At 56.5% G+C, this 82,656-nt stretch carries 69 protein-coding genes; 25 read left to right on the top strand and 44 right to left on the bottom strand.

Features of this window, described 5'->3' with window-relative positions; all coding sequences use genetic code 11:
- Positions 1-137 precede the first annotated feature (137 nt).
- Positions 138-1,166, bottom strand: coding sequence for an MBL fold metallo-hydrolase (locus tag ADG881_RS17035; protein WP_007150814.1), 1,029 nt, complete (start codon positions 1,164-1,166; stop codon positions 138-140).
- Positions 1,167-1,211: 45 nt separating this feature from the next.
- Here ADG881_RS17035 and ADG881_RS17030 point away from each other — a divergent pair, with 45 nt between their 5' ends.
- Positions 1,212-2,177: an NAD(P)H-quinone oxidoreductase gene (locus tag ADG881_RS17030; RefSeq protein ID WP_007151433.1), complete on the top strand. Its 966-nt coding sequence runs from the start codon at positions 1,212-1,214 to the stop codon at positions 2,175-2,177.
- Positions 2,178-2,748: 571 nt separating this feature from the next.
- Here ADG881_RS17030 and ADG881_RS17025 read toward each other — a convergent pair.
- The 3 genes from ADG881_RS17025 to ADG881_RS17015 all read right to left on the bottom strand — a co-directional run bounded on the left by ADG881_RS17025 (position 2,749) and on the right by ADG881_RS17015 (position 4,939).
- Positions 2,749-3,195 carry a phasin family protein gene (locus tag ADG881_RS17025; RefSeq protein WP_007151123.1) on the bottom strand — a complete coding sequence of 149 codons (447 nt, stop codon included), beginning with the start codon at positions 3,193-3,195 and terminating at the stop codon, positions 2,749-2,751.
- Between the two features lie 202 nt (positions 3,196-3,397).
- Positions 3,398-3,718, bottom strand: coding sequence for a hypothetical protein (locus ADG881_RS17020; RefSeq protein ID WP_039927036.1), 321 nt, complete (start codon positions 3,716-3,718; stop codon positions 3,398-3,400).
- A complete protein-coding gene (locus ADG881_RS17015; protein ID WP_007151354.1) occupies positions 3,719-4,939 on the bottom strand; it encodes a DUF445 domain-containing protein in 1,221 nt (406 codons plus the stop codon).
- Positions 4,940-5,171: 232 nt separating this feature from the next.
- Between ADG881_RS17015 and ADG881_RS17010 the strand changes: the two genes are divergently transcribed.
- On the top strand, positions 5,172-5,924 hold the full coding sequence (locus ADG881_RS17010) for a hypothetical protein (protein ID WP_007149772.1): 753 nt from the start codon (positions 5,172-5,174) through the stop codon (positions 5,922-5,924).
- 63 nt (positions 5,925-5,987) lie between these two features.
- Here ADG881_RS17010 and ADG881_RS17005 read toward each other — a convergent pair whose 3' ends face one another.
- Entirely contained in the window at positions 5,988-6,308 is a 321-nt protein-coding gene (locus ADG881_RS17005) for a hypothetical protein (protein WP_007150905.1), read from the bottom strand.
- A gap of 196 nt (positions 6,309-6,504) precedes the next feature.
- On the opposite strand from ADG881_RS17005, the gene ADG881_RS17000 reads away from it, so the two are divergent.
- On the top strand, positions 6,505-7,263 hold the full coding sequence (locus tag ADG881_RS17000) for a diguanylate cyclase domain-containing protein (protein ID WP_007149442.1): 759 nt from the start codon (positions 6,505-6,507) through the stop codon (positions 7,261-7,263).
- On the opposite strand, the gene cmoB is transcribed toward ADG881_RS17000, so the two are convergent.
- From cmoB to ADG881_RS16985, 3 genes are all read right to left on the bottom strand, one after another.
- Positions 7,218-8,186 carry a tRNA 5-methoxyuridine(34)/uridine 5-oxyacetic acid(34) synthase CmoB gene (gene cmoB, locus ADG881_RS16995; protein WP_007150741.1) on the bottom strand — a complete coding sequence of 323 codons (969 nt, stop codon included), beginning with the start codon at positions 8,184-8,186 and terminating at the stop codon, positions 7,218-7,220. The genes ADG881_RS17000 and cmoB overlap by 46 nt on opposite strands.
- Positions 8,186-8,917, bottom strand: a complete 732-nt coding sequence (gene cmoA, locus ADG881_RS16990) for a carboxy-S-adenosyl-L-methionine synthase CmoA (protein WP_007149206.1) — start codon at positions 8,915-8,917, stop codon at positions 8,186-8,188. Before cmoA ends, cmoB begins: the two co-directional genes overlap by 1 nt.
- 115 nt (positions 8,918-9,032) lie before the next feature.
- Positions 9,033-9,479, bottom strand: a complete 447-nt coding sequence (locus ADG881_RS16985; protein WP_007151612.1) for a hypothetical protein — start codon at positions 9,477-9,479, stop codon at positions 9,033-9,035.
- Positions 9,480-9,771: 292 nt separating this feature from the next.
- On the opposite strand from ADG881_RS16985, the gene ADG881_RS16980 reads away from it, so the two are divergent.
- Positions 9,772-10,065: a hypothetical protein gene (locus ADG881_RS16980; protein ID WP_156790445.1), complete on the top strand. Its 294-nt coding sequence runs from the start codon at positions 9,772-9,774 to the stop codon at positions 10,063-10,065.
- Here ADG881_RS16980 and ADG881_RS16975 read toward each other — a convergent pair.
- Positions 10,055-12,595 (bottom strand): ATP-binding protein, encoded by a 2,541-nt coding sequence (locus ADG881_RS16975; RefSeq protein WP_007151472.1) that lies wholly within the window; start codon positions 12,593-12,595, stop codon positions 10,055-10,057. The two genes, ADG881_RS16980 and ADG881_RS16975, sit on opposite strands and share 11 nt — an antisense overlap.
- 181 nt (positions 12,596-12,776) lie before the next feature.
- On the opposite strand from ADG881_RS16975, the gene ADG881_RS16970 reads away from it, so the two are divergent.
- The 4 genes from ADG881_RS16970 (at position 12,777) to ADG881_RS16955 (ending at position 15,457) form a co-directional block, all read left to right on the top strand.
- Positions 12,777-13,442: a hypothetical protein gene (locus ADG881_RS16970; RefSeq protein WP_156790444.1), complete on the top strand. Its 666-nt coding sequence runs from the start codon at positions 12,777-12,779 to the stop codon at positions 13,440-13,442.
- 111 nt (positions 13,443-13,553) lie between these two features.
- Positions 13,554-14,708: an FAD-dependent 5-carboxymethylaminomethyl-2-thiouridine(34) oxidoreductase MnmC gene (gene mnmC, locus ADG881_RS16965; protein WP_007149842.1), complete on the top strand. Its 1,155-nt coding sequence runs from the start codon at positions 13,554-13,556 to the stop codon at positions 14,706-14,708.
- A complete protein-coding gene (locus ADG881_RS16960) occupies positions 14,699-15,091 on the top strand; it encodes an MAPEG family protein (RefSeq protein ID WP_007148439.1) in 393 nt (130 codons plus the stop codon). The genes mnmC and ADG881_RS16960 overlap by 10 nt, the downstream gene beginning before the upstream one ends.
- Before the next feature lie 126 nt (positions 15,092-15,217).
- On the top strand, positions 15,218-15,457 hold the full coding sequence (locus ADG881_RS16955) for a YheU family protein (protein ID WP_007148993.1): 240 nt from the start codon (positions 15,218-15,220) through the stop codon (positions 15,455-15,457).
- Positions 15,458-15,528: 71 nt separating this feature from the next.
- Here ADG881_RS16955 and ADG881_RS16950 read toward each other — a convergent pair whose 3' ends face one another.
- From ADG881_RS16950 to ADG881_RS16880, 15 genes are all read right to left on the bottom strand, one after another.
- Positions 15,529-16,392 carry an OmpW family protein gene (locus tag ADG881_RS16950; protein WP_232211746.1) on the bottom strand — a complete coding sequence of 288 codons (864 nt, stop codon included), beginning with the start codon at positions 16,390-16,392 and terminating at the stop codon, positions 15,529-15,531.
- 14 nt (positions 16,393-16,406) lie between these two features.
- Positions 16,407-19,757 (bottom strand): Ig-like domain-containing protein, encoded by a 3,351-nt coding sequence (locus ADG881_RS16945; RefSeq protein ID WP_007149112.1) that lies wholly within the window; start codon positions 19,755-19,757, stop codon positions 16,407-16,409.
- A 321-nt stretch (positions 19,758-20,078) separates the two neighbouring features.
- Complete coding sequence (locus ADG881_RS16940) at positions 20,079-21,011, bottom strand: ketopantoate reductase family protein (RefSeq protein WP_007148365.1); 933 nt, start codon at positions 21,009-21,011, stop codon at positions 20,079-20,081.
- Positions 21,008-22,462: a DHA2 family efflux MFS transporter permease subunit gene (locus ADG881_RS16935; protein ID WP_007149966.1), complete on the bottom strand. Its 1,455-nt coding sequence runs from the start codon at positions 22,460-22,462 to the stop codon at positions 21,008-21,010. Before ADG881_RS16935 ends, ADG881_RS16940 begins: the two co-directional genes overlap by 4 nt.
- The gene (locus tag ADG881_RS16930) at positions 22,462-23,490 is read right to left on the bottom strand and encodes an NADP-dependent oxidoreductase (protein ID WP_007151132.1); all 1,029 of its coding nucleotides are present in this window, start codon (positions 23,488-23,490) and stop codon (positions 22,462-22,464) included. The genes ADG881_RS16935 and ADG881_RS16930 overlap by 1 nt, the downstream gene beginning before the upstream one ends.
- A gap of 171 nt (positions 23,491-23,661) precedes the next feature.
- Positions 23,662-24,804: an acyl-CoA dehydrogenase family protein gene (locus tag ADG881_RS16925; RefSeq protein ID WP_007150818.1), complete on the bottom strand. Its 1,143-nt coding sequence runs from the start codon at positions 24,802-24,804 to the stop codon at positions 23,662-23,664.
- Positions 24,805-24,816: 12 nt separating this feature from the next.
- Positions 24,817-26,013 carry an acyl-CoA dehydrogenase family protein gene (locus ADG881_RS16920; protein WP_007149200.1) on the bottom strand — a complete coding sequence of 399 codons (1,197 nt, stop codon included), beginning with the start codon at positions 26,011-26,013 and terminating at the stop codon, positions 24,817-24,819.
- Positions 26,014-26,031: 18 nt separating this feature from the next.
- A complete protein-coding gene (locus ADG881_RS16915; protein ID WP_007151322.1) occupies positions 26,032-28,119 on the bottom strand; it encodes a 3-hydroxyacyl-CoA dehydrogenase NAD-binding domain-containing protein in 2,088 nt (695 codons plus the stop codon).
- A gap of 212 nt (positions 28,120-28,331) precedes the next feature.
- Positions 28,332-29,516, bottom strand: coding sequence for an ABC transporter substrate-binding protein (locus ADG881_RS16910; protein ID WP_007150163.1), 1,185 nt, complete (start codon positions 29,514-29,516; stop codon positions 28,332-28,334).
- A 93-nt stretch (positions 29,517-29,609) separates the two neighbouring features.
- Positions 29,610-30,317, bottom strand: a complete 708-nt coding sequence (locus ADG881_RS16905) for an ABC transporter ATP-binding protein (RefSeq protein WP_007150824.1) — start codon at positions 30,315-30,317, stop codon at positions 29,610-29,612.
- Entirely contained in the window at positions 30,304-31,071 is a 768-nt protein-coding gene (locus ADG881_RS16900) for an ABC transporter ATP-binding protein (protein ID WP_007149647.1), read from the bottom strand. The genes ADG881_RS16905 and ADG881_RS16900 overlap by 14 nt, the downstream gene beginning before the upstream one ends.
- A complete protein-coding gene (locus tag ADG881_RS16895; RefSeq protein WP_007149611.1) occupies positions 31,064-32,128 on the bottom strand; it encodes a branched-chain amino acid ABC transporter permease in 1,065 nt (354 codons plus the stop codon). The genes ADG881_RS16900 and ADG881_RS16895 overlap by 8 nt, the downstream gene beginning before the upstream one ends.
- The gene (locus tag ADG881_RS16890) at positions 32,128-32,991 is read right to left on the bottom strand and encodes a branched-chain amino acid ABC transporter permease (protein ID WP_039927576.1); all 864 of its coding nucleotides are present in this window, start codon (positions 32,989-32,991) and stop codon (positions 32,128-32,130) included. The genes ADG881_RS16895 and ADG881_RS16890 overlap by 1 nt, the downstream gene beginning before the upstream one ends.
- A gap of 194 nt (positions 32,992-33,185) precedes the next feature.
- The gene (locus tag ADG881_RS16885) at positions 33,186-34,865 is read right to left on the bottom strand and encodes a long-chain fatty acid--CoA ligase (protein WP_007149717.1); all 1,680 of its coding nucleotides are present in this window, start codon (positions 34,863-34,865) and stop codon (positions 33,186-33,188) included.
- A 332-nt stretch (positions 34,866-35,197) separates the two neighbouring features.
- Complete coding sequence (locus ADG881_RS16880; RefSeq protein WP_007149019.1) at positions 35,198-35,848, bottom strand: TetR family transcriptional regulator; 651 nt, start codon at positions 35,846-35,848, stop codon at positions 35,198-35,200.
- Positions 35,849-36,024: 176 nt separating this feature from the next.
- Between ADG881_RS16880 and ADG881_RS16875 the strand changes: the two genes are divergently transcribed.
- The 3 genes from ADG881_RS16875 to ADG881_RS16865 are packed head-to-tail and all read left to right on the top strand — an operon-like array spanning position 36,025 to position 41,843.
- Positions 36,025-37,245: an efflux RND transporter periplasmic adaptor subunit gene (locus ADG881_RS16875; RefSeq protein ID WP_007148556.1), complete on the top strand. Its 1,221-nt coding sequence runs from the start codon at positions 36,025-36,027 to the stop codon at positions 37,243-37,245.
- A 27-nt stretch (positions 37,246-37,272) separates the two neighbouring features.
- Positions 37,273-40,398 carry an efflux RND transporter permease subunit gene (locus tag ADG881_RS16870; RefSeq protein WP_007151308.1) on the top strand — a complete coding sequence of 1,042 codons (3,126 nt, stop codon included), beginning with the start codon at positions 37,273-37,275 and terminating at the stop codon, positions 40,396-40,398.
- A gap of 20 nt (positions 40,399-40,418) precedes the next feature.
- Complete coding sequence (locus tag ADG881_RS16865) at positions 40,419-41,843, top strand: efflux transporter outer membrane subunit (RefSeq protein ID WP_007151542.1); 1,425 nt, start codon at positions 40,419-40,421, stop codon at positions 41,841-41,843.
- A 122-nt stretch (positions 41,844-41,965) separates the two neighbouring features.
- Here the strand turns inward: ADG881_RS16865 and ADG881_RS16860 are convergent, their stop codons facing one another.
- Positions 41,966-42,397, bottom strand: coding sequence for a PaaI family thioesterase (locus ADG881_RS16860; RefSeq protein WP_007148832.1), 432 nt, complete (start codon positions 42,395-42,397; stop codon positions 41,966-41,968).
- Positions 42,398-42,759: 362 nt separating this feature from the next.
- Positions 42,760-43,560: an IclR family transcriptional regulator gene (locus tag ADG881_RS16855; protein WP_007148720.1), complete on the bottom strand. Its 801-nt coding sequence runs from the start codon at positions 43,558-43,560 to the stop codon at positions 42,760-42,762.
- A 318-nt stretch (positions 43,561-43,878) separates the two neighbouring features.
- On the opposite strand from ADG881_RS16855, the gene ADG881_RS16850 reads away from it, so the two are divergent.
- From ADG881_RS16850 to ADG881_RS16830, 5 genes are all read left to right on the top strand, one after another.
- Positions 43,879-45,303 carry an aldehyde dehydrogenase family protein gene (locus ADG881_RS16850; RefSeq protein ID WP_007148946.1) on the top strand — a complete coding sequence of 475 codons (1,425 nt, stop codon included), beginning with the start codon at positions 43,879-43,881 and terminating at the stop codon, positions 45,301-45,303.
- A gap of 180 nt (positions 45,304-45,483) precedes the next feature.
- The gene (locus tag ADG881_RS16845) at positions 45,484-46,419 is read left to right on the top strand and encodes a metal-dependent hydrolase (RefSeq protein WP_039927031.1); all 936 of its coding nucleotides are present in this window, start codon (positions 45,484-45,486) and stop codon (positions 46,417-46,419) included.
- Between the two features lie 187 nt (positions 46,420-46,606).
- Positions 46,607-48,667, top strand: a complete 2,061-nt coding sequence (locus ADG881_RS16840) for a TonB-dependent receptor (protein WP_039927030.1) — start codon at positions 46,607-46,609, stop codon at positions 48,665-48,667.
- Between the two features lie 2 nt (positions 48,668-48,669).
- The gene (locus ADG881_RS16835; protein WP_050760185.1) at positions 48,670-49,344 is read left to right on the top strand and encodes a peroxiredoxin; all 675 of its coding nucleotides are present in this window, start codon (positions 48,670-48,672) and stop codon (positions 49,342-49,344) included.
- Positions 49,345-49,504: 160 nt separating this feature from the next.
- Complete coding sequence (locus ADG881_RS16830) at positions 49,505-50,671, top strand: porin (protein ID WP_007148654.1); 1,167 nt, start codon at positions 49,505-49,507, stop codon at positions 50,669-50,671.
- 51 nt (positions 50,672-50,722) lie between these two features.
- Here the strand turns inward: ADG881_RS16830 and ADG881_RS16825 are convergent, their stop codons facing one another.
- From ADG881_RS16825 to pedF, 5 genes are all read right to left on the bottom strand, one after another.
- A complete protein-coding gene (locus tag ADG881_RS16825) occupies positions 50,723-52,159 on the bottom strand; it encodes a protein adenylyltransferase SelO family protein (RefSeq protein ID WP_007150138.1) in 1,437 nt (478 codons plus the stop codon).
- Between the two features lie 78 nt (positions 52,160-52,237).
- Positions 52,238-53,758, bottom strand: coding sequence for an aldehyde dehydrogenase family protein (locus ADG881_RS16820; protein ID WP_007151045.1), 1,521 nt, complete (start codon positions 53,756-53,758; stop codon positions 52,238-52,240).
- Between the two features lie 126 nt (positions 53,759-53,884).
- Entirely contained in the window at positions 53,885-54,844 is a 960-nt protein-coding gene (locus tag ADG881_RS16815) for a quinoprotein relay system zinc metallohydrolase 1 (protein WP_039927029.1), read from the bottom strand.
- Positions 54,816-55,586, bottom strand: coding sequence for a quinoprotein dehydrogenase-associated SoxYZ-like carrier (locus ADG881_RS16810; protein WP_050760184.1), 771 nt, complete (start codon positions 55,584-55,586; stop codon positions 54,816-54,818). Before ADG881_RS16810 ends, ADG881_RS16815 begins: the two co-directional genes overlap by 29 nt.
- A gap of 1 nt (position 55,587) precedes the next feature.
- The gene (pedF, locus tag ADG881_RS16805; RefSeq protein WP_232211776.1) at positions 55,588-56,019 is read right to left on the bottom strand and encodes a cytochrome c-550 PedF; all 432 of its coding nucleotides are present in this window, start codon (positions 56,017-56,019) and stop codon (positions 55,588-55,590) included.
- A gap of 358 nt (positions 56,020-56,377) precedes the next feature.
- Between pedF and ADG881_RS16800 the strand changes: the two genes are divergently transcribed.
- Together ADG881_RS16800 and ADG881_RS16795 are read left to right on the top strand one after the other, a co-directional pair.
- The gene (locus ADG881_RS16800; protein ID WP_007151466.1) at positions 56,378-58,195 is read left to right on the top strand and encodes a PQQ-dependent methanol/ethanol family dehydrogenase; all 1,818 of its coding nucleotides are present in this window, start codon (positions 56,378-56,380) and stop codon (positions 58,193-58,195) included.
- A 48-nt stretch (positions 58,196-58,243) separates the two neighbouring features.
- Positions 58,244-58,930 (top strand): pentapeptide repeat-containing protein, encoded by a 687-nt coding sequence (locus ADG881_RS16795; protein WP_007149353.1) that lies wholly within the window; start codon positions 58,244-58,246, stop codon positions 58,928-58,930.
- Positions 58,931-58,979: 49 nt separating this feature from the next.
- Here ADG881_RS16795 and ADG881_RS16790 read toward each other — a convergent pair whose 3' ends face one another.
- The 8 genes from ADG881_RS16790 to ADG881_RS16755 all read right to left on the bottom strand — a co-directional run bounded on the left by ADG881_RS16790 (position 58,980) and on the right by ADG881_RS16755 (position 67,577).
- Positions 58,980-60,389 (bottom strand): hybrid sensor histidine kinase/response regulator, encoded by a 1,410-nt coding sequence (locus tag ADG881_RS16790; RefSeq protein ID WP_039927023.1) that lies wholly within the window; start codon positions 60,387-60,389, stop codon positions 58,980-58,982.
- Positions 60,367-61,524 (bottom strand): nitric oxide-sensing protein NosP, encoded by a 1,158-nt coding sequence (nosP, locus tag ADG881_RS16785; RefSeq protein WP_039927021.1) that lies wholly within the window; start codon positions 61,522-61,524, stop codon positions 60,367-60,369. The genes ADG881_RS16790 and nosP overlap by 23 nt, the downstream gene beginning before the upstream one ends.
- Positions 61,525-61,669: 145 nt before the next feature.
- Positions 61,670-62,353: a response regulator transcription factor gene (locus tag ADG881_RS16780; protein WP_007149629.1), complete on the bottom strand. Its 684-nt coding sequence runs from the start codon at positions 62,351-62,353 to the stop codon at positions 61,670-61,672.
- 223 nt (positions 62,354-62,576) lie between these two features.
- Positions 62,577-63,347, bottom strand: coding sequence for an SDR family NAD(P)-dependent oxidoreductase (locus tag ADG881_RS16775; RefSeq protein WP_007150678.1), 771 nt, complete (start codon positions 63,345-63,347; stop codon positions 62,577-62,579).
- Positions 63,348-63,585: 238 nt separating this feature from the next.
- A complete protein-coding gene (locus ADG881_RS16770) occupies positions 63,586-64,350 on the bottom strand; it encodes an SDR family oxidoreductase (protein WP_039927019.1) in 765 nt (254 codons plus the stop codon).
- 127 nt (positions 64,351-64,477) lie between these two features.
- Positions 64,478-65,524: a phosphotransferase family protein gene (locus ADG881_RS16765; protein WP_007148448.1), complete on the bottom strand. Its 1,047-nt coding sequence runs from the start codon at positions 65,522-65,524 to the stop codon at positions 64,478-64,480.
- Positions 65,525-65,606: 82 nt separating this feature from the next.
- Positions 65,607-66,815, bottom strand: a complete 1,209-nt coding sequence (locus ADG881_RS16760; RefSeq protein ID WP_007150816.1) for an acyl-CoA dehydrogenase family protein — start codon at positions 66,813-66,815, stop codon at positions 65,607-65,609.
- An 84-nt stretch (positions 66,816-66,899) separates the two neighbouring features.
- A complete protein-coding gene (locus ADG881_RS16755) occupies positions 66,900-67,577 on the bottom strand; it encodes a histidine phosphatase family protein (RefSeq protein WP_007150389.1) in 678 nt (225 codons plus the stop codon).
- A 171-nt stretch (positions 67,578-67,748) separates the two neighbouring features.
- Between ADG881_RS16755 and ADG881_RS16750 the strand changes: the two genes are divergently transcribed.
- Positions 67,749-68,519, top strand: coding sequence for an enoyl-CoA hydratase/isomerase family protein (locus ADG881_RS16750; RefSeq protein WP_050760183.1), 771 nt, complete (start codon positions 67,749-67,751; stop codon positions 68,517-68,519).
- Positions 68,520-68,668: 149 nt separating this feature from the next.
- On the opposite strand, the gene ADG881_RS16745 is transcribed toward ADG881_RS16750, so the two are convergent.
- On the bottom strand, positions 68,669-69,292 hold the full coding sequence (locus ADG881_RS16745) for a TetR/AcrR family transcriptional regulator (protein ID WP_007149815.1): 624 nt from the start codon (positions 69,290-69,292) through the stop codon (positions 68,669-68,671).
- Positions 69,293-69,605: 313 nt separating this feature from the next.
- On the opposite strand from ADG881_RS16745, the gene ADG881_RS16740 reads away from it, so the two are divergent.
- From ADG881_RS16740 to ADG881_RS16715, 6 genes are all read left to right on the top strand, one after another.
- Positions 69,606-70,073 (top strand): MaoC family dehydratase, encoded by a 468-nt coding sequence (locus ADG881_RS16740; RefSeq protein WP_007150247.1) that lies wholly within the window; start codon positions 69,606-69,608, stop codon positions 70,071-70,073.
- A gap of 115 nt (positions 70,074-70,188) precedes the next feature.
- Complete coding sequence (locus ADG881_RS16735) at positions 70,189-71,109, top strand: SDR family oxidoreductase (RefSeq protein WP_007151220.1); 921 nt, start codon at positions 70,189-70,191, stop codon at positions 71,107-71,109.
- Positions 71,110-71,275: 166 nt separating this feature from the next.
- Positions 71,276-72,481, top strand: a complete 1,206-nt coding sequence (locus ADG881_RS16730) for an acetyl-CoA C-acyltransferase (RefSeq protein WP_007150936.1) — start codon at positions 71,276-71,278, stop codon at positions 72,479-72,481.
- 866 nt (positions 72,482-73,347) lie between these two features.
- Positions 73,348-75,117 (top strand): DUF1302 domain-containing protein, encoded by a 1,770-nt coding sequence (locus tag ADG881_RS16725; RefSeq protein WP_050760182.1) that lies wholly within the window; start codon positions 73,348-73,350, stop codon positions 75,115-75,117.
- 53 nt (positions 75,118-75,170) lie between these two features.
- Positions 75,171-75,791 carry a hypothetical protein gene (locus tag ADG881_RS16720; protein WP_156790443.1) on the top strand — a complete coding sequence of 207 codons (621 nt, stop codon included), beginning with the start codon at positions 75,171-75,173 and terminating at the stop codon, positions 75,789-75,791.
- Between the two features lie 630 nt (positions 75,792-76,421).
- The gene (locus tag ADG881_RS16715; RefSeq protein WP_007151609.1) at positions 76,422-77,486 is read left to right on the top strand and encodes a 3-deoxy-7-phosphoheptulonate synthase; all 1,065 of its coding nucleotides are present in this window, start codon (positions 76,422-76,424) and stop codon (positions 77,484-77,486) included.
- Between the two features lie 250 nt (positions 77,487-77,736).
- Here ADG881_RS16715 and ADG881_RS16710 read toward each other — a convergent pair whose 3' ends face one another.
- From ADG881_RS16710 to ligA, 4 genes are all read right to left on the bottom strand, one after another.
- Complete coding sequence (locus ADG881_RS16710; protein ID WP_230457759.1) at positions 77,737-78,642, bottom strand: PhzF family phenazine biosynthesis protein; 906 nt, start codon at positions 78,640-78,642, stop codon at positions 77,737-77,739.
- Positions 78,643-78,959: 317 nt separating this feature from the next.
- Complete coding sequence (locus tag ADG881_RS16705; RefSeq protein ID WP_007148883.1) at positions 78,960-79,388, bottom strand: hypothetical protein; 429 nt, start codon at positions 79,386-79,388, stop codon at positions 78,960-78,962.
- 295 nt (positions 79,389-79,683) lie between these two features.
- Complete coding sequence (locus tag ADG881_RS16700; RefSeq protein ID WP_007148585.1) at positions 79,684-80,268, bottom strand: transglycosylase SLT domain-containing protein; 585 nt, start codon at positions 80,266-80,268, stop codon at positions 79,684-79,686.
- Positions 80,265-82,595: an NAD-dependent DNA ligase LigA gene (gene ligA, locus ADG881_RS16695; RefSeq protein WP_007149167.1), complete on the bottom strand. Its 2,331-nt coding sequence runs from the start codon at positions 82,593-82,595 to the stop codon at positions 80,265-80,267. Before ligA ends, ADG881_RS16700 begins: the two co-directional genes overlap by 4 nt.
- Between the last annotated feature and the right edge of the window lie 61 nt (positions 82,596-82,656).

The raw sequence follows: 82,656 nt of genomic DNA, 5'->3' as shown, positions 1-82,656 counted from the left end.
GCGAGCCTGTCGTGAACAGTTAAGCCGTGCCCTCGTTGCCCACTTTGTGGAAACGCGAGGGAAAGCACTTATCGGATGGCTTTGCCAGTTTTCGCGCTTTTTAACTTTACACTTTGAACTTTCAACTCACCCTCAGATCAAGCCGCGAAGAGCCAGATCCCATCGCGGTCTTCGCGCTGCACCCTGCCCTGCTCCAGCAGGCAATTAAGGTGCGCAATGCTCTCGCCCATGGCAAACATCATTTGCTGCACATCCAGGGTCCGCTTGAACATCACCGGCAACACATCATGGGCATTATGAGGCTGCTCACGGCAGGCAGCATGCACCTGATCCAGCTGCTCGGCATGGTGATCCGCCAACGCATTAATCCGCGTATGCAGCCCCCGGAAAGGCAAACCGTGGGCGGGCAACACCAGCGTGTCTTCCGGCAATGCATCGCGGATTACTGTCAGGCTATCCACAAAAGCGGTTACCGGATTGGCGTCCGGCTCCGTGGGGCGCACCATCAAATTACTGGAAATGGTCGGCAGCACCTGATCCCCGCTGAGCAATACCCGGTCACTGCTGCGATACAGACACAGATGCTCCGGTGCATGGCCGCGGCCGATATACACCTGCCAACGCTCCCCATTGATGGTCAGCGTGTCACCCTCGGCCACCAACTCGGGGCTCTCAGGCAAGGGCATCACCACCCGGCGAAAACCGTTCCCCTTGCCCGCCACCTTGGCCAGGTCTTCACCTTGCAACCCATGGCTACCCAGAAAGCCCTTGAAACGCTCAATGGTCTGGGCATCGGTGGCATCACAAATACTGGTGGCCAGCTGCCACTCGCCGCGGCTCATGATCACCGGCGCCTCGCACTGCTGCTGCAGCCAGCCCGCCATACCCAGATGATCCGGGTGATAGTGGGTAACGATCACCCGGGTGACCGGTTTTCCGTCGAGCTGCTCTGTCAGCAGCTGCTGCCAGATTTCCCGGCTGCGCCGAACACCAAGGCCGGTATCCACAATCACCCAACCCTGGTTATCTTCCAGCAACCAGAGGTTGATATGGTCGAGCGCAAACGGCAGCGGGAAACGCAGCCAGAAAACGCCTTCGGCCACCTTGAAACGCTGACCTGCCGGCGGCAGATCAGTAAACGGGTAGATTAATGGGGACGTCGTCATAACGTTTTCCTTCTACTGCTAAATACGGCGAATAGGAGCACAACCATGCGCGCCTGGTGTATTGAAGATCAGCAACTGCAACTGGACACCCTGCCCGACCCGCAACCCGGGCCGGAAGAAATCCGCGTTGAAGTCAAAGCCATTGGGGTTAACCGGGCAGACCTGCTGCAGGTGCTGGGCCGCTACCCGGCGCCACCGGGCACCAGCAGCCGCATCCCCGGGCTCGAATATGCCGGTGTTGTCAGTGCCGTGGGCGAGCGAGTGCAGCAACGGAAAGTGGGCGATGCGGTGATGGGGCTGGTGCCCGGCTGCGCCTATGCCGAACAGGTGATCACCCATGAACGCGAAGCCCTGACCATGCCGGAAGGCATGGACTTTGCCCGCGCCGCCACGCTGCCGGAAGCGTTTCTGACCGCCTACCGGGCATTGTTTCTGGAAGGCGGCCTGCAACCGGGACAGTGGTGTCTGGTTCGCCCGGCCACCGCCGGAGTAGGCCTTGCCGCTACCCAGCTGGCCAACACCCTTGGCGCCCGGCCCATCGGCAGCAGCCGGGACTTGAGCAAGCTCGACACCGCCAACGACATGGGCCTCGCCGCCCAGGTGAGTGACGACGGTACCCTCGCCACCCAACTCAACGCCATTACCCACGGCGACGGGGTAGCGGTGATTCTGGATATGGTCGGCCCGGACTGGAATGACCTGCTCGGCGGCCTCCGTGCAGAAGGCAGCCTGGTGAATATCGGCGTTCTTGGCGGCTTGAGCACCGAGCTGAATCTTGGTGCTCTGCTGATGAAACGCCAGACCCTGAAAAGCATGACCATGCGCAGCCAGCCGCTGGAAAACCGCATTCGCCTGGCGCAGATTTTCAATGACCGGCTGGCGCCACTGTTTGCCAGCGGCGCACTGCTGCCCCTGCCACTGGAAACCTTTCCCTTTGAAGACGCAAACGCTGCCCACCAACACATGGCCAGCAACGACTTCAGTGGCAAGCGCGTGATCGTGGTCGAATAACGGAAGCGTTGGACGGTGCATGGTGGTCCACAGGGAAACAGTATTCGGAATACTATTTCACATTACCTTCCGGCGCCTCAATGACCAAAACGATCAGCCCGACTGAATCCGGCAAGCGCCCGCCCTCGCCCTGAGACCAAAAAAAGGTTCTTCACGGATTAGGGTGAATAACTCGCTTTTCGCCGTCTGATGGGTTTATCGCGAATACCCGGCACTTTGCCAAACGCTCGAGGCCGAATGCCTGACGTAAAACCCCATAGCCTGAGAGGTTGTCGTTCTTGTGGCATCTCCTTTAAGAGGTATTCAGGGGCATCATTCAGGCAATAATCGGGTAATGCATTCTGGGCAGAAAGCATGGCGGCCAAGGTTTTCAGGTTTTGAATTCAAGCGTCCGTCGTCGGGCATCCGGCGTCCAGCGGTTGCCAGGGCGGGATAATGAGACAAGCTTTGAAGTCGGCTGATCACTCAATGCCGCGATGAACCAAAAAAAAGCGGGTACCCAAGGAGGGTACCCGCTGAAAGACACCACTAAGGGGTTAGCGGTGTGCGCTACAACACGGTTTGAATGCCGTTAACTCTTTTTACGAGTCTGGCGTTTCGGGGCAGGTTTTTCCTCGGCGTGATCCAGCGCCTGAGTCAATTCCTGCACCCGTTTTTCAAGCTGTTCGACCTCCCGCTTGTTGGGCAGGCCTAAACGGGATAAAGCCTTGTTAAAGCGGTCATCAAAGGCTTTTTCCATTTTATCCATGGTCTCGCCGGTATGGTGGCGAACCCGTTCTTTAATCTCTTCCACCCGGGACTCGGTTTTGTCCTTGGTGTGCCGCTCCACTTCGCGACCCGCTTCCACCAGAGCATCAAAAAAGCCGCTGCCCTCTTCTTCGGCGCGAGCAAAGGCGCCCAGACCGGCAAGCCAGATCTGATGGGTGTACTTGCGAATATCTCGTGAAGCCCCACTCAGGGCTTTCAGCGGGTTTTGACGCCCGTCTTTTTCGTTCTGGTTCTGTTCTTGGTCGGACATGGTCCAAACTCCCGAAGGCAATTCCACGAGCGAATGCAGCGGGAAAACAACACACAAGCATTATCAGCGCGCGGAGTGAATTATAGGGGGGTAGTGACGCCGGGTAGCGGCGCATTGTCGAACAATGAAACAGTGTTGGTCAGGAGATCCCTTCCTGTTATGCCAAGTGCTCAAAATCCAGACAGCCTGCACTATTCAGGCTTTATTCGCCGGTATCATCCTTGTCGCTGGCGCCTTGCCGACGGCCACTGATCAAACCGACACCACGGGCCAGATCCCGGGCCCTGTCACGGATAACGTCCCGCGAGCGGCCGGTCAGCAGATCCAGAAAACGCTGCCGCAACCGTTCTTCAAGTTGTGCTGCACCCTCTTCAAGGCGCCGGTCTATCTTGCGCTCAACCCGGGGAGCCAACCAGAAATGCCCGATAATACCCAGCAAAATCAGGGTGAGCAGCGAGGAGCCCGCCGCCGCTGCAAACAACAACCACCCAAGGGTGGCCATGTCTATCTGCAGCACCTGCATTCAACTGACTCCAAACATAAACACTAGCTGGAAAACACCGGCCATGGCCCCCAGGAAACCACCCACCACAATCAGGATCCATTCGTCTTCCTGAAAGGCCGGGCGCAACAAATCCTGAAATTCATCGGAGCTCAGTGCCTGCATGCGCTCGGACATGAGCCGTTCCACAATTTGTCCGCGCTCCTTGTTGAAGCCCTGGTCCTCAAAAGGCTCCACCGCCAGATCCACCGCCTTTTCTTCCACCGCCTTTTTCAGGTCAGCGTAGCCTTCCGGCCCTACAGTAAGCTGGGCTGCCGTACGCACCACGCCACCGTTCAACAGCGGTTTCAAATGGCGTTTGATCAGCGCTTTGGTACGGTCACCTCGCGGCCCATTCACCACCTGATACATAATATTGCGCAGGGTAATAACCTGATCCGTGGACAGGCGGGCAAAGGATTCCGCCACATCCTTCTGACGTTTCAGGAATAGCCCCTGAATCCGGAATGGCCCAACCTTGATGGGATTGAGTGGACGGAAAATCAGGTTCAGTGCCAGCCAGTTGGTAGCAATCCCGACAATAAAACCGAACAGCGGCAACACCCAGTTTTCCGGCATAAAGATAAAGACAGGAACCTGGATCAAGCCGAACAGGAAACCAAAATACAAACCGGAGTTGGTCACAAAGCGGAATTCGGGGTCGCCCACTTCACGAAACATCTGGACCATGAGCTGCTTGTCTTCGCTCATCTGGGTGACAACCATGTGCTTCATGTCCACCAGGCTGTCCAGATTACGGCTGATATCGTCAACCACGTTGTCCATGACGGCCGGAATGGCCCGGCGGGCACGGCTATAGACCCGCTTGCGCACCAACAGCGGCAGGTTTTCCCACAGCACCGCATTGCGCTCGGTCATGACTTCGTCGGTGTATTCTTCGATACGAACCTGAATGGTGCGGGTGAGGTGGGCAGAGATTTTTTCCGGTTCCATTTCGCGGAAGAACTCGTCCAGGCTGCCCAGCTTCGAGAGCGCCTTGTCTACCACGATACCCGCCATCTTTTCGACCTTGGAGGGGATGATGCCCTGCCAGCCGAAAAAAGGGCGGATGCCCAGAAATTCCAGGGGATAGAATGTCATCTGCACGGCCATCCAGTTGGTTGTCCAACCGACGGCACCAGCGATGAACGGAATACTGACGTACTTCCAGAAATCCGGGTACGCAAGCAAAGATTCCAGCATTTAAAAACAACTCCCCTCCAAGGGCTGGTGCACTGTAACGTGACAGTGCCAAGGCGAACAGGTCCCGTGTACACCTATCCAAGTCAAAAAAGCCAATGTTGTTTAATTATGAAAATGCATAGTATAGGGAGCCGTCATGCCAAATATAAGCGACATCGCGTAATTTTTGGCAACAAAACGGGACCGAAAACATCACTTCGGCCCAACATAAAGACAGGACCGCGCTGCCACCATGCCTGAAACCGGTAGTTTCCCCCAGCTTATCGTGCTCGGGGGCCTGGAAAGTGCCCTTAACCAGGCCCTGACAGGGACACAACAAGGACGAGAACGCCTCGCCGCCCTCCATGGAACCGTGGTGCGCATCCGTGCCGAACGCCCGCGTTCGGTCCTGTACGTGCTGATTTATGAAGACGGCGTCGAGCTGCTGACCGACTACGAAGGCAATGTGGACATCCGGGTTCGCGGCCCTCTGGGCGGCATGGTCCACTGGTTGTTTGCCAGCGAACCACTGGAAGACCACGAATCATTACGCATCACCGGTAGCGACGCTCATGTGGCCCAACTGGCCGAGCTGATCAACCAGTTCAGCCTCTGGCCATTGATCCGTAACTGGCTGGACGACCACGTACGGCTCAAGGAGCTGCTGGCACTGCTGCGCCGGGAAGATCCGGTCTGGCTGGAACAGCTGGCCACCCTGCCCCGGCAAGTGGGCCAGCTGGCTGAGCAGATGGCGCAACAACAATTGTTGCAGGAAGACATCCTTGATGAGCTGCGGCAACTGCGCGGCGAATTTCAGCGCGCGCGTAAACTGGACCAGTTCTTTACCCTCACAGGCATGCTGCTGATTCTGCTATCACTGATGAAGGCATCCGATCTCTGGGAAACCACCTGGCATGCGCTACAACAGGACTTCCTGTCCCTGGCCATGCTCAGCCTGGGCATCGCCTGCCTGGTGATTCGTTTATTGCCAAAACGGCTTCAATAAAAGCCCGATGCTGGAGGCACCACGCCTGACGCTATAACCCGGAACCGGCAAACCGGGCCAAAGTCAGGGCTTGTCTTTGCGCCCGAAGATTTGTCCAAGACGCTCACCTACCATCTCGGCACTGGTGCGCGCCAGGTTGCGGCTCGCGCCTTCCAGTAATTCCTTGGAGGGCAAATTACGCACCCCTTCCACCAGGCCCCGGCGAACCCCTTCTTCTACCCGGTCCGAAAGCACTTGTGCGGCCTTCTCCACCTGCTCATCCAGTTCCCGTTGCAGGCTGTCACGCAAACGGGGCTGAAAATAGAAATGTGCCCACACCCCGACAGCCAGCAGGGTGAACAGGGAGCTGAGCAACGCCGACGCGACAATCCAGGTAACCGACATGATTGATCCCTCTGAGTGAAACCCGTTCCGGGCCACGCTTGCTGGCAACTGTTTGCGTAACAGTGACCGACATTGTTGTTAAATAGAGTATGCACCCGATGCCGGACAGCCGTGAACCCGCTAAAGTTATGTCAGCGGGAATGGAAGCCTAGAACATGAGCAGGATGCCATCATAATCTCTGGTCCCGAGGTGCCAATGACTGCCGTGACAAGCCCGCAACGTGCAGAAAGCCATAGCCAACATGTTTTGCAACAGGCGTTATCGTTTTGCCGGCGACACAAACAACCCTTCGCACTCCTTGCCATCGACCTGCAGGAACTGAAAACCCTGCAGGCTGAAATTGGTGAGCATTACATTGCCCCACTGTTCGCACAATTCTGCCAACAGCTGAATAACCGCAAACGCTGTGAAGATATCCTGGTTACCACGCGCAGCAATCAGGTGGTGTTTCTGGCCCTGCCCGGCACCCATGCAGACGGCGCGGACATCGCCGCCGGGCGACTACTGGACTGGCTAAACCAGCACGAATTCAGGATTGATGAATTTCGCGTCACGCTGAACGTGCGTATTGCCGTTCATGTGCACAGCGGCGCTGACGATGAAGGCACCGGGCGACTGGTCAACGATACCCTGAAGCTGTTGCGCCAACCCGCGGAGCGCGGCCAGCGCATCCTCTCCCCCCAGGCGCAGAGGCAACAAAGCCAGCAGGCCCAGGCTCAGGAAGACACACAACAAAATGAAGCAAACCAGCCCCAGGCGCTTAGCGATGCGTTACTGGCGCAGGCCCGCAAAGATGGCTTGCTCGACACCCTGACCCCCTTCATCAATGCACTGGATGAAAGCGCGCGCCTGGAGTTGGTGGATCACCTGCTCGACGCCTCCACGCGCACGACATCGACGGCCAAACCTTACGGCTTTCGGGCAACCAACACCGCACGGCGAGGGGCCGGATAACCTTCACGGGTAAGGCGGTGGTCGTCCGGATCCAGAAAATCCGGGAGCGACTGGAAACGCATCCAGTCCGTGGATCGCTGCTCTTGCACCGTGGTGTTGCTTTCATCCACACATCGCACATCCACAAAACCACACCGTTCCAGCCAGCGGGTGAGCATGGCCACCGAAGGCAGGAAAAAGACATTGCGCATGACCGCGTAGCGATCTTCCGGCATCAACACGGTGCGCTCGTCACCCTCCACCACCAGGGTTTCCAGCACCAGCTCGCCGCCGGCGCATAACGCGCCTTTTAATTCCAGCAAGTGATCCAGCGGTGAACGCCGGTGGTACAACACGCCCATGGAAAACACCGTATCAAACTGCCCCCCTTCTGCCGGCAGCTCTTCCATGCGCAGGGGCAGGAACCACACGGGCAACTCAGGGGCAAAGCGGCGCACTGCCAGGTACTGCACCAGGAACAGAATGGTCGGATCAATCCCCACGACCGCACTGGCGCCGGCGGCCGCCATGCGCCAGCAGTGGTAACCGCTACCACAGCCAACATCGAGAATCCGCCGCCCCGCCAACGGTGACAAATGCGGCGCCACCCGTTGCCACTTCCAGTCCGAGCGCCATTCCGTCTCCACCGGCACGCCGAAGAACGCAAACGGGCCCTTGCGCCAGGGAATCAACCCCTGCAACGCCTGTTTCACCGTCTCCTGGTCTTGCTCACCGGCCCCACCAATGGTCAGCGTGTCCTGGTCCAGGGCGCACTCGGCAGGCCCCGCCGGCAACGCCTCCAGTGCCGCCAGCCAACGGGGCAAATCCCCGTGGGGACGGTCGACCAGACGCTCCCGGGACAGCGTCATCACGGCGGACAAGGGTTGCGGAGCAAACAGGGGCGCAAGCCCGCGTTCACAGGCCTGAAGGTAATCGGTAAGCATCAGCGTACGGCCAGTAGAGAGATGAAATTAAAACAACGGAACCAGACATGAATATGCCGGTAGCCCGCCTTTTTCAGGCGCGCCTCATGATCGGCCAGGGTCTCCGGGATCAACACATTTTCCAGCGCGGTACGCTTCTGGCTGATTTCCAGATCGGAATAACCGTTATTGCGTTTGAAGGCATGGTGCAGTTCGGTCTGCAAGGCATTTTCGGCCTCATTGGCAAAGCGGATTTTTTCCGACAACACCAGAATGCCGCCGGGCACCGTGGCCTCCGCCAGTCGCTGAATCAGGGCGTCACGTTTTTGCGGGGCAATGAACTGCAACGTGAAATTAAGCACCGCCATGGAACAAGGCGCGAATGCCATCTCGGCCACATCGCCCTCTTCCAGTGTCACCCGGTGGGCCTGCCCGGCGTCTGCCAGCAAAGTGGCAGCCTGCTCAATCATGGCGCGGGAATTATCCACCGCCACAATCGGGTTACCGCTTTCTTCCGTCAGCGACGCCATGGCCGTGGCCGCCGCCCCCAGGGAACAGCCCAGGTCGTACAGGCAGGTATCGGGCTGGGCATAACGGGCCGCCAGCACCCCGATCATATCGATAATGGTGGGGTAACCGGGCACCGAACGACGAATCATGTCGGGGAAAACCCGCACTACCGTATCGTCGAAGGAAAAACGCGCCACCTGCTGGTGGGACGTGGCGTAAATGCGATCATGCTGGTCTGACATAGAGGCCCCGGTATTCGTCTGCGGGCCGATTATAGCGGTGTGTGGAGCCGGGGAGAAACGGCTGCGAATGCAGCCGTCTGAAAAAACAGGAAACGCGGGGCGACAGGAACGATGATTACTTCAGGCTGACCCGCAAGTTGGGATTGAAGTCTTCGTCGGCCAGATCATCCAGGTAGCTATCTACAAAGTCCCGGGTGGCGGCATCGCTGTCAGCACCAAGACGCGCCAGGGCATCCCCCAGACTCACCGTCTGGCCGTCCAGACTCACCTGGGACGCTGACAGGCTCAGACCCATATCAATCACCGCATATTCCAGATTTTCCGCGTGACGACCTTTGACCATATGGGTAAGTACGGTCTGCCCATCCTGACAATCGATGGAAAGCAGGGACTCACCGGCCGTCATTTGCACTTCTCCGGTTTCAATCAACTGATCCACCAGCGCGCCAAAAGCACTGTCCTGGGACGCCGCCTGGCACAGCCGGCCCTCCATCCCCGGATTCAACTGGGCCTGGGCGGGCAGCACAGCGGAAAGAGTCAGAATAATTGCAAAAATACGCATATTTCCCCCATTTCTCTCTGTTGCCAGCCCCCATTGGCTTGCACAGCAAGAAATCAATAAATCACGATTGCCGGTATTGCGGCGGGCATTATACGAACTAATGCGTACATATGTTAACCATTTTTAATCATTAATGGGGTAGAAAAAAGACAAACATTAACCTGATGCGCTGAGGACATTCACACAGGTTTCATAAATAATGCTTAGCCTTCAGATGAACAAAGGACAGGTTTCGGCACGGTGCTTGCTTGCACCATCCGTTACCACGGGGATTACCTTTCGGATGTTGAACATGCCAGCCACTCACCATCACTCGTCATTTTCATCCCTCACCGTTTGCGCTGCAGCACTCACCGCCTGCGGCATCGGCCTGACATTCAATGATGTTCAATGGCAGCTGGTCAGCATGGCCAGTTTTTTCAGTGGCCTTGGGTTGGCAGTCGTCGCCTGCCTGTTTCACGCCATACGCCGTCACCGGGCCTGGCGTATTGAGGGCGCGATTCTGGCAAGCCTGATGGCGCTGGTGTGGTCTGCGCCGCTGCTACCGCCGGCCATGCAGGACACCTTGGTCTACCTTATGCCGTAACGCCCAGATACTGGGAAAGCGCCTGCTTCATGGCCGCCAGAGACAGGGGCTTGATCAACTGCCCGTTCATCCCCGCCCTGGAAACCCGGCCTCCCTGCTCGCTAATGGCATGGGCACTGAGCGCCAATACCTGACAGGGTGCCCAGCCATGCTGCGCCTCCAATTCGCGGATATGATGGGCACTGGTAAACCCGTCCATCACCGGCATGTCCAGATCCATCAACACCAGGTCCAGCTCCCCATCCTCAGCGTCAAAACAGTCGACCCCCTGCTGGCCATCTTCCGCGACGATGATGTGCGCAATGCCCAGCCGCTCCAGATAGCCTTTGGTGACCATCTGATTGACCGGGTTATCTTCCACAATCAAAACACGCAGGCTGGAAATGGATTCCACTGCCACCGGCTCGGTGACAATCGGGATTGCCCCCGGCACATAGCTTCCCAGTAACTGCTGAAGATCATTGACCGTGACCACCGAGCGGCGCAGCACACGCACCTCCCTGGGTAACCAGTCCGGCGTGTCACAACGCATGCCAATCAACACCAAGACCTGGATACGGGCCGGGTTCAGACGCACCATCTGCAACGCTTCATCGAGCAGCGCCTGTTCCGGCAGGCCATTGATCAGCAAAACGCCACTGCGGATTTCCCCGTTCGCTTCCGCCAGTTGCCCGGTGTTTTCCACCACTTTCACGGTTTCAAAACGTGGGTCATCGACCAGCCAATCCTCCAGGCTTCCCTGCACATCCCAAAGCCAACTGGCTGGCGGCAGCTCGGCCATCATCGGAATTTCATCCTGCTCGCTGGCCATCTGGATACTGAAACTGAACCGGGAACCCAGCCCCGGGGCACTGTGCACATGAATCTCACCGCCCATCAGCCCCACCAGTTCCCGGCTGATGGACAGCCCCAGCCCGGTACCACCATAACGGCGGGCGGTATTGGCAGATGCCTGGGTAAAACGCTGGAAAAGTTGCGTTTGCTCGTCCTGGGTCAAGCCAATGCCGGTATCGGTCACCGCAAAGGTGAACAGCGGCACTTCACCGCCGTGACGACGGCACACCAGCGACAGTACAACCCGCCCATTGCGGGTGAATTTCACTGCATTGCCAATCAGGTTGATGAGGATCTGGCGCAGCCGGATCGCATCCCCCACCACATCCGACGGGGTGTGCGGATCCACATCCAGAATCACCAGGGTACCGTTATCACTGGCCGGCAAATTGAACATCTGCACACATTCCGCCAGCAGCGTCGGCAGATCAAAGCGCTCTTCGACCAACTCCAGTTTGCCGGCTTCAATTTTGGCAAAATCCAGCACGTCGTTGATCAGCGCCGTCAGGGTTCGGCCAGCGCTATCAATCAGGCTGATATATTCCTGCTGCCGTGGCGACGGGTCGGTCTCGCGCAACAATTCCGCCAGGCCGATCACACCGTTCAGTGGCGTCCGGATTTCGTGACTCATGCGGGCCAGGAACAGGCCCTTCGCCTGGCTCTCGGCACGGGCATTGATCGCCCGGGAATTGGCCCGGTACACCCACAACGCCAGCCCCAGCACCAGCACATACAACAACACAATCCCCAGCATCATCCAGACCGTGGCCCGGGCCTTCTCCTGGCGAGCATTGCTGAGCAACTGGTCCGCCAGTGAAATCAACGTGGCAGACAGCCCGTCCAGTGATTTCATGGCATTGCGGCTGCGGTCGTAGGCACCTTCCCAGGACACCTGAATCCGCGGTGCCAGAATCAACTCACGTTCGGACCACTCCAGAAACGACAGCAAGCCGCCCTGCACCAACCGCCACTGCTGCTGCAACTCAATGGCACCGGTACGGGCTACCAGCGCCTTGATTTCGCTGTCGATGATGCTCATCTGATGCTGCAATCGCTGCCAGGCATTCTCCAGGCGCCGGGCATCATTGTCCCCCAGATAACCACCACGCAGGCTCACATACAGGGCCAGCGCCCGAATCAGGCCAATGTCTTCCTGGGCCTGACGAAATGAGCCCAGCGGCAGGGACAGCACCTCATTGGGTTCCAGCCCCTCACCAATCGACAGATCCGAGACAAACAGCACCGTGGACAAGGCATTGCTCAACCGCTGGGTAATCTGGTTGACGTTATCGAAGGGGCCGACCACATCCTCCAGGGGAATACCGGTTTTCACCGTCAGGTCGCGCCAGGCTTCGTTCAGCAAGCCGCCCTGATCATTCAGCCCCGAAATATCGCGTTGCCGGACAAGCTGCAGGAAGGCCAGCAAACGGCTGCCGGCACGGGAGCGGCTGAGCTCAAAACGGGAGACAATTTCCGGCTCCTGGGTATGAATTGCCGCCGGGGCCAGATCGCGCATGTCATTTAGCGGCGGGAATGCGGCCAACCCCTCATCGAACAGGCGCACGTCTTCACGCATGGTATCGTAGGTATCGAGCATACCCAGGCGGTGTTGAATCAGAAGCACCGATGCGATGGCGAACGGCACGGTGATTAGCGCAAACAGCAACAGCATGGCCGCACTGGTTCGCAGGCCCACAACCGGCAAACCCGGCGCTGACCGCGATCTGCCTGGCGACACATTATGTGATGGCTTTTCCATCCGCCTGCCCTGAAAACGGTTATGCTCGTAGTTTGCCATTACTTAGGCTTTGCCACATCTCTGAACACAACGGCATATCCTTACAACAAGATGTTTACCTTGCCCTATGCTGCGACCCATGAATGTAAAAGCTTGCTATCTCTTGCCTGCCTTCACACTGGTGCTTCTACTGGCGGGCTGTGCCGGCAAGCCCGTGGAAGACACCCCGGATACACCGCTAAACGTGCAAAAGCTGGACAAGGCCAGCCTGAAAGCCACGGGTTCGGAAAATCAGGCCCGCGCACTGCCCGATCGCCAGGCGCAGCTTGGGCTCTATCAGGCGCCCAAGACCCTGGCCGGCCTGCAATTCGATGGAGAGATCAGCTCCGAACACGCGCGCACCCTGCGTTACCGGGATCCGGATGGCAAGGAGCAGCTTTCGCTCACCCTGTCCGGCTTGCCCACGGGCTGGGATACCATGAAACCCGAGCGCGCCGTGGCCGGTTACTACAGCGAGCTGCGCCAGCGCCGGGTCGACAAGGCGCTCAGTGACAGCGCCAACGCGCTCAGCATCATCAGCGAGCGACTGGTCGACCTGGAAGGCAACCCCAGCGCCCAGTCACAAATGCGCTGGATAGAACCCAACCGCCCGATTCAGAACCAGGCATTACTGGTCACCCTGATCAACGACGACTTCATTCGCATCAGCAACGCCAGTTATCGGCAGAAAACCGTCTGGCTGCTACAACAGGCAAAGCGTGTACTGGCAGAATTCAAGGCGGCCCAGAGCGTGCCGGCCCCGTAATCGCAACGTGTTACCCTAGGCGCTCTGCGAAGCCGCCAACCACACAGGTTCCATGATCACTGCCCTGTCTACTGCCCCGATCTCCACCCGATTAAAGGGGCCGTCTTTGCCATGACCGAAACCGCAGCCCCTGTCTGCCCGCATGCCATCGTCATCGGCGCCGGGCTGGCCGGATCCACCACGGCCCGCGCCCTGGCCGAACGGAACTGGCGAGTGACCGTTGTGGACCCCCGGGGCATTGCCACCGGCGCGTCCGGCAATCTGGCCGGGGTGGTATATAGCACCGCCAGCCCGCACCTGACACCACAGAACCGTTTCTACCAAGTGAGCTACCGTCATGCGTTACGCTGGCTGCACCATTACGGCTTTCCCGCCAGCGATCAGGACGGCCAGCTCAACGGGGTCATCCAGCACTTTGTAAACGACAAACAACGGGACAAATTCACCGCGGCCATGGACAGCGGCGCCTGGCCTGCCGACCTGCTGCGCCCGGCGCCGGCCGGCAATGGCGTGGAAATGGTGGGCGGCGGCTACCTGCGCCCGGATCGCTGGTGCCAGCACCTGCTTGATCACCCGGGCATCACCCTACTTCGTGAAACCGTGACCTCACTACACGAAGGCACGCCCGCCAGCGTCATGCTGGACAATGGCAGCCAACTGTACGCCAACGCCGTGGTGGTCTGCGCCGCCGGTGCCAGCCAGCAGCTACCGGGCCTGGCCTGGCTACCGCTTAAACACATTCGCGGCCAGGTCAGTTATTGCCAGGCCACCGAGGCCTCCCGGCAATGGCAGCAGGCCCAATGCCATGGCGGCTACCTGACGCCGGCACTGGATGATCTGCATTGCGTAGGCGCCACCTTCAATCTTCACGACAGCCAACCCGGCCCCACCGATGCAGACGACGCTGACAACCTGGCACAACTGAAACACTACCTGCCCGAACACTGGCAGGCGCTAGGCGGGGAAGCCATTGTCATCCAGGACCGGCGCGTGGCCTTTCGTTGCCAGAGCCTCGACTTTGTTCCTCTGTGCGGCCCGTTGCCCGTGGCCACCGACAACCCGCATCGCGCGGCCACCGGCCTGTACCTGAACCTGGCCCACGGCAGCCGGGGCATTACTGGCACACCGCTATGTGCCGACCTGCTGGCCGATTTGATAACCGGGCAAGCACTGCCCGTAGACTCACAATTGGTTGACGCCCTGGACCCATCCCGGTTTATTGTTCGCAAACGCAAAAAACAACCTGAGTGGAAACCATGCAATTAATCAGCTTGCCCATTACCGCCCTGTACGCCGCCCTGTGCGGTTTTCTTGTCGTCGCCCTGGCGGCTAACGTGGTTCGCTACCGCCTGGGAAAAAAAGTGTCCCTGGGTGACGGTGGCCACAAAGACGTAAACCGCGCGATCCGTGCCCACGGCAACACGGTGGAATACATTCCGCTGGCGCTGATCCTGATGGCATTGCTGGAAATCAATGGCGGCGGCAATAGCGCCCTGCACGTTTACGGCATCCTGCTGCTGGCCGGGCGCGTGTCCTACGCCTATGGCATGCTGGTGCCCCGCAGCAGCGCCAACCTGCCCCGCCAGCTGGGCATCCTCACATCCTGGATTGTCATTGTCGGCACCGGCATCCAGTTGCTGTTGGTATAGGCTGGAAGCGTGACGCTCCACGCCGGATGCCTGACGCTAAAGACGAAAGAGAAAACTGAAATTCAGGGTTTTGCACGTCATCGAATGCTTCCCTGACAATATTCACTTTTTTATAGAACTGGATATATGCCCATCATCGTTCCCTGGAAAGACCTGCCACCGGATACCCTTCACAACCTGATTGAAGAATTCGTGACGCGAGACGGCACCGACTACGGCGACACGGAAATTCCCACCGCCACCAAGGTGAAGCAGGTACGCGAACAGTTGAAAAAGGAACAGGTCTTTGTGGTCTTCGATGAGACCACCGAGAGTGTTTCCGTGCTGAGCAAGGAGCAACTCGCGGAAATAGAAAACGGCCAGTGACACCGGCCTCGTTTCCTTGACGAATGGCTGGGTTACGCCGCAACGCGGCGTAACCCAACTGGCAACGCGCTTCAGAAGGTGAAACCCACCCCCAGACTGAACGCATAGACATTCATGTCAGCGTTGAACTCCGCATCCCCCACTTCAGCATACTGGTACTGCGGCAAACCCGGCGCCCGGATGAAAGTTCTTTCCACCGTGGCCGAAACATCTTTCACGCTGATGTATTTAAAATCCGCCGCCAACCACCAGTAGTCCGTCATCCGCCAATCCACCCCCACCTGGCCAACCCAGCCAAACTTGTTCTCGATCTCCAATTCCGGCTCGCCCACTTCAGTAAGAATGGGGTTAGTCACGTGGCTGTCGTAGGTGAATAAATACACCACTCCCAACCCGGCATAAGGGCGGAAATTTCGCTCGTTACGAAAGCGTTTCACCAAAGTCACCATGGGCGGCGCCACCTTGGTTTCCGCCACTTTTTCCCCCAAGGCCGGAACACCGGTGGGAATCCCGTTGGCTTCGGTCACCAGAGGCACATCGGCAATACGCCCCTTGGCTTTTAGCTCAAGAGTCGGCGGCATGGCCGCCATCGTTTCTACTGACCAACCACCACCCCAGGCTCCCCATCGCAGTTTATAGCCAATCGTTGCCGCCGGAATCATCAGCGGGTCACTAAAGGCATCGCCTTCCTGTTCGCCTGATTCCACCGCCACTTCAGCAATTTCCGACAGGTTGCTCAAGGTGATCGAGTTGGTCTTCACATCCGGGCTCATATAGAGAGCCCCGAGACGAAAATAAAGCCGGTCCTCACCAAACAGTTTTTGCGTGAACTTCACCCCGGGATAGTCCGGTCCGTAAAGATCCTGAGCGGCAGTGGCGTTGCCTCCCAGCAGTGTTAATACGGCAGCAAGGTAAACCCGTTTTTTATTGGTCATTGTTATTTTCATGATTACCGATCTCCCGCGTTTTCCTGGCCAGCCGAGGTAAAGCGCGCGTGGGCCGGATTGTTGACCACCCGGATGCGGAAGTCGTCCTTGGCAATGCCCAGCTCCAGTGAGCCAACGCCCTCTTCCGGCAGCACCCCGCCAATAATCAGATCAAGCAGGTCACCCAATACCGGGATAAGGGCGCCCAGGTCGATACTCAGATTCAGAGAGGCAGCAATGGCAGACGCATTACTCGATTCCAGCGTAATCTGGCCATTGCGCAGGAATTTCACCGGCCCGTTCAGATAGGCAGACACCGGCAGGCTTCTCACGTTGGCGTCAGCCACATTCGGAATGGCTGCCCCGCCGGGGAGCAACGCCGAGAAAAGTCGCACATCCGGCGCATCCAGCCAGGCATCCAGACGGGTAATAAAAACCGGGTCGTCAATTTCCTCCCCGGTGTCCGGGTCGATAGCGTTGATGACAAAACCCCGCAACGGCTGCGGCGGCATGTCGTCATAGGGCCGGAAACGCAGCACCAGCGCTCCCGTTTCCAATGGCAGAGGTATCAAATCGCCCAACACGGGAATGGCCAGGTTTGCGTTGGCAACCAGCGACGTCCCCATGACATGCTGGGCATTAATTTCCACCGGAATAGCCGTGTCCCCCACCGTCTGGATGCAATAAATATCTCCATCGGCATCTTCCTCGGTGGCACACCAGCGACCATTCCCTTCATCCACCAGACCGATGTAACTCAGGTCCAGCGGCACCTTGGGCAGAAACGCCATGGGCAGCGCCGCATTGGTAAAGATCTGGTCGCCCTCATCGAGATTGGCGCCGCCGATCAAACCGCCGGTGCTTTTGATAAAGCCCCGGGCATGGTTTTTTTCTGCGCCCGGCTCGTCAACATCCTGAACACCGTTACCGTTTACGTCCGTGTATTTGCGAGTCAGCACCGTGGCATAGGCCGCCCCCACATCCGGCGTCGCGGTAAAATCAATCAGAATGGGTGGGCCACCTTCGCAGGGCATATTGGACAGAGGGCCACAGGTGCCCATGCCATTGAGCGGATCCGTATTGATACCCAGATTGTCGAATCGGTCATGGCTACGGAATACCTCCTCCCCATTGTCACCACCGTTGATCACCAGCCGGTATGCCCTGCCCGGCACCAGGGTGTTGGGCGGCGGTACCGCACGCAGACGCAGACTGTTACGGCGGGCTGACAGCGGAATAGATGCCCAACCGCTCTCCGTTGCTTCTGCCAGACACATGGCTCCGCCTTCACAGGACTCACCATCAGCCGCAATGGTGCCGAAGGTCATGGACGCCAGCTCCATGGGCATATTGAAGCTCACCTCAATGGGGCGGCTGACGTCATAAAAGAAGGGATAGTAAAGTGAGTCGTCGGCCAGACCGCCCACGCAGCGCCCCGCCATTTCCAGCGTATTACCCTGGGCATCCTGGCGCTCGACACCACGGTCTTCCAGGGCACAGCCGATACCCGGGTACAACCCCAGCACCACCGGCGGCAGCACCGGAGCATCGTTGTTGGCCGCGTAGCTGGCGGTATCAAAAACAATCTGCCCGCTGCCGTCGGTGGCGTCACCGGGCACAAACTCCAGGTAAGAAGGATCGAAGATATCCATGTCTTTCAGGTTATCGCCCAGATCCAGGTTATAGCGTTCACCCGCCGTCAATTCATCGAGCGGCGTGATCACCAGATTGGAGCCACTGCTGCGCACCTGAATCGGCACCGGCTCGCTGCTAGCCTGGCGGAACAGTTGAACCCCTTCCATTCCCTCGTCACTCACTGGCTCGTTGAATACCACGATGATATTGTTGCTCGGCTCTACCTGGGTTTGGTTATGTTCGGGAAAGGAGCCGGTAACCTGCAGCGGATCACGGTTGAGCTGTTCAAATTCGAATGCCGAATCCGCACGCACCCCCAACGCAAAGTCCGCACTCACTTTGGCTGCACCACTGAGGATATCCAGCTCCAGGGTACGGAAGACTTCGAAAGTCAGGGCCCCATCCTTTACGTCCACCACCCCGACTGCCTGCACATGCATCAGGTTCTGGTTAACCGACGCGTTGCCTCGTGGCTCCACCGCATGCATGGCGAGATCGAAATTCATGTGGACATACATCGGCGCAAAATCGTCATCGGGCTGAAAGCCCTCGGGCCGATAGGGATTGGTGGTCAGGTAACCGGTGACGTCAGTGACAAAGGTGCCGATCAGGTCACCGGTGAACATGGGCGTGCGCACTTCACCGCCCAGCAGGATTGGATCGATACCGGTAATACGCAGCTGCTGACCGGCGCGGGCCACCACCGGCACGGCTTGTACATGCTCATCCGGGCGCCCCATCCAGCCTTCCAGCACCAGCGGCTTGGCATCCACCTGGGTAAGGCCCAGGGCCTCGGTGACCAGGTTGAACTGGTTGAGCGGCAGCCCGTGCAGGCGTGACGTTTCCGGGTACCCCGGATCACCCAGCGCAGGCTGGGCTTTCATCAACTGCTTGATCGGCGGATTGAGATCGGCCACATCATCCTTGGATAACCGGGGCGTCAGTTCATAAACCACCGTCTCCAGCACGTCCTCATCAAAATCCTGCAGCCCCTCCAGCGTCAGCGTGTAGGTATCACCGCCGATCAGATCGGTTTTCGGGTCGAGAGTAATGTAATGACGCTCGCTCAGAATGTGCGCATCCACCAGCTCGCCGGATTCCTGATGCACCAGTTGCACCGTGTCACCATAGCGTACGGTGGTTTGCACCAGCGGCTCGGTAAAGGTGATGCGTACCGGCGAAAAATCCATGAACGGAAAACGTTCAGCCCCTTCAGGCTCAGGCAGATAGACCGCGGGGCTTTCCTGATTGATAACCAACACCTCAGGCACCTGATCAGGCACTGGGTGGTACTGGCGAGTGCGGAAGGTGATCAGCGGACCGTCCTGGCCCAGGTTTACCACTCCCGGGGCAATCTCGGGTGACACCCAAAGGCGGTATTGCTCACCGGCACGCAGGTTTTCCATGGAAAACGTCAAGGTCCGATTCCGGTTCGACACCTCGGCACTGGCCAGGTCAACAAGATTCCCTTTGCTGTCCGCCAGGCAAAGCGCGCCGACAAAGTTGTCACCGTCGGGCTGACAATCTTCCCTGGCCGCAGCCTCATCAATACCGTTGGAAAACGTCAGCAGCAGCTTGCTTCCCAAAGGCAAGTCCACCATGCCACTGGAGGGGTAAGCGTAAATGAGGGCATTGCCAGGGTCCGGCGGCACGAACACATCCGGTTCTTCTTCACAGGCTTGCAGCAATGGCAACAGCAGCAGGCAGGCGATGGCGGGGAGTTTTATTATACGCATCATGTCACCCTTTTCTTGTTTTCGGACTACATAGTCACGGATGCATGCGACAGCGCGCCAGTGCCTGCGCGTTAGCGTTTGTAATTTAAAAATCTACAAAAATCAGGCTTTTATCTACTTTTACGGTATACGGGGACATTTCCTGTGTATCCGTCTCAAGCGCTCACCCCTTCTTTTACAGGCTCGTCCTCCGGCCGATCTTCATTGAGCGCTTTTGCGCTGATCAATTTATTGCTTAACAAAAAGGTGACAAAAAAAACCGCAACATGACGATAAGTATCATGTTGCGGCCTGATTGACATGATTCGCTTCAGTGGCGAATCGTCATGCCTGCCGGATGCGCAGCGTTACCAGCACAGTGCGCAGATGGGGAACCGGCACATTCAGGCGGTCCGCTATGGCGACCACGTTGCCAAGAATCGCATCCAGCTCGATGGGCCTGTCGTTCAGATAATCCAGCGCCATGGAGTTTTTATACGCGCCCATGGCCCGGGTTCCTGACAGGTTCTTCTCGATAATGCCGTCCGGCATGGGGTAGCCATCGGCCTGGGCCACCGAGATCACCTCTTCCATCAAGGTGCGAATCAACGCTTCACCGCCTGGCGCATCGAGCATGGTCAAGGTATCGGCCCCGTTGGCCAGCACGCTCAACGGATTGAACGGGGTATTCCAGACGCACTTGCGCCAGCGTTCACCCACCACCGCATCCGTCTCGTTGATATCGATGCCCCCCTCGCGGAACAAGCCCGCCAACTGCGCGCAATGATGATCAAATCCCGTGGGAAAACTCCCCATGACCAGCTGCCCATAGGCCTGATGGTTAACAGTGCCCGGGCCAGTGCGACTCACCGCAATAAACGCCAGACAGCTCACCAGAGGATTGCGCGGGAAGGCATCCGCCAGCTCACGCTCGATATCCAGACCATTCTCAATCAACACCAGCCCGGTATGCTCGCCCAGCCAGGGGCGCACCAGTTCAGCCCGGTCCACACCGGGTAGCACCTTGACGCACAGCAACACATAATCCGGATGTCGTACCGGGGTATCGCCAGGTTGATAGACCTGATCCGGTGTCCACGACAGCTCTCCCAGAGGGCTGGTAAAGCGAAAGCCGTCGGCCTTTACTGCGTCATAATCCGACCGCAGCACCACGCTCACGGTACAACCCGCCCGCTTCAGAATCGCGCCATAGAAACTGCCGATAGCACCGGCACCAATTACCAGAATGTCCGGCTTGTCATTCCCGGTCTTGTTCATGTTCGTTGTTCTCCCAAATGTCGCATGCCCTGCTGCATGCTGCGCAGCGGCAACAGTGCCGCCACAAAGATGGCCAGCAACAGCAGAAATGCCATATCAAAACCCGCCTCGAACGATTGCGCCGCCGACGCATCCGGCCGAGTCTGGGCAAAGGATTCACTGAAAAACTGAATACACAGGGCGCACAGGTTCACACCCAGTGCGCCACCAATCTGGCGACCAAAATTAAAAATGCCCGAGCCCTGGGGGATCAGCGCCGGCGGCAACAGCCCCAGAGCCCCGGTGGACGATGGCGGCATCATCAGCCCCAATCCCACCCGGCCCAGCAAGGTCCACCACACCAGCCACACCGCTGACGTGCCCAGGTTAGCACCGGCCATCAGCACCATGTTGAAGATAAACAACACCAGCCCCGCTGCCATGATCCGCGTTTCCGGGAAACGATCGGTCAGGTGGCCCGCTACCGGAAAGGTAAAGGCCATGGCCAGGCCCGCCGGCATCAACATCAACCCCGCGCTGGCCGCGTTCTCGCCCAGCACTTGCTGAAAATACAATGGAGTGATGTAGGTGGAAGCGAACACCCCGGCACCAATCACCATGGACATGAGGAAACTGCCAGTGAAGCCCCGGTAGCGAAACACCCGCAGATCCATTAACGGATGCTGCAGACGGGTTTGCCAATAAACAAAAAACGCGGACAGCCCCAAGCCACCGAAAAACGCCAGCAACAGCAGTGGGTCGATCCAGTCGCGGCGATGCCCATTGGCCAGTGCCCACAGCAAGGCCGTGATACCCAGCGCCAGCGAGATCAGCCCCACCCTGTCGAGTGCAACCGGGTCCGCCTCGGCTTCACGCCGTGGCAGGTAGCGGGCTGCCATGACCATCCCCACGACACAGGCCGGCAGCACCACCAGAAACACCGCCCGCCAGGACAACGTATCCACCAGCACCCCGCCAATGGCCGGAGCAATGGCCGGGCCCAGGACAACACCCAGCCCATAGATACCCATGGCCTGACCGCGACGATTGAGAGGGAACACCTGGAAGATGGTAATCATGGCCAGCGGCTGGATCAGCCCGGCCAGCAGGCCCTGCCCTACCCGGGCAGCCACCAGCAAGGGGAAATGTTCACTGGCAGCGCCAATAATGGACACCACCACAAACAGGCCCATGGCCAACAAATAAGCACCACGGGCCCCAAATCGTTGGGTACACCAAGCATTGAGCAGCATGCCCACTGTCATTGCTGCCAGGAAACCGGTCGCCAGCCAGTGCACTTGATCCTGCGCCAGCTGGAACTCGATCATGATGGTGGGAATAGCCACATTGATAATGGTGGACGCCAGCACCACGGACATGGTGCCCAGCATCACCGTTATCGTTGCAAGCCAGCGGTAGCGCGGGCCATGCAGAGCAAAAAGCGCCTGGACCTGCGCCTCCACTGTTGCCATTACCGGGAGGTATCTTCGCTGACCCGTACCAGCAGCTTGCCCCGGTTACGCCCTTGCAGCAGCCCCTGGAAGGCATCCACGGTGTTTTCCAGCCCTTCAACCACATCTTCCTGATACTGGATTTTGCCGGCCTGCATCCAGGTGCTCATGTCGCGGACAAAATCTTTCATCAGGTGAGCATAATCGAACTGGATAAAGCCCTTGATCAATACCCGTTTCACCAGCAGCTTGGTCAGAAACGCGGGCAACTGATCCGGCCCCTGGGGCGCTTCGGTATCGTTGTAGTGAGCAATGCGACCACACAGGGGAATACGGGCGAAGTCGTTCACCAGCTTCATCACCGCATCGAACACCTTGCCACCCACGTTCTCGAAGTAAACATCAATGCCATTGGGGCAGGCGGCTTTCAGTTGAGCCTCGAAATCGTCGTCCTTGTAGTTCACACAGGCATCGAAGCCATAGGTGTCCACCACGTGCTGGCACTTGTCCGGTGCACCGGCAACACCGACCACGCGGCAGCCTTTGATCTTGGCGATCTGCCCAACAATCTGACCCACCGCGCCGCTGGCCGCAGACACCACCACGGTTTCGCCTTCTTTGGGCTGACCAATTTCCAGCAGACCTGCATAGGCGGTAAAGCCCGGCATACCCAGCACGCCCAGCGCCGTGCTGATCGGCACCTGCTTCGGGTCCAGCTTGCGCAGCATCTCCTTGCCCTGCACGGAGTATTCCTGCCAGCCACCGAAGCCCAGCACGTAGTCACCGGCTTCATAGCCTTCCAGGCGCGATTCCACAATCTGGCCGACGGTGCCGCCCTGCATCACATCACCCAGCTCCACGCTGGCCGCATAGGACTTGGCCGGGCTCATGCGCCCACGCATGTACGGGTCCAGGGACAGGTAGATGGTCTTGATCAGGACCTGGCCCTCTTTCGGCGAAGGCATCGCGCCTTCTTTCAAAGGCAGATGTTCAGGCTGGGGCATCCCCTTGGGGTACTCGGATAAAATAATCTGGCGATTCACACTCATGCTTTCTCTCCCGTAAAACGCAAAACAGTAAAAGTCAGTCCACACACTGGGGGAAGGCAGGCCCGCTTCAAATAGCGCATTGCGTGGATTGTCGTTTCAGGCCGCCCCTGTGTCGTTAGCGACCGCCACAGACAACGAAAAAGGGCGGCCGAAGCCGCCCTTTTCGTCTACTTATGCTGCATCGTCATCCACATCCAGCAAGCTTTCCAGCTGCTGCATGTGGTAACCCAGATCACCCAGCTGGTGATCAATGAGCACAATCCGCTTGGCGTAATGGGCCACTGCGGTTTCTTCCATCATGCCCATGCCGCCATGCAACTGGATAGCTTCTTCCGCCACCTTGCGACCGGACTTGCCGATAATCGCCTTGGCGGCGGCTACACGCTTGGCGCAAACCTGGGCCGGAGCGTCCAGAGAACAGGCCGCAAAGATGGTCATGGAACGCGCTTTTTCCAGCTCCATACGCATTTCCACCATGCGATGCTGCAGCGCCTGGAACTTGCCAATGGCCACACCAAACTGCTGGCGTTCCTTGATATAGGCCAACGTCTGATCACAGGCCACTTCCATGGCACCGGTGGCTTCTGCGCACAGGGCAACAATGCCCAGCGCCAGGGAAGCTTCCAGCGCATCAATGGCCTTGCCTTCTTCGCCCAGCAATTCCGCTGCCGCCTTGTTAAAGGTAATTTCCGCCGCACGCAGCCCGTCGATGGTTTCGTAACCGCGACGGCTGACACCGTCGGCGTTGGCATCCACGATAAACGCAGACAAACCATCACGGTCCGTGCCATTACCGCCGGTACGGGCAATCACCACCAGCTGGTCGGCGCTGTCACCGTGGAGCACCACGGCCTTGTTACCCGTCAGGCTGTAGCCATCGCCACTTTTCTCTGCGGTGGCTGCCACGTGGGTGTGGTCGTAACGGCCTTCCGGCTCGTAAGCAGCCAGTGCCAGACGCAACTCACCACCAACAATCGCACTGATCAGTTTTTCTTTCTGCGCATCGCTGCCCAGTGAATTGATCAGCGTGCCGCTCAGCACCACTGTTGCCAGGTAAGGTTCCAGTACCAGGCCGCGGCCAAAGCCTTCGGCCACGACCATCAGTTCCGGGCCGCCGCCGTTGAAGCCACCAAAGTCTTCGGAAAACGGCACGCCCAACAGGCCAAGCTCGGCAAACTGCTGCCACATTTCAGCGGAATACCCCAGCTCACTGGTACGGGCTTTTTCGCGTACGTCGAAGGGATAGCCATCGCGAACCAAGCGGCCCACGGTTTCTTCGAGCATGCGCTGTTCGTCGCTCAGTTTAAAATCCATGCTCAATACTCCTTACAGACCGAGAATCATCTTGGCGATGATGTTCTTCTGAATTTCATTGGAACCGCCGAAGATCGACAGCTTGCGCATATTGAAGTACTTGGTGGATACCGTGTTGGCGAATTCCGGGCCAACCGGTTCACCGTCATAATCCGCCTCGAAACTTTCCGGCAGGAACGGCTGGGCGTAAGGGCCAGCGGCTCGGCGGAACAGATCGGTAATTTCCTGACGCAGTTCGGTACCCATGATTTTCAGGAAAGAACTTTCTGCACCAGGAACACCACCGGCCTGGGCCGCAGCCACAGTACGCAGGTTGGTCATTTCCAGCGCCATCAGTTCCATTTCCACGTCCGCCAGACGGTTGCGGAACAGTGGATCGTCAATCAGCGGCTTACCGTTCTGCTGCACTTTGCGCGCCACCTCTTTAAGGTGTTTGAGGGCCGCCTTGGACTGGCCCACACCGGCGATACCGGTACGCTCGAAGGTCAGCAGGTACTTGGCGCAGGTCCAGCCCTTGTTCTCTTCACCCACCAGATTTTCTACCGGCACTTTCACTTCATCGAAGAACACTTCGTTGACTTCATGCTCGCCGTCCAGGGTGATCAGCGGACGCACCGTGATGCCCGGCGTTTTCATGTCGATCAGCAGGAAAGAAATGCCTTCCTGTTTTTTGGCGCTGGGGTCAGTGCGTACCAGACAGAAAATCCAGTCGGCATGCTGGCCCAGGGTGGTCCAGGTCTTCTGGCCGGTGACCACGTAATGATCGCCTTCGCGCACCGCCTTGGTTTTCAGGCCGGCCAGGTCAGAACCGGCACCCGGCTCGGAGTAACCCTGGCACCACCACACATCACTGTTGAGGATCGGCGGCAGGTACTTCTGCTTTTGCTCTTCGGTACCGAACTTGATGATCACCGGCGCCACCATGTTCACACCGAACGGCAACACACTCGGGGCACCGTACTCTGCGCATTCTTCTTCAAAAATGTGCTTCTGAATCGGCGACCAGCCCGTGCCGCCATGCTCTTTCGGCCAGTGCAGGGCCATCCAGCCCTGTTCATTGAGAATTTTCTGCCAGCGCACGGTGTCGTCTTTGCTCAGATGCTGGCCGTTCTTCACTTTGCTGGCGATTTCTTTCGGCAGCTTGGTATCCAGGAAGACGCGCACTTCATCACGAAACGCCAGTTCTTCCGGGGTAAAGTTAATATCCATGATTACCTCAGCTAATGCTTATTTGCTGTAGAAGCCCTTGCCCTGCTCTGCCAGATCGCTAAGCAGCTTGGCAGGCTTCCAGACATCCGAGCCGGTTTGTTGATAGATCTCGTTCACTTTTTCGAAGATGGCTTTTACACCCACCTGATCTGCCCAGAACAGCACGCCACCCCGGTACACCGGGAAGCCGTAGCCGTAGATCCAGATGACGTCCACATCCAGTGGACGGGCAGCGATACCTTCTTCCAGGATTTTGGCGCCTTCGTTCACCATCACGTACATGCAACGCTCCAGAATTTCCTGGTCGCTGATCTCACGCGGGGTGATGCCGTTATTGCTGCGGTATTGTTCAATAATGCCGTCCACAGCAGTTGAAGGTACAGGGGTACGATCGCCGTCTTTATAGTCAAATACGCCGGCCTGGGTTTTCTGGCCCAGACGCCCCGCTTCCACCAGCTCGTCAGTCCAGTTACGTGCCGGACCATTGGCCGGATCTTCCTTGCGCAGCTCTTCACGAATGCGGTAACCCACATCCATGCCCGCCAGGTCAGACATGGCGAACGGCCCCATGGGAAAGCCCAGGTCGAACAATACCTTGTCCACCTGCTGGGGGCTGGCGCCTTCATTGACCAACTGTACCGCTTCCGCCTGACGGCGATGCAACATACGGTTGCCCACAAAGCCGTGGCACACACCGACCAGCACACCGACCTTGCCAATCCGGCGGCTCAGGTCCATCACCGTGGCGACCACCTCATCAGAGGTTTTCTCACCACGGACATTTTCCAGAAGTTTCATTACATTGGCAGGGCTGAAGAAATGCATGCCCATGACATCTTCCGGACGCTGCGTGAAGCTGGCGATACGATCCACGTCCAGCGTGGATGTATTGGTGGCGAGAATGGCACCGGGCTTGCACACCCGATCCAGTTCGCTGAACACGGCTTCTTTCACATCCATGTTCTCGAACACGGCTTCAATCACCAGGTCCACATCACTCAAATCATCGTAGCTCAAGGTGGGCTGAATCAGCGCCATGCGCTGTTCCACCTGCTCATCGGTGATACGGCCTTTTTTGGCGGTGTTTTCGTAGTTCTTGCGAATCACCGCCACACCGCGCTCCAGCGCGTCTTCCTTCACTTCCAGAAGGCGCACGGGAATGCCGGCATTGGCAAAGTTCATGGCGATACCGCCACCCATGGTTCCGGCACCGATCACCGCCACCTGATTGATCTCACGTTTGGGGGTGTTCTTGTCCAGGCCTGGTACCTTCGCCACTTCACGCTCGGCGAAGAACACATGACGCTGGGCCGCCGATTCCGGGGACACCAGCAATTCGAAGAACAGCTCACGCTCGCGCTCCACGCCTTTGTCGAACGGCAGCTCCACCGCCGCTTTCACCGCCTTGATGCAAGAAAATGGCGCCTTGAAACCGCGCTGTTTACGGGCGATGGATTGCTCGAACTGGTCGAACAAACCGTCCTGCGCATCCGGCACAGCCAGATCACGGAGTTTTCTCAGGGGGGCGTTATCGGCCAGCAATTGACGGGTATACGCCAGCGCGCCGTCCAGCAGATCACCGCTGACCATCTCATCAACCAACCCCAGCGACAGGGCCTCTTTGGCTTTCACCGGGTTACCCCCGACGACCATTTCCAGCGCTTTTTGCGCGCCCACCAGGCGCGGCAAACGCTGGGTACCGCCGGCACCGGGTAGCAACCCCAGCTTCACTTCCGGCAGGCCCAGCCGTGCGCTGTCCAGCGCCACCCGATAGTCACAGCCCAGCGCCACTTCAAGACCACCACCCAACGCAGTGCCGTGGATGGCCGCTACCACCAGCTTGTCGCTGGCTTCGTATTCGTCAATGACCGCCGGCAATGCCGGCTGCTGGGGGGGCTTGCCGAATTCACGGATATCGGCACCGGCCGGGAAGGTTTTGCCTTCACCGATCACCACCACCGCCCGAATCTGTTCATCTGCCAGCGCGTCACGCAGGCATTGCTGCAGGCCTTCACGTACGCCATGGCCCAGCGCATTGACCGGGGGATAATTGATGCGGATAACGCCAATGTCGCTATCGCGACTGAGGCTGACCGGGTTACTCATTGCGACTCTCCTCAGGACGTCCTTTCCAGTCTGCATCGCCGGTACGGCGTAAAAGGCAGCGCCAGCCCTGTTAACGGACCGCACTCGAAAGGATCAGATTCATACCAGTATAAGCAAAGACAAGCGGGTTTCAATTATTTCGGAATATAATTTCATTATTGAAAAGGGACCGAAAAACGGGGCGCCTGGCGCCCCGCTTTCGTGATAACGGCTTATTCAGCCAGCACTTCAGACATACGCTGCAATACCACTTCGCCATTTTTCACGGTCGCGATATTCGGATCAGCCATCATGCCGCCCTTGTCATCAATTGCCGTCACGCCGTAAGGGTTATTCTCCGGCTTCAGGCTCTTCAGCGCCGCGCTGAAAGCACCACGAATTGCCTCGGCATCTTCAACGGTACCGGCTTCCTGCATGGCCTGAACCACTGTGTGCAGAGCGAAGTAGTTATAGGCCACTTCAGTGGTAGGGTCCTTCTCCGCGTTCTGCTTGTGATACTTGGCCACAAACGCCTTGGCACCCGGCTCTTCATAAAGCGTCAGCGGCACCACGCCCACGGACCCTTCCAGCATTTTGTAGCCACCGATGATCTTGGACATTTCCCCCATCTTGGCCTGGTCCATAATCACGAAACCACCCTTGAAACCCAATTCACGGGCCTGTTTCGCCACCAGCGCGGTGGGTTCGGACGCACCACCAATGAACATCACATCCGGCTTCTCCGCCAGCACCTTGCTCACACCGGTGTAGAAATCAGCGGATTTGTTGTAGTCCATCGGGTTATCCGCCACCACTGTGCCGCCCATGGCTTCCCAGGTGGGAACAAAGGCTTTGGTCCAGTATTTGGCATAGTCGTGAGTGGCGTTGGCCACGGCCACTTTCTTGCCGTTTTCTTTCATGGCGATTTTGGTAAACGGCTTCATGTAACCGGTAAAGGTGGGCGGAATCCGTACGGTCAGCTCATTGCCTTTCTCCGTCACCGTGGGCACCGAGGTGTACGACATCACCACAAAACCATCGCGTTCGTTGAACGCTTGCAGCGCAAAGGTCCCGCCGGAGTGCGGAGTAAAAATCACCGGCGCATTGTACTGCTGCACCAGCCGCTTGCCGTTCACCGCTGCCTGACTGGGCGAATACTTGTCATCCAGCGACACCAGGTTGATCTCGTAGGTCTCGCCATCCACGGTGAAACCACCCGCTTCGTTGATTTCCTTTGCAGCCATCTGCAAACCTTCCAGGGTGTTCTGGCCGTATAACGCCGCACCACCACTCAAAGGCCCGGTGAAACCGATATTGACCTCTTCTGCTGCCTGCGCGCCTGTGGCTGCCAGGGCGATTGCGCTGGCGCAGGCCAAGCGACGAAAGCGATTAACCAGAGTCTGTTTTCCGTTACCCATGAAACTCTCCCGTTGTTGTTTTGCTCAAAACCGTGAGTCTTGTGTTGTAGCAATTGATTATGTTGTAGCGCACACGCTGCTACCGGATAACAATTACGCGCCGATATAGGCTTTGCGAATAGCTTCGTTACCCAGCATTGCGTCTTTATCACCCTCCATGACCAGGCGACCGTTTTCGATCACATAGGCACGGTGGGCAATCTTGAGTGCGGCGAACGCATTCTGCTCCGCCAGCAAAACCGTGGTGCCCTGTTCGTTGATGCCCTTGATGGTTTCAAACATCTGCTTGACCACCAGTGGCGCCAAACCCAACGAGGGCTCGTCCAGCAACAGCAGCTTGGGCCGGCCCATCATGGCGCGCCCGATGGCGACCATTTGCTGCTGGCCACCGCTGAGAGACCCGGCAGACTGATCCTTCTTTTCATCAAGAATCGGAAACAGTGTCAGCACGTCTTCCAGTGTCTTTTTAATGGCCGCCTTGTTGCGGCGATGTACATAGGCACCCAGCATCAGGTTTTTCAATACCGACATTTCCGGGAACAGCTTGCGCCCTTCCGGGCACTGCACCACCCCATTCTGCACCAGCCCCGACGGCTTCAGGCCGGTGACATCGGTGCCATCCAGAGTGATGGTGCCCGCCGATGGCTTGATCAGTCCGCTAATGGTATTGAACAAGGTACTCTTGCCTGCGCCATTGGCGCCCAGCAGCACCACCAGTTCGCCCTGCGCCACCGACATGGAGACCTGCTCCAGCGCCTTGAAGCTGCCGTAACGGGCTTCCACGTTTTTAAGCTGCAGCATCTTCATCACTCCCCAGATAGGCTTCGATCACCAACGGATTGTTTTTGACTTCATCCGGCGTGCCTTCGGCAATTTTTTCGCCATGGTCGATCACCATGATCTTGTCCGCCAGGCTCATGATCATGTCCATCTTGTGTTCAATCAGGCAGACGGTGACACCGTGGTCCACCATCTTGCGAATCAGGGCCGCCAGATTTTCAGTTTCTTCCGGGTTGATCCCGCCTGCAGGCTCATCCAGCAATACCAGCTCAGGATCTGTGGCCAGCGCCAGGGCAAACGCCACGCGCTTTTTTTCTTCCTGGCTGATATCCGCCGTAATGCGGTGACCGATGTGAGACAGGCCGACAAAATCCAGCACTTCCTGCGCCCGGGCACGACACTTTTTCTCTTCATCACGCAGGCGTTTGGAATTGATGATCACATCCCAAAGGCGGGACTGGGTGCGCAGACGGTGCCCCACAATCAGGTTGTCCAGCACCGTGGACTGATCGAACAGCATGGTGGTCTGGAAAGTGCGCGCAATGCCCAGCCGGGCAATGCGATCACAGGCCATGCCGGTAATGTCCATGCCCTGGTATTCAATGCGCCCTTCGGTGGGCGCCATGGCACCGGCCACCAGATTGAAGAAGGTGCTCTTGCCTGCCCCATTGGGACCGATGATGGCGTTGATCTTGTTGGCTTCGAATTCGATGCTGACGTTATTGACCGCCGCCAGCCCACCGAAACGCTTGGTAAGGTTATGAATCTTAAGCATGGTTACCGGCCTCCTGCGTGGATGCTGCCGAGGGCTTGTTGGACGACGCATTGCTGGCCGCCTTCTCTTTCGTCTGGCTGGCATCGTGCGCCGCCGCAAGGCGACGACCGCGCCAGGACAGGAAGGAACCCACTACCCCTTTCGGGAAGAAGATCACCAGCACCACCAGCATCGGCCCGAACACGATCATCCGGTACTCTTCCAGGAACTGCAGTGACTGGGTCAGCCAGGTAATCGCCAGGGTGCCCAGCAGCGGGCCCATCAGGGTGCCGATGCCGCCGACCAACAGGTAGGTAATCATGTCGAAGGTGTGTGTCACCTCGGCTTCCGCCGGGCCGATGAAACGCACCATGCCGGCATACAGCGCACCCGCCACACTGGCGTAGGTGGTAGACAGCACAAACGCCAGCACCTTGTTACGCATCAGGTTGATCCCCAGCGACGCCGCCAGATCATCACTGATACGAATGGCCAGGAAGGTCCGCCCCAACAGGGAATGCGCGATCCGCGATGCCAGCCAGATGGACAGCACCATGAACGCCAACGCCAGATAATAGAACGGGGTAGTCTCGGTGAAGTCCACCAGCCCGAAGCCACTCGGCGCAGGGATATTGATAATCCCCAGAGCACCGTGGGTCAGCTCTTCCCACTTATCCAGCAACAGATAAATGATAAAGCCCACGCACAGGGTGAAAATGGCGAAGTAGTGTTCTTTCAGGCGCAGGGAGATCACCCCCACCAGAAAACCGAGGATAGCGCCCACGGCCCCTGCCGCGATAAACGCCGGCCAGAAAGCCCAGCCATTATCCACAGTGAGAATCGCCAGGGTGTAGGCCCCGATGGCAAAGAAACCACCGTGGGCCAGATTCAACTGACCACACAGGCCGGTGATGATGTTCATGCCGTACACGGCAATGGCCCAGACAAACGCCAGTGCCATCACGTAGATCTGGTACTCGTTGCCCGCCACAAAGGGGAACAGCAACGCCGCCACGATCATTACGATTTTCATCGCCGGGGTCATGAAGAAATTGGAAATCTTGGTCAGGGCGTTCATCAGTGGACCCCCTTGCTGAACAGGCCAGTCGGCTTGATGGAGAGAATCACCACGAGCAGCGCAAACGCGATGATGTCCTTGTAATCGGTGGAGATATAAAAACCACCGAACGCTTCGGCAAAGCCGATGATCAGGCCGCCAACAATGGCACCGGGAATGGAGCCCATGCCACCGAGGATGATGATCACAAACGCTTTCATGATCAGCAGATGCCCCATGGCCGGGTAGACCAGGTTGATCGGCGCAAACAGGGTCGCACCCACCGCCGCCAGTGCCCCGGAAATGGCAAAGGTCATCATCGCCACCCGGTTGGCATCAATGCCGACCAGAAAGGCGCCCTCACGGTTCTGGGCCATGGCCACGATGGTGGAGCCAGTCATGGTTTTCTTCAGGAACAGATGCAATACCGCCATCAGTGAAAACGCACCGGCAATAATCAGCACCCGCTGAGCCGGAATGGTCATGCCGGCAATATCCAGAATCTCGGTATAGGGGGTCGGCATGCGGCGGAACTCGGCGCCCCACTGCATCTGCACCAGCGCTTCCAGAAACAGCATGATGCCGATAGCCGCAATTTTGTCGTGAATTGGGGGCGCATCGCGTAACGGGTTGAACACCAGCCGTTCGCACAGAACCGCCAGCGCCGCCACCGCTACAGCAGCCAACAGCATGGCCACCCAGTAGTTCACACCGAAGTCGACCATGGTGATATACGAGACATAGGCGCCGACCATATACAGCGCCCCGTGAGCAAAATTCGGTACGTGCAAAATGCCGTACACCAGCGTCAGCCCCAGGGCGACCAGCCCGTAGATGCTGCCCAGCGTCAGGCCATTGAGCACTTGTTGAAAGAACAGTTCCAAGGCAAAGCCTCCTGTTTGGGAGAAACCCGCCGGCGACATGACGCCATTCCCTCGCGGTTACAGACCACGTAAGGCACCGGTTTCTCGTTTTGCGTTGTTATTCAGCTCCGCGGAGTAGCGCTTCCGCTTATTTGTTTATGCTGGAGCTGACTCGGCCTGCCCACCATTAGACAGACCGCTATGGGCAAGCGCCGTTACGACGCCTGCTGTGCTTTCTGGCTTTCCCACTCCTGTTCCTGCAGGGCTCGCCACATCACTTTGCCGGTGGGCGAACGGGGAAGCTCATCGCGGAACTCCACCACATTCGGAACCTTGTAGGCCGCCATTTCCTCTTTGCACCAATCGATGACGGCCTGCTCGGTGAGCGTGCCCTTCATGTCAGCACTCAGAACCACACACGCCTTCACACTTTCACCGCGGCGCTCGTGGGGGGTGGAAATCACACAGCTTTCCTGGATCGCCGGATGGCGGTACATCAGGCTTTCCACTTCCGCCGGCCACACCTTGAAGCCGGACGCATTGATCATGCGTTTGACCCGATCGACGATGAAGAAGTAGCCCTCTTCGTCGATGTACCCCAAGTCACCGGTGCGGAAGAAGCGTTTTCCATCCAGTTCGATAAACGCTTTTTGCGTTTCCTGCGGACGCTTCCAGTACCCCTGGAACACTTGCGGACCATGGGTAACGATCTCGCCCACTTCACCGGGCGCCAGTTCCTTGCCGCTTTCCACATCAATGATGCGCGAATCGATATCGAATACCGGAATACCCAGGCACTGGGACTTGGGGCGGTCGGTGGGGTTGATGTGGGTGCCGGCAATGGTTTCGGACAGGCCATAGCCTTCCATGTAACGCAGGCCGGTAAGCTTGAAGAGTTTGTCGGACACCGCCGCCGGCATGGCTGCCCCGCCGCCACCGATATTTTCCAGCGACGACAGGTCGTAGTTTTCCACTTCCGGATCGGACAGCAGATCGATGGCCATGGTGACAATGTTCACCCAGCGACTCACCTGATAGCGCTCGATCAGCTTGGCCGCCACCCGGCGGTCCCAGCGCGTCATCAACACCACCAGCGAACCACAGTAAATCGGTGAGTTCATGGAGCCCTGCATGCCGGTCACATGAAAATACGGCAGCGTGGCCAGGGTGACGGACTCGGTGGTGCCATGGCTCCACACCGCCCCCTGCACGCAGGTGGCCATCACCGACGCATGGGTATGCATGCAACCCTTGGGTGCACCGGTGGTCCCCGAGCTGTAGGGGAAGACCGCCAGATCGTCCGGGCCGACCAGCAATTCGCTGGGCTGCCTGGCAGCGGCGATAACGTCCTTCCAGGCCAGGTGTGCCGGATCGGTCAGCGCAACCGCAGGCGTTTCCACCTCCGGCGGCAGGGGCAGGTCCGTGTCGCGGACGATGTAATCGTTGTAGGCCGCCACAATCACATGGCGCAGGTTCACCATGCCCACCACCGGCGCAATCGCTGACAGCAACTCCTGGCCACAGATCGCCACAGATGCCTCGGTATCTTCCAGGTAGTGCTCCAGCTCTGCCGCCCGGTTCATGGGGTTCACCGGCACCACAATGGCGTTGGCCCGCAGGATGGCGTAATAGCTGATAGTGAACTGGGGGGCGTTCTGCATGAACAGCAGCACCCGGTCGCCCTTCTCCACCCCCAGTGACTGCAGGTAACCCGCCAGGGCATCCACCTGCTCCTTCAACTGGGAAAACGTGATGGGGCTATCGTAATAATTGATCGCGTCCCGCTGTGGGTAACGCAGTGCAGACACCTCCAGATTGGTATAGAGGCTGGTCTGCGGCAGGCTCAGATGCTTGGGAATATTCTCTGGCCAGACCGCATGATGCCGATCAGACATGACTTACTCTCCCGAATGCAGCCCTACAGGGCCGCTTTTATTGTTGATGCCCGGAAAAAGCGGGCAAAACCGACAAGATCCGGCTAGCGCAGCCTGCTTATCGGTGAATACAAAGTGTTGACTCGCCGGTCAATCTGACACGGCCCACGGAGAGCGTCAATACTATTTTGGAACTACGTTTTGTTTTTTGAAAACAAATATAACAAAGGGAAAAAGCGGGAAGGCAGGGAAGAGGACCAAGAACATACCACCGGGTATGCCCAAGGCACACACCGGCTATCGGAAATTCGGACAAGTATTTTATTGGTGGGAAAGCGTGGCACCACGCCCCGTCAGGCCGGGGCTTCAGCCCCGCCGAGCAGGAAGGGGGAATGCTGCAGGCTGAACAGAAAGGTATCCACATAATCCGGCGCAGACTCCGCCAGATCGAAGCCCGATGGCTCCAGCAGCCAGTGCATAATCAGCCCGGTTAGCAGGCTGTGCAGCATGGTCACCGCACGACTAACGTCTAACCCGGCAGGCAACTGCCCTCTGGCCATGGCATTGCGGAACGTGGTGGCCAGCCCGTCGGACGCGTCATTGCACGCATCCTGCTGACGATGCAGCAGATCCAGGTTCTCACCACTGAATTCGCACTTCTGGAACATGATCTCGAATACCCGCCGCTGTGACGGGTCCCGTGCCACTTGCTGCAACAAATAGACCATAAACTCGCGCAGACGGCCCAACGGATCCATTTCGTCATTCGCCTCCGCCCTTTGGGCCAGGGCCTCAAAGGGCAAACGCCGACGGTCCGCCATGGCCACAAACACATCGTGTTTGTTCTTGAAGTGCCAGTAAATTGCCCCTCGTGTCACGCCCGCCTCACTGGCAATATCATTCAATGAGGCGGACAACACACCCTTGCGGTGGAATACCTGCTCAGCCGCATCCAGAATCCGGGTACGGGTTTCCATCGCTTCTGCCTTGGTGCGCCTGACCATAGGAGGCTCCCAAATGGAATTAAGGTTTTTTTGTGCAAGTTGGCCTACAGGCCTATACATACATTGTCGAATGTATATACTGAACCTGATTCAATTTTCATGCAAGCGTCACTGGTCCGTCTGCACGGGACCGGTCTGTGGCGTGCTTTAGCGTGTTTCCAAGCACTGAGGTGATTATGCGCAGCGGTTTCATTCTCCCCCTGATGGCAGGCGCACTCGTCCTGCAGCTTAGCGGCTGCGGCGATGCCGGCCAGCCCGGTCAACAACAACAGCAAGCCCCCAAAGCCGGTTTCGTCACGGTAAAAGCCGAAACCATCACCCTGAATCGGGAGTTACCCGGGCGTACCACTGCGCATCAGATTGCCGAAGTGCGGCCCCAGGTCAGCGGCGTCATCGAGAAGCGCTTGTTCGAGGAAGGCCAGGAAGTGGAAGCCGGCCAACCGCTGTACAAGATCGACTCGCGCACCTATCAGGCCGCCGTGGCCACAGCCAAGGCCGAGCTGGCACGCTCCCAGGCAACGTTGAAGTCCAACGACCTGCGCGCCAAGCGCTTCAAGAAGCTGCTGGATTACAAAGCAGTGAGCCAGCAGGAGTACGACGAAGCGCAGGCCCAGCTGGATGAGAACAAGGCCGCTGTGGCAGCCGCTCGCGCCAACCTGCAAAGTGCCCAGATCAACCTGGACTACGCCACCATCGAAGCGCCCATTAGTGGCCGCATTGGTCGCTCCAGCGTCACCGCAGGTGCCCTGGTCACGGCGAATCAGGCCAACACGCTGGCCACCATTCGTCAGCTGGATCCGATCTACGTGGACCTGACCCAGTCCAGCAATGAGCTGCGCCAGCTTCGTCAGGCCATGCAAGCCGGTGAGCTGCAGCAAGTCAGCGAGGATGAAGCCCGCATCACCCTGATTCTGGAAGACGGTTCTCATTACCAGGAACCCGGCGTTTTGCAATTTTCCGAATTTGCCGTGGATGAAAGCACCGGTTCAGTGACATTGCGCGCCCTGTTCCCGAACCCGGAAAGCGATCTGCTGCCCGGCATGTTTGTGCGCGGTCGCCTGCCGGAAGGCCAGCGCGAAGATGCCATTCTGGTGCCCCAGAAAGGCATCACCCGCGATCCCACAGGCCAGGCCTATGCCATGCTGATCGACAGCAATGATCAGGCCAAGAAGGTGAAGGTCAGCACCGAACGGGCAGTGAAAAGCCAATGGCTGATCGCTGATGGCCTGAAAGACGGCGACCGGCTGATTATCGACGGCCTGCAACGCATTCAGCCCGGCGCTCCGGTCACTCCGGTAGACACCGAGAATGGCGACAACACAGGCGAAGCCGCCCCGCAAGCACAGCCCCAGTCCCCCGCCGAGAACACCGGCGAGGCACAAAGCGCAGCGCAATAACGCGCAACGACGAGAAACGGGATTCCCATGGCCAGATTTTTTATTGACCGTCCAATTTTCGCCTGGGTTATCGCCATCATCATGATGATGGCCGGTGCCCTGGCCATTTACACCCTGCCCATTGAGCAGTACCCCACCGTTGCGCCACCACAGGTGTCCATTGCCGGTAACTACCCCGGCGCCTCGGCGAAAACCGTGGAAGACTCGGTCACCCAGGTGATCGAGCAGCAAATGAACGGGATCGACAACCTGCTGTACATGAGCTCCAGCAGTGACTCCTTCGGTAACGCCGCGGTGAACCTGACCTTCGCCCCCGGCACCGACCCGGATATCGCCCAGGTACAGGTGCAGAACAAACTGCAACTGGCGACCCCGCTGCTGCCCCAGGAAGTACAGCAGCAGGGCATGCAGGTCACCAAATCCTCTGACTCCTTCCTCATGGTGGCGGCCTTCACCTCCGAGGATGGCAGCCTGTCACGGGCAGACCTGGCCGATTATATTGCCTCCAACGTCCAGGACCCGGTCAGCCGCGTACCGGGCGTGGGCCAGATCCAGTTGTTCGGCTCCCCCTACGCCATGCGTATCTGGCTGGACCCGAACAAACTGAACAAGTTTGATCTGACTCCCCAGGACATCACCCAGACCATCCAGGTGCAGAACAATCAGGTGGCCAGTGGCCAGCTGGGCGGCGCGCCGGCCGTGGAAGGCCAGCAACTGAACGCCACCATCATCGCCCAGACCCGTCTGGAAGACGTGGACCAGTTCAAGAACATCCTGCTGAAAGTGAACCCGGATGGCTCCCAGGTCTTCCTGAAAGACGTGGCCCGGGTGGAACTGGCGGCCCAGAACTACGATGTGCAGGGCCGCTATAACGGCCAGCCCGCCGCCGGCCTGGCCATCAACCTGGCCACCGGCGCCAATGCCCTGGACACCGCCGAGGCCCTGCGTGCCCGTCTGGCAGAGCTGGAACCCTACTTCCCCGACAAGATGGAAATGGTGTTCCCCTACGACACCACGCCCTTCGTGAGCATCTCCATCGAGGAAGTGGTGCACACCCTGTTCGAGGCCATCATCCTGGTCTTCCTGGTGATGTACCTGTTCCTGCAGAACTTCCGCGCCACCCTGATCCCTACCCTGGCGGTCCCGGTGGTATTGCTGGGCACCTTCGCCGTGCTGGCTGCCTTCGGCTTCTCCATCAATACCCTGACCATGTTCGGCATGGTGCTGGCCATTGGCCTGCTGGTGGATGACGCCATCGTGGTGGTGGAAAACGTGGAACGGGTGATGCACGAGGAAGGCCTCCCGCCCAAGGAGGCCACCCGCAAATCCATGGGCCAGATCACTGGCGCCCTGGTGGGCATCGCCCTGGTGCTGTCGGCGGTATTCATTCCCATGGCGTTCTTCCCCGGGTCCACCGGTGCCATTTACCGCCAGTTCTCCATCACCATCGTGTCGGCCATGGTGCTGTCCGTGCTGGTGGCCATGATCCTGACCCCGGCATTGTGTGCCACCATGCTCAAGGCCAAGGACAGCGAACACCAGACCGATCACGGCTTCTTTGGCTGGTTCAACCGCACCTTCGACCGTGGCACTCGCCGTTACCAGGGCAGCGTGGAAAAAATCCTCGGCCGCCGGGGCCGCTACCTGTTCATCTATGTGATCATCGTCGGCGTGCTTGGCTTCAGCTTTATGCGGTTGCCCTCCAGCTTCCTGCCGGAAGAAGATCAGGGGATCCTGTTCACCCTGGTGACCCTGCCCGCCGGTTCCACTCAGGAACAGACCGTAGACGTGCTGAAAAAGATGGAGGACTACTATCTCAACGAAGAGTCCTCTGCCGTGGATGGTCTGTTCACCGTGGCCGGCTTCAGTTTCACCGGCCAGGGCCAGAACGCCGGCATGGCGTTCGTGAACCTGAAAGACTGGTCGGAACGGGACCTGTCCGTGGACGGCGCCAACAATGTAGTTGGCCGCGCCATGGGCTACTTCTCGACCATTCGTGAAGCCATGATGTTTGCCCTGAATCCGCCCTCGATTCCCGAGCTGGGCAATGCCAGCGGCTTCGATTTCCAGCTGCTGGACCAGTCCGGCCAGGGCCATGAGGCCTTGATTCAGGCGCGTAACCAGATGCTCGGCATGGCCGCCCAGGACCCGCGCCTGGCCGGTGTGCGCCCCAACGGCCTGGAAGACAGCCCGCAATACCAGATCGACATTGACCAGCAGAAAGCCAAGGCACTGGGCCTGTCCATCAGTGACATCAACAACACCCTGCAGATTGCCTGGGGCTCCAGCTACGTGAACAACTTCGTGGACCGGGGCCGGGTGAAACGGGTGTATGTACAAGCCGATGCGCCCTACCGGATGCTGCCCGAAAACGTCAACGACTGGTTCGTGCGTAATAACCAGGGCGAAATGGTGCCCTTCTCGACCTTCGCCACCGGCCACTGGACCTATGGCTCGCCCAAGCTGGAGCGTTACAACGGCGTATCCTCGGTGAACATTCAGGGCAACGCGGCACCCGGCTACAGTACCGGTGACGCCATGGATGCCATGGAAGAACTGTCTGCCAAGCTGCCCGCCGGCTTCGGTTTCGAATGGACCGGCATGTCTTACCAGGAGCGTCAGTCCGGTGACCAGGCCCCGGCCTTGTACATCATCTCCCTGCTGGTGGTATTCCTCTGTCTGGCCGCCCTGTACGAAAGCTGGTCCATCCCGTTCGCGGTCATGCTGGTGGTGCCACTGGGTATCCTGGGTGCGGTACTGGCTGCCACCTTCCGTGACCTGAACAACGACGTCTTCTTCCAGGTGGGGCTGTTGACCACCATCGGGCTCTCGGCAAAAAACGCCATTCTGATTGCGGAATTCGCGCTGGAGCTGGAGCAGAAAGGCGAGCACTTGCTCAAGGCCACACTGGAAGCGGTACGCATGCGGCTACGCCCGATTTTGATGACCTCACTGGCCTTCATGCTCGGTGTAACCCCGCTGATGATCAGTACCGGCGCCGGCGCCGGCGCCCGAAACGCCATCGGCACCGGGGTATTCGGCGGCATGCTCACCGCCACCGTCCTCGCCATCTTCTTCATTCCGTTGTTCTACGTGGCGGTGCGCAAATTGTCCGGCGTGCCCCTCGACGGCAAGAAGAAAGGCAAAGAGTAAGTCCAAGCGGAGTAACCCTGATGACCCGTAACCCTCTGACGCTCGCCCTTCTGGGCGGGCTGATGCTGGGTGGCTGCACCCTGGCCCCCAGCTACGAACAACCAGCCTCACCGGTACCCGCCCAGCTGGGCGAAACCACCGCTGACGGCACCGCCGAATTGACACTGCCGGGCTGGTCCACGCTGTACCAAAGCGCCGAGTTACAACAACTCATCCAGAGCGCACTGGATAACAACCGGGATTTGCGCCTGGCCGTTCTGGATGTGGCCGCCCTGCGCGCCCAGTACCAGATCCAGCGCGCCGACCTGTACCCGAACCTGTCCGTGGATGGCAGCGGCACTCGCCAGCGCCTGCCCGGCGACCTGTCATCCACCGGCAGCTCCACCCTTTCTGATCAATACGGTGTTCAGGTTGGCGTCACCGCCTGGGAACTGGACTTGTTCGGACGCGTACGCAGCCTCAAGGATGCGTCTCTGGAAACTTACCTGGCCAGCGAAGAGGCCCAGCGCAGCACCCAGCTGGCACTGGTGGCCCAGGTGGCGCAAAGCTACCTGACCCTGGTCAGCGACCGTCAGAATCTGGCGATCAGCCGTGAAACGGTCGCCGCGCAAGAGAATTCGCTGGCACTGATCCAGCGGCGCTTCGAAAGCGGGCTGGGCACAGAACTGGATGTACGACAGGCACAGATTGCCCTGCAAGGCGCCCGCGCCAACCAGGCCAGCTTTGAGCGCCAGGTCAGCCAGGATTACAACGCCCTGGCCGTATTGGTTGGCGGGCCCCTGCCCGCACTGGAATCGGTAAACCTGAACAGCGACACCCTCTCCCTGGTGGCGCCGGTACCGGAAGGGCTATCGTCCAGCCTCCTGACCCAGCGACCGGACGTGCAGCAGGCCGAACACCAACTGCGCGCCGCCAATGCCAGCATCGGTGCCGCCCGTGCCGCCTTCTTCCCCAGCATTCAGCTCACCGGCGCCTATGGCAGCATGAGCAGCGAATTGTCTGGCCTGTTCGACAGCGGCTCCAAAGCCTGGTCGTTCAGCCCCAGTATTTCCCTGCCGATTTTCTCTGGTGGCCGTAACAAGGCCAATCTGGAGCTGGCCGAAGTGCGCCAGGACCAGGCTGTGGCCACCTACGAGAAAGCCATTCAAACCGCCTTCCAGGAAGTGGCCAACGCCCTGCAGGCCCGCGACACCCTGGCCCGCCAGCAACAGGCCCAACAGGCATTGGTCACCGCCACCGAGCAATCGCTGACGTTGTCACAGCAACGCTACGAACAAGGCGCGGATGATTACCTGGCCGTGCTGGACGCCCAGCGCACGCTGCTCTCCGCCCGCCAGCAACTGGTAACGCTGAAGCTGCAGCAGCTGACCAATGAAACAGAACTGTATCGCGCACTCGGCGGCGGCTGGGAGGCACAGCAGCCCACCCACGTGGCCAGCCGTTAGTGTGTTTTGAAAAATACAGACAAATGTCGGATTACGCCGCTACGCGGCTAATCCGACCTACAAAACAAAAGGGGCAGAGGCCTCTCAAGGCTGCAAACGGCAAGAGATAACGCGGAAGGACATTACTCGCTGCGTAAACGGAAGGTTGCCTCACCCAGCGCCAGCAGCGTGTCCTTTTCATCGAACACTTCCATGGTGCTGTTATAGATCCGGGTGCCTCCGGCACGGCGGATACCCACCGCGCGGACCAAGCCTTCACTGGCCTGCCCGGTAAACGTGGTGGTCATGGACAGGGTAACGGCCTTACGAATGTGCGCAGGGTCCGGGCTCCAGGTCCCGGCACAGGCCCCGGCCACATCCATCAGGGTCGCCAGCACCCCACCATGAATGACGCCGCCCAGATTCAAATGCCGGGTTTCGATCTGCAACCCCAGCACGGCCCTGCCCTCTTCCCATTCCAGGAAATGAAACCCCACCAGGGAGGGAAAACCCATATCAAAACGGGTATTGGCATCAGCCAGGGAAAACCCTTTGGAGGGCGGAACTGCACTCATACTCTCGCACTCATTGTTAGGGAACCTCTGAATAACTCCTTGCATGCTCAGCGTGACCTGAAGCGTGCAGCTGTTGTGTCTTGTCTCGATGATCAGGGTGGCTCCCTTTCCGAGAGACAAGGCGCAGCAGATGGGCGCTCCAGGCCGCGCCCTTCGGGTCTTTCAGGCTGGCCCGCACTCGTTGTTGCGCTTTTTTGATGGATGGACATATCTCGATCCCAGTTAGGGGACACCTTCAAAAGCGCGCCCTCTGTGCCCCGAATGGGGTATAGATTGCGAACCAGCCTGAAAGACTGAGTACGCAAGGAGTTATTCAGAGGTTCCTTAGTTTTACCTGTGGCCCGGTACCACTGCTCAGCGGTTCAGGCGCGGCCCTGTACCATCTGCGCGACCTGCCCAACCACGTCTTTCAGCCGTGGCCCCAGATTCTCCAGCAGCGTTCTGCGGCTCAAGCGCAGTGATGACCCCCCGCAGTTGAACGGCACCACCTGAGCGCCACCATCCAGAATCAACGGCACCGCCACGCCGCTCACGTCGCGGTTCCATTCTCCGTCAGAGGTACAGAAGCCGTATTGTTCATATTCGTCATAGGCACTCTGCAGGCTGCGCTCCAGCGCCGGCCAGGCCGCCGGGTCCTGCTGGCGAATCTGCTCGTAGTACATTTCCCGCTCGACTTCCGGCGTGGCCGCCAGGAACGCCCGGCCCAATGCCGAGGTGGCCATGGGCACCCGCGAACCGATATCCAGCCGCAACACCAGTGGGCCATTGCCCTGGCAAACCTGGATATACGTCACCTGAGCGCCATCCGGCGCGCCAATGGCGACCATGCAATCGGTGGAATCTGCCAGCTCCTGCATGTAAGGCCGCGCCAGATCCCGCACCCCCTCACTGGCCAGATAGCGGTAGCCCAGGTCCAGTACGCCCGGCCCCAGCCGGTATTTTTCCAGCTGCGGCACATAACGCAGGTAGCCCAGCTGTGTCAGGGTCGCGGTCATCCGCGATACGGTGGGGCGGGGAATGCTGGTCCGCTTGGCCAGCTCCGCATTGCCAAGGTATTCATCCGAAGGCCCAAAGCAACGAAGAATATCCAGCCCCCTTGCCAGGGCCGTGACGAAATTACGGTCTTTATCATTGGCGCCGAGATCGGCAACAGCTCTACGCATTCTTCTCGTTCCTGTATCAGGCTTCGGGTTGGCTGAAACCGGTTGTTCCGGCTAACCGGACATCGATTCCATTTATAGTTATGTATTAGGCTCGCAAATATAACAAAAAGCGTTTCGCCTGCCTAAGACACCGCTTGCCCGCGGCTCAAACCGGCCATGGCCCGACGTCCCTCTCTCAAGCACAATGGGGTCGCGGGCACGGCAGGAACATTTACCATGTCACGCTTCAGCCATGGCGGTCAATATTTTAAAATTACGTTCCATTATTGTAATGTTGACCCACCACACACAATGGAAGACCGATAAAAGGACGATTCCATGGATACGCTGCAGCAGTTCTACATCAACGGCAGCTGGGTTTCTCCCGCGCCGGGAGCCACCACCCACGCCGTTATCAACCCCGCCAATGAAGAACAGATTGCCACCTTGCCGCTGGCACAGGCTGCCGATATTGATGCGGCAATCGACGCCGCCCACCAGGCCTTCCCCACCTGGTCCGCTCTGTCACTGGAAGAGCGACTGGGCTATATGGAAAAAATGCTCGAAGCCTATCAGGCCCACCTGCCGGAAATGGCCGAGGCCATCAGCCAGGAGATGGGAGCCCCCATCTCCCTGGCCAGCAAGGTGCAGGCCCCCATGGGCCTTGCCCATTTGAAAACCGCTCTGGGCATCGCCCGGGAGTTCCCGTTTGAAGAAACCGCGGGCCAATCACTGATCCGCCGTGAGGCGGCCGGTGTCTGTGCCCTGATCACGCCCTGGAACTGGCCCATGAACCAGGTCATGTGCAAAGTCGCCCCGGCCATGGCCGCCGGTTGCACCATGGTGCTCAAGCCCAGTGAATTTGCCCCCCTGTCCGCCAACCTGCTGACCCGGATTATCGACGAAGCCGGCGTACCCGCCGGGGTCTTCAATATGGTGTATGGCGATGGCGCAGCCGTCGGGCCCTTGCTGTCCAGCGATCCACGCATTGATGTGGTGTCTCTCACCGGCTCCACCCGCGCCGGGGAATCGGTGAGCCGGGAAGCGGCCAGCACCATTAAACGCGTGTCGCTGGAGCTGGGCGGCAAGTCCGCCAATATCCTGTTGCCAGGCTGCGATCTGGAGCAAGCTGTTACCCACGGAGTGCGCTCCATGATGACCAACACCGGACAGAGCTGTAATGCCCCGTCACGGATGCTGGTGCCGGCGGATCAACTGGCCGAGGCCGAACGCATTGCAACACAGGTCTGCGACCAGGTCGTGGTCGGCGACCCCGCAGATAACGCCACCGTAATGGGTCCCATCGCCAATGGCCGCCAATACCAGCGCGTGCAGGCCATGATTGAGAAAGGCCAGAAAGAAGGCGCCAAACTGGTTGCCGGCGGCCCCGGCAAGCCCGACGGTATCACCAAGGGTTACTTCGCCCGCCCCACGGTATTCAGTGAGGTGAACAATCAGATGACCATCGCCCGGGAAGAAATTTTCGGTCCGGTGCTGGTGATGATCCCCTACGACACCGTGGACAATGCCGTCGCAATTGCCAACGACTCCGAATATGGCCTGTCCGGCTATGTCTTCGGGGATGATGCCCAGGCCCGCCAGGTGGCCGCACGCCTGCGTACCGGCAACGTCCATATCAATGGGGCCGGCCCGGATGTACAGGCCGCCTTTGGGGGCTACAAACAATCCGGGATTGGCCGGGAATGGGGCCGCTTCGGCTTTGAAGAGTTCCTGGAAACCAAATCCCTGTTCCTTCCGGGGTAATGCCTTCCCTGTCATAACCGGACACAAAATCCCTCATTTTGTGTACTGGCACTAGCGCCCCGCCCGGGGCGCCAAAGTGCCATTTACCTGGTCTGCTGTAACCTCGACTATCGTTACATCGAACAATGTCACAGTGTGACATTCAGCGGCGCCCCTGCCGCCAGAGATCAGGAGGACACCATGACAACAACAGCATCCACCACCATTGCGTCCGGCCAGGCAAAGGCCCAGAAAGTCCCGTTAGGCGCCACCGTCAATATTCCGCCCCGTCGTCTCGACTTCCAGTTCGATGACAAGACCACGGCGCGTTACTTCTATGACAATGACCCTTTCCTGAGCGCATTCTGGTTGAGCCTGTCGGCCCTGTTCCCGGAAGGTGAAGCCTTTTTCGTGGACTCCGTGCGCCACTACCGTAAAGACATCACCGACGGCAAGCTGAAAGCGCAAGTGGCCGGCTTTATTGGTCAGGAGGCCATGCACAGCAAAGAGCATGAAGCCTGGAACGAAATGGGCGTGAAATTCGGCTACCCCACTGACAAGCTGGACAAGTCATTGGGCAAACTGCTGGGCCTGGTGCAAAAACGCACCCCCAAGATCTTCCAGCTGGCCGCCACCGTGTGTCTCGAGCATTACACTGCGATCATTGCCGAACAACTGCTGCGCGAAAGTGAGCACCAGGCAAAAATCCTCGATGAAGCCACCGCAAAACTGTGGCTATGGCACGCTCTGGAAGAAAACGAACACAAAACCGTCGCCTATGATGTCTATGAAAAGGTCAGCGGTAGTTACGCTATTCGTGCGGGAGCCATGATCCCCACCACCGTGATTTTCTTTGCCGTACTGGCCGTGTTCCAGGCCCGCATGCTGGCCTCAGACGGCCGCCTGCTGCAGCTGAAAAACAACTGGCAGGGCATGAAATTCCTGTTCGGCCGCAAGGGGCTATTCACCAAACTGGCGCCCCAGTACCTGGATTTCTTCAAGCGGGACTTCCACCCCTCCCAGCACGACACCGACGCCCTGCTGGACGAATGGCGCGAAAAACTGTTCGGTGCCGATGGCATGCTCACCGAGCAACATGCTCAAGCCAGCCAGCGCAAGGGCAAAAAAACTCACTGAGTTTCTTTTCCTGCCATAAAAAAAGGCTGCTTCTCGCAGCCTTTTTTTATGGGACTCCGTTACGGATAACAACAGCGAAACTGCGACTTACGGAGAAAATGCCTACTACTTTCGCACTGCATCTATTGAGAAGGAGCGCCGAAGCCAATAGCGTAAACCTCACACTAACAACAAAGCCGTAAATCCCATGCTCTCATTGAAGCGAATCGCCTTTGGACTTGCGACAATCAACATTCCCTTAACCGCCCTGGCCGAGCCCTCAGAGCTGGATGTCATAAAGGTTGATGGCACGCGGATGGAGCGCAGTCTTCTTGATACCCCTGCCGCCGTTAGCGTCGTAAATGCAGACTCTGCCCAACAGGGGCAACAGAATATTCAACTTGATGAAAGCCTCGCCCGGGTGCCCGGTCTTTACCTGCAAAATCGCTACAATTTCGCTCAAAATCAACGCATTTCCATTCGAGGCTTTGGCGCGCGCGCGCCCTTTGGTGTTCGCGGTTTACGAGTCCGGGTAGATGGATTTCCCGAAACACTACCGGATGGACAATCACAGGTAGACAATATCGACTTGGACTCCATGCACCAGGCAACAGTATTACGTGGTCCAGCCTCCGTTCTCTATGGCAATGCCACCGGTGGCGTCATCGATATTGAAACTCTTTCCGGGCGGAACATAACGGGAAATGGTGAGCTGAGGTTATCGAGTGGCGCAGATGGCTTTCGCAAAGCCCACTTAAAGAGCGGCGGCCAGAAAGATAATGCTCATTATTATATTGGCGTCAGCGGTCTCAATTACGCCGGCTACCGTGATCAAAGCGCGGTGGAGAAATACCAACTTAACAGCCGGATTGGTTGGGAGCTCGGCAACCATCAGGAAATAGACCTGTTCCTGACGGCATTAGACACTCCTTATGCCCAGGATCCTGGCGGACTAACCCGTTCCCAGGCTCACACAGACAGAAAGCAGGCCACAATGCTTGCCGATCGACTGGATGCAGGCCAGGAGGTTGATCAACAACGCCTAGGCTTCCGTTATCGCAATACCTCCTTGGCAGGAGGCGTATTACAGACACGGGCATTCATTAGCCAACGCGACTTCACCCAACAACTCCCATTTCCCGGTAGCAGCCTGATTGATTACCAGCGGACGTTTTATGGTGCAGGCGTAGAGTATAGTCATAATCTAGACCTCTTCGGCTTGAGGCACCGCTATCTGGTCGGCGTTGACGTAGAACGTCAACAAGACGACCGAGGTCGCCAGGGCGTTAGTTTCAACGGGGTGATTACCGGGCTCACCGCCAATGAAGACCAGATCGCCACCAGCAGTGGCATCTTTGTACAAACCGATACCTTTCTAACCGACAATCTCACTCTTTCTTTAGGAGCAAGAGCCGACCGAATCCAGTTTAAGGTGGAGGATGATTTCCTGAGTGATGGTGACGACAGCGGCGAACAGCAGTTTAATGAAGGTAGTTTTAGTGCCGGCGTTGCCTGGCATGCCCTTCCTGCTCATACACTCTATGCCTCTGTCAGTTCAGCCTTTGAAACCCCCACTTTCACTGAGCTGGCAAATCCGTCCGGCGCAGGCGGGTTCAATCCAGACCTTGAACCACAAAAGGCATTAAATCAGGAGCTTGGCATCCGCGGCACCATCAGTAACGATCTACTCTATGATCTCACGCTATTTAGCGTAGCCGTCAAAGACGAGATAACCCCTTATGAACTGGGCGGCCGAACCTACTACGAAAATGCGGCCCGCACACGTCGTGAAGGCATTGAACTATCGTTAGAGCATTTCACCACAGAAACACTGACCACAACGGTCGCATGGACATGGGCACAATACCGCTTCGATCGATTCTTCGATGAACAACAAGGTGTCGATGTAAGCGATAACCACATGCCTGGCTTGCCACAGCATATCGTTTTTGCCGAAGCCGCCTGGCGTCCTCAAAACGGCTTTTTTGTTATTGGTGATGTTCGTTTTGCCAGTGAAGTGTATGCGGAGAACACCAACCAAACTCGCATAGGAAGCCATGCAGTGGTTAATGCGCGATTTGGAAAACGCTGGCATTTCAATCACCAGGAGCTGGAGTTGCACGCCGGCATTAACAATCTTTTCGACCGTGACTATTACAGCAACATTCGAATCAATGCCAATAGCGACAGGCCAGACCCCGCTGACCGCGGCTATTTCGAAACAGCGCCTGGTCGAACCTTGTATGCTGGAGTAACTTTGCGGTGGTAAGCATGAAATATTGGTTAGTGGCGCTACTGATATACTCCCTTCCCCTTCGGGCTCTCCAGCTGGGTGATGCAGCGCCGGATTTTGAGGCCGAAACCACTATGGGGCCCGTGCACCTCGATCACTGGAGGAAGGATCACTGGGTCGTGTTGTTTTCTCATCCAGCCAGCTTCACTCCGGTATGCACTACCGAGCTCGCTGCAGTGGAGCGTTTACAAGGCGCCTTTGAAAAACGAAACGTACGCCCACTCGCTTTGGCAGTGAGTCCACTGCGTGACCTCAAAGAATGGCTTGATGACATTGAAGAAAGCCAGGGTGTCCGCCCATCCTTTCCTGTTATATCGGATCAGTCGCTAAATATCAGCACACGCTACGGCATGCTGCATCCACGTTCGAATAACGTAACAACAGTGCGCAGCGTTTTTATCATTGATCCGCGTGGGCGCATTCGCCTGAAAATAGATTACCCACCCAGCATTGGGCGGAATTTTGATGAGATTCTACGAGCTATTGATGCCTTACAAACCACTTATCGTTACCCGGTATTAACACCTGCAGACTGGCAACCTGGTGACAACGCGATTATTTCACCAAAATTATCTGACAGTGATTCAAAGGCTCTCTTTCCCGATCAGGAGGAAGCCATTCTTCCCTACCTGAAATACACACCCCTCCCCTGATAAAAAATATATTATATTTTTTTATTAAATTGATCCTTTAGTCGCACGACCAAACGCTATATTACAATCACTGAATACAGTACCAAGGCGGTATTCTTCCTTCATTTTACGCTCCCCATACTCACTGCTATCACATGATAGAAACTTCAGGGAGCGTAAGATGAAAAAAACCAGAGTAACAACTCTATCCCGGTCGGCATTATGCCTTCTACCCCTCCTCGCAGTGCAGCCAGCCAATGCCGAAATAACACTGTATGACGATGACGGAACCAGCTTCAGCACTGACGGTTACATTAATGCCTTTTATGTAAACAACGATGTAGACCGTGCCGGCGATCAATTCGATCGCAGACAATCCAGAGTTAAAATGGGTTTCCTGCCAAACTATATTGGCTTCAATATGAAGCGAGAAATAGGCGATCTTACACTGGGTGCAAGGTCGTCCTTCTGGGTCACCATTAATGACAGTGAAACTGCCGCCACCGGCACGGCTATTGATGTACGTCAGTTTTATGGAACTATTGGTGGCAGCTTCGGCGAGGTGCTTATTGGTAAAGATTTCGGGCTCTTTGCCCGTTCCAACATCCTCCGAGACGAATTGCTCACAGGGTTTGGCCATTCCAGCGATGTCGTGGGCCTCGTTGATGGCGGAGGCGTATCTTTCGGGAATATCGGCACCGGCTACCCCTACCCCTTCCCCAGCTCGCAGATCACCTGGCGGAGCCCTGAAATGGGCGGCCTGAACATTGCGATCGGCATTCTAGACCCATACGACACCAATGAAGTGGGTGCTCCAGGGAAGGCATATCAAGACACCCCAAGAGTAGAAAGTGAAATCAGCTACCAGGCAGAAATTGCGGGAATGGAGGTTTATACGTGGGTTAATGGCGCTTATCAGAACTCAGAAAATACTGATAGTACCGTTGCTGATATCACCTCAGAAGGCGTAGGCTACGGCGCCCAAATTAAAGTCGCGAATTTAACCCTCACCGCTTCCGGTTTTGATGCTACAGGCATCCACCCTTTGTTCACAAATAATGCCGGCCAACTCCCTCTCCAGGAAGTTGATAGCAATGGCCACCTTATGCAAGCGGGTTATCAAATCGGAAAAATGCGAGTTGCAGGAACCTATGGCCGGACCGAAGATGATGGCGTTACTGGTGGAACAGCGATTGATTACGAAAATAAAGGCGTAATTATAAGCTACGCAGCAAATGATTATCTTAACCTGGTAACCAACTTCAGTCGTGTTGAGTTGGATGACGAAGTAGTAGGCGAAATAGAAACAACTGACACACTTGCAGTGGGGGCCACTGTAGCCTGGTAATTGATAATCCCTAAATATCAAAGGGTGAGCGCCAAGGCTCTCACCCTTTTTTTATTGAAGAAAATTATGGTACGGCTGTGTAATTCGCTTTCTCAAACGAGCCAAAGGGATGAAATCGCCGGCCTCCACAGCAGCACTAACGTCACAAATATCGCGCTCTCTAAGCATTGTTATCGGATTAACTCCAGCCATGAAACGGTAGCGTTCACGGTAGGTAAAACATTCATTTTCAAGACGTTTACGATAATCATTTAACCACTCACCCAGAAGTCTATCGTTACGCTCAAGACCTAACTTATCAGCCAAATAGTGGTCACTGGATTCATCATCTTTCCATTCCATTAAATAACGGAATGAAGAATTGTAATCTGCCCCCTTGCGATGCAGGATGGATAGCCACTGGTTAATCAATGCTGAATCTTCATCTCTCGACATCATCAACCCCAAGCGAGAGCGCATGCCACATAGCATCGCTTTTTCAAGCTGATCATCAAAGCTCTCTAATATGGCGTTTATTTGCTCTTCGTGCAGCAGCAGTCGTAATGCCCTGCCCAACACCTCAAGACCAAACCTGATAGATTCTGACTGAGAAGAAAATGCATATACACTGTCAACTGCATCGCAGTCTTCTGTCAGTGAAGCCTGGCAAGATTCCAGAAAAGCTCCTGAGCCGGGATCAAGAGTCACACCTAGAGCGGAAATATCATCGGTATTCAGTGTGCCAGCAACAAACCCCCAGACCTGCCACGCAGCAGCAAGATGAGCTGTGCGTTGCACAGAATGTTTAAAAAACTGCTCCACGCTCATATCACCACCTTCGCCATAACAACCACCAAGGTGGGCAATCAAAGCCTTCATGCCTGCAGCACTCCCCCTGGCAGCCAGCCATTCGAAATGGCCAACTCGAGCATGAGATGGAGAAAGGCTGATCACGGTTGCAGACTTCTCCAACTGATTACGGAAAATTTTTCTTTCATGATTACAAAGACTTAGCGGAAGACTGGTTGGTATCCCGATACCATAGAGAGCGTGACTGACAAGATATTCCTTGATCGCACTACGCAACCCCAAATAACCATCGCCCCTAAGAGCATAAGGGGTTCTTCCTCCACCCTTTAAGTACATTTCCATACGGCCTAACGGCGTAGCCACTTCCCCCAAGAGCAAAGACCTTCCATCACCAATACGATCGTTGAATATCCCATGGCGATGTCCTGCATACTTTTGTGCCAACGGAGACATACCGGGCAAGAGAATGTTTCCAGCATGAAGGTTTTTCAACGTTGAGACGCCTTCAACATGGGTCCGGAGCTGCTGAACATCGAGCTGCAATAAACGTAGCGCCATAGGCGAAATATCAATCAAATCTTCCACAGGCGAGAATTCTGGCGCCTGGGCTGACCACAGCATAGGTGGAAGGGTCTTCCAGGAATTGGATATCGAGAGAACTGCCCACGGGTTATCTTGCTTATCAGGAAGTTCAAGCATTTTTCATTCTCACAACAATAAAAAAGCCGCCCTGAGGGCGGCAAAAAGACGTCAAGACGGACGACCAGGAGAAATCATTCAGAAAAAACCAAGCGGATTGGTATCGTAGCTAACCAGCAAGTTCTTTGTTTGCTGATAGTGGTCAAGGATCATCTTGTGAGTCTCACGACCGATGCCTGATTTTTTATATCCACCAAAGGCCGCATGTGCTGGATAAGCGTGATAACAGTTAGTCCAGACTCGACCTGCCTGAATGCCACGTCCCATCCTGAAGGCAACGTTCATATCGCGACTCCATACACCAGCCCCAAGACCAAATTCAGTATCATTGGCGATCTGCAGTGCTTCCGTTTCGTCCTTAAAGGTAGTCACACCTACAACTGGACCAAAAATTTCCTCCTGGAAAACGCGCATTTTATTGTGACCTTTAAGGAGGGTCGGCTGGATATAGAAGCCGTTACCAAAGTCCCCTTCAAGAGATTCACTTCCACCACCCGCAAGTACCGTTGCACCTTCTTCTTTAGCAATACTCATGTACGACATAATTTTGTCATACTGCTCTCGAGAAGCCTGTGCACCTACTTGAGTTTCAGTATCAAGCGGATTACCACGCTTGATCGTCTTGATTCGTTTCAGTACGCGCTCGATAAAGTCGTCGTACATACTCTCTTGGACCAAGGCGCGAGAAGGACAAGTACAAACTTCGCCTTGATTAAAATAAGCCAAAACCAAACCCTCAACAGCTTTATCAATAAACGACTCTTCTGCGTTCATAATATCTGCGAAGTAAACATTTGGAGATTTTCCACCCAACTCTACAGTAGAGGGGATAATATTCTCGGCAGCACACTTTAGAATGTGAGATCCCACAGGGGTTGAACCGGTAAAGGCGATTTTTGCAATACGCTTGCTGGATGCCAGAGCCTGACCAGCCTCTTGACCGTACCCGTTCACCACATTCAGGACACCAGCAGGCAGCAAATCGCCAATACACTCCATTACCTTGAGAATGGAAACCGGAGTTTGCTCGGCAGGCTTCAAAACAATGCAGTTACCCGCCGCTAGCGCTGGAGCCAACTTCCATGTAGCCATCAAGATTGGAAAGTTCCATGGAATGATTTGCCCAACAACCCCAAGAGGTTCATGGAAGTGGTAAGCCACTGTATTTGAGTCGATCTCTGCAGCAGACCCTTCTTGGGCACGAATACAGCCAGCGAAATAGCGAAAATGGTCAACTGCCAGGGGCAAATCGGCATTCAATGTTTCGCGTACAGCTTTACCGTTATCCCACGTTTCTGCGACCGCCAGAGCCTCGAGGTTCTGCTCAATACGATCCGCGATTTTCAACAATATGTTGCTACGTTCTGTCGCTGAGGTTTTTCCCCATTCCCCAGCAACTCGGTGAGCGGCATCCAGAGCCAAATCCACGTCTTCCGCACTTGATCTGGCCACCTCACAGAAAACGTTACCATTTACCGGACTAACATTATCGAAATATTGTCCTTTCACCGGTGCAACCCACTCACCCCCAATATAGTTTTCGTAACGCTCTTTAAACGAGACAACTGAACCTTCGCTACCAGGATTTGCATAAATCATTGCCTGATTCCTCTTCTAATTGCTTGACGTCCGCGCTTTGATAAGTAGCGCCTGCATAGTCAGAATAGGATGATGAGGCCCAAGTACGCATGCTACCAAGGGAGTAATTCTTCTCCTCATTTGGTCTTAACGGTTAGCGTTTTCCCACCATGAATCTTCATATTTTCGATAGAAATGACTAATACTTCGGGTTAGCTCAAACTTTGCCATCGGGATATCAGAAAGCAGTTCAGGAATATCACTATCTATAAGCGCATTAGCAGAACGTCCAGCAGCAACTCCTTCTCTCATCAGGGAGTCAAGCCATACAAGCCATGCACGTGTCTGCTCAATCGGCCCCGAATCATGAGCGAGAGGGCCATGGCCGGGAATGATCACTGCTGGGTTTAGCTCTGCTAGTCGGTCTATTTCTTCCAGCCAGATATCAATTCCAGGAGAGTGAGGAGTGGTTGGTGCGCGGTTCCAAAACAGCATGTCCCCGGCAAACAGAATTTTTGTCAGAGGGTCATATACAACGAGATCATTGCCACTATGACCAGAAAACCTGATTAATTTTAGTGGGTATCCAGAAAAACTCTTCACCCCACCTTCAACAGTAACACTAGGTAAAATAACAACCGTGTCTTCGCTAGATATTCCCACACGTTCGTGCACTGTTTTGAGAAAAAAATCACCATTTTTCATTAACAAATTTCGTGTTTCAGAAAGCGCCATTATCGGCACATCTGAAAATGCACTATTACCAAAGGTATGATCCGGGTGATGGTGGGTATTGATCACCCAGCGAACGGGCTCATCGGTATATTCTGAAATAGCCTCTCTGAACCTCCGACCGTACGCAGCTGTTGCCCCCGTATCGATTACCACTACCCCATTCCCCGTGGCAATGAATGAGCTGTTACTTATGTCACCCCTATTTTCTTCACTAAGCTCCTCTGGCACCCCCTGGACCATCCATACATTTTCCGCAACTTGATGAATATTAAGATCTTCTCCATGCACTGGGGCCGAAATTGCCGCAAGAAACAAAGTAGCTAACGATAACAAGACTCGATAATCAAATTTGTGATTCCAGTAAATTAGCATTGTTATCTCTAGCCTTCATCTTGTATGGGGTTCTTTCATCGCCTTTCATTTCAATCGTTAAAACTGGATTTTCACTAATGGAGGCATGCCATTTCATATCCGCAACCGTTTCCCCTTTACTGCTGATTTTCAGCTCTTCGATATAGAAAGGGATCTCACTGGGAAGGAGACCGCTTTCCATCGGATGAATAATCAAAAAACGAAGCCGACTACCCTGCTTGGCAGGAAACCTGCGCCCTCTAACCTGACCAAAATCTTTGGACCAATTCTTGCCGGAATTAGCGATACCTGGTGTTGAACAACCACCCCCTGCGCCGTCAATAAAAGTGCTTCCAACATGCCATACACCCTGGCTTAACAAGGCCACCCTGACAGGAGAGCCTTGCTCCAGGCGGATATTCAACCCTACTTTTGCCAGCCCTTGTGTACCGGGGTTGTACTCAAAAACCATAGGTATAGGGTTGAGCTCAACCCAAAGCAGCATTTTTTCAAACTTGCCATTAAGATGACTGGCATCTATTTCTACCGGAACCTGCCCTGAGTCTTCGGCAAAATCAGGGGCGGTTATTTTCACTCTCGAGTCAAAATGTACTGGTGCGTTGGACAGATAACGATCCTGATATAGCTCCCACATGAATGAATCAAGAGGATCCTTATCTTGATTAGTATTGTTCTCTTGCGCTGAACTTATACTGATAAGTAGAAGGAACAGTAGCCCGGGAAACACCATTACAGATCGCATTTTACTGTCCCATTGTTTCCATGCTGACCGTCTCAAGCCAGGTTCGGATAGCCCACAAAGCTTCCTGACTGAGATAATCGGCCATTTTCGGCATCAGAACGCGACCATCGCGCACAGCTCCATTTACAACCCGTTCTTTGTACCATTCGTCACCGTAATCACCGTTTTCCAGCTCTCGCAGATCAGGCGCTATACCTCCCGACTTGGCTTCCAGGCCATGACAAGCTGCACAGTTCTGGTTATACGCAGAGCTGCCAATATCCACAGCCAATTCATGCTGCGGATGATCTTCACGGTAAGGGTTGGTATCGCGCCACTCCTCACCAAGAGTCTCCAACCCGCGAAGATCTACGCCTTGTGGAGTCACATTACCGTGGCCATGGACCACCACAGAGCAACCTAATAAGGCCACACTTCCCACTATGCGCATCATTACATTCATACTTCACTCCAACCAATGGATTGCATTATGGAAATTAATCTAACAGTCACCTGACAGATTCAGCACTAGCCCTTCGGGCCATCATGCGTACTCCCTTAGTCGTAGACCCAAATGGTTAGATCATTTACTTCCACTGACGGTATCTTGCATCCCCCTCTCTCTGCCTGAATGGATACACCGCGTTGCTGGGGATTATCGATAACTGGCACGCCGTAACTTTCCATACCCTGATCGCATTTCTGCCAGTGTGATCAGATATTAAAATCAAAGCAGAGGCTGCGTTATGAGTAAAACAACCCACAACCCACCGCATCGCGGGAGACTGTCCCGCATGATCGGTGTCATATCGATGTCCACCATGCTGACCGCATGCAGTAGCGGGACAGTTATTGCTGAAGAAGGGGTCACCTGGAAAGATATCGCCAATGACCATAAAACCACTGAAGATGTTCTAATGTATGGCATGGGCACCAGCGCCCAGCGATACAGCACGTTAGCGGACATTAATAGCGAAAATGTCTCTATGCTTACCCCCGCCTGGTCTTACTCATTCGGTGATGAAAAGCAGCGAGGCCAGGAATCTCAAGCCCTTGTGCATGAAGGCGTGATCTACGTAACGGGTTCCTACTCCCGTATTTTCGCTGTTGATGCCAAAACTGGAAAACGCATCTGGACTTATTCACATCGTCTACCTGACGACATTCGTCCTTGCTGTGATGTTGTAAACCGCGGTGCCGCCATTTATGGCGACAACATTTTCTTTGGCACTCTTGATGCCAGCGTAGTGGCTCTGAACAAAGACACGGGTAAGGTCGTTTGGCGTAAAAAGTTCGGCGATCATAAAGTCGGTTATACAATGACTGGCGCGCCAACCATTGTTAAAGATCAAAAAACCGGTAAGGTTTTGTTAATTCATGGCTCTTCCGGTGACGAATTTGGTGTTGTCGGGAAACTGTTTGCCCGCGACCCTGCAACGGGCGAAGAAGTCTGGATGCGTCCTTTTGTGGAAGGGCACGTTGGCCGCCTTAACGGTGAAGACAGCACCCCGAGTGGTGATCCCAGAGCGCCTAGCTGGCCTGATGACCCCAATACAGAAACAGGTAAAGTGAAAGCCTGGAGCCAAGGTGGTGGTGCACCATGGCAAAGCGCTACCTTTGATGCATCAACCAACACCATCATCATCGGCGCTGGCAACCCGGCTCCCTGGAACGGCTGGGCGCGTACTGCACCAGACGGTGACCCTGCCGACTACGATAGCCTATACACATCAGGCCAAGTCGGTGTTGATCCAACTACCGGTGAAATCAAGTGGTTCTATCAACATACACCTAACGATGCCTGGGATTTCTCGGGTAATAACGAAATCGTTCTCTTTGACTACAAGGACAAGAAAGGCAAGAAACATAAAGCCGGCGCTCACGCTGACCGCAATGGTTTCTTCTATGTGACCGACCGTGCTAACGGTAAACTTCTCAATGCATTCCCATTCGTAGACGGCATTACTTGGGCTAAAGGTATTGATCTGGATACCGGCCGCCCCATTGAAGTCGATGGTCAGCGTCCTGCACGTCTCAAGGATGGCGAAACCCGATCCCCTGCAGCGGAAGTCTCTCCTCCCTTCCTTGGCGGCAAGAACTGGAACCCTATGGCGTATAGCCAGGACACGGGCCTGTTCTACGTTCCTGCCAACCACTGGAAAGAAGATTACTGGACTGAAGAGGTTGAATATCAGCCTGGTTCTGCCTACTTAGGCATGGGTTTCCGCATCAAACGGTTGTTCGACGACCACGTTGGCATTCTCCGTGCTATGGATCCGGCTACCGGTAAAGTGGCCTGGGAACATAAAGAACCCATGCCTCTCTGGGCTGGCGTGCTCGCAACCAAAGGCAACCTGGTGTTCACCGGTACCGGTGATGGCTACTTCAAAGCCTTTGACGCGAAAACGGGTGAAGAGCTGTGGAAGTTCCAGGTCGGTACCGGGATCATTTCCCCACCGATCACGTGGGAAATGGATGGCGAGCAGTACATTGGTGTAACAGCCGGGTACGGCGGTGCAGTACCTCTCTGGGGCGGTGACATGGCAGAACTAACCAAGCCTATCTCTCAAGGCGGTTCTTTCTGGGTGTTTAAACTGCCCAAATTTGCCAAGGATCTAGCGAGCAAGTAACAAAAAAGTCAGCCCGCATTGCGGGCTGACTTCTTTCAGGAGCATAAAATGAAATATATAACGCTACCTCGAGCAATAACCCTAATCGCTTTTCTGGCCCTTAACGGTGGGACTTATGCGGATGACTTTAGCGCGGACATCCCCAGCCACAATGGATGTTCACTCAAGCCTGCGACGGAATGTGCTGGTGCAGATCTAAAAGGTGCAGATCTCAGTGGCCTGGACCTGACGGGTGCTAACTTTGCAGGCGCCAACCTTGAAGGCGCTGATTTGCGGCACAGCAACCTTAAAGGGGTCAATTTAGAAAAAGCCAATCTTCGCAACGCGAATATGAGCCGGGCGCGCCTAATGAGCACCAACCTGCGCATGGCAGACCTTACCGGCGCTCGCTTGCTTGCCATACAAAGCTGGAACCTGTTTGCCCAGAAAGCAATTTTTCACAACGTGGATGCAACTGGTGCGAATTTGGAGTTTGGCCGGCTGACTCGTTCTGAATGGAACAATGCCAATATGACAGGCGTCAACCTGGAGATGGCCTGGTTTAATAAAGCAAAACTCAATGGCGCGAACCTCCAGGATGCCAACCTTCAAGAGGTTAAGCTCAACCTTTCCAGTTTACGCAATGCCAATCTTGACGGTGCAAACCTGCGTTATGGGAACTTTCAGAGTATGGATATGCACGGCTGCACCGCTTGCCCCTTTGATTGGGCGTATAAAGACGGACCGGGACCCTAGGGCCCTCTCTTCTATCAGGAGGAGGCCTCGCCTCCTTTCCTTTTAGCCTTCAAGATAAGCTTTTCAATGCCATTTTCAATTTCAGCGGCTTCAGCGGCTTGTAAATCTGCGTAAATCCATTTTGAACACAGCGTTGTTTCAACTCTGCACTGCGATCAGCAGTTACCAATATTACCGGTAATGGAATTTGACGACCGGAATTGATAAAGGTTGCGACAGTAATACCGTCATCTGTTCCTGGATCCAGATGATAATCCATCAGCAAGACATCCGCGTCGTCAGAGCAAGTGTCCACCTTGGATCGTAAAGACGCTAAAGAATCAGCCACTACCACATCACAGCCCCAACCCTCCATCAGCGTTCGCATACCTATGCAAATTGCCTCGTCGTTATCCACGACCCAGACACGCAACCCCTGCAGAGACTGATCAACAAAAGGATCTGCCGGCAATGTCCGGTGGATATATTCGTCAGGTTCAGCAATCGGGATCAACAAGCCAAAGCTTGACCCTTTCCCTTCTTGAGAATGAAAACGCAACGGATGTGAAAGTATCTCGCTAATTTTTTCTACAATTGCCAGCCCTAGCCCGAGCCCTCTTTCATGATGCCTTACCGCCTGCTTGCCACGTTTAAACTCTTTAAATATCTCGTTACGCTGGTCATCACTGATACCAATCCCTGTATCAGTGACTACGACTTCAATGCCCGCGCCACGTTTACGGCACCCCAATAGAATTGACCCGCTCTCGGTATAACGAACCGCGTTGGAAAGGAGGTTACGAAGGATTCTGCTTAATAATTGTGAATCAGATCTAACCAGTGAACCACAAGACACATAGCGAAAACGAAGTCCTTTCTGCTGAGCAATTTTCCTAAACTCTTCAGCAAGCACATCCAGCAAGCGGCTCAAGGGAAAGACTTCAAACTCAGCCGTCACCACGCCGGCATCCAGCTTGGAAGCATCTGAAAGTGTCGTTATGAGTGACTCAAGGTCAGTAAGCGCCGTGCCGATATGAGCAAGCTGAAACGCCATATTATCGGGCTTTTCCTGCAAGGCACTGGTGAAAAGTCGTGCCGCATTCAACGGCTGCATCAAGTCATGGCTCACTGCTGCAACAAAGCGAGTTTTGGAAAGGTTAGCCTGCTCAGCTTTTTCCCGCGCTTCACGCAACTGCATTTCTGTGTGCCGACGTTCTTCGATTTCTTCCAGTAGTTTCTGGTTTACATCACGTAGGGCCTGTGTCCGTTCACGCACCTGTTCAGCCAGAACCACGGAATGCTGAAATGCTGCGTAGGGGGCTGTAGGGGCCATATTGCTGGCCTCCACCCTTTCTATAAGGGCATCACAAATCCTGCTCAGCCTGGCATTCTCCGCCATCAGCCGTGCTTCATGGAGATCCCAGGGAGAGCGTTCCCCCTCCTCTGACGGCCCCTGCTCAGAGACGGTTTCTTTGTCCAATGACGACCCCGGTCAGCGTGTGGTTAAGATGCATACCGTCAACATGCTCCCCATAGGTACTAAAACCAATCACCCCGTATCGACGGAGCAATGCAGATGCCTGATCCACCAACCCCTCAGATTCAATTTGCGCATAACGCATGCAACAGTCACATCCTAGCGTTAACCATGACGGCCCCATGCGACGCTCAATAGCACTGAGTTTGGTCTCAAGATCATCAAGCAAAGAGTCCGTTTTCATAGCTGTTAAAACGATGCCATTTTCAACAGCACAATAAAACGTCAGGCTAAGGTCATCATTAACTCGCTGGATTGAACGCGCATAGTAGCCATCATTAATCCGTACAGCCAAAGGCGAGCAAGCAAATTTCATATCGTCCAGATCTTCAACTGAAGCACCAATCAGCCGTGCGTAGGCTTTCGCCGCCGGTTCAGCGTTTAATTCGTAGACGGTACGTTTTTCAGGATCTGCGGAGGTAACGACAAACTTGTTTTTTTCCGGGATTAAGTGATGGGTGCTGAACACTTCAAAATCTAATGAGGTAGAAATCATTATCACCGTGGCGGCTTCGCTGGTGAATCCTCCATCACTATAGACATAAGTGCCATTTAATCGATATTCATCACCTGCGGAACCGCCAAAACAAGCAATACTGCCTAATGCCGAGTTAAGGGTAGCCAAAACCATCTCTTCATTTACTGATAGTCCATCCATTAGCGTCAACACAAAGGTATTGTTCTCAGATGCTGTCCCGGTAACGCCGTCACTGCACTCGGTTAGCAAACTATCAACAAGCTGTTGAGCATCGAGAAGACCGAAACGGTCTACATCTTCCACAAGCTTCTGGCTGACAGTGAATAGCCGGCGATCAAAGCCTATGGCCACAATCGATCCTTGATCATAGCCCTTGGAGGTAATTTCACCACAGGAAGTACAGCCTGACATGGGGATCCCAGCGAAGTTGTCCCGCATGGCTGCGGCCAAACGATCAAGATCATATTCCACTGAGCAAAAAAACAGCACGAAACCCAAGTTCGGGTTTTTTAACTTTGCAGCCAGCTCAGCAGCTGCAATCTCTTCATCGACGGCATTACTGAACGTGGTTAGCACAGCGTTTAGAGGAGCGGCAGTCATCAGACTCTCCCGGATTTTTATTGTCGCGCTCTTTCCTGGCGCCTTTGCTGGCTAATTCTGCGGAATATTGTTGTCCTAGTGAAGGAAACAGTCGTTGGGCTTTTGTTACTCGATTTGTCATAACAAACCGAGCCACAGAGCATGCCTACTGTTCCGCCATACGACCTGGATGTTTCAAATAGGCCCCAAAATCGATATCACTTGCTGACAAAATCGCCTGTACACGATTAGTGGCTCCCAGCTTTCGCAGAATTGCTGATACATGCGCTTTCACGGTACTTTCGGCAATGCTTAGCTCGTAGGCAATCATTTTGTTGGATTCGCCCCTGGTCATTCTTTCAAACACCTGGAGCTGTTTACGCGTAAGGCTTTCCAACAGCTCAGGCAATAGCCCTGGCTCCTGATGCCGTGTCTGCACAGAAGTCCCTCCTGATCGAATAATATCTGAGGGAAGGTATATTGAACCGGAAAGAATCTGTTCTAACGCACTAATCATCTGCTTACGAGGAGTAGATTTCGTAATGAACCCCACTGCCCCATAAGTCACTGTTTGCAATATAACTTTTTTATCTTCTTCGGCGGAAACGATCACCGCGGGTACACCGGGGAACTGGTTTCGCAATTGCACCAGCCCACCCAGCCCCTGCATACCAGGCATATTAAGGTCCAATAGGACCAAGTCGATATCGTCATTTTGATCGATGATTTGTAAGGCACTATCCAGCCCCGAGGCTTCCAGCAAATTGCTACCGGGAAAACCATCATCAATCACACGAGCAATAGCCTCACGGAAAAGAGGGTGATCATCTGCAATCAGGATCTGGTACATGAACGGCGCCCTCCTGTCACCCTGAAGTACTGGGTTATTGTACTTATCGTCAGAGACTCCATGTTTAGCTGGCTCAAACAATGACCAAACCAGTCTAAACAGCCTGTATCTTCCATTACTCTATGGTCTTAAGACTGAAGGCGCTATTGTTCTAAAGTAGTATTTTCCTGAATAGGAAATAACGCCCCGCTGGACAGCAGGGCAAAGAAATGCATAAAACCGATCAGAATGCAGAGACACCGCCGTCCACCGCCAGAGTCTGCCCATTCATATAGCTGTTGGCCGGGGACAACAGCATCAGCATGACCGTAACGATTTCTTCCGGTTGCCCCAGGCGCTTCATCGGGCACCCTGCGGCCAGCATGGCATGCACGCTGTCCTTGTTCTCCGAGAGGTTGCCTTCATCCACCATCGGCGTGTGCGTGTAGTACGGGCATACCGCATTAACGCGAATATTACGCTTGGCATATTCGATCGCCGCCGTGCGGGTCAGGCCGATAACCGCGTGCTTGGCCGCCGAGTAGGCACCGATCTTGGGCGCGCCGCCCAACCCGGCCATGGAACTCACGTTGACGATACTGCCACCGCTGGCCTTCATGGCGGCAATCTGGTGCTTCATGCCGAACATCACGCCTTTCACGTTCACATTAACTTGCTGATCCAGCACTTCTTCGGTCAGCTCCGCGAACGGAATAAAGCCGTGGGCGATACCCGCATTGTTCACCGCCAGGTCCAGGTGGCCGAACTGGGACAACGCCGTGTCCACCATGGCCTTGCAGTCAGCCTCACTGGAGACATCACAACGCAACGCAGCGACCTTAACGCCCTGCCCCGCCAGCGCATCGGCCAGCGGATTCAGCGCATCCATATTGATATCGCCCAGCACCAAGGCGGCACCGCGCTTGCCCAGTTCTTCTGCCAGCAACTTGCCAAACCCGCTGGCGGCACCGGTAATCAGTGCCGTCTTGCCGGTAAAATCGAGAATCGGATCCATTGTGTTCTCCTTCGTCGAACCGCGGCGAGGCAAACTCACTCTCCGCTTTCAACATCCATCACTTGCTACAAAGCCGCTGTAGGAGCGCCGTTAAGGGCGCGAACGAAGGTGGCAAAACGCTAAGCAGCAGTACGCTAAAAATCCATCCCGCCCTGCCATACCGAGAACGCCCTTCGCGCTGCGCGCGGTTCGTCCCCTGGAAGGGAACTCCTACAGCGGTTTGATAGCAACGTTAGTGTTAAATGGTAAAGCCACCATCAACCACAACACACTCACCGGTCACGAAGCTGGATGCATCGGAAACCAGGTAAAGGACTGTGCCGGCCATTTCCTTTGGCTCCGCATGGCGGCGCATGGGAATCTGGCTGAGGGCTTGTTTGTAGATGTCTTCGTTGGTGAACAGGGCACCGGCAAACTTGGTTTTGGTCAGGCCCGGCAGCAAGGCATTCACACGCACGTTGAACTGTGCGCATTCCTTGGCGAAAGACTTGGTCATGCTGATAACAGCCGCCTTGGAAATGGAATAGACCCCCTGACCTTCACCGGGAGTCAAACCGTTCACTGAAGCGGTATTCACGATGGCACCACCGCCGTGTTCACGCATCAACCTGGCCCCTTCCACCGACATGTAGAAATAGCCGCGCAGATTCACGTCGACAGTCTTGTCGAAGGCATCTACCGGGGTATCCAGGATATGGCCAAAGAACGGATTGGCGGCAGCGTTATTCACAAGGATGTCCAGCTTGCCGTGCACGTCACGGATATGGGAAAACACTGCTTCAATCTGTGCCAGTTCACCCACATGGCAAGCAAAGGCTTCCGCGCTGCCACCGTCAGCCTTGATGGCATCAGCAACCGCCTGACAGCCATCAATCTTGCGGCTGGACACAATCACATGAGCGCCCTGCTCTGCCAGCAGACGGGCAATTTCTTCGCCAATACCCCGGCTTGCACCGGTGACCAGGGCAATCTTGCCCTCAAGGTTAAAAAGCTTGGTACTCATTGGTTTTTCTCCCGAAAAAAGCTTCACGCTACACGCTGCACGCAACAACGCGAACCAGCCTGTAGCCATTCGAAAAAGAAATCACCGCGCCGCACGTGTTGCGTGCAGCGTGCGGCGTGAAGCGGCTTTACGCCCCTTCGTTGATGATCTGCATGGCCATGGTGGCCAGCGGCTCGACCAGGGCACCCACTTCGGCAGCCTGCTTGTTGGAGGCATTGCCGTCTTCAGCCCGTTTCGCTACCCCCTGGCAGATGGCAGCAAGACGGAAGAAGCTGAACGCCAGATAGAATTCCCAATTATCGATCTGGGAAATACCCCGGCGCTCGCAATACATGGCCACGTATTCTTTCTCGGTGGGGATACCCAGCGCGGTGCGATCCTTGCCCTGCAGGCCGGCCATCTTGGCGCCACGCTGTGGCATTCGCATGCCCATGCACTGATACGCCAGGTCCGCCAGCGGGTGGCCCAGGGTGGACAACTCCCAGTCCAGCACCGCAATGACTTGCGGTTTTTCCGGATGCCACATCATGTTGTCCAGGCGGTAATCACCGTGCACCAGCGATACCTGGCCATCGTCTTCCGGCTGATTGGCCTGCAGCCATTCAATCAGCGAATCCATGGCTGGAATTTCCTGCAACTTGGAGGCTTCGTACTGCTGGGTCCAGCGGCCGAGCTGGCGCTCAAAATAATTGCCCGGCTTACCGTAATCCGTCAGGCCAACGGCCTCCAGATCCACACTGTGCATGGCCGCCAGCACCCGGTTCATCTCCGAGTACATTTCACCACGCACCGCATTCGCCGCTTCGCCCTCACCCATTTCAGGCAGCCCGGCACTCCACAGGATGCGCCCTTCGCAGAACTCCATCACATAAAACATGGAGCCGATAACATCACGGTCTTCGCACAGGTGCAGCACATTGGGCACCGGTACATCGGTGTCCTTCAATGCGGCCATAACACGAAATTCGCGATCCACCGCATGGGCGGACTTGAGCAGTTTGCCCGGCGGCTGACGACGCAGCACATAGGCGCCGGAGGCGGCAGTGATCTTGAAGGTGGGGTTGGACTGACCACCCTCGAACTTGTCCGCTTCGATGGGGCCTTTGAAGCCGTCGATATGCTGCTCTAGGTATTCAGCCAGTTTCTGTGTATCCAGTGTATCCACCTGGGACATGGAGCTCTCCTGTTCTTCTCTGTTCTGCTGCGCTAATAGCAAAGCCCGGAGCGCTGTTAACGCTCCGGGCCAGCACCTGAAATCAGGCGAATTGTTTGGCCATGTTCCGGCCCAGCTGCATCATGTGCACCTGATCCGGGCCATCGGCCAGACGCAGGGTGCGCGCATAGCTGAAGAAGTGAACCAGCGGCGTATCCTGGCTCAGGCCCACGGCACCGTGGATCTGAATCGCCCGATCGATGACATTTAACGCCATATTGGGCGCAATCACCTTGATCATAGCAATCAAATCCTTGGCGTCTTTGTTACCCGCGCGATCCATGGCGTCTGCCGCTTTCAGCGTCAGCAGCCGGGCCTGCTCGATTTCACAGTAGGATTTGGCGATATCTTCGCGCACGGAACCCTGCTTGCTCATGGGCGCACCGAACACTTCACGCTGGTTGACCCGCTTGCACATCAGCTCGAACGCTTCCTGGGCAGCACCAATCAGGCGCATGCAGTGGTGAATCCGGCCCGGGCCAAGACGACCTTGAGCGATTTCGAAACCCCGGCCTTCACCCAGAATCATGTTGGCCTTGGGAACACGCACGTTGTCGAAAATCACTTCCGCATGGCCTTCCGGAGCATCGTTGTAACCAAACACCTGCATCGGGCGGACGATGTTCACCCCCGGCGTATTGGTGGGCACCAGAATCTGGGATTGTTGCTGGTGGCGGTTGGGGTTGTCCGGGCTGCTCTTGCCCATGACGATCATGATTTCACAGGTCTTGCGCATGGCCCCGCTGATGTAGAACTTGCGGCCATTGATGACGTAGTCATCACCGTCTTCGGTGATACGCGTCTCAATGTTGGTGGCATCGGAAGACGCCACTTCCGGCTCGGTCATGGCAAAGGCACTGCGAATACGGCCTTCCAGCAGCGGCTGCAGCCACTCTTTCTTCTGGGCTTCGTTGCCGTATTTGGCCAGCACTTCCATATTCCCGGTATCCGGTGCGGCACAGTTGAACGCCTCGGAAGCGATGCGGCAGCGACCCATTTCCTCGGCCAGGGGCGCATATTCCAGGTTGCTCAAGCCGGCACTGTATTCCCCGTATTCCTTGGGCAAGAACAGGTTCCACAGACCTTTGGCTTTGGCTTTTTCCTTCAGCTCATCCATGATCGGCGGGGTTTCCCACGGGCTCTTTTCCAGCTGCTCGTGGTACAACCCTTCCACCGGGCGAATTTCGGTGTTGATGAAATCGCGCACCTGGGCGATCAATGTCTGCATTTTTTCTGTGTACTGAAAATCCATGAAGCTCTCCCATTGAAAAATGCGGCACGCAGCACGCCTCACGCTACAGGCAAAGGCGCCATCAAGGGTGCTGAATGTCTTTCTTTAATAATAAGTAATCGCCTCGAAGCGGTCCGGGCGATCCAGGTGCGGCACGTTATTGAAACTGGCCATGCGCACCACCTTTTGATTGAAAAAGCCGTGGCTCACACTGCTGTTGCGAATCTGCAGATTCAGCTCTACCACCGCATCATCCGACGCCCCCAGAACATGCTTGATAAACATGGCCATGGCACCGCCAGAGCTGACAATCAGCACCCGGTCCTTGCCGCTGTACTGTTGCTGGATGTGATCGCGGGCACCGGCAACCCGGTCGGAAAAGCCCTGCCAGGTTTCCGGTAGATCGCCAGTGAGTGTATCCATGCGCCAGTGTTTCATGGCGGTTTTCAACGCCTTGTAGAACGCCGCCACCGGAGCCCCTTCACCGGGTACCTGATCCGGATGCTGCGTCAGATAGGCATCCACCAGCGACTGGAAATCGAATTCGTTAAGCCCCGGCTGAATGTCTTCGGGCAAGGCCACGCCCAGGCCTTCGCAAATGCCGGCCCCGGTTTCCCGGTGACGCACCAGGTCACCGCACACCAGGGCATCAAAGCCCATATCGCGTTCGGCAAAATACTCGCCCAGCCAGCGTGCCTGCTGGTGACCCAGTTCGGAAAGGCGATCGTAATTATCGGTACCGAACGACGCTTGCCCGTGGCGGACAAGATAGAACTGGGTCATGCGCGAATCCTCGTGATCTGAAAAGCGATTGGACCAGACTAGATCAGGGTCTTTAGTTAGTGAAATTGATATTTTGCATCCCGCTCAATAAATTCCATGCATTCCGCAATGACTATTATTCGGAACACTGTTCCGATATCGTCCATGGTTTTCCCTTTCCGGAGATACGCCATGACGGACCTGACACTCACCAGCGGATTTATTCAAACCCGTGAGCACAACGCCGTGCTGCACGTCACCCTGGATCGCGCTGACAAGCTCAACGCGCTTACCGTCGCCATGTATCAGGACCTCACCGCAGCGGTCCAACACCTGGCGGAACGGGATGACCTGAATGCACTACTTATTACCGCCAAAGGGCGCAGCTACTGCGCGGGCAACGATATCCAGGACTTCCTGCAGGCGGACCCGGCCAGCCGCGACGACGGCAAACTGAGCCCGGCGATGGTGCTTATTCATGCCCTGATGGCTCTGGATAAACCCGTCATCATGGCGGTACAGGGCAACGCTACCGGCATCGGCACCACCATGTTGCTACACGCCGACCTGGTCATTGCCGCCGATGACGCCCGCTTCCACACCGCCTTTATCAACCTGGGCCTGGTGCCCGAAGCCGGCTCCAGCCTGATTCTTCCCGCCCTGATTGGTCGCCAGAACGCCAACCGCTTGTTGCTGGCCGGCGATACGTTTAACGCAGAGGAAGCCGAACGAATGGGGCTGATTGCCTATAGAACGGGGGTGGATGAGCTGGCATCAGAAGCGCTGGCGTTGGCTGAGAGGCTGGCGGAGAAAACTCCCGCCGCCATCGCCATGACCAAACAGCTGACGCGCCTGAGTGACGCAGCCATCAAGACACAGATAGAAAAGGAAAGTGTGATGTTTGCCGAGCGCATGTTCAGTGACGACACGCGGGCGATGTTCGCCGGGTTCCTGAAGAAATAAAGTTCATGACGCCATTGAGGGAATGGCATTGGTTTGAGAGTGTTGCCTGATCCATTCACGGCGGAGGGCGCCAGGCGCCTAACGCCCGGCGCCTGAAGCAAACAGCCGAAAAACCTAACTGCTTCTAGCGTCTGGCGTCTGGCTTGATGTCACTTCATCACCCCACGCAGCGACACCTGCACCACTTCGTTGATCAACTCGGTGAGTTGCGCCGGCGTATCGCCCTCGCGGGGGTGGTACCACTGAATCACCGAGTTCATCGCTCCGAACACCGGCTTGATGGACACCCGGGGGCGAATGGCCTGCATGGTGCCATTGCCAATGCCTTCTTCCAGAACGGCCATAAACAATTCTTCACAGCGATTGCGCCGGGCCTGGAGGCGTTCCAGCTGGGCACGCTGCTCCGCTGTGGTGCTACTACGCAATAACATCTGCACCGCTTCCGAGACCGTGCGCTGATAAGGCTGAGTCAGAATGAGGGTGCGTACATAGCTTTCCGCCATGGCGGTAAAACGTTCCGGGGCGGGTAACCCGGATTCAGCAATCGGAGTCAGACCGTCAAACAGCGCATCCATGGCACGGTGGTGAATCTCGAAAAAGAGCTCTGCCTTGGAGCTAAAATAGTGATACACCATGCCCTTGGTGGCAGACAGGCGACGGGCAATATCATCAATACTGGTCGCATTGAATCCCCGCTCCATGAAACACAGCGCGGCCGCGTCGAGAATCGCTTCACGCGGTTCGTTTACCAATGCCTCATTCGGATTCGCCATACTCGTGTCTCCCGTCCTTTCATCCTTGCCTTTTGCCCCCTTCTCACCCTTCCGCCATGGTGATTTAAAGGAGCCCTGCAACCGCCTTTCTTTGTGACTGCTCGCTCTTGGGACGGTTTGCGACCGGAGTCTGACATAACTTGATAGAGCCACCATTGACCACACAGGCAAGCCATGACGGATTTCTCGCCCTCCATGGCGCTTTTCACCCTTTACGGCTGATTACGCCGCTCGCATACTGATTCTTTTTAAAACAACATTTTGAAAAGCAGGTCTCGGTAGCCATTATCCGGGCCACCAACGGGAGAGCACCATGAGCAAACAGCAAACCAGCATCGAAGAGCTGCAGGCAAACGTTGGCAAGAACGTTGGCGAATCTCAGTGGCGCACCGTCGACCAACAGCGCATCGACGGCTTTGCCGAGTTGACTGAAGATCCCCAGTGGATCCACACCGACCCGGAACGAGCCGCCAAGGAAAGCCCCTTCGGCGCCACCATCGCCCACGGCTTTTTGTCCCTGTCACTGCTGTCTGCCATGGCCATCGATGTATTGCCCACCATCAAGGGGCAGGTCATGGGCATCAACTACGGCTTCGACAAGGTTCGCTTCATGAACCCGGTCCGCGAAGGCAGCAAAATCCGAGGCTCGTTCACCCTGCTGGAAGTCAAACAGCGCTCCGACAATGAATGGCAACTTCGCCACGGTGTGCAGGTCGAGATCGAAGGGCAGGAAAAGCCCGCCTTGATTGCAGAATGGTTGAGCCTGGCAATCGTCAAATAACAGTCGCGAACGACGAGCTGCGAGTAACGAGTAGCGAAAACCAAAGCCCGGGGTCGGTCTTTCTTTCGCTTCTCGTAACTCGGTACTCGCAACTTATCTTCAGGAGTAAAGAAGCATGACAATTCGTTTTGATGATCAGGTGGCCATTGTCACCGGCGCGGGCAACGGCCTGGGCAAATCCCACGCCCTGGAACTGGCTAAACTCGGCGCCAAGGTGGTCGTCAATGATTTCGGGGGTGCCCGCGATGGTAGCGGTGGCTCCAGTGAAGCCGCCGAACAGGTGGTTGCTGAAATCAAGGCCGCCGGTGGCGACGCCATTGCCAATGGCGCGGATGTGTCCAACGTGACCCAGGTTGAAGCCATGGTCAAAGAGGTCATGGATACCTGGGGCCGTATCGATGTGCTGATCAACAACGCCGGCATTCTGCGCGACAAGAGCTTCGTCAAGATGACCCAGGACGACTGGGACAAGGTGGTGGCCGTCCACCTCACCGGCTCACAAATCTGCAGCAAGACCGTTTGGCCAATCATGCGTGAGCAAGGTTATGGCCGCATCGTGATGACCACCTCCACCTCGGGCCTGTACGGCAACTTCGGCCAGGCAAATTACGGCGCCGCCAAGACCGCTGTCGCCGGGCTGATGAACACCCTGTGCCTGGAAGGTGAAAAGTACAACATCAAGGTGAACTGCATCGCCCCTACCGCCGCCACTCGCATGACCGAAGACCTGATGCCCCCGGAAGTGCTCGCCATGCTGGAGCCAAAGGAAATCACCCCGGCCGTGCTCTTCCTGGCAAGTACGGAAGCGCCCACCCACCGCATTTTGCTGGCCGGTGCCGGTTGCTACGCCATGGTACGTCTGATGGAAAGCGAAGGCGTTTACCTGAGTGACGAAGAGCGTAATGTGGATGGCGTAGCCGCCCACTTTGAACAAATCGGCAACATGGACAACGCCAGCGAAATGATGGCCGGCGGCGACCACGTAACCAAGATTCTGACCATGGCCGCCAAAGCCAAGGGCATCAAGCTGGGTTAAAGAACCGTAGCGAGAGGCGAGTACCGAGTTTCGAAGCACAAAACCGGGCTGCTAACATGTTCTGGTTTCGCCTTTCGAAACTCGGTACTCGTCACTCGCTTCTCACATATTTCAGGCTGCTGCATCCTCCCCTCACAGCAGCCCTTATCAGGACCAGGAGAGAGCAATGACCAGAGAAGCCGTAATCGTATCCACCGCCCGTACCCCCATTGGCAAGGCCTACCGCGGTGCCTTCAACGACACCCAGGCTCAGGCACTGGGTGGTCACGCCATCAAACATGCCGTGGAGCGCGCAGGCATTGATCCTTCCTCCATTCAGGACGTGATCATGGGTGCCGCGCTGCAGCAAGGCAGCACCGGTGGCAACGTGGCCCGCCAAGCGGCCCTGCGCGCCGGCCTGCCCACCAGCGTATCCGGCATGAGCATGGACCGTCAGTGCGCCTCCGGCCTGATGGCCATCGCCACCGCCGCCAAGGAAATCATCGTCGACAACATGGACGTGGCCGTGGCCGGTGGCCTAGAGTCCATCTCCCTGGTGCAGAACGACAAGATGAACACCTTCCGCGCTGCCGATCCGTGGTTGAAAGAAAACCGCCCGGACATCTACATGTCCATGCTGGAAACCGCCGAAATTGTCGCAGACCGTTATAACGTGTCCCGTGACAGCCAGGACGAATACGCCTTCCAGTCACAAATGCGCACCGCTGCCGCCCAGGAAGCCGGCAAGTTTGATGACGAAATCGCCCCCATGACCAGCGTCATGAAAGTGATGAACAAAGAGACCAAGGAAATTTCCGACGTGGAAGTGACCCTGGACAAAGATGAAGGCAACCGCCCGCAAACCACCCTGGAAGGCCTGCAATCTCTGCAGCCCGTATTCAAGGGTGGCCAACAGGTACAGGAAGGCGGCTTTATTACCGCCGGTAACGCCTCCCAGCTGTCTGACGGCGCCAGCGCCTGCGTACTGATGGACAGCAAGGAAGCCGAGCGTCTGGGCCTGCAACCGCTGGGCGCCTATCGCGGCATGGCCGTCGCTGGCTGTGATCCCGACGAAATGGGTATTGGCCCGGTGTATGCGGTGCCCAAACTGCTCAAGCGTTTCGGCCTCACCGTTGATGACATCGGCCTCTGGGAGCTGAACGAAGCCTTTGCCAGCCAGTGTCTCTACAGCCGTGACAAGCTCGGCATCGATCCGGAAAAATACAACGTCAACGGCGGCGCCATCTCCATCGGTCATCCCTACGGCATGTCCGGTGCCCGCATGACCGGCCACGCACTTATCGAAGGCAAGCGCCGCGGTGTGAAGTATGTAGTCGTGACCATGTGTATCGGTGGTGGCATGGGTGCTGCAGGTCTGTTCGAAGTGTTCTAAACGGAATCGCGCTGATTCTGTTTCCCCTTGGGGGCACCGCCTGGTGCCCCTTTTTTTGCTGCATCACGCATTAGGGAACCTCTCGCACTGTGCAGGACGCGCAACGCCGAATGCCAGACGCGACAACCACACAAACAGGAAATAAAACCCTGCTACAGCGCCGCTGCAAGCGCTTCTCTTGAGGGACGAACCTGGCGAAGCGAGGGGATTTCCAGCAGGCTGACTTCTTTCGCAGATAACGTCGGACGCCTGCCTGATAACCGCTGCCCAACCCTTCCTGCGATGCCTGTGGATCAGCCCTGGCCACCGCAAGCTTGCAAAGTCATCACACGGTACTTCGACGATAAAATTCATCGCGTAGCCATGCCTCCTGAGACCATCGGCAATCTCATTACGACACGAACCAGCGCCCCCTCCCAACAGAGAACCACCTCACAATCATTAGAAAATGTGTCTGCCGGCAAAAAAAATTACCAAAAACGAAACATTCTTTTGCTTGTTACCTGAGGTAACGAACAAGGTTCAAAAGTAAACTTTATATATTCCAGTGTTTCCTTTTCTCGGTTTACACGCAGATATCCTGGTACGCCTGCCCCAAAAAAAGCCAGATCCACCCTCATGACACTCCCTCCCAGCCTCTTTTTGCCCCCTTTGTCGTCTTGACCACATACCAAGCGGTATGTATGAATTAAGCATGACTTGTCGGTTTTCGGAATCATGATTCAAAAAAATGATAACGCTGACAGGATCAGAAATTTAACGCCCGATGGGACAGGGCGAGTTTCAGCAGTGCGCTACAACAACGTTCACAACAACAAACGGAATGTCTGCCCGGTTCATCCCCGGTGCAGTGGGAGAGCAAAATAATGCGAAGCAAAGCAATCGCTGTCGGCTACAGCAGCGTCCTGGCCTTGGGCCTGCTGTCAGCTGCCGCCCCGGCCATGGCCGGCGGTGAATACAAGTTCAACGATGACTTCAGTGCCAAATGGAACCTGAAGGCCTCCGTGGGCGCCATCTCCCGGATGGAATCTGCCAGCAAGGAAAACCTGTTCGCCGGTGACACCCCCGGCGGCACCGCCGGTTCTGCGGTGTCCGATGACGGTAACCTGAACTATGACGGTGGCGAAGTGGTTTCCTCCGTGGTCAAAGCCGTGGGTGATTTCAACCTGCAGTACAAGAACTACGGCCTCTTCGTACAGGCCAAGACCTGGTACGACTACACCCAGAAGGAAGGCTATGTTCCCCAGGGCAACTACCCCAATGAATTCCAGGGGGGCAAGCTGAGCGACGACGGTTTCCATCGCAATTCCCAGTTCCAGGGTGCAACGTTCCAGCAGGTCTTTGCCCACGGCACCTTCCAGGTGAACGAACAACCCCTGAAAGTGGCAGCAGGTCGTAAACTGCTTCTGTGGGGCCGTAGCCTTTATTCACGCGGCTCCTTCAGCTCACTGAATGCGGTCGACCTGGCCGCATTGCACCGCCCCGGGTCGGAGTACACGGAATTTCTGACGCCCTCTGGCATGGTCACCGTGGATTACAACTTCACTGACCGCCTGAGCATGAAGTCCTTCTATCAGTATGAGTGGCGTGCGGCGAATCTGGACGGTTGCGGGACCTTCTTCTCTACCCTGGACAACACCGCACTGGGCTGTGATGCCACCTTCTCCAGCTCGGTCATCATGCCGAACCAGGATGCCTACAATGCCGGTGTTTATATTCCCCGCAGGGATGAAAATGAACCCAAGGACGGCGGCCAGTACGGCCTGAAGTTTGACTACGCGTTCCCGGAATCCAAGGCCAAGATCGGCACCTACTTCTTCAATTATCACAGCCGACTGCCTTACTACTCGGTGACCAAGGAAGACAGCCCGCTCCCCCAGGGCATCACCGCAGGCAACGATATCGCCTACTTCTATGAATACCCGGAAGACATTCAGGTATTCGGCCTCACCGCCGACAAGACCTTTGAGGGCGTGGGCAACCTGGCGCTGAACCTGAGCTACCTGCCGGACATGCCGATCCAGATCAATACCCCTGACCTGACCACCTCCCGCGTACTGGAAGCCAACGGCGTTCCTGCAGCAGCGGTACAGGGAGCGGGTTTCTCCATCCCGCAGGGCACCATCGACTACGTCTACAACTCCGGCAGCGAAGTGCACGGCTTTGAGGAGTTTGACATTCAGCGTGCCGAGCTGGCCTTCACCACCATCATCCCCAAGTTGATGGGCGCGCAGAAAACCGTCGTTTCCATGCAGGTGGGCTCGGAATTTATTCCTGATCTACCCAAGCAGGACCAGATGCGCTTCCGTCGCCACACCAACTTTGGTGTCGGCGAACTGGGAGAAGACGGTTATGTCACCGACTTCAGCTGGGGCTATCAGCTGAGCCTGACCTCCACCTACGCCAACGCCATCGGCGCGGTCTCATTGACCCCTGGCCTGACCTTCAATCATGGTGTTGAGGGTTATTCCAGTGATGACGCGATGCAGGAAGATTCCCGTACCGTCGGCGTAAGCCTGGGCATGGCCTACAAGCAACTCAGCGCCAACCTGTCCTATACAACCTATAACGACGAAGAGTACAGCGTGGTCGAAGATCGGGATTACCTGTCCCTGAGCACCACCTACAACTTCTAAACGGATAGTGAAACAGCCGGCCACGGCCGGCTTTTCTCAAGAGGATGGAAACCATGAAAAAATTGCAATTTACCCTGGTGGCCCTGTTCGCTGTACTGCTTACCGCCTGTGCCAGCGGCTATCACGACACCAAAGTCATCAGCGCCGAAACCGGCTCCCAGCCTGCACCAAAGGGCCCGTACCAATCCCTGGTGGTTGGCGTGCTGGTCGATCATGAACTGCGTGAACATCTGGAAGATGCCATTGTGGCCAAGTTTGCGGCCATGGGCGTAAAAGCCACCGCAGCCTACACCGTTTATGGCGACAAGGGCGTCGAAGGCAAAAGCCTGGACTACCTGGCCAAGCGCATGAGAGATAACGGTTTTGACAGTGCTCTGGCGATCCATCTGGAAGACCTGACCACGGAAACCACTGAGGTCAAAGGCGATCCAGGCGTGGCCATTCCGGCCAGCGCCGGCATGACCATGACCCCGCAGGTTTACAGCCCGGACTTCTATGTGAACGAAGATATCTACACCGCTCGCCTGGAACTGTGGGACGTGGACCAGAAAGCCATTGTCTGGACCGGCAAGACCGTCAGCTTCAACACCGGCGGCTTCAAGGGACTGGAAAAAGGCGCGGACCACTATGCCAAAACCATTACCGACGCCATTGAGGATGCCAACATCTTCTGATTCTGATTTCTCCGTTTTGTCTTAAATGTGGATTGTCTCCACCTTCCTCGCCCACTTCGGTGGGCGTTTTTTTTGTCGCTCTGCGACCGCAGCATGCTTCACGCTGCATGCACCACGCTAAATCGTCCTGCTGCGCGTGATTGCGGTGGACCCGAAAGCACTACCCGCATCCAGAAATAGCCACCGGCTATCGTGCGGCATGGTTCCAGCCTCTTGCACCCTCCCCGCGCTGCCGCTACTCTTTGACCTTCAATGAAGCGAATTCACGAGACATGACCATGCACGCAGCACAGCTCAACACACATACCCTGACTGGCCCAATGGCCGGTATGGCGGTGTCTGCTGCGTCTTATTACGGGTATTGGTTTAGCCGCTCGCGCGCCTGACCCGTACTCAGGCGCGCCCGTTAAGGGACGCCTGCCGAACACATGAAACCCCGGCCGGTAACCCGCCCGGGGTTTTTTATTGCCCAGACAAACAGACAAATGCAACACAGGGACAACACCATGTATCGCTATCGACCGAACCACCTGACCACCCGATTTAGTCGCTGGCTACGCCAGCGCACCGCCACACAACGATCGACGAATCACGCGCGACGATAACGCGCCGCAGTATTAAGGGAAGATCATGCAACAGGTAAACAGCCAACAGACAGAGAACACCGACAGCACAATCCACGACCGTCAGGCCTCGCCGCGACGCAGCCTGCCGCTGCCCTCCCCCACGGTACTGCGTCAGCGCCTGCCGGTGGGTGCCGCACTCGCCGCGCAAATTGAGCACCAGCGCCAGACCATTCGCAACATTCTCAATGGCGAAGACTCCCGCCTGCTGGTGATCACCGGGCCCTGCTCCCTCCACGACCCCCAATCCGCCCTGGAATACGGCCACCGCCTGGCGGAGCTGGCTACGCAGCTGGACGACAAAATCTTCATCGTCATGCGCGCCTATGTGGAAAAGCCCCGTACCACCGTGGGCTGGAAAGGCATTCTCTACGACCCGCATCTGGATGGCAGCAATGACATTGCCACCGGGTTGAATGTGTCTCGCCACCTGCTGCTGGATCTGGCCCGGCTGGGTTTGCCACTCGCCACCGAGCTACTGCACCCCATGGCCGCCGATTACCTGGGCGACCTGCTGAGTTGGGCAGCCATCGGCGCACGCACCACGGAATCGCAGATTCACCGGGAAATGGTCAGTGGCCTGCCCCTGCCGGTGGGGTTCAAGAATGGTACCGATGGCAGCATCGGCGTGGCCTGCGACGCCATGGGCGCGGCCATCCACCCACACACGCATCTGGGCATGGATGAGCACGGCCACAGCGCCCTGCTGCAAACCGCCGGCAACCCGGATACCCACCTGGTGCTCCGCGGCGGCCACGACGGCCCCAACTACGATGCCGCCAGCGTGCAACGCGCCGCCGCCGCACTGGAGGCCAAGGGCTGCAACCCGCGCCTGATCGTGGACTGCAGCCATGCCAACAGCGGCAAAGACCCGCTGCGCCAGCCTGCGGCGTTACAGGATCTGCTACAGCAGCGTACTCAGGGGCAAACGGCTATCGCCGGGGTGATGCTGGAAAGCCATCTACACGATGGCAGGCAAGGCCAGGAGAAACCGCTTCAATACGGCCTTTCTATCACCGATGGCTGCCTGGGATGGGACAAAACCCGGTCAGAATTGTGTGCGATTAAGTAAGATGAAACAGGATAAGGCAACCCACACTCCTCCCATTGCGGGAGGGGTGTGGCGTGAACGTTGCAAGCACCGCTTGCGCTGCCATACTTTAACGATTCTCAGGGCCGACGACTCCGCAAGGAACCCCACATGCTCAATAACCTGACTCTCGATCAACTGATCACGGCTTTCGTCGTTTTCCTTGGCGTCATCGCCACGGTGGCCTTCATCGTCTATCTGAAAAATCGCTCAGGTAACGAATAGTTTAGGGTCACGAATACAACAGTGATCCCGTCCCCATCTTGATTACGTTGCCACCAATGCGGCAGCGCACTTCCTTGCCCGGGCGCTTGTCGAATTCCGCATGCAAAATGCTCTTGCGCGTCTCATGGCTGCCCCGGTCCACAGACAGGGTATGCGTACCCGGCGCGGCCTCACCCTGCTCTGCCAGGTAAGCAATAAACTCTGGCATCACCGCCCCGATGGGAGGGAAAGCATCACGCGGCAATGTCGGGTTGAGCAAACGGCCATGGAATTCCGTGAAGCCGGTAATGGTCCCCGGTGCAAACAGGAACAGCTCCGAGGTATACACATCACCGAACAGGTCCGACCAACGATCCGGGTTGAGACTCGCGGCCAGTACGTGCTCAGGTTTGGTAAACGGCACAATCAGCGTGGGCTTGTCCACACTCACCACCATCGGCTTGTACTTGCTGAAAGAGATGTGTTTCTCATCAATATTCAGCGCCGCCGCCAGACGGGGAATTTCCGGGGTGTAACGGTCAATGGTCGGTGTCAGCACCCGGGCAAACTGAATCGCACCGGGGGCACTGTCCCCCTTATCAATAAAGCTCTCAATCCATTGTTCGTTTTGCTTGAGCAGAAACGAAGCGAACTCGCCCTCGTCTTTTGTCATCCCCATTTCATAGGCCACATAAGACGCAGCCAGAATGGTATGGGCACCGAATAATTGCCGGCCTTTGCTATTAAACACCGTCACTGGCGAGGCGCTGTTGCCCGGCTCGATAAACACCGTTTCGGTTTGCTGAAACTCACCGGCAATGGCCGTTTTACTGGCGTCACTACTGTTAGCCGCATCCAGTGTCACCACCGGCACCTGAGTGCCCTGAAAGGGTGCACCCGCGAATACATCAAGCAATGAATAATCGAGAGCCATCATCCTCACCTTTTTTATAATCGTCTCTCTCGACTATGCCGCAAGGCAAAAAGAATGCAATCACAGAAAGGGGAAAAAAGACAAAGGGGAAGGGGTTATCGCGTAGGTCGGATTTACCCAAGGGCACAGAGAGCCTAAAGGCGTAATCCGACATTGGATTTTACCACAATCAGCGAGGCCAGATGTCGGGTTACGGCTACGCCTAACACGACCTACAAGCGGGAGCCGATGGAGCAGTCGTTATTAGCTGTAGTTTGAATTAGGCCGAAGGCCGTAATCCGACACTCAACAGGACCGTTACAATATGAAGTGAAGAGTCAGGCAATGGCGCCTTCACGGGCCCATTCGCAACGTACTCGTAGGGGGGCGTCAGAGGGTTCGTGGTACACATCGGCACTGTCCCACACGAAGGTATGAAACCCGGACAATTCGGTTTCCAGGTGCACCACCGCATTCACCCAGTACATGTTCTTGAGCAAGGATTCGAACTTGGCGATCCAGTGTTCCCACTCGTACTCCACCGCCCGGTAAGACATGCCGAAATGAATCACCTGGGTCTGGAAGGTGCCGCCCATCAAGTCATCGCCGGGCACGGAAAACATCTCCCGGCACAGGAACGGCCACTCATCCGCCTGCGGCAATTGCCGAATGGCTTTACGGTTCTGAAAACAGCTCGTCTTGCGCTCCTGCAAATTGCCAAATGGCAAATGCTTGATGCAACCGTAAACGATGGATTCGTTATCCAAAAAAACACCCCAGAAATCAGCGGCAAGCTACAAGCTTACAGCGACAAGTAAAAATCGAGAACCATTCAAATCAAACCAAGTCACAAGGACGGAACTTTTCTACTTTTCCTAATCCAATCGAGCGTAGCTCGTAGCTCGTAGCTCGTAGCTCGTAGCTCGTAGCTCGTAGCTCGTAGCTCGTAGCTCGTAGCTCGTAGCTCGTAGCTCGTAGCTCGTAGCTCGTAGCTCGTAGCTCGTAGCTCGTAGCTCGTAGCTCGTAGCTCGTAGCTCGTAGCTCGTAGCTCGTAGCTCGTAGCTACCCCCTCCCGCATCCCTGCATTTGCTGCTGGTACCGGTTGGCCATGGAGGCCGTGCGTTGGGCCGCGCCTTTCATCCATTTGTTGTTTTTCCAGGTGCCACGGGCATAGCCGCCGTGGCCGGCGTAGTAATTGAGGTAAAGGTTATAGGTGTCGTTCCGGGCCACGCCGTTTTTCTTGTAGCTCTGGTAGTGATACCAGCCAACAAACTGCACCGCATCCTTGAAGTCATCCCGGTCCGCGCCACGGCGACCGGTGGCGTCCTTGTACCAATCCCAGGTGCCATCCAGCGCCTGGGGATACCCATAGGCCGACGACGGGCGTTTCCAGGGAATAAAGCCCAGCAGCTTGGTGCGCGGCGGTTTCGCCTTGGCGTTGAACCCGGATTCCTTATAGATGGTCGCCATCAGCACGGGCACCGGTACCCCGTACTCTTTTTCCGCGCTCTTGGCGTATTTGTACCAGTTGTTGAACCAGCCACCCCGCTGATCGAACACCGCGCAAACATTATCCGTGTTGGTCGGTGTGCCAGCACAGCCACTCAGGGTCAGTACTGCCAAAAGCAGGGTTAGCCAGATTTTCATAACGCTCCCGGATCAATGCCGTGCTGGGTCAACATGGACAGTAGCGCAGCTTCGTCGCATACCTCAACGCCCAACGATTCCGCTTTCGCCAGTTTGGAGCCTGCCGATGCGCCCGCCACCACCGTACTGGTGTTTTTGGACACCGACCCCGCCACTTTTGCTCCCAACTGCTGCAAGGCCTGTTTGGCCTGGTCACGGGTAAGCTGCTCCAGGGTGCCGGTAAGCACCCAGGTTTGCCCTTCGAGAGGCCGACTTTCGGCCTGGACCGGGGCGCGAGCAGCCAGGGCGGCAACCTGATCCTCTGCATCCTGCAAGCGGGCTTGCCAACCGTTCTCCGCCAGCGCCCTGGCCAGCTGTGTCATGACCCCGGAACGCACGCCCTTGGGCTCGGCGCCCGCGCCTTCAGCCGCCGCAGCGCTCAATTCAGCCACGGTGCGGAAGTGCCCGCCGAGGGTTTCCAGCGACTTGTCACCAATGCCCTCAAGATTCATGCCCAATCGCTTGGCGGATTTGAGCAACTGCGCCAGCGTCAGGCTGTTCACAAAGGCTGCCGAGGGCACGCCGCTGGCCTGCGGGTTCACCCCTTCCGCCAACAAGCCGTCGATCACCACCTCGTTATCCGCTTCCGCAAAGAAGGCGCCAATGGCCTTGGCCACTTCCATCCCCACATCCGGCACCGCCAGCAATAGCAGCAAGGGGGCGCGGCGAATGCCCTCCAGATCACCAAAACAGTCCGCCAGATTCTTGGCGGTCTCTTCACCGATCTGCAAAATGCCCAGTGCAAACAGGAAACGGCCCAGCCCCACGGTTTTGGACGTCTCCAGTGCGGCAATCAGGTTATCCGCGGACTTCTCGCCCATGCGCTCCAGGCCAGCCACCTGCTCGGCTTTCAAGCGGTACAGGTCGGCAACGGTGGCAATCAGCTCCTGATCCACCAGCGCATCCACCAGCTTGTCACCCAACCCATCGATATCCATAGCCCGGCGGGACGCAAAATGCTTGATGGCTTCACGCTGTTGGGCCCCACAGATCAGCCCGCCGGTACAGCGAGCCACCACCTGATCGTCGCCGCGGAGAATGTCGCTACCACACACCGGGCAGGACGGCGGCAAGGCAATATCCCGGGCGTCCGCCGGGCGGCGCTCGGGCAGCGCCCGCACCACCTTGGGAATCACATCCCCGGCCCGGTACACCACCACGGTGTCACCAATACGGATATCCAGCCGCTGAATTTCATCAATATTGTGCAGGGTGGCGTTGCTGACAATGACCCCACCCACGTGCACCGGCTCCAATCGCGCTACCGGTGTCAGTGCACCCGTGCGGCCCACCTGCCAGTCCACGCCGTTAAGCACGGTGAGCTCTTCCTGGGCAGGAAACTTGTGGGCAATGGCCCAGCGCGGCGCCCGGCTGACAAACCCCAGATCCTGTTGCCAGTCGAAACGGTCTACCTTGTACACCACGCCATCGATGTCGTAATCGAGATGATCGCGTTTTTCCAGAATCCCCTGGTAGAACGCCAACAGTGCGTCAACGCCTGCACACACACGCACTTCCGGGTTCACCCGCAGCCCCCAGCTGCGCAGGGCCTCCAGCATGTCGGCATGCGTGGCCGGCTCGGGCACACCTTCCAGCTGAGCCATGGAGTAGGCATAAAATTCCAGTGGCCGGCTGGCGGTGATGCGCGAATCCAGCTGACGCAGGCTGCCGGCAGCCGCGTTGCGAGGATTGGCAAACACCTTCTGCTCTGCAGCTTCCTGGCGGGCATTCAGCGCGGCGAAGCCGGCGTGGGGCATCACCACTTCACCCCGCACTTCCAGCCGCGATGGCACTTGGCTACCCCGTAGCGTCAGAGGAACAGAACGAATGGTCCGGGCATTAACGGTGATGTTTTCTCCGGTCTGTCCATCCCCCCGGGTGGCCGCTCGTACCAGTTGCCCGTCCAGGTACAACAGGGAAATCGCCAAGCCGTCCAGTTTGGGCTCGGCCACGTAGTCCACGGTTTCGTCCACCCCCAGGCGTTCGCGAATCCGTTTATCAAAGGCGCGCAAGTCATCGTCATCGAAGGCGTTATCCAGACTCAGCATGGGCACTTCGTGCTGCACCTGCTCAAACGCATCCAACGGCACATCCCCAACCCGCTGGGTAGGCGAATCCGCGGTAATCAAATCCGGGTACTGGGCTTCCAGGTCTTTGAGCTCACGAAACGCCCGGTCGTACTCGGCATCCGGCACCGCCGGATCGTCCTGCACATAGTAGCGATAAGACCAGTCGTTGAGCTGGTCACGGAGGTGTTGGGCTTTCTGGATGATGTCTGGATTAGGCACGGTAGCAGCAGCTAATAATGAATAGTGAATAATGGATAGCGAACGACTCGCTCTGTAGGAG

Source organism: Alcanivorax sp. DG881 (genome assembly GCF_000155615.1).
Classification (GTDB): domain Bacteria; phylum Pseudomonadota; class Gammaproteobacteria; order Pseudomonadales; family Alcanivoracaceae; genus Alcanivorax.
The sequence above is the reverse complement of the archived record's forward strand: the minus strand, read 5'-3'. Positions and strand labels throughout refer to the sequence as shown.

Excerpts from the sequence above, each read along its gene's own strand:
- ADG881_RS16840 (WP_039927030.1), top strand. The coding sequence starts at position 46,607 with ATGCTCTCATTGAAGCGAATCGCCTTTGGACTTGCGACAATCAACATT.
- ADG881_RS16880 (WP_007149019.1), bottom strand. The coding sequence starts at position 35,848 with ATGGTCAGGCGCACCAAGGCAGAAGCGATGGAAACCCGTACCCGGATT.
- ADG881_RS16910 (WP_007150163.1), bottom strand. The coding sequence starts at position 29,516 with ATGGGTAACGGAAAACAGACTCTGGTTAATCGCTTTCGTCGCTTGGCC.
- ADG881_RS17020 (WP_039927036.1), bottom strand. The coding sequence starts at position 3,718 with ATGCAGGTGCTGCAGATAGACATGGCCACCCTTGGGTGGTTGTTGTTT.
- ADG881_RS16795 (WP_007149353.1), top strand. The coding sequence starts at position 58,244 with ATGAAATATATAACGCTACCTCGAGCAATAACCCTAATCGCTTTTCTG.
- ADG881_RS17000 (WP_007149442.1), top strand. The coding sequence starts at position 6,505 with ATGACTGCCGTGACAAGCCCGCAACGTGCAGAAAGCCATAGCCAACAT.
- ADG881_RS16845 (WP_039927031.1), top strand. The coding sequence starts at position 45,484 with ATGACAACAACAGCATCCACCACCATTGCGTCCGGCCAGGCAAAGGCC.
- ADG881_RS16725 (WP_050760182.1), top strand. The coding sequence starts at position 73,348 with ATGCGAAGCAAAGCAATCGCTGTCGGCTACAGCAGCGTCCTGGCCTTG.
- ADG881_RS16830 (WP_007148654.1), top strand. The coding sequence starts at position 49,505 with ATGAAAAAAACCAGAGTAACAACTCTATCCCGGTCGGCATTATGCCTT.
- ADG881_RS16730 (WP_007150936.1), top strand. The coding sequence starts at position 71,276 with ATGACCAGAGAAGCCGTAATCGTATCCACCGCCCGTACCCCCATTGGC.
- ADG881_RS16865 (WP_007151542.1), top strand. The coding sequence starts at position 40,419 with ATGACCCGTAACCCTCTGACGCTCGCCCTTCTGGGCGGGCTGATGCTG.
- ADG881_RS16765 (WP_007148448.1), bottom strand. The coding sequence starts at position 65,524 with ATGTCCCAGGTGGATACACTGGATACACAGAAACTGGCTGAATACCTA.
- ADG881_RS16735 (WP_007151220.1), top strand. The coding sequence starts at position 70,189 with ATGACAATTCGTTTTGATGATCAGGTGGCCATTGTCACCGGCGCGGGC.
- nosP (WP_039927021.1), bottom strand. The coding sequence starts at position 61,524 with ATGACTGCCGCTCCTCTAAACGCTGTGCTAACCACGTTCAGTAATGCC.
- ADG881_RS16920 (WP_007149200.1), bottom strand. The coding sequence starts at position 26,013 with ATGGATATTAACTTTACCCCGGAAGAACTGGCGTTTCGTGATGAAGTG.
- ADG881_RS16950 (WP_232211746.1), bottom strand. The coding sequence starts at position 16,392 with ATGACCAATAAAAAACGGGTTTACCTTGCTGCCGTATTAACACTGCTG.
- ADG881_RS16915 (WP_007151322.1), bottom strand. The coding sequence starts at position 28,119 with ATGAGTAACCCGGTCAGCCTCAGTCGCGATAGCGACATTGGCGTTATC.
- ADG881_RS16980 (WP_156790445.1), top strand. The coding sequence starts at position 9,772 with ATGCCAGCCACTCACCATCACTCGTCATTTTCATCCCTCACCGTTTGC.
- ADG881_RS16745 (WP_007149815.1), bottom strand. The coding sequence starts at position 69,292 with ATGGCGAATCCGAATGAGGCATTGGTAAACGAACCGCGTGAAGCGATT.
- ADG881_RS16760 (WP_007150816.1), bottom strand. The coding sequence starts at position 66,815 with ATGGATTTTCAGTACACAGAAAAAATGCAGACATTGATCGCCCAGGTG.
- ADG881_RS16935 (WP_007149966.1), bottom strand. The coding sequence starts at position 22,462 with ATGGCAACAGTGGAGGCGCAGGTCCAGGCGCTTTTTGCTCTGCATGGC.
- ADG881_RS16855 (WP_007148720.1), bottom strand. The coding sequence starts at position 43,560 with ATGCGTAGAGCTGTTGCCGATCTCGGCGCCAATGATAAAGACCGTAAT.
- ADG881_RS17030 (WP_007151433.1), top strand. The coding sequence starts at position 1,212 with ATGCGCGCCTGGTGTATTGAAGATCAGCAACTGCAACTGGACACCCTG.
- ADG881_RS16835 (WP_050760185.1), top strand. The coding sequence starts at position 48,670 with ATGAAATATTGGTTAGTGGCGCTACTGATATACTCCCTTCCCCTTCGG.
- ADG881_RS16720 (WP_156790443.1), top strand. The coding sequence starts at position 75,171 with ATGAAAAAATTGCAATTTACCCTGGTGGCCCTGTTCGCTGTACTGCTT.
- ADG881_RS16885 (WP_007149717.1), bottom strand. The coding sequence starts at position 34,865 with ATGTCTGATCGGCATCATGCGGTCTGGCCAGAGAATATTCCCAAGCAT.
- ADG881_RS16925 (WP_007150818.1), bottom strand. The coding sequence starts at position 24,804 with ATGGATTTTAAACTGAGCGACGAACAGCGCATGCTCGAAGAAACCGTG.
- pedF (WP_232211776.1), bottom strand. The coding sequence starts at position 56,019 with ATGATGCGCATAGTGGGAAGTGTGGCCTTATTAGGTTGCTCTGTGGTG.
- ADG881_RS16740 (WP_007150247.1), top strand. The coding sequence starts at position 69,606 with ATGAGCAAACAGCAAACCAGCATCGAAGAGCTGCAGGCAAACGTTGGC.
- ADG881_RS16985 (WP_007151612.1), bottom strand. The coding sequence starts at position 9,479 with ATGCGTATTTTTGCAATTATTCTGACTCTTTCCGCTGTGCTGCCCGCC.
- ADG881_RS16930 (WP_007151132.1), bottom strand. The coding sequence starts at position 23,490 with ATGAGTGTGAATCGCCAGATTATTTTATCCGAGTACCCCAAGGGGATG.
- ADG881_RS16780 (WP_007149629.1), bottom strand. The coding sequence starts at position 62,353 with ATGTACCAGATCCTGATTGCAGATGATCACCCTCTTTTCCGTGAGGCT.
- ADG881_RS16750 (WP_050760183.1), top strand. The coding sequence starts at position 67,749 with ATGACGGACCTGACACTCACCAGCGGATTTATTCAAACCCGTGAGCAC.
- ADG881_RS16800 (WP_007151466.1), top strand. The coding sequence starts at position 56,378 with ATGTCCACCATGCTGACCGCATGCAGTAGCGGGACAGTTATTGCTGAA.
- cmoA (WP_007149206.1), bottom strand. The coding sequence starts at position 8,917 with ATGTCAGACCAGCATGATCGCATTTACGCCACGTCCCACCAGCAGGTG.
- ADG881_RS16955 (WP_007148993.1), top strand. The coding sequence starts at position 15,218 with ATGCCCATCATCGTTCCCTGGAAAGACCTGCCACCGGATACCCTTCAC.
- ADG881_RS16815 (WP_039927029.1), bottom strand. The coding sequence starts at position 54,844 with ATGCTAATTTACTGGAATCACAAATTTGATTATCGAGTCTTGTTATCG.
- cmoB (WP_007150741.1), bottom strand. The coding sequence starts at position 8,186 with ATGCTTACCGATTACCTTCAGGCCTGTGAACGCGGGCTTGCGCCCCTG.
- ADG881_RS16825 (WP_007150138.1), bottom strand. The coding sequence starts at position 52,159 with ATGCTTGAACTTCCTGATAAGCAAGATAACCCGTGGGCAGTTCTCTCG.
- ADG881_RS16850 (WP_007148946.1), top strand. The coding sequence starts at position 43,879 with ATGGATACGCTGCAGCAGTTCTACATCAACGGCAGCTGGGTTTCTCCC.
- ADG881_RS16905 (WP_007150824.1), bottom strand. The coding sequence starts at position 30,317 with ATGCTGCAGCTTAAAAACGTGGAAGCCCGTTACGGCAGCTTCAAGGCG.
- ADG881_RS17010 (WP_007149772.1), top strand. The coding sequence starts at position 5,172 with ATGCCTGAAACCGGTAGTTTCCCCCAGCTTATCGTGCTCGGGGGCCTG.
- ADG881_RS17035 (WP_007150814.1), bottom strand. The coding sequence starts at position 1,166 with ATGACGACGTCCCCATTAATCTACCCGTTTACTGATCTGCCGCCGGCA.
- ADG881_RS16900 (WP_007149647.1), bottom strand. The coding sequence starts at position 31,071 with ATGCTTAAGATTCATAACCTTACCAAGCGTTTCGGTGGGCTGGCGGCG.
- ADG881_RS16755 (WP_007150389.1), bottom strand. The coding sequence starts at position 67,577 with ATGACCCAGTTCTATCTTGTCCGCCACGGGCAAGCGTCGTTCGGTACC.
- ADG881_RS16700 (WP_007148585.1), bottom strand. The coding sequence starts at position 80,268 with ATGAAAATCTGGCTAACCCTGCTTTTGGCAGTACTGACCCTGAGTGGC.
- ADG881_RS16860 (WP_007148832.1), bottom strand. The coding sequence starts at position 42,397 with ATGAGTGCAGTTCCGCCCTCCAAAGGGTTTTCCCTGGCTGATGCCAAT.
- ADG881_RS16775 (WP_007150678.1), bottom strand. The coding sequence starts at position 63,347 with ATGGATCCGATTCTCGATTTTACCGGCAAGACGGCACTGATTACCGGT.
- ADG881_RS17005 (WP_007150905.1), bottom strand. The coding sequence starts at position 6,308 with ATGTCGGTTACCTGGATTGTCGCGTCGGCGTTGCTCAGCTCCCTGTTC.
- ADG881_RS16710 (WP_230457759.1), bottom strand. The coding sequence starts at position 78,642 with ATGGCTCTCGATTATTCATTGCTTGATGTATTCGCGGGTGCACCCTTT.
- ADG881_RS16820 (WP_007151045.1), bottom strand. The coding sequence starts at position 53,758 with ATGATTTATGCAAATCCTGGTAGCGAAGGTTCAGTTGTCTCGTTTAAA.
- ADG881_RS16875 (WP_007148556.1), top strand. The coding sequence starts at position 36,025 with ATGCGCAGCGGTTTCATTCTCCCCCTGATGGCAGGCGCACTCGTCCTG.
- ADG881_RS16960 (WP_007148439.1), top strand. The coding sequence starts at position 14,699 with ATGCAATTAATCAGCTTGCCCATTACCGCCCTGTACGCCGCCCTGTGC.
- ADG881_RS16945 (WP_007149112.1), bottom strand. The coding sequence starts at position 19,757 with ATGATGCGTATAATAAAACTCCCCGCCATCGCCTGCCTGCTGCTGTTG.
- ADG881_RS16970 (WP_156790444.1), top strand. The coding sequence starts at position 12,777 with ATGAATGTAAAAGCTTGCTATCTCTTGCCTGCCTTCACACTGGTGCTT.
- ADG881_RS16895 (WP_007149611.1), bottom strand. The coding sequence starts at position 32,128 with ATGAACGCCCTGACCAAGATTTCCAATTTCTTCATGACCCCGGCGATG.
- ADG881_RS16940 (WP_007148365.1), bottom strand. The coding sequence starts at position 21,011 with ATGAACAAGACCGGGAATGACAAGCCGGACATTCTGGTAATTGGTGCC.
- ADG881_RS17015 (WP_007151354.1), bottom strand. The coding sequence starts at position 4,939 with ATGCTGGAATCTTTGCTTGCGTACCCGGATTTCTGGAAGTACGTCAGT.
- ADG881_RS16870 (WP_007151308.1), top strand. The coding sequence starts at position 37,273 with ATGGCCAGATTTTTTATTGACCGTCCAATTTTCGCCTGGGTTATCGCC.
- ADG881_RS16810 (WP_050760184.1), bottom strand. The coding sequence starts at position 55,586 with ATGCGATCTGTAATGGTGTTTCCCGGGCTACTGTTCCTTCTACTTATC.
- ADG881_RS16715 (WP_007151609.1), top strand. The coding sequence starts at position 76,422 with ATGCAACAGGTAAACAGCCAACAGACAGAGAACACCGACAGCACAATC.
- ADG881_RS17025 (WP_007151123.1), bottom strand. The coding sequence starts at position 3,195 with ATGTCCGACCAAGAACAGAACCAGAACGAAAAAGACGGGCGTCAAAAC.
- ADG881_RS16770 (WP_039927019.1), bottom strand. The coding sequence starts at position 64,350 with ATGAGTACCAAGCTTTTTAACCTTGAGGGCAAGATTGCCCTGGTCACC.
- mnmC (WP_007149842.1), top strand. The coding sequence starts at position 13,554 with ATGACCGAAACCGCAGCCCCTGTCTGCCCGCATGCCATCGTCATCGGC.